108 protein-coding genes, 2 pseudogenes, 1 riboswitch and 2 other annotated features (1 of these 113 running past the window's edge) are annotated in these 115,343 nt (G+C 38.8%); of the genes and pseudogenes, 20 read left to right on the top strand and 90 right to left on the bottom strand.

The window, feature by feature from the left end; genetic code table 11:
- The 3 genes from yidC to BLL40_RS07850 all read left to right on the top strand — a co-directional run.
- A protein-coding gene (gene yidC, locus BLL40_RS07860; protein ID WP_073711369.1) for a membrane protein insertase YidC crosses the window boundary here: on the top strand, positions 1 to 361 show its 3' portion. The gene continues 401 nt to the left of window position 1, outside the view; only the last 361 of its 762 coding nucleotides appear in the window; the start codon falls outside the window, past its left edge; its stop codon occupies positions 359 to 361.
- Positions 362 to 538: 177 nt separating this feature from the next.
- The gene (locus BLL40_RS07855; RefSeq protein ID WP_073711368.1) at positions 539 to 1,231 is read left to right on the top strand and encodes a 5-bromo-4-chloroindolyl phosphate hydrolysis family protein; all 693 of its coding nucleotides are present in this window, start codon (positions 539 to 541) and stop codon (positions 1,229 to 1,231) included.
- Positions 1,176 to 2,357 carry a toxic anion resistance protein gene (locus BLL40_RS07850; protein WP_073711367.1) on the top strand — a complete coding sequence of 394 codons (1,182 nt, stop codon included), beginning with the start codon at positions 1,176 to 1,178 and terminating at the stop codon, positions 2,355 to 2,357. Before BLL40_RS07855 ends, BLL40_RS07850 begins: the two co-directional genes overlap by 56 nt.
- A gap of 45 nt (positions 2,358 to 2,402) precedes the next feature.
- Here BLL40_RS07850 and BLL40_RS07845 read toward each other — a convergent pair whose 3' ends face one another.
- Positions 2,403 to 4,340 carry a vWA domain-containing protein gene (locus BLL40_RS07845; protein ID WP_245797917.1) on the bottom strand — a complete coding sequence of 646 codons (1,938 nt, stop codon included), beginning with the start codon at positions 4,338 to 4,340 and terminating at the stop codon, positions 2,403 to 2,405.
- Positions 4,288 to 5,196 carry an ATP-binding protein gene (locus tag BLL40_RS07840; protein WP_073711365.1) on the bottom strand — a complete coding sequence of 303 codons (909 nt, stop codon included), beginning with the start codon at positions 5,194 to 5,196 and terminating at the stop codon, positions 4,288 to 4,290. The genes BLL40_RS07845 and BLL40_RS07840 overlap by 53 nt, the downstream gene beginning before the upstream one ends.
- Before the next feature lie 191 nt (positions 5,197 to 5,387).
- On the opposite strand from BLL40_RS07840, the gene BLL40_RS07835 reads away from it, so the two are divergent.
- The 3 genes from BLL40_RS07835 (at position 5,388) to BLL40_RS07825 (ending at position 8,839) form a co-directional block, all read left to right on the top strand.
- On the top strand, positions 5,388 to 5,672 hold the full coding sequence (locus BLL40_RS07835; protein ID WP_073711364.1) for a hypothetical protein: 285 nt from the start codon (positions 5,388 to 5,390) through the stop codon (positions 5,670 to 5,672).
- Between the two features lie 229 nt (positions 5,673 to 5,901).
- Positions 5,902 to 6,405 (top strand): MerR family transcriptional regulator, encoded by a 504-nt coding sequence (locus BLL40_RS07830; protein ID WP_073711363.1) that lies wholly within the window; start codon positions 5,902 to 5,904, stop codon positions 6,403 to 6,405.
- Between the two features lie 808 nt (positions 6,406 to 7,213).
- Positions 7,214 to 8,839, top strand: coding sequence for a sodium:solute symporter family protein (locus tag BLL40_RS07825; protein WP_073711362.1), 1,626 nt, complete (start codon positions 7,214 to 7,216; stop codon positions 8,837 to 8,839).
- A 191-nt stretch (positions 8,840 to 9,030) separates the two neighbouring features.
- Here the strand turns inward: BLL40_RS07825 and BLL40_RS07820 are convergent, their stop codons facing one another.
- The 4 genes from BLL40_RS07820 to BLL40_RS07805 all read right to left on the bottom strand — a co-directional run bounded on the left by BLL40_RS07820 (position 9,031) and on the right by BLL40_RS07805 (position 11,570).
- Positions 9,031 to 9,312: an IDEAL domain-containing protein gene (locus BLL40_RS07820; protein ID WP_073711361.1), complete on the bottom strand. Its 282-nt coding sequence runs from the start codon at positions 9,310 to 9,312 to the stop codon at positions 9,031 to 9,033.
- A gap of 161 nt (positions 9,313 to 9,473) precedes the next feature.
- A complete protein-coding gene (locus BLL40_RS07815; RefSeq protein ID WP_073711360.1) occupies positions 9,474 to 9,890 on the bottom strand; it encodes a Rok-like winged helix domain-containing protein in 417 nt (138 codons plus the stop codon).
- Between the two features lie 31 nt (positions 9,891 to 9,921).
- Positions 9,922 to 10,128 (bottom strand): DUF6501 family protein, encoded by a 207-nt coding sequence (locus tag BLL40_RS07810; protein WP_073711359.1) that lies wholly within the window; start codon positions 10,126 to 10,128, stop codon positions 9,922 to 9,924.
- Between the two features lie 2 nt (positions 10,129 to 10,130).
- A complete protein-coding gene (locus tag BLL40_RS07805; protein ID WP_073711358.1) occupies positions 10,131 to 11,570 on the bottom strand; it encodes a bifunctional ADP-dependent NAD(P)H-hydrate dehydratase/NAD(P)H-hydrate epimerase in 1,440 nt (479 codons plus the stop codon).
- 188 nt (positions 11,571 to 11,758) lie between these two features.
- Between BLL40_RS07805 and sda the strand changes: the two genes are divergently transcribed.
- The gene (sda, locus tag BLL40_RS07800; RefSeq protein WP_073711357.1) at positions 11,759 to 11,893 is read left to right on the top strand and encodes a sporulation histidine kinase inhibitor Sda; all 135 of its coding nucleotides are present in this window, start codon (positions 11,759 to 11,761) and stop codon (positions 11,891 to 11,893) included.
- 36 nt (positions 11,894 to 11,929) lie between these two features.
- Here the strand turns inward: sda and odhB are convergent, their stop codons facing one another.
- From odhB to BLL40_RS18115, 22 genes are all read right to left on the bottom strand, one after another.
- Complete coding sequence (odhB, locus tag BLL40_RS07795) at positions 11,930 to 13,162, bottom strand: 2-oxoglutarate dehydrogenase complex dihydrolipoyllysine-residue succinyltransferase (protein ID WP_073711356.1); 1,233 nt, start codon at positions 13,160 to 13,162, stop codon at positions 11,930 to 11,932.
- Between the two features lie 90 nt (positions 13,163 to 13,252).
- Positions 13,253 to 16,078, bottom strand: coding sequence for a 2-oxoglutarate dehydrogenase E1 component (locus BLL40_RS07790; RefSeq protein WP_073711355.1), 2,826 nt, complete (start codon positions 16,076 to 16,078; stop codon positions 13,253 to 13,255).
- 457 nt (positions 16,079 to 16,535) lie between these two features.
- A complete protein-coding gene (locus BLL40_RS07785; protein ID WP_073711354.1) occupies positions 16,536 to 16,760 on the bottom strand; it encodes a hypothetical protein in 225 nt (74 codons plus the stop codon).
- 357 nt (positions 16,761 to 17,117) lie between these two features.
- Positions 17,118 to 17,900, bottom strand: a complete 783-nt coding sequence (trpA, locus tag BLL40_RS07780) for a tryptophan synthase subunit alpha (protein WP_073711353.1) — start codon at positions 17,898 to 17,900, stop codon at positions 17,118 to 17,120.
- A complete protein-coding gene (trpB, locus tag BLL40_RS07775) occupies positions 17,900 to 19,108 on the bottom strand; it encodes a tryptophan synthase subunit beta (protein WP_073711352.1) in 1,209 nt (402 codons plus the stop codon). The genes trpA and trpB overlap by 1 nt, the downstream gene beginning before the upstream one ends.
- Position 19,109: 1 nt before the next feature.
- Entirely contained in the window at positions 19,110 to 19,718 is a 609-nt protein-coding gene (locus BLL40_RS07770) for a phosphoribosylanthranilate isomerase (protein WP_073711351.1), read from the bottom strand.
- Position 19,719: 1 nt separating this feature from the next.
- Entirely contained in the window at positions 19,720 to 20,490 is a 771-nt protein-coding gene (gene trpC, locus BLL40_RS07765) for an indole-3-glycerol phosphate synthase TrpC (protein WP_073711350.1), read from the bottom strand.
- Positions 20,487 to 22,100, bottom strand: coding sequence for a bifunctional anthranilate synthase component II/anthranilate phosphoribosyltransferase (locus BLL40_RS07760; RefSeq protein WP_073711349.1), 1,614 nt, complete (start codon positions 22,098 to 22,100; stop codon positions 20,487 to 20,489). Before BLL40_RS07760 ends, trpC begins: the two co-directional genes overlap by 4 nt.
- Positions 22,097 to 23,494 (bottom strand): anthranilate synthase component I, encoded by a 1,398-nt coding sequence (gene trpE / locus BLL40_RS07755; protein WP_425429406.1) that lies wholly within the window; start codon positions 23,492 to 23,494, stop codon positions 22,097 to 22,099. The genes BLL40_RS07760 and trpE overlap by 4 nt, the downstream gene beginning before the upstream one ends.
- A 52-nt stretch (positions 23,495 to 23,546) precedes the next feature.
- Positions 23,547 to 23,770, bottom strand: a binding site (T-box leader).
- Positions 23,771 to 24,054: 284 nt separating this feature from the next.
- Positions 24,055 to 24,291, bottom strand: a binding site (T-box leader).
- 151 nt (positions 24,292 to 24,442) lie between these two features.
- The gene (locus BLL40_RS07750; protein ID WP_073711348.1) at positions 24,443 to 25,309 is read right to left on the bottom strand and encodes a carbon-nitrogen hydrolase family protein; all 867 of its coding nucleotides are present in this window, start codon (positions 25,307 to 25,309) and stop codon (positions 24,443 to 24,445) included.
- Positions 25,310 to 25,537: 228 nt separating this feature from the next.
- On the bottom strand, positions 25,538 to 26,440 hold the full coding sequence (thrB, locus tag BLL40_RS07745) for a homoserine kinase (RefSeq protein ID WP_073711347.1): 903 nt from the start codon (positions 26,438 to 26,440) through the stop codon (positions 25,538 to 25,540).
- Positions 26,437 to 27,501 carry a threonine synthase gene (thrC, locus tag BLL40_RS07740; RefSeq protein ID WP_018393411.1) on the bottom strand — a complete coding sequence of 355 codons (1,065 nt, stop codon included), beginning with the start codon at positions 27,499 to 27,501 and terminating at the stop codon, positions 26,437 to 26,439. Before thrC ends, thrB begins: the two co-directional genes overlap by 4 nt.
- Positions 27,501 to 28,802 (bottom strand): homoserine dehydrogenase, encoded by a 1,302-nt coding sequence (locus tag BLL40_RS07735; RefSeq protein ID WP_073711346.1) that lies wholly within the window; start codon positions 28,800 to 28,802, stop codon positions 27,501 to 27,503. Before BLL40_RS07735 ends, thrC begins: the two co-directional genes overlap by 1 nt.
- 152 nt (positions 28,803 to 28,954) lie before the next feature.
- On the bottom strand, positions 28,955 to 30,445 hold the full coding sequence (locus tag BLL40_RS07730; protein ID WP_073711345.1) for a glycosyl hydrolase family 28-related protein: 1,491 nt from the start codon (positions 30,443 to 30,445) through the stop codon (positions 28,955 to 28,957).
- Positions 30,446 to 30,484: 39 nt separating this feature from the next.
- Complete coding sequence (locus BLL40_RS07725; RefSeq protein ID WP_073711662.1) at positions 30,485 to 31,258, bottom strand: NRDE family protein; 774 nt, start codon at positions 31,256 to 31,258, stop codon at positions 30,485 to 30,487.
- Positions 31,259 to 31,384: 126 nt separating this feature from the next.
- A complete protein-coding gene (gene dapF, locus BLL40_RS07720; RefSeq protein ID WP_073711344.1) occupies positions 31,385 to 32,371 on the bottom strand; it encodes a diaminopimelate epimerase in 987 nt (328 codons plus the stop codon).
- Positions 32,372 to 32,533: 162 nt separating this feature from the next.
- Complete coding sequence (ribH, locus tag BLL40_RS07715; RefSeq protein WP_073711343.1) at positions 32,534 to 33,004, bottom strand: 6,7-dimethyl-8-ribityllumazine synthase; 471 nt, start codon at positions 33,002 to 33,004, stop codon at positions 32,534 to 32,536.
- 2 nt (positions 33,005 to 33,006) lie between these two features.
- The gene (locus tag BLL40_RS07710) at positions 33,007 to 34,215 is read right to left on the bottom strand and encodes a bifunctional 3,4-dihydroxy-2-butanone-4-phosphate synthase/GTP cyclohydrolase II (protein ID WP_073711342.1); all 1,209 of its coding nucleotides are present in this window, start codon (positions 34,213 to 34,215) and stop codon (positions 33,007 to 33,009) included.
- 12 nt (positions 34,216 to 34,227) lie between these two features.
- Entirely contained in the window at positions 34,228 to 34,875 is a 648-nt protein-coding gene (ribE, locus tag BLL40_RS07705; protein ID WP_073711341.1) for a riboflavin synthase, read from the bottom strand.
- Positions 34,876 to 35,958, bottom strand: a complete 1,083-nt coding sequence (gene ribD / locus BLL40_RS07700) for a bifunctional diaminohydroxyphosphoribosylaminopyrimidine deaminase/5-amino-6-(5-phosphoribosylamino)uracil reductase RibD (protein ID WP_073711340.1) — start codon at positions 35,956 to 35,958, stop codon at positions 34,876 to 34,878.
- A 137-nt stretch (positions 35,959 to 36,095) separates the two neighbouring features.
- A riboswitch (FMN riboswitch) is annotated at positions 36,096 to 36,236 on the bottom strand.
- Positions 36,237 to 36,750: 514 nt separating this feature from the next.
- The gene (locus BLL40_RS18120) at positions 36,751 to 37,086 is read right to left on the bottom strand and encodes an EfeM/EfeO family lipoprotein (RefSeq protein WP_073711339.1); all 336 of its coding nucleotides are present in this window, start codon (positions 37,084 to 37,086) and stop codon (positions 36,751 to 36,753) included.
- Positions 37,087 to 37,094: 8 nt separating this feature from the next.
- Positions 37,095 to 37,361: a hypothetical protein gene (locus BLL40_RS18115; protein WP_073711338.1), complete on the bottom strand. Its 267-nt coding sequence runs from the start codon at positions 37,359 to 37,361 to the stop codon at positions 37,095 to 37,097.
- Positions 37,362 to 37,739: 378 nt separating this feature from the next.
- Between BLL40_RS18115 and BLL40_RS07685 the strand changes: the two genes are divergently transcribed.
- Together BLL40_RS07685 and BLL40_RS07680 are read left to right on the top strand one after the other, a co-directional pair.
- The gene (locus tag BLL40_RS07685; protein WP_073711337.1) at positions 37,740 to 38,291 is read left to right on the top strand and encodes a GNAT family N-acetyltransferase; all 552 of its coding nucleotides are present in this window, start codon (positions 37,740 to 37,742) and stop codon (positions 38,289 to 38,291) included.
- Positions 38,292 to 38,901: 610 nt separating this feature from the next.
- Positions 38,902 to 39,702 carry an NAD kinase gene (locus tag BLL40_RS07680; protein WP_073711336.1) on the top strand — a complete coding sequence of 267 codons (801 nt, stop codon included), beginning with the start codon at positions 38,902 to 38,904 and terminating at the stop codon, positions 39,700 to 39,702.
- 83 nt (positions 39,703 to 39,785) lie between these two features.
- Here BLL40_RS07680 and BLL40_RS07675 read toward each other — a convergent pair whose 3' ends face one another.
- Positions 39,786 to 40,034: a nuclear hormone receptor family protein gene (locus BLL40_RS07675; RefSeq protein WP_073711335.1), complete on the bottom strand. Its 249-nt coding sequence runs from the start codon at positions 40,032 to 40,034 to the stop codon at positions 39,786 to 39,788.
- 340 nt (positions 40,035 to 40,374) lie between these two features.
- Between BLL40_RS07675 and BLL40_RS07670 the strand changes: the two genes are divergently transcribed.
- On the top strand, positions 40,375 to 40,977 hold the full coding sequence (locus BLL40_RS07670; RefSeq protein ID WP_073711334.1) for a restriction endonuclease: 603 nt from the start codon (positions 40,375 to 40,377) through the stop codon (positions 40,975 to 40,977).
- Positions 40,978 to 41,437: 460 nt separating this feature from the next.
- Here the strand turns inward: BLL40_RS07670 and BLL40_RS07665 are convergent, their stop codons facing one another.
- The 4 genes from BLL40_RS07665 to BLL40_RS07650 all read right to left on the bottom strand — a co-directional run bounded on the left by BLL40_RS07665 (position 41,438) and on the right by BLL40_RS07650 (position 46,125).
- Complete coding sequence (locus tag BLL40_RS07665; protein ID WP_073711333.1) at positions 41,438 to 42,565, bottom strand: mandelate racemase/muconate lactonizing enzyme family protein; 1,128 nt, start codon at positions 42,563 to 42,565, stop codon at positions 41,438 to 41,440.
- Between the two features lie 116 nt (positions 42,566 to 42,681).
- A complete protein-coding gene (locus BLL40_RS07660) occupies positions 42,682 to 44,034 on the bottom strand; it encodes an FAD-dependent oxidoreductase (protein WP_073711332.1) in 1,353 nt (450 codons plus the stop codon).
- A gap of 37 nt (positions 44,035 to 44,071) precedes the next feature.
- Positions 44,072 to 44,725, bottom strand: coding sequence for a GntR family transcriptional regulator (locus tag BLL40_RS07655; RefSeq protein ID WP_073711331.1), 654 nt, complete (start codon positions 44,723 to 44,725; stop codon positions 44,072 to 44,074).
- Between the two features lie 425 nt (positions 44,726 to 45,150).
- Positions 45,151 to 46,125: a tRNA dihydrouridine synthase gene (locus BLL40_RS07650; RefSeq protein WP_073711661.1), complete on the bottom strand. Its 975-nt coding sequence runs from the start codon at positions 46,123 to 46,125 to the stop codon at positions 45,151 to 45,153.
- Between the two features lie 871 nt (positions 46,126 to 46,996).
- On the opposite strand from BLL40_RS07650, the pseudogene BLL40_RS07635 reads away from it, so the two are divergent.
- A pseudogene (locus BLL40_RS07635) lies at positions 46,997 to 48,157 on the top strand (IS3 family transposase).
- Positions 48,158 to 48,269: 112 nt separating this feature from the next.
- Here BLL40_RS07635 and BLL40_RS07630 read toward each other — a convergent pair.
- Positions 48,270 to 48,866: a TetR/AcrR family transcriptional regulator gene (locus BLL40_RS07630; RefSeq protein WP_073711328.1), complete on the bottom strand. Its 597-nt coding sequence runs from the start codon at positions 48,864 to 48,866 to the stop codon at positions 48,270 to 48,272.
- Between the two features lie 308 nt (positions 48,867 to 49,174).
- Between BLL40_RS07630 and BLL40_RS07625 the strand changes: the two genes are divergently transcribed.
- The 3 genes and pseudogenes from BLL40_RS07625 to BLL40_RS07615 all read left to right on the top strand — a co-directional run bounded on the left by BLL40_RS07625 (position 49,175) and on the right by BLL40_RS07615 (position 52,007).
- Complete coding sequence (locus BLL40_RS07625; RefSeq protein WP_073711327.1) at positions 49,175 to 50,650, top strand: MDR family MFS transporter; 1,476 nt, start codon at positions 49,175 to 49,177, stop codon at positions 50,648 to 50,650.
- Positions 50,651 to 50,757: 107 nt separating this feature from the next.
- A pseudogene (locus BLL40_RS07620) lies at positions 50,758 to 51,426 on the top strand (IS30 family transposase); the annotation flags it as partial.
- A 272-nt stretch (positions 51,427 to 51,698) separates the two neighbouring features.
- Complete coding sequence (locus tag BLL40_RS07615) at positions 51,699 to 52,007, top strand: hypothetical protein (protein ID WP_073711325.1); 309 nt, start codon at positions 51,699 to 51,701, stop codon at positions 52,005 to 52,007.
- Here the strand turns inward: BLL40_RS07615 and BLL40_RS07610 are convergent.
- Complete coding sequence (locus BLL40_RS07610; protein WP_073711324.1) at positions 52,000 to 52,524, bottom strand: phage integrase SAM-like domain-containing protein; 525 nt, start codon at positions 52,522 to 52,524, stop codon at positions 52,000 to 52,002. The two genes, BLL40_RS07615 and BLL40_RS07610, sit on opposite strands and share 8 nt — an antisense overlap.
- 148 nt (positions 52,525 to 52,672) lie before the next feature.
- On the bottom strand, positions 52,673 to 53,866 hold the full coding sequence (locus BLL40_RS07605; RefSeq protein ID WP_073711323.1) for an acetate kinase: 1,194 nt from the start codon (positions 53,864 to 53,866) through the stop codon (positions 52,673 to 52,675).
- Between the two features lie 260 nt (positions 53,867 to 54,126).
- On the opposite strand from BLL40_RS07605, the gene BLL40_RS07600 reads away from it, so the two are divergent.
- Positions 54,127 to 54,705, top strand: coding sequence for an HAD hydrolase-like protein (locus BLL40_RS07600; RefSeq protein ID WP_073711322.1), 579 nt, complete (start codon positions 54,127 to 54,129; stop codon positions 54,703 to 54,705).
- Between the two features lie 206 nt (positions 54,706 to 54,911).
- On the opposite strand, the gene BLL40_RS07595 is transcribed toward BLL40_RS07600, so the two are convergent.
- The 11 genes from BLL40_RS07595 to BLL40_RS07545 all read right to left on the bottom strand — a co-directional run bounded on the left by BLL40_RS07595 (position 54,912) and on the right by BLL40_RS07545 (position 67,906).
- A complete protein-coding gene (locus BLL40_RS07595; protein ID WP_073711321.1) occupies positions 54,912 to 56,099 on the bottom strand; it encodes a GTP-binding protein in 1,188 nt (395 codons plus the stop codon).
- A gap of 140 nt (positions 56,100 to 56,239) precedes the next feature.
- Positions 56,240 to 57,172 (bottom strand): metal ABC transporter substrate-binding protein, encoded by a 933-nt coding sequence (locus BLL40_RS07590; protein ID WP_073711320.1) that lies wholly within the window; start codon positions 57,170 to 57,172, stop codon positions 56,240 to 56,242.
- 20 nt (positions 57,173 to 57,192) lie between these two features.
- The gene (locus tag BLL40_RS07585; RefSeq protein WP_073711319.1) at positions 57,193 to 58,050 is read right to left on the bottom strand and encodes a metal ABC transporter permease; all 858 of its coding nucleotides are present in this window, start codon (positions 58,048 to 58,050) and stop codon (positions 57,193 to 57,195) included.
- Positions 58,050 to 58,793, bottom strand: coding sequence for a metal ABC transporter ATP-binding protein (locus BLL40_RS07580; protein WP_073711318.1), 744 nt, complete (start codon positions 58,791 to 58,793; stop codon positions 58,050 to 58,052). Before BLL40_RS07580 ends, BLL40_RS07585 begins: the two co-directional genes overlap by 1 nt.
- A 253-nt stretch (positions 58,794 to 59,046) precedes the next feature.
- Positions 59,047 to 60,495 carry a DEAD/DEAH box helicase gene (locus tag BLL40_RS07575; RefSeq protein ID WP_073711317.1) on the bottom strand — a complete coding sequence of 483 codons (1,449 nt, stop codon included), beginning with the start codon at positions 60,493 to 60,495 and terminating at the stop codon, positions 59,047 to 59,049.
- A gap of 80 nt (positions 60,496 to 60,575) precedes the next feature.
- A complete protein-coding gene (locus BLL40_RS07570; RefSeq protein WP_073711316.1) occupies positions 60,576 to 60,896 on the bottom strand; it encodes an IDEAL domain-containing protein in 321 nt (106 codons plus the stop codon).
- Between the two features lie 26 nt (positions 60,897 to 60,922).
- Complete coding sequence (locus tag BLL40_RS07565) at positions 60,923 to 61,342, bottom strand: Rrf2 family transcriptional regulator (protein ID WP_073711315.1); 420 nt, start codon at positions 61,340 to 61,342, stop codon at positions 60,923 to 60,925.
- Between the two features lie 446 nt (positions 61,343 to 61,788).
- Entirely contained in the window at positions 61,789 to 62,661 is an 873-nt protein-coding gene (locus BLL40_RS07560; protein ID WP_073711314.1) for an SDR family oxidoreductase, read from the bottom strand.
- Positions 62,662 to 63,261: 600 nt separating this feature from the next.
- Complete coding sequence (uvsE, locus tag BLL40_RS07555) at positions 63,262 to 64,233, bottom strand: UV DNA damage repair endonuclease UvsE (protein ID WP_073711313.1); 972 nt, start codon at positions 64,231 to 64,233, stop codon at positions 63,262 to 63,264.
- An 84-nt stretch (positions 64,234 to 64,317) separates the two neighbouring features.
- A complete protein-coding gene (locus BLL40_RS07550) occupies positions 64,318 to 66,855 on the bottom strand; it encodes a bifunctional diguanylate cyclase/phosphodiesterase (protein ID WP_073711312.1) in 2,538 nt (845 codons plus the stop codon).
- Between the two features lie 298 nt (positions 66,856 to 67,153).
- Positions 67,154 to 67,906, bottom strand: a complete 753-nt coding sequence (locus tag BLL40_RS07545) for an alpha/beta fold hydrolase (protein ID WP_073711311.1) — start codon at positions 67,904 to 67,906, stop codon at positions 67,154 to 67,156.
- A gap of 375 nt (positions 67,907 to 68,281) precedes the next feature.
- On the opposite strand from BLL40_RS07545, the gene BLL40_RS07540 reads away from it, so the two are divergent.
- From BLL40_RS07540 to BLL40_RS17385, 3 genes are all read left to right on the top strand, one after another.
- Positions 68,282 to 68,566: a hypothetical protein gene (locus BLL40_RS07540; RefSeq protein ID WP_073711310.1), complete on the top strand. Its 285-nt coding sequence runs from the start codon at positions 68,282 to 68,284 to the stop codon at positions 68,564 to 68,566.
- Between the two features lie 102 nt (positions 68,567 to 68,668).
- Positions 68,669 to 69,859 (top strand): DHH family phosphoesterase, encoded by a 1,191-nt coding sequence (locus tag BLL40_RS07535; RefSeq protein ID WP_073711309.1) that lies wholly within the window; start codon positions 68,669 to 68,671, stop codon positions 69,857 to 69,859.
- A 92-nt stretch (positions 69,860 to 69,951) separates the two neighbouring features.
- A complete protein-coding gene (locus BLL40_RS17385; RefSeq protein WP_159434207.1) occupies positions 69,952 to 70,092 on the top strand; it encodes a hypothetical protein in 141 nt (46 codons plus the stop codon).
- Between the two features lie 22 nt (positions 70,093 to 70,114).
- Here the strand turns inward: BLL40_RS17385 and BLL40_RS07530 are convergent, their stop codons facing one another.
- From BLL40_RS07530 to BLL40_RS07335, 42 genes are all read right to left on the bottom strand, one after another.
- Positions 70,115 to 70,945 carry a hypothetical protein gene (locus BLL40_RS07530; RefSeq protein WP_073711308.1) on the bottom strand — a complete coding sequence of 277 codons (831 nt, stop codon included), beginning with the start codon at positions 70,943 to 70,945 and terminating at the stop codon, positions 70,115 to 70,117.
- A 124-nt stretch (positions 70,946 to 71,069) separates the two neighbouring features.
- Entirely contained in the window at positions 71,070 to 72,077 is a 1,008-nt protein-coding gene (locus tag BLL40_RS07525) for a metallophosphoesterase (RefSeq protein ID WP_073711307.1), read from the bottom strand.
- Between the two features lie 19 nt (positions 72,078 to 72,096).
- On the bottom strand, positions 72,097 to 73,200 hold the full coding sequence (locus BLL40_RS07520; protein WP_073711306.1) for a nucleotidyltransferase family protein: 1,104 nt from the start codon (positions 73,198 to 73,200) through the stop codon (positions 72,097 to 72,099).
- A 22-nt stretch (positions 73,201 to 73,222) separates the two neighbouring features.
- Positions 73,223 to 75,040 (bottom strand): ABC transporter ATP-binding protein, encoded by a 1,818-nt coding sequence (locus BLL40_RS07515; protein WP_073711305.1) that lies wholly within the window; start codon positions 75,038 to 75,040, stop codon positions 73,223 to 73,225.
- A gap of 20 nt (positions 75,041 to 75,060) precedes the next feature.
- Positions 75,061 to 75,429, bottom strand: a complete 369-nt coding sequence (locus BLL40_RS07510) for a S24/S26 family peptidase (RefSeq protein ID WP_159434206.1) — start codon at positions 75,427 to 75,429, stop codon at positions 75,061 to 75,063.
- 76 nt (positions 75,430 to 75,505) lie between these two features.
- Positions 75,506 to 75,772 (bottom strand): PqqD family protein, encoded by a 267-nt coding sequence (locus BLL40_RS07505; protein WP_073711303.1) that lies wholly within the window; start codon positions 75,770 to 75,772, stop codon positions 75,506 to 75,508.
- Positions 75,772 to 76,557: a hypothetical protein gene (locus BLL40_RS07500; RefSeq protein ID WP_073711302.1), complete on the bottom strand. Its 786-nt coding sequence runs from the start codon at positions 76,555 to 76,557 to the stop codon at positions 75,772 to 75,774. Before BLL40_RS07500 ends, BLL40_RS07505 begins: the two co-directional genes overlap by 1 nt.
- 78 nt (positions 76,558 to 76,635) lie before the next feature.
- Positions 76,636 to 76,845 carry a hypothetical protein gene (locus BLL40_RS07495; protein WP_073711301.1) on the bottom strand — a complete coding sequence of 70 codons (210 nt, stop codon included), beginning with the start codon at positions 76,843 to 76,845 and terminating at the stop codon, positions 76,636 to 76,638.
- 105 nt (positions 76,846 to 76,950) lie between these two features.
- Entirely contained in the window at positions 76,951 to 78,783 is a 1,833-nt protein-coding gene (locus BLL40_RS07490; RefSeq protein ID WP_073711300.1) for an ABC transporter ATP-binding protein, read from the bottom strand.
- A 12-nt stretch (positions 78,784 to 78,795) separates the two neighbouring features.
- Positions 78,796 to 79,977: a nucleotidyltransferase domain-containing protein gene (locus BLL40_RS07485; protein ID WP_073711299.1), complete on the bottom strand. Its 1,182-nt coding sequence runs from the start codon at positions 79,975 to 79,977 to the stop codon at positions 78,796 to 78,798.
- Positions 79,961 to 80,452, bottom strand: a complete 492-nt coding sequence (locus tag BLL40_RS07480; protein ID WP_073711298.1) for a lasso peptide biosynthesis B2 protein — start codon at positions 80,450 to 80,452, stop codon at positions 79,961 to 79,963. Before BLL40_RS07480 ends, BLL40_RS07485 begins: the two co-directional genes overlap by 17 nt.
- A 30-nt stretch (positions 80,453 to 80,482) precedes the next feature.
- Positions 80,483 to 80,788, bottom strand: a complete 306-nt coding sequence (locus BLL40_RS07475) for a lasso peptide biosynthesis PqqD family chaperone (RefSeq protein ID WP_073711297.1) — start codon at positions 80,786 to 80,788, stop codon at positions 80,483 to 80,485.
- A complete protein-coding gene (locus BLL40_RS07470) occupies positions 80,781 to 81,719 on the bottom strand; it encodes a phosphoenolpyruvate carboxykinase (ATP) (RefSeq protein WP_073711296.1) in 939 nt (312 codons plus the stop codon). The genes BLL40_RS07475 and BLL40_RS07470 overlap by 8 nt, the downstream gene beginning before the upstream one ends.
- 106 nt (positions 81,720 to 81,825) lie before the next feature.
- A complete protein-coding gene (locus tag BLL40_RS17125) occupies positions 81,826 to 81,951 on the bottom strand; it encodes a paeninodin family lasso peptide (RefSeq protein WP_143180099.1) in 126 nt (41 codons plus the stop codon).
- Between the two features lie 14 nt (positions 81,952 to 81,965).
- Positions 81,966 to 83,900 carry a lasso peptide isopeptide bond-forming cyclase gene (locus BLL40_RS07465; protein WP_073711295.1) on the bottom strand — a complete coding sequence of 645 codons (1,935 nt, stop codon included), beginning with the start codon at positions 83,898 to 83,900 and terminating at the stop codon, positions 81,966 to 81,968.
- 313 nt (positions 83,901 to 84,213) lie between these two features.
- On the bottom strand, positions 84,214 to 86,250 hold the full coding sequence (locus BLL40_RS07460; RefSeq protein ID WP_073711294.1) for a right-handed parallel beta-helix repeat-containing protein: 2,037 nt from the start codon (positions 86,248 to 86,250) through the stop codon (positions 84,214 to 84,216).
- Positions 86,251 to 86,587: 337 nt separating this feature from the next.
- Positions 86,588 to 87,685 carry an acyltransferase family protein gene (locus tag BLL40_RS07455; protein ID WP_073711293.1) on the bottom strand — a complete coding sequence of 366 codons (1,098 nt, stop codon included), beginning with the start codon at positions 87,683 to 87,685 and terminating at the stop codon, positions 86,588 to 86,590.
- 96 nt (positions 87,686 to 87,781) lie between these two features.
- Positions 87,782 to 89,326 carry a lipopolysaccharide biosynthesis protein gene (locus BLL40_RS07450; RefSeq protein WP_073711292.1) on the bottom strand — a complete coding sequence of 515 codons (1,545 nt, stop codon included), beginning with the start codon at positions 89,324 to 89,326 and terminating at the stop codon, positions 87,782 to 87,784.
- Between the two features lie 16 nt (positions 89,327 to 89,342).
- On the bottom strand, positions 89,343 to 89,642 hold the full coding sequence (locus BLL40_RS07445) for a GT-D fold domain-containing glycosyltransferase (RefSeq protein WP_083566400.1): 300 nt from the start codon (positions 89,640 to 89,642) through the stop codon (positions 89,343 to 89,345).
- 46 nt (positions 89,643 to 89,688) lie between these two features.
- The gene (locus BLL40_RS07440) at positions 89,689 to 90,663 is read right to left on the bottom strand and encodes a glycosyltransferase family 2 protein (protein WP_073711290.1); all 975 of its coding nucleotides are present in this window, start codon (positions 90,661 to 90,663) and stop codon (positions 89,689 to 89,691) included.
- 16 nt (positions 90,664 to 90,679) lie between these two features.
- Positions 90,680 to 91,867 (bottom strand): glycosyltransferase, encoded by a 1,188-nt coding sequence (locus BLL40_RS07435; RefSeq protein WP_073711289.1) that lies wholly within the window; start codon positions 91,865 to 91,867, stop codon positions 90,680 to 90,682.
- A gap of 44 nt (positions 91,868 to 91,911) precedes the next feature.
- On the bottom strand, positions 91,912 to 93,108 hold the full coding sequence (locus tag BLL40_RS07430; RefSeq protein WP_073711288.1) for a glycosyltransferase: 1,197 nt from the start codon (positions 93,106 to 93,108) through the stop codon (positions 91,912 to 91,914).
- 15 nt (positions 93,109 to 93,123) lie between these two features.
- On the bottom strand, positions 93,124 to 94,314 hold the full coding sequence (locus BLL40_RS07425) for a glycosyltransferase (RefSeq protein WP_073711287.1): 1,191 nt from the start codon (positions 94,312 to 94,314) through the stop codon (positions 93,124 to 93,126).
- A gap of 40 nt (positions 94,315 to 94,354) precedes the next feature.
- The gene (locus BLL40_RS07420) at positions 94,355 to 94,771 is read right to left on the bottom strand and encodes an FAD synthase family protein (protein WP_073711286.1); all 417 of its coding nucleotides are present in this window, start codon (positions 94,769 to 94,771) and stop codon (positions 94,355 to 94,357) included.
- Positions 94,758 to 95,924: a CDP-glycerol glycerophosphotransferase family protein gene (locus BLL40_RS07415; protein WP_073711285.1), complete on the bottom strand. Its 1,167-nt coding sequence runs from the start codon at positions 95,922 to 95,924 to the stop codon at positions 94,758 to 94,760. Before BLL40_RS07415 ends, BLL40_RS07420 begins: the two co-directional genes overlap by 14 nt.
- Before the next feature lie 2 nt (positions 95,925 to 95,926).
- Complete coding sequence (locus BLL40_RS07410) at positions 95,927 to 96,973, bottom strand: glycosyltransferase family 2 protein (protein WP_073711284.1); 1,047 nt, start codon at positions 96,971 to 96,973, stop codon at positions 95,927 to 95,929.
- A 12-nt stretch (positions 96,974 to 96,985) separates the two neighbouring features.
- The gene (locus BLL40_RS07405; RefSeq protein ID WP_073711283.1) at positions 96,986 to 98,164 is read right to left on the bottom strand and encodes a glycosyltransferase; all 1,179 of its coding nucleotides are present in this window, start codon (positions 98,162 to 98,164) and stop codon (positions 96,986 to 96,988) included.
- On the bottom strand, positions 98,136 to 99,290 hold the full coding sequence (locus tag BLL40_RS07400; RefSeq protein ID WP_073711282.1) for a glycosyltransferase family 1 protein: 1,155 nt from the start codon (positions 99,288 to 99,290) through the stop codon (positions 98,136 to 98,138). Before BLL40_RS07400 ends, BLL40_RS07405 begins: the two co-directional genes overlap by 29 nt.
- 39 nt (positions 99,291 to 99,329) lie before the next feature.
- Positions 99,330 to 99,674 (bottom strand): helix-turn-helix domain-containing protein, encoded by a 345-nt coding sequence (locus BLL40_RS07395; protein WP_073711281.1) that lies wholly within the window; start codon positions 99,672 to 99,674, stop codon positions 99,330 to 99,332.
- Positions 99,675 to 99,700: 26 nt separating this feature from the next.
- Positions 99,701 to 100,870, bottom strand: a complete 1,170-nt coding sequence (locus BLL40_RS07390; RefSeq protein WP_073711280.1) for a DegT/DnrJ/EryC1/StrS family aminotransferase — start codon at positions 100,868 to 100,870, stop codon at positions 99,701 to 99,703.
- 15 nt (positions 100,871 to 100,885) lie between these two features.
- The gene (locus tag BLL40_RS07385) at positions 100,886 to 101,533 is read right to left on the bottom strand and encodes an acetyltransferase (RefSeq protein ID WP_073711279.1); all 648 of its coding nucleotides are present in this window, start codon (positions 101,531 to 101,533) and stop codon (positions 100,886 to 100,888) included.
- A gap of 1 nt (position 101,534) precedes the next feature.
- On the bottom strand, positions 101,535 to 102,134 hold the full coding sequence (locus BLL40_RS07380) for a sugar transferase (protein ID WP_073711278.1): 600 nt from the start codon (positions 102,132 to 102,134) through the stop codon (positions 101,535 to 101,537).
- Between the two features lie 13 nt (positions 102,135 to 102,147).
- Positions 102,148 to 103,230 carry a UDP-glucose 4-epimerase GalE gene (galE, locus tag BLL40_RS07375; protein ID WP_083566398.1) on the bottom strand — a complete coding sequence of 361 codons (1,083 nt, stop codon included), beginning with the start codon at positions 103,228 to 103,230 and terminating at the stop codon, positions 102,148 to 102,150.
- 79 nt (positions 103,231 to 103,309) lie between these two features.
- Entirely contained in the window at positions 103,310 to 104,386 is a 1,077-nt protein-coding gene (locus BLL40_RS07370; protein WP_073711277.1) for an EpsG family protein, read from the bottom strand.
- A gap of 51 nt (positions 104,387 to 104,437) precedes the next feature.
- Complete coding sequence (locus tag BLL40_RS07365; RefSeq protein WP_073711276.1) at positions 104,438 to 105,322, bottom strand: glycosyltransferase family 2 protein; 885 nt, start codon at positions 105,320 to 105,322, stop codon at positions 104,438 to 104,440.
- Positions 105,319 to 106,437 (bottom strand): glycosyltransferase family 1 protein, encoded by a 1,119-nt coding sequence (locus BLL40_RS07360; RefSeq protein ID WP_095532832.1) that lies wholly within the window; start codon positions 106,435 to 106,437, stop codon positions 105,319 to 105,321. Before BLL40_RS07360 ends, BLL40_RS07365 begins: the two co-directional genes overlap by 4 nt.
- Entirely contained in the window at positions 106,422 to 107,573 is a 1,152-nt protein-coding gene (locus BLL40_RS07355) for a glycosyltransferase family 4 protein (protein ID WP_073711275.1), read from the bottom strand. Before BLL40_RS07355 ends, BLL40_RS07360 begins: the two co-directional genes overlap by 16 nt.
- Before the next feature lie 37 nt (positions 107,574 to 107,610).
- Positions 107,611 to 108,489 (bottom strand): UTP--glucose-1-phosphate uridylyltransferase GalU, encoded by an 879-nt coding sequence (galU, locus tag BLL40_RS07350; protein ID WP_073711274.1) that lies wholly within the window; start codon positions 108,487 to 108,489, stop codon positions 107,611 to 107,613.
- 15 nt (positions 108,490 to 108,504) lie between these two features.
- Complete coding sequence (locus tag BLL40_RS07345; protein WP_083566396.1) at positions 108,505 to 110,400, bottom strand: polysaccharide biosynthesis protein; 1,896 nt, start codon at positions 110,398 to 110,400, stop codon at positions 108,505 to 108,507.
- A gap of 31 nt (positions 110,401 to 110,431) precedes the next feature.
- Complete coding sequence (locus BLL40_RS17530) at positions 110,432 to 110,581, bottom strand: hypothetical protein (protein WP_173799909.1); 150 nt, start codon at positions 110,579 to 110,581, stop codon at positions 110,432 to 110,434.
- Between the two features lie 288 nt (positions 110,582 to 110,869).
- The gene (locus BLL40_RS07340; protein ID WP_245797916.1) at positions 110,870 to 111,523 is read right to left on the bottom strand and encodes a CpsD/CapB family tyrosine-protein kinase; all 654 of its coding nucleotides are present in this window, start codon (positions 111,521 to 111,523) and stop codon (positions 110,870 to 110,872) included.
- Positions 111,516 to 112,256 (bottom strand): YveK family protein, encoded by a 741-nt coding sequence (locus BLL40_RS07335; protein WP_083566394.1) that lies wholly within the window; start codon positions 112,254 to 112,256, stop codon positions 111,516 to 111,518. The genes BLL40_RS07340 and BLL40_RS07335 overlap by 8 nt, the downstream gene beginning before the upstream one ends.
- A gap of 442 nt (positions 112,257 to 112,698) precedes the next feature.
- Here BLL40_RS07335 and BLL40_RS07330 point away from each other — a divergent pair, with 442 nt between their 5' ends.
- Positions 112,699 to 114,486 (top strand): ABC transporter ATP-binding protein, encoded by a 1,788-nt coding sequence (locus BLL40_RS07330; RefSeq protein WP_073711272.1) that lies wholly within the window; start codon positions 112,699 to 112,701, stop codon positions 114,484 to 114,486.
- Between the two features lie 129 nt (positions 114,487 to 114,615).
- Here BLL40_RS07330 and BLL40_RS07325 read toward each other — a convergent pair whose 3' ends face one another.
- Entirely contained in the window at positions 114,616 to 114,798 is a 183-nt protein-coding gene (locus BLL40_RS07325; protein ID WP_073711271.1) for a hypothetical protein, read from the bottom strand.
- Positions 114,799 to 114,967: 169 nt separating this feature from the next.
- On the opposite strand from BLL40_RS07325, the gene BLL40_RS07320 reads away from it, so the two are divergent.
- The coding region (locus BLL40_RS07320) for a hypothetical protein (protein WP_143180098.1) at positions 114,968 to 115,343 on the top strand (376 nt) is incomplete at its 3' end.

Below are 115,343 nucleotides of genomic sequence, written 5' to 3'. Positions count from 1 at the left end.
GCTTCTTCAAATGCCTATCTGGATGGGACTATATTACGGCATTACCATTTCACCAGATATTCAATCCCATGAATTTTTATGGTTCCGCCTTGGAAATCCGGATGTTGCGATGGCTATTATTGCTGGAATTATATATTACGTTCAATTTAGAGTTTCTATGCAGACAATGCCTGCTGAACAACAGCAACAAATGAAATTTATCGGCTTGCTATCGCCGGTCATGATTTTAGTTTTTTCTTTTTCTGCTCCCGCCGCATTGCCTATTTACTGGGCGGTAAGTGGCGTAATTTTAATCTTTCAATCATGGCTAGGACGCAAATATTACCAAACACATCCACCTGTTGAAAAAGCAACAAAGTAACAAAAAGACGCCTTGCATATGCAAGGCGTCTTTTTGTTGTATAAAAACCTATTTTTTTGTACAGTAAATGAAAGTACTTTTTCATAGAAAAAGTGAAACTATTTGTTCCAAATCACCGTATAGAATAGATAGAAACGCTCACACTAGAGCGAAATGAACATATGGAGTGGATGTACGATGCGGTATTCTTTTTATTGGTTCCGGCGTTCGCTTGCTTCTCTTATTGCTGCATTGCTCGCAGCAAGTCCGTTTAATGGATTTTTAGCATACGGCGCATTCGCCCTTTCGTTTGCTATTGTATTCGTGTTATACACAAATGTAAGCAATATGCGAATCCAGAAAAAATACGGATTAAACCGGAAAGAATATTATTATATACGGAACCAATTGCAAGAAGCAAAATTGAAGCTTTCTAGGCTGCAGCATTTATTTTTAAAAGTGCGCAGTTTAAGCTCACTCCGGCAAATGATTGAATTAAACAGCCTCGTCAAGCGCATTTATTCAGTCGTCAAAAAAGAGCCGAAACGCTTTTATGAAATTGAGTCATTCTTTTATTCTCATCTTGATTCAGTCGTCGAACTGGCAGAAAAATCGGCGCTTTTATCAAGCAAAAAAGTAAAAGGACAGGACTTAAAACAATCATTGATTGAAACGAAAGAAACATTAGGTGATTTATCCAAAACGCTTGAAGGAGATCTTAGACAAGTACTTGCGCGTGATATTGAACATTTAACCATTGAACTTGATGTAGCTCAAAGAAGAGTAAAAAAACAAGAAATCCCACTTGGACAAGATACGGAAGGAGCACCTGAAAATGAACAACGAATTTCAAACACAACTGGCACCCGCTATGGACGGAAAAAAAGATGATTTATTGGATGACTTACTGGCCGATCCGTTCGGTGATATGACTACACCACCAGAGGCAACTGCGACTCCGTCTGCTCAAACGAAACGGCTTGTCGATGTACTCCCCTCCGAACACCGGCAAAAAGCGGAACAGCTTGCGGCTCAAATTGACGCCGGCAACCAGCAAGCCGTCTTTTCATTCGGAACAGCCGCTCAAACGAAACTATCTGATTTCTCTCATCACATGCTCGATCACGTACAGCGGAAAGATATCGGCCCTATCGGCGATATTTTAAATGAACTCATGAAAAACTTAAAAAATGTTGATCCCGATGAACTGCGTGACGAAAAGAAAAATATTTTTTCACGTATGTTCGGCAAAGTATCTGATTCCGTACAAGAAGTGATGACACGCTATCAGAAAGTTGGTTCACAAATTGACCGGATTGGTGTGAAATTAGAACATTCAAAACGTGGCCTTGTTGAGGATATACGCATGCTTGAGCAATTATATGATAAAAATAAAGAATATTTTCAGGCACTTAATATATACATTGCTGCCGGCGAGTTAAAGCTCGAAGAAATTGAAACAAAAACGATACCTGAGCTTCGACAAAAAGCGGAGCGGAGCGGTGATCAAATGGATTTCCAGGATGTAAACGATATGATCCAATTTGCCGATCGTCTTGAAAAACGGCTCCATGATTTAAAATTAAGCCGCCAGATTACGATTCAAAGCGCACCGCAAATCCGTCTCATTCAAAATACAAACCAGGCGCTCGCAGAAAAAATTCAGTCCTCGATCTTGACTGCTGTACCACTCTGGAAAAACCAAATCGCTATTGCATTGACGCTCGTCCGCCAGCAAAAAGCAGTTGAAGCGCAAAAACAAGTGTCTAAAACGACAAATGAATTGCTTCTGAAAAACTCAGAAATGCTCAAAGTGAACTCCATTGAAACCGCGAAAGAAAATGAACGCGGATTTGTTGACATCGAAACATTGAAAAAAACGCAGGATAATTTAATTACAACGCTCGAAGAAACGATCCGCATCCAGCAGGATGGGCGGGCGAAACGAAAAGCAGCGGAAGAAGAATTGATTGTCATGGAAGACGATTTAAAACAGCGCCTGCTTCGGTTGAAATAATAGAAAAGCCGTTCCAGAATTTCCCCCGGAACGGCTTCTTTCATTCTAAATGCTTTCAAACAGTAATTTTTTCAAAATAGGTGTTAAGACAGCGGGTAGTTCTGACACATCGGGTGCTATAATCGATCCATTTCCATAAATCGTCTTCATCGTTTGCTGACGAGCTTCGTCTAACGCTTCGTTACCGATAAATATATTAAAAACGGTCATTCCTTTTTTTCGGGCATGTAAAACAGCTTCATGTGTGTCAAGCACACCATTTTTATCATAATCAGCAGCGGATGGCTCTCCATCGGAAAAGACGATTAAAAACTTTCGCTGTTCACTGCGGCGCTCCATTTTTTCAATCGCGATCCGCAGTGCAAAGCCATCCCGGTTGTCTTCTTCCGGCCTGAGTTGACATATTTGTGGACCTGATTCTGATTGATAGGAACGTTCAAATGAAACTGCTGTTAAAAAGTGATTTGGTTTCACAGCTGCAGACAATGTTGCTGTGTCTTCCCAAAAACCCGTGATTTCATGTGGAACACGCAGTGCTTTTAATGTCTCATGAAAGAGTACCGTACTTTTTTTCACTTCGTTCATTTTGTCATACATAGAAGCAGAACTGTCAATCAACAAGAAAAAAGCCGCGTCAATCTCACGTGACGGCTCCTGTTTTTTATAAAAAAGCCGTGGGTTATCGTCTGTATAAAAGCGAATTAAATGGCGGCCAAGACGTCCTGTCAATAAATTTGTACGTGGACTTGTTTTTTTCTTTTCAATTGATTTTTCAATCATCCGTTTTAACTTACGAACGACCGAAGCTGTCTCTTCTTTTAACAATCGGTACTGTTCGCGCTCTTCATAGGAAGGGGTGCGGGGAGATTCGAATAGCGCCTTCGCTCCTTTATTCTCTTTTCCGTATCGGTTATCGTCAGACTGTTCTGCAGCGGCGCGGCGTTCCACCAGCAATCGATTGTACTGTTCACGTGATGCTCTTTTAGACTGTCCTTGCACAGATGCAAGCGCTGCGTCCCCTTCGTCGCCTTCACGCGCCGTATTCCCCATCATCGGTGTTTTCGTGCCCTGTTCTAGCTCAAACTGCATAAACGTGCCGCGCGTCTCTTCCGATTCACGGTGCCACGTTGAAAATAGCTCATCAAACTGCTCATTTTCTTTTTCCTCTTGCTCATCGTCATTCGCAAGCGGGTCACGCCGTCTACCTGGATCAACAGCGGCGGCCGACTCTTCTTGTTGACATTCCGGCAAGTGACTATATTCATTTACCATATCACGTACATCTAGATCATTTATTACGTCTGAAATGTTAGTGACATGACGAATAACATCGGCAGTTGACTGGACATCAAACAATGAGCGGGCTGTTCGGTCGATAAACGGAATCGCATCATCCATGATCGGGCTGATCTGGGGCCACTCAAAGGGGGAATCGGCTTGCCAAAGCAAATAGAGCGCATTATATACCGCGTCTGCATAAAAGCCTTTGGCTATATTAACAGTCATTTGCCCTTCATGATAGCGCCTCATGACGCTCTTGCGTGTCTCAAACGCTCTTTTTGTTCCAGGTCTTGTTTGAACGCAGAGCGGTTCTATCCGTACATCTTCTGCGAGCGCGAGCAGCTGACGGGCAAAAAATGATTGTTTTTTTTCTATAAAACATTGTATGTCTTCTGCATTGGTAAACGACTTCGTACCGAGCGCACGTAAATAGACATCTGACTTCATACCATCTATCTCTTCCTGTTTGGAGCGATGCTGCCAAAAATGGCTCACGTACAAAATGGCCGGCTCATATTGTAAATATGCGAGCGGACCGAACTCCACTTTCATATTTGTATCATTTGCTACAGCTGCAGCAAGATCCGACAGTTCCATCCAGAAGGCCGAATTGACCGTTTCATCGTTAAATTGAATAAACCGCTCCATGTTAGAACCACGTTTCCGCTGCATTTCTAACAGCTGCCTGTTCTCGCTCATCATCAAGCTTCCCCGCAATCGCGCTTTCGATGGCACGCATTGGCGGAATATACAGCGCAAGATCACATGCATCTACTAGCGCGCGGATAGAAGACGCTTCTTCCGGCAGACGTCCGCTTTCAACAAGCGTTGTTAAATCAGCAGACAGTGATACAAATTGCCGGATCAAGCGCTCATCCTGCAAAATAGATTCCTGCTTTAATACGCTGAATAATACATCACCCGAAATATACGGGATCTCAAACGTCACAAATCGATTTTTAAGTGCTTCATTGAGAGGCGCCGTTCCAGCATAGCCTTCATTGACAGCTGCAATCACACTAAATGTCGGTCTAGCTTTAACGACCTCTCCTGTAAACGGATTCGTCATTTGGCGGCGATAATCAAGAACGCCATTTAAAATCGGCAATGTTTCCGGTTTTGCCATATTAATTTCATCTATGTATAATAAATGTCCTTTTTTCATCGCTTGAATAACCGGGCCTTCCACAAAATCAATACGGCTTTTCCCATCAATTTCTATAATCGTTTTAAAGCCGAGCATCGCTTCTGCATCAAGATCAATAGAACAGTTAATACTATGAACTGGCTGGCCAAAATGAGCAGCCAGTGATTCTGACAGTTTTGTCTTACCAGATCCAGTTGGCCCTTTTAATAAAATATTTTTACCGAGTGCCAATGTAATGATCGTGTCAGTTAACAAATGTTCATCCTGCGCTACATATTGATTCGTCGTATTGTCTGTAAGATCTTGCTGAAATTGCTGCTTTCGTTCTTTTATGATTTGTTCAATTTTTTCTGGTAATGTTGAAATATACACAATATTCGTCCTTTCCGATTGTCGTTGCACGAGTATCATCATACACTTGATGCAGCGATAAAAGCAAAAAAGCTGGCTTTTAAAAGCTCCTTTTCTTCTACACGATCGTTTCCATTTTCTCGAGGCATAGCACCCTCGGAGTTCTTTAAGCGTACGCGGATAACTTTCAAAAAACAGATGATACTACAGTAAAAATCATTCAAATTGAAAAACGATAAGGTGGGATGACCATGGATTTTCCTGCAATACATACAAATTTTTGGGACGCTGTTATTGCCATTCCCGTGATAATGATACTAACACAGTTAATAAAAGTCCTTTTTAAAATTCCCAAACCATACGTTCCGACTATAGCGCTCGCCATAGGTATTGTACTATCTGTTTTTGTAAGCCACAGGGGGCATCTCTTTGCCGGGCTTTTTATGGGTTGGTTTTACGGTTATGCGGCAGTTGGATCTTATGCTTCTTTAAAAACAGTGATCTTGTCCTACTTAAAAAAGGTGAGACATGAATAACATCAGCCTTAGCCAGCTTTACATTAATTAGAAAGCTTCCCAATACCCCTTTTTATATCCGCTTGAAAAATTTGCATAAATACGATAAAATTATAGAGACAAGATCGTTTACAAAAAGGACTTGAGCAGGTGTTTTTCACGCTTGAGTCCTTTTTCCTTTATATTTATCCGATCGTTTAATGACCGTAATTAGACTGTTAATAATCTACGTTTTCGGGGTGTTCCTGCTATGGATGAAGAATTGGTAAAATCCTATATGACTAGTGAAGTGGCTGTGATATTAGGTGTATCCCAGAGTACTGTGCGAAATTACAGTATCGCACTTGAGAGACATGGATACGTCATCGCCAAGTCAAAGAGATCTCGTCTATTTGTTGAGCAAGACATTGCCGCTATGATGCGTATGAAAGAATTAAGAGCCTCATCAAAATTGCCACTTAACGATATAGCTGAAATGATGGGCGCTACACCTATGGCACCGGCATCTCCAATTGAAATATCTGATGTTGGGGTACAAAACAATGTCACATCGAATGAACTACTGGCTACTATCATGGACGCATTTACCGCTATGAAAAAAGAAAACGCAGCATTAAAACAAGAGGTTAAGCGTAACACGGATCATATTAATGTAATCATACACGAGGTCCGAAGAACAAACAGCATGTTGATTAAGGCTCTATCTGAACAACCAGAACAAAAGAAGAAACCGCTGTTTTGGAAATGGAAGTGACTTGTTCAAGATGTTTAAGTTACTTTTCCTTTCAATTCTTTTTCAACATCGTTAGGTATATAATCAGATACACTACCACTACGAGATTGTTTCAACCTCCCTATATAATAATAATCGTTATTCAACGAATGTTATGTTTTAAGCACATACTTACTCAACAAACGTACCTATTTAAGCTGCCGACAACGTCGGCAGCTATTTTCAATTTTAAAATCACCTTCCATATCTTGATGAGTTCAGACGTTAAAAATCTAATTAATATGTATTTCAAAATCAAGTATTCTTTTTCTTCATTCACTTTCTTAAAAAATAAAGTGAAACTTCATTCCATGGGGGGTTTTCTTCCTCCCCCACTGAATAAAAAAGAACTCAGGTAAAGAGCACCGCATCCTGCAGCAATACCTGAGTGACCGGCTTCAGCCGGCCCGAACCAATCGGGCTTTTACGGACAGTTGATCCCCCGCTTATCCTTCTTTTCTTTTCAAAGTCTTGAAGCGGGGGTCTTACTGCCCGTTAATGCGGGATAAAATGTATCTACATACAGTTAAAAGTTATATAGACTATTTCCTAGTTGACTTATATGAATTATTTAATTAGTATATATAAATGAAAACTTTATCAAAAAGATGAAGGGACTAGCTCGATGACATTCTTACCAATTTGTTTCACACGAAAAGTATTCTTTGAAAGAAGAGAAGAGGGATCGCATAATTAAGTCTCTTCCTCTTCTTACTAGGGCCATTTTCAATTTACTACTTTAAAGGAACAAATTAAATGTCCCTGTGCTTTACAGAAAGGAAGGATATAATTGACAAGTGTTGGGTATTGGTTTGTAGCGTTTGCATTAATTTATACGTTATTGTTGATTGGGATTGGACAGTTTACGGTTCGTAAAGCGAGTGGAGGAAGCGGTTACTTTGTAGGCGGGAGGAATTTTAACGCCTTTTTCGTCGCTGTATGTATTACTGGATTATTTTCCGGCTCTTCTTTCATCGCTATCATTGAATTATCTTACTTAACAGGTGTTTCAGCCGTTTGGTATGGTGTCGCTGAAACAGTGCAAGTTCTTTTAATTGCCGTACTGTTTATCGGACCGTTCCGGAAAAAGTTAGTGATTACAATTTCCGGCTTAATCGGTGACCGCTTTGGGAAAAGAGCCCAGGCACTTGGCGGAGCGATCACGGCGTTTGCTTTTCCTATGTGGTCAGTTGCCACTGCATTGGCCTTTGCTTCGGCGCTGCACGTATTTACAGGTGTTTCTTTAATTACCGCTGTGATTATCACAGCCCTCTTGCTATTTGCTTACTTGCAGTTTGGCGGCATGTGGGCGATCGGCTATACACAAATGTTTAATACAATTATGTTTTACGTCATGCTCGCTGTAGGATTTATTGCCGTTTTTATTAATCCTGGAATGGATGGCCTAAAGCAGTTTGCCGAAGTCAGACCTGAAATGTTTTCTTATTCCAGCGTGGGCATCCAAACAATTGTCGCCTGGTTTGGCACATTTCTCGTTAACATTGTATTAGCACAAGCCGCATTTCAAATGGCCTTGTCATGTAAAACGGTAGAGGAAGGAAAGAAAGGGCTTTTATGGGGAGCATTTCTTGGTATTCCGTTAATTGTCGGAGCCGTCTTTTTTGGCCTTTCAGCAGCCGTTGTTGTGCCTGATGAAAAAGTCGGATTGATTGCCATCCCTCATTATTTATTAGAAGTCTTACCCGCACCGCTCGTGGCACTATTTTTCCTTGGTTTTTGGGCATGTGCCTTAAGCTGGGGAGCACCGTGCCAGTTTTCAGGAGCTACCAGTTTAGGTAAAGATGTTGGGTCGGCCCTTTTTCCAGGACGTGGAGAACAGACATACATTCGCTACACAAAATGGGCGCTGGCGATTTTAACGATCGAAATGATCATCTTAGCTACACTCCGATCCGAGCAATCCGCTTGGTGGAATGTACTTGCCTGGGTAACAAGAAACTCTGCAACATTTGCTCCTGTCGTCGCAGCTCTTTTTTGGCCGTTAGCGACTTCACGTGCTGTCATTTCATCAATGGTTGTCGGGACGACAACTGGTTTACTTTGGTATCATCTTGGCGGCTGGGAAACTTCCCAATTTTTCCTGCATACACATCCAGTTTGGCCGGGAATGATTGCAAACATGTTCACGTTAGTCATTGTAACACTAGCTGAACAAGCGACTGTCTTGAAGGTAAAAGCATCCCGGTCTCAAACCCGTACTGGTTTGTATTTAATCATTCTTGCAGTAGTCACAACCGTCTTAACGACTTTAAACTATACCCCTCTTTACGAGAAAGGCCTCCTGGGTCTCGCTTTATTTATTATCACCCTCTCCTTATTTTTCTGCACGATGTTATTCGTGAAAAAAGGAGATAAAAAAACAAAGGATACCCTATTAAAAGCTTCTTCGTATTAACCACTGTCGAAAGATAGTACGCATGTTTAATAACGGAGCTATGCTAACAATCGTTACGTTAACTAACAAAAAGAAGGCACTAAAAAAAGGGCGTGATTTTTCGAAATCACAGCCCTTTTTAGGTTCTGTTTTATTTTCATTTCAAAAATAGAGTCTAAATGAACCCTTATAGGACTGATTTTTTTTCACTTTCATTCCGCACACTCCTTCGCTTTTCCAATTTGCGTGGTGAGTTCTTGGAACCATTCTCGATCCCTCAGTTCGAGTGCCATATCCATTAATTCCATTAATTCATCTGGTTTGAGTTGCGCGTCCAATTTCTCAAGGTTTTGTGTACTCGAATTCGAGGTAACAAAGTGTCCATTTCGTACATAAGTGACTACGGATGCATGATGCGTTGATGCTACGATAAAACCCCGTGTTTGATTATTTTTATTAAAAACCCAATCTCCTGTATTATAGATGACAATCACCCCTTTCTAAGGGTATTATGCCTGATCTAACCATTTTAATTCGCCAATTCCATTTCATGAATTCAATGTATAATAAAGTTTCGTCGTCAAACGATAAAAACAGCCCTTTCTCCTAATGAAAAGGGCTGTAAACATGTTTATAAAATTTAAATAAAAATAGTTCATATATCGTATTCGTACATATATAGTCCTCGACCAAGCTTTCGGACACGTTCATTTTCACGTTCAAGACCATTCATAAACGTCGTCATATTCGCAATTTTTTTACCTGTCCGTTCTTCCACAAAACGCTGTAATTCAATGCCTCGAATGGGTGTATTTTGCTCTTTCAGTACGACGACTGCAGTTTCACGAAGTTTAGTTAAACTTTCACTTCGGCGACCGCGGCGGGCTCTTGGCGGCATCCCGAGTTTTGTAATCGCGGTGACTGAACGATCATCTGACTCATCCACACTGTCAAGTTCCTGTAAACGAGAAAAAATAACTGCCCTCTCTTTTTTAAACTCCTGCATCACCCGAACTTCCGCATCTGCCAACTGATCAAGTCTAATTTTTAACGCAATTCGTTCATCAAACACTTTGTTCCCTCCCACAAATCGATCCGTTCAATTAGTTTATATCTTGAAAATAATCTTTATAAAATCCGGATATACGGCCTTTGTTATCAACAACAAAATAAAATTCATCTGTTTCATTTTTCACATCGTACACATTACCTTCTGTCAATACATGTTCAACCATGTACTTTTCTGCTTTTGTATGCACACACGTTACCTGTTTAATCGTTTCTTTTTCATTCCATTTTGTATGTATCATTTTCATGTCTCCTTTAAAATTTCATTTGCGGCTTCGGCAATTATTTGCGAAATATAAGATGGACGCATTGTCTGTGCCGGATACGCTTCCTTCCACTTATCTGCACAATAACCATGAAGATAGACTGCATCGGCCACTGCTTCTTTTATATTTTTGTTTCGGAGCACCAATGCGAGAATAAGGCCTGTCAGCACATCTCCACTGCCGCCTTTTGACAAACCATCGTTGCCGGTCACATTCACATACCCGCTGCCATCAGCAAAAGCCGTCACGGTGTACTCCCCTTTTAATACAACCGTGACATTGTTTTCAACAGCATAAGCAGAAGCTGCCTCTAGGCGCGTACGCTGAACATAAACAATCTCTTTGCCGGTCATCCGGGAAAACTCTCCGGGATGCGGTGTAACGATGATCGGACATTTTTTCTTTGCATATGAGCGTGGATACAACGCACCTGCATCAAGAATCACAGGCTTACTTTGTGCTAAAAGTTCCTCGATTAATGTTTCCATTTTATCATTAGACGGTCGGCCACATCCTGCTGCAATGGCATCAAATGAATGGTCCAATTCGATGTGCGGGTTAATTTGATACATCGCTTCTGGTACATGGGACGCAATAATCGGGACAGCTTCTTTTTCTGTCTGTACGGTCAATTTTCCAGCACCGCATGAAACGGCGCCAGATGCAGCGAGTGCTGCACTGCCCGGCATATCTTTCGTACCCGCAATTAATAATCCGTGGCCAAATGTTCCTTTATGGGTATTCCGGCCGCTATATGTGAGTGATTTAGCTACATCCAGTGCACTTCTCACTTTCCAGTTCGATGTATGTGGCAATCCGATCTCGACCACTTTTGTCTCACCATACAAAGAGGCCGCTGGAAACAAAAAACGAGATGGCTTATATCCGTGCAGCGAGTACGTCCGATCTGCTTTAAATGCATGCTTGTCACAATCGCCATCATCTGATGCTGCACCCGTTGGTAAATCAATCGCCACTTTCATCGCTACCTGTCTATTCATCCAGTCCATCACATGTTGAATATTTTCCCGTAGCGGGAGCTTAACCCCAATACCGAGCAAACTGTCAACAAGAATTGAACCTGATTGATCCGGTAAATTTGTCGATACTGAAAAACCAAGTGAAGAATAATAGTCAAAGTGAGCTTTTGATGCTGCGGATACCGGAAGTCCCAACGGAAAGAAAAGGGTACATCGCACACCTGCTATTTGAAGATAACGGGCAAGCACAATGCCATCTCCTCCGTTATTCCCTTTGCCTGCTATAATGGTGAAATGATGTTTATGTATATCCAAATCCTGTTTTATAGCGTTGAAAAGGCCAACCCCTGAAAGCTCCATCAACGTAAAAGCCGTCATCCCCTGTTCTTCTGCCCATTTGTCAGCCTCTTTTATCTGACTACTCTTATAAATATACAACAAATAGCCCCCCTTTTTCATGATTTTATTACAATTTTTTTAAAAAAGATAATATAAATTGGGAATATTCTATCGTTTTTATTAGATTCTTGTTTATCGTTTGCATTTAGATTGATTGCTAGTATAATATTCAGCAAATAAAGATATATATCTTTATTTTAACACCACTCAGAGGAGGTCATAAACGAATGAAGATTATGAGCAATGAACTGTTAGTGGCTGCTTATCGGGACGCATTGAATAACGGGGACGACAAGGAATGGATCAATGCATTAAAAATTGAAGTGAGAAAACGAGGATTATCACCTAAAAATGAAAAATAATAAAAAAATCCCGCAACTGCGGGATTTTTGTGTTACTTATCCTTCTAGAAGAAGATCTTCAGGATTTTCAATTAATTCTTTCACCATTTTCAAAAAGCTGACTGCTTCTTTTCCATCAATAATACGGTGGTCATAAGAAAGAGCCACGTACATCATAGGACGAATTTCAATGGAATCCCCAATTGCAACCGGACGCTTTTGAATCGTATGCATGCCGAGAATGCCGACCTGTGAACCGTTCAGAATAGGTGTTGATAGCAGCGATCCGAAAACACCGCCGTTTGTGATCGTAAACGTGCCGCCTTGCAGATCAGCAAGCGCCAGTTTATTATCACGTGCTTTTAGAGCCATCTCCATAATAGACCCTTCGATTTCAGAGAAGTTTTTACGGTCGCAATCACGGACAACTGGTACGACAAGACCATCATCTGTTGATACGGCAACACCGATATCATAGAACTTTTTCAACAGAACTTCATCGCCATCGATTTCAGCATTGACGTACTGATACTTTTTCAATCCTGCCACAACGGCTTTTGTGAAGAATGACATGAAACCAAGACGCACATCATGATCATCAAAGAATTTATCTTTTTTACGTTTGCGAAGATCCATAATATTTGTCATGTCAATTTCGTTAAACGTCGTCAACATCGCAGCTGTTTGCTGTACTTCAACAAGACGTTTAGCAATCGTTTGACGGCGACGGCTCATACGCTCACGCTCAACCGGTTTCCCATCATCCTGTTTTTTCGCAGGTGCTGCTACAGGTGTTTTTTGTGGGGCTGCAGCTGGAGATGAAGGTACATCTTGATGCGTCTCTACATCTTGAACACGGACGCGTCCTAGCGGATCAGCTGGTTTAACTGCAGATAAGTCAATTCCTTTTTCACGCGCTAATTTACGTGCTGCTGGTGAAGCTACTGTCCGGTTGTTCGGATCTTCTTTAGCTGGTTCAGGCTGTACTTCTTTCTCTTCTGCTTTCGGCGCTGCTTCTGATGCTGGAGCTGCTGGAGCCTGGGTAGCACTTGTTGCACCCGCTTCTACAATAGCAATGACTTGACCTACTTTAACCGTATCGCCTTCTGCTGCCTGTAATTCTTTGATCGTTCCTGCTTCTTCCGAAATGATTTCGACGTTTACTTTATCTGTTTCAAGCTCAACGATGTATTCGCCTTTTTCCACGTAATCACCGGGTTGTTTTAACCATTGCGCAATCGTACCTTCTGTAATTGATTCTGCCAGTTCAGGAACTCTAATTTCTGCCACGTTAAAAATCCTCCTCGTTATCATTCATCATTATTTTCTTATTATGTACTATCTGCAGCTGGACTTAAACCGGCTGCAGTATATTTGTTATTACTGTTCTTTCGTCATGGCAGCACGTAACAGACGTGCCTGTTCTTTTTTGTGGACAATTGCATCCCCTTCAGAAGGGCTTGAACGGCGGCGGCGGCCCACGTAACGGACAGATGTTCCATCAGGAGCTACATCACGCAGTCTTGGATCCATATATGTCCACGCACCCATGTTTTGTGGTTCTTCCTGCAGCCAGATAATTTCTTTCACATTCGAGAATTGTTTTAAAATTTCAGCGATCTCATCTTTCGGGAATGGATACAATTCTTCTACACGCAAGACATGAAGCCAGTCTAAATTGTCCTCTGTCTTATCAATTTGCTCAGCAAGGTCGATTGACACTTTACCGCTGCAAAGAACGAGACGTTCGACTTTCTTAGGATTGTTGCCTGTTCTTGGTTCTTCTACAACAAGTTTAAATATACCATTAGAGAATTCCGATGCTTTCGATGCTGCAAGCGGATGGCGAAGCAAGCTTTTCGGCGTCATGATGACAAGCGGACGTACTTCTTCTTTTTGCAGAATTGAAGCTTGACGGCGCAAAATATGGAAATATTGCGCTGTTGACGATAAGTTTGCCACCGTCCAGTTATTTTCTCCTGCTAACTGCAAGAAACGCTCCATCCGAGCACTTGAATGCTCCGGTCCTTGACCTTCATACCCGTGTGGCAGAAGCAGAACAAGACCTGACTTTTGACCCCATTTCGCTCGTCCAGATGCGACGAATTGGTCAAACATTACTTGTGCCATATTCGCAAAGTCACCAAACTGCGCTTCCCAAAGAACAAGCGTTTCAGGAGAGAATACATTATAGCCATATTCAAAACCGACAACAGCTGTTTCTGTAAGCGGCGAGTTAATGACATCAAATGACGCATTTGTATTGCTTAATCCATGAAGCGGTAAGTATTCTGCTCCACTGTTTTCATCATGCAATACGAGGTTCCTATGTGCAAATGTACCACGCTGCGAATCCTGACCAGTCAGTCTGATCGGGGTGCCTTCCTTTAAAATCGAAGCAAATGCGAGCGTTTCGGCATGCCCCCAATCTATTTGACCATCTTCTTCAAATAGATGCTCGCGGCGTTTCAAAATACGTTCAAGTTTTTTGAATGGCTGGAATGCGTCCGGCCAAGTCAAAAGTTCCTGATTAATGATTTTTAAGTCGTCTTCACTGACACCTGTCTTATTGCAAGGTAGATCCTGCTCAACGACTTTCGGCGGATTCATCACGATATCTGGATTGTCATCTGTTTTCGGAACAGTTTCAAACAAATCTTTCAGCTTTTGTTCATTTTCACTGTATACTTTTTCTGCATAACCTACATCAATGACACCACGATCAACAAGTTTATTCGCATACAATTCACGAACAGTTTTATGATTGCGAATCAACTGGTACATTTTTGGATTCGTTGTCATCGGTTCATCTGTTTCATTATGACCAAAGCGACGGTAACCGATTAAATCAATCACAAAATCTTTACCGAAACGTGAGCGATAATTAACTGCCATAAAAGCAGCTGCCACACATGCTTCTGGATCATCTGCATTCACATGAACGATCGGCACTTCGAAGCCTTTTGCTACATCTGATGCATAACGTGTTGAGCGGGAATCATAGGATTCAGTCGTAAACCCAATCATGTTATTTGAAATGATGTGAATGGATCCACCTGTTTTATAGCCGTTAATCTGGCTCATATTAAACGTTTCACCAACAATTCCCTGACCCGGGAAGGCAGCGTCACCGTGGATAATAATCGACATTGCTTTTGACACATCAAGATCCGGTTTTCCTTTACTTGTCCGAACTTCCTGCGCCGCTCTTGTGTATCCGGCTACAATGGGGCTGACAACTTCAAGATGGCTCGGGTTATTGGCAAGCGTAATGCGTGCTGTTGATGTATCTTCTTCTTTATAACTGCGGTCCGCACCAAGATGATATTTTACATCTCCTGTCCAACCGTAGTAGTTCATTTTCATTGAACCAAGTGGAAGCATTTTTTTATTTGGCGCATGTGCGAATTCAGCGAAAATCATTTCGTATGGTTTACCTAGAATGTGGGCGAGAACGTTTAGACGTCCACGATGAGCCATACCGATGTTAATCGTTTGTGCACCTTTTACAGCAGAGTGATGAACGAGTTCATCGAGAAGCAGAACCATCGCATCCAATCCTTCGATAGAAAAGCGTTTTTGACCAACAAATGTTTTATGAAGGAATTTTTCAAATCCTTCAACTTCCGTCAACCGCTTCAAAAGCGCTTTTTTATGATCATCTGAAAATGTCGGATAATAATCTGTTGATTCAATTTGCTGACGAAGCCATTGTTTTTCTTCGAGATCATGTACTTGTGCAAATTCAAAAGCCACTTTATCCGTGTATACTTTCTTCAAATGCATAATCGCCTCATATCCGTCTTGTATATGAGATGGTGCACCTTTGCAAATGTATTGAACCGGAATAGCACGCAAATCCGCTTCTGTTAATCCATATGTCTCAAGGTCAATCCGGCGCGTATCCTTACGGCTATCATCAAGCGGATTAATATCTGCTGCAAGGTGTCCGTGAATACGAATACCATCAGCTAGCTTTATGGCTCCATACAACTTATCAAGATCACCCGGTGATGTTGCTGCTGCGGATGGCGATGCACTTCCAGCAAGAGATACAGGCGCTCCCCATTTATCAAACAACTGTCTTAATTCTTGATCCACTGAGTCAGGATCAATTAAGTAGTGTTCATACATTTCCATTACATATCCAAGGTTTGGTCCTGAAAAATCTTTCCACGGATTACCCTGGCCATTCTGCATGTTCATTCTGAAAAACCTCCAACTATTTCGCCCATTTGATTTTCTTTTTCGTTATTTTTATACTCTTTTCGTATAAATATGTACAGGTGATCCTAAAACGCTTACAGCAACAAGTCTAACATGGAAAAGCGACTTGAGAAAGAAAAAGGCCTTTTTACTTGAGTATCTCATCCAGCGACCTGAAGGTTGCCTTTTTCATGTATCATCTTACTACTGTTCGATCTAAAAACCAATGCTTTTTTATAAAATTTTTTAATTAACTTTTTTCTTTTTTCAAATTGCTTAAAATCCCGCTATTATGCGGTTTTTCAGCCCTAAAAAGAGGAAAATTACCATTATAGAATGAACCTTTTCTATTAGTAAAGCCTTATATAAATGAGTAAGTAAAATTTGTTCATTTTTAAATTTAAAAAAATTAAAAAGCATCCCATTGAAGGATGCTTACATGTAATCATTCTGGTAATTAAATTTTTTGATCACAAACTTCAGCTAGCTCAATCGCCGCCTCTTCAACTGAATACTTACTGCTTAGCTGCCAAGGTATAGATTGTTTAGATGTTTGTTCTATTGCTGATACATAAATTTTTCTATTTACCTCAGCCACTTTAATTTCCCAGTAATAGATTACCGTCTTCATTCCTTCTTGTACTTCCACTGGTCGTAAAAATGTTTCAATTTCCCCGTACATACTATCCCTCCTCCTCTTATTCTATTTCCTCTATAACATTATCTTTTTCACGCCGCCAAAAGTAAACGTGTAATTTTTGGCTATCTTGAATTTCATTTTTTCTCTATTTTGCTAACGTACACTTTCCTAAACCATAAAAGACTATCTCTTGTAGAATTTGCATTTTGTTAATGTTAAATAGGGTGGGCGTCTATGAATTTCCGAAGAACGGTACAATCCATGTATTCAGAAACCAATAGGGGAAATAGAACTAGGAATACATAAAGAAACGGCTTGGTTCTACAAGTAGCGAATAAATCATCGTCTGCTAAATAGAAAAAGCTGTCCGGGAAACAGACTCCGGACAGCTTCTTCTATTTATTTCACGCCGACTTTACCCGGCACTAACTCTTTAATCTCTTGGCCCCGTCCTTCATGAAGAAGTGAGACGATTTTACTGCCGACAATCACGCCGTCACATGCAGCACCAAGTATTTCTGCCTGTTCTTTAGAGGAGACACCGAATCCTGCGAGAACTGGTACAGGACTCTTTTCTGTAATACGGGCAAGATGAGCGGACAGGTCTCCAGCAAATCCTGCACGTGCACCAGTGATGCCGTTTACGGTTACCGCGTAAATAAAGCCTTCTGCTCCATCAACGGTTTCATCGATTCGTTCATCAGAACTTGTGAGTGTGACGAAGCGAATGAGCGCGATATCATGTTTTGTCAACGGTTCTTTAAACTCTGTTTCTTCCTCCATCGGCACATCCGGAATAATAACACCGGACACACCAGCTGCTGCACATTGATCAGCAAAGGTTTCTGCACCGAGTTTAAATACCGGATTTGCGTATGTCATAATGACGACCGGAATGGAAATGTCGTCTTTAAACGATGCAAGTTCAGCCAGTACTTCTTGTAATGTCACTTTTTCAGCCAGTGCCCGTTTTCCGGCTTCTTGAATGACCGGACCGTCAGCGACGGGATCGGAAAATGGAATACCGATTTCAACGACTGTTACACCTGCATCTTCTAACAATAAAATCGTTTCTTTTAACATATGAAGACCGCCATCACCGGCCATGATGTAAGCCGTAAATGCTTTTTTGCCTTCTTCCTTTACCTGTGCAAACGTTTCGGCCATTTTATGCTTCGTCATTATTTTTGGCCCTCTCTTTCAAAACGTTCTTTAATTTGTGCAACATCTTTATCCCCACGCCCTGACAGACAAATCGCGATAATTTCATCTTCTTTCATCGTTTTTGCCAGTTTCAGTGCATAAGCGATAGCATGAGAGCTTTCAAGCGCTGGTATAATACCTTCTGTTTTAGTCAACACTTTAAAGCCTTCAAGCGCTTCTTCATCCGTAATATGTTCATAAATGACACGACCCGAGTCTTTTAAAAAGCTATGCTCCGGACCGACACCCGGATAATCAAGGCCAGCAGAGATAGAATGCGCTTCTTGAATTTGTCCTGCTTCATCCTGAAGCAAATACATTTTACTGCCATGCAGCACACCCACACTGCCCATTGTCATCGAAGCCGCATGTTTATCTGTATCTACACCGCTTCCGGCTGCTTCTACGCCGTACATTTTGACTGATTCATCTTCAATAAATGGATAAAACATCCCCATCGCGTTGCTGCCCCCGCCAATACAAGCGACAACCGCATCCGGAAGACGGCCTTCTTTTTCCTGCAGCTGCCGTTTCGTTTCATTGCCAATGACCGCTTGAAAATCGCGGACAATTTGCGGGAATGGATGGGGACCGAGTACTGAACCCATAATATAATGAGTATCCTCCACATTTGTTACCCAGTAGCGAAGTGCTTCATTTACCGCATCTTTTAATGTACCGCTTCCTTGTGAGACACTTTCAACACGCGCACCGAGCAGCTCCATCCGGAACACATTTAATTCCTGACGGCGAATGTCTTCTTCTCCCATGAAAATAACACAATCCAGATTCAACAATGCACAAACCGTAGCGGTTGCCACACCATGCTGTCCAGCACCTGTTTCAGCCACGACTTTTCGTTTGCCCATGCGAACGGCAAGAAGCGCTTGTCCAATCGTATTATTAATTTTATGAGCGCCTGTATGATTCAAGTCTTCACGCTTCAAATAAATTTTCGCACCGCCGGCTTCTTTTGTTAAGTTTTCAGCAAAGTAAAGCGGGTTTTCACGACCGACATAATCGGTTAAATAATGATTTAATTCAGCTAGAAATGATTCATCCACCATCGCTGACTCGTATGCTTCTTCTAGTTCTTTGACGGCCCGCATAAGCGATTCTGGCACGTAACGGCCGCCGTATTCACCGTAATGCCCTTTAGCATCCGGCTGGTTATATACGTTACTCAATTTAATTTGCTCCTTTCGCACGCTGTACAAATTGGAATACTTTCGTTTCATCTTTCTGGCCATCGGTTTCGACACCGCTTGAAATATCCACCGCAAATGGCCCAACGGACTGTACCGCTTCTTTTATATTATCAGGTGAAAGACCTCCTGCCAAAATGAGACGGTTTTTATCCACATCCGGATTTTCAAGAAGGGACCAGTCAAAGACTTGGCCACTGCCTCCCCGAAAGCGAGCCGGCGGACTGTCGATTAAAATATACTCGGCCGGGTAGGCAAACATTTCTTTGTACGAAATGTTTTCTTTTACTGAAAAAGCTTTTATAACCGGAACGGGCATGTTTTCAGCAAATTCAGCTGGTTCATCCCCATGAAGCTGTACATAATCAAGACCGGCTGTTTTCACAATATCACAAATGACATCGGCCTCTTCATTAACGAACACACCGACTTTTTTTACATTTTCGCCAACCGTTTCACCGATCTGGCGAGCCAATTCAGCTGAAATGCGCCGGCTGCTGTTCGCAAAAACAAATCCGATCATGTCAGCACCCGCCTCATATGCCCAGCTTGCTGCTTCAAACGAGGTAATTCCACAAATTTTAACATTCATTTTACAATTCCACTTTCAGCGAACGGACCGTTGCTGCCACATCGCCAGCGAGCATTAATGTTTCACCGACAAGAAGGGCCCGAGCACCCGCTTCTTTTAACCGAATGGCATCTTCTTTTGTTTTAATACCGCTCTCTGACACAAAAATGGCCTTTTCTTTTCCATATTGGGACAGGAGCCTTTCCGTTACAGCAAGATCTGTTTTAAATGAGTGAAGATCGCGGTTGTTAATTCCAATAATATTGGCCTCTAGCGCAAGTGCCCGTTCCATTTCCGCTTCATTATGCACTTCAACGAGCACATCAAGTCCATGCTCTTTTGAATGCCGGTACAATCGATGCATCTCTTCATCATTCAGCGCAGCCGCAATGAGTAAAATGATATCGCCGCCTGAAGCTTTTGCTCGGTCAATTTGAATTTCATCAATGATAAAATCTTTATTTAATAGAGGGATCTCAACATTTGCTTTCACTGCTTTTAGATCGTCCATCGTCCCTTTGAAAAAAGGCGTATCCGTTAGAACAGACACGGCATCCGCGCCGTTTTGTGCATATATCGTTGCTTGCTCAACAGGATCAACACCTAGATTGATATCTCCTTTTGATGGGGAAGCCCGCTTCACTTCAGCGATCAACGCGATTGTTTTTGATGCAATAATCCGATCATAAAAGGAAGTCGGAATCCGATCTGTTTTGTATGTGAGTGCTGACTTTTTTAGGAACGCTACTTCTTCTCGTTTTTTATCAATAATTTTATCTAAAATGGTTGTCATCCTGTTACCACTGCTTTCTGTCTTTTTTTAGAAAATTCAATTAAATAATTTAATTTTTGTAGCGCAGCACCTGAATCAATGCTTTCTTCTGCCATCTTCACACCTTCAGGAATCGACTTTGCCTTGCCATTTGCGAATAAACCAATTGCACTATTCAGGACAACTGTATCGCGCGGTGCACCGCGCTCTCCTTCTAAAATTCGCTTTAAAATTTCGGCGTTTTCAATCGCTTCTCCGCCTTTAATCGCTTCAAGCGGATATTGTGGCAAACCAGCGGATTCCGCTGTTACAACCATTTTTTGTATTTTTCCGTTTTCAAGCAATACTAAATGATTTTCACCCGCAAGCGACGCTTCATCCATATACCCTGCTCCATTTAAGACAACGGCGCGTTTACGGCCAAGAAGATTTAACACATCAGCCATCATTTCAAGCGAATCCCGGCGATAAGTGCCTAAAAGCTGCGAATCAAGCTGTACAGGATTTGTCAGCGGTCCAATCAAATTAAAAATGGTTGGAATTTTTAAATCACGTCGTACTTTCATAATGCGCTTTAATTTCGGATGAACGTGCGGTGCAAACAAAAAGGTAATATTGTTTTCTTCAAGAAGGCGGTCTGTTTCATCAGCTAAGAAATCAAGTGACACGCCAAGATGTTCAAGTACATCGGCGCTGCCTGTTTTGCTTGATACGCTTCTATTGCCATGTTTCGCTACTTTTACACCAGCACCCGCGAGCACAAAAGCAGACGTTGTACTAATGTTAAAGCTTTGGGAACCGTCACCGCCCGTACCGCAATTATCCATTACGTTTTCCCAATTTGTACGGGATGCAACTGCATTTTGACGAAGGACATGAACAAATGCAGCGACTTCCTCTACCGTTTCTCCTTTTGCTTTTAACGCAATTAAAAACGCAGCGATTTCACTGTCCGTCACATCTTCTTGCAAAATCTCGTCCACCGCATTTTCCATTTCTTCTTTTGTAAGAGATTCTCCATCCGATAATTTCATTAAATACTTTTTCATGTTTTTTTCTTTTCGGTATGAACGGAAAAATTCGCTAATTAAATTATCTCCCACTTTTGTACCAATCGATTCTGGATGAAATTGAAGCCCAAAAACCGGATATTCTTTATGACGCAGTGCCATAATTTCGTTATCATCAGTTGATTCTGCTATCACTTCTAGCTTTTGATTAAGTGTCTCTCTATCTACGGCAAGAGAGTGATAACGCATGACAGGCACCGGACCTTGCACCGCAGAAAACAATCCTTTTCCTTCATGACGAACCATAGACAATTTCCCGTGCTTAATCGTTTTTGCTGGAATAATATCTGTTCCAAACGCCGCTGCAATTGCCTGATGTCCTAGGCAAATACCGAGAATTGGAATCCGATGATAAAAGGCGTGTACCACTTCAATCGAAATCCCAGCTTCTTCCGGTGTGCCTGGTCCTGGAGAAATGACAATTGCTTCTGGTGCGAGTGCTTCAATTTCATCGATCGTAATTTCGTCATTACGGACCACACGGACGTTTTTGCCGATTCCGCTGATTTGTTGATATAGATTGTATGTGAATGAATCGTAGTTATCAATGAGTAAAATCATTTTTGCACCTCCAGTAATGCTTTTGCTTTATGCATTGTTTCTTCATATTCTGTATCAGGTACGGAGTCATAAACGATGCCAGCTCCTGCTTGTACATGGGCCATATTGTCTTTAATGACCATCGTGCGGATCGCAAGCGCAAAGTCCATACTGCCTGTTGCCGACAAGTATCCGACTGCGCCAGAGTACACGCCGCGCTTTACCGGTTCGAGTTCATTAATAATTTGCATCGCCCGAATTTTCGGTGCACCGGAAACCGTACCCGCTGGTAAACACGCTGTCAGTGCATCGAGTGGATGATAATTTTCTCTTAATTCACCTGATACTTCTGACACGATATGCATCACGTGTTTATACTTTTCAATTTTCATATATTTATCCAATGTGACGGAGCCAATTTCTGAAATTTTTCCAACATCGTTACGGCCAAGATCGACAAGCATCCGGTGTTCAGCGATTTCTTTTTCATCCGCTAATAGCTCCTCTGCAAGACGCGCATCTTTTTCTGGTGATGTGCCTCGCGGCCGAGTGCCAGCAATAGGATTAGTTGTGACTGTCGTTCCGCTTACTTTGACAAGGCTTTCTGGTGATGTGCCTAACACCGTATAGCCATCAAAATCAATGTAAAACATGTACGGTGATGGATTCGATGTGCGAAGACGGCGGTACAATGTGAACGGATCTCCTTCAAATGGAGATGAAAGACGCTGTGAAAGAACGACTTGGAAAATATCACCGCGAATGATATGCTCTTTCGCTTTTTCAACCATGTCACAAAATGTTTTACGTTCTGTTTTTGAAGTGAACGCAAGGACATTTGTTTCATTGCCGGCAAATGGTTTTTGATCACCATGAATGTCATGATATAAACTTTCAATCGCCGCATCCATCTCAGCTTCCGTTCGGCTTCCAAATAAATCAACCGCAACGAGCGAAACAAGTTGTGTTAAATGATCATAGACGACGAACGTGTCATAAAACAACAAATGTACGTCAGGCATTTCGAGTTCATCTGGAAGCGGTGTCCCTATTTTCTCTTCAAAAAAGACAGTATCATACCCAATGTAACCAGCCGCACCTCCAAAAAAAGGAAATGGATAATCGTTGTCACCATAAACAGGCATAATCTCTTTTAATTTGTCCATGAACTTTTCTGAACCAGATTCTATTTTACCTTCTTTTTTAGTTATCACATATCCGTTTCCATCAGCTGTAAATTGCGCGACCGGATCCACCGCTATAAATGAATAGCGCCCGCTTTCTTCATGTTTGGCTGAGCTTTCAAACAACATCTTTTGTTTTCCACGCAGCATGTGATAAATGGAGATTGGTGTAATCATATCTCCTTCCATTTCTTTTCGTTTGTATTGAATCGTTGCCTGTAATTTCATCATCAGTTCCCCTTTCTTTCCATAAAAAAACTCCATAGATGATCTCATATCATCTATGGAGGACGGTTTCCCGCGGTGCCACCTCTCGTTGAAGCAAAATTGCTAATTTGCTTCCCCTTAAAACCGGTTAACGGACGGCTGCCGGGCGCTCTACTTTCAATATGTTCAAGCTACCACTCACGGACCCATTCGAGCTGTTGCTGCGTGCCTGGTTCCACCCCCCTAGGCTCTCTGTAACGAGCAAAAAACAGCTGTACTTTTTCCGATCATCGTATTAATTATATAGTAAAACTTCATTCAGTTGGGATTTTGTTCATCCCCCACTGAATAAACAGGAACTCGGGTAAAGAGCGCCGCGTCCTGCGGCCATACCTGAGTGATCGGCTTCAGCCGGCCCAAACCAATCGGGCTTTTACGGACAGTTGATCCCCCGCTTATCCTTCTTTTCTTTTCGGAGTCTTGAAGAAAGGGTCTTACTGCTCGTTAATGCGGGATAAAGTGAATCTTCCATCACCCAAGGTTTTCTTTCATCCGCGATAAATAAAAAAAGGCCCCCTCATCTTCAAAAGGACGGGGAGCCGTGGTACCACCTTTATTGACCGCACATATGCGATCCACTTTAACAGCAGATTTCTGCCTGTCTTCTGTAACGTAAGACGTACGCCGGAGCCTACTTAATAACTTCTTGTTCGGTCCGGAAGCTCAGAAGCCCATTCACAATGTGTCCTGCACCAGCTTGCACCAACCGCCGGCTCTCTAAAGCATTCGTCATTGTTACTCTTCTTCTTCATTGCTCATTTATTTAACTGATTATTATCATAATACAATCATTTCAAAAATTCAACTATTTTTAAAAGGATTTTTCGATTCTATTATTAGGTTTCATCTATTAGCGAATTACTGCTTTAACAGTCACTTTGTCTTAACTTTCCAAATATTCAAGATCGTATATTATTCGGTTTCCCAATCAGGATATAAGTCCGTCCGGCGGTCCCGCCACGTTGTGACCGATCCTTTTTTACGCACTTCATATAAAAGCGAAAGATCAAGATCAGCGGTAATAATCATATCATCGTTCATGATACCTTCTGCTACGATGCCTGCTGGAGGGAATGGAATATCATTCGGTGCAATCACAACAGCCTGTCCCGTATTAGCCCGCATTAAATCGACTGTTGGCAATGATCCGACTGTACCTGTTCCAACGACATACACTTGATTTTCAACAGCACGTGCATGGCTCGTATAACGGACGCGATGAAAGCCGTGCCGGTCGTCTGTACATGATGGACAGAAAATCACATCTGCTCCGCGTGCTTTTGCCATGCGGACGATTTCTGGAAATTCAATGTCATAACATGTTAAGATCGCAATTGTTCCTTTATCTGTTTCAAAGATACGGAACGAATCGCCTTGCTGCATGTTCCACCCTTCCACTTCCGCAGGTGTTATATGTAGTTTAGGCTGCATTTGATACGAGCCGTCCGGGTAAAATAGATAAGCGGTATTTTGAATACCGTCCCCTGCTGCTGTGACATGTGTGCCTGCGATAATGTGAACGTTATAATGACGCGCAAATTCAGAGAATGTATGCTCATAACGCTCTGTGAACAATGGCAAATCCGTAATTTTTAACGCCTCGCCTGTCTCCTCGTCGCCAATTGAGAGAAGCTGTGTCGTGAAAAATTCAGGAAATAAAATAAATTCCGCTTCAAACTCCATTGCCGTTTTTATGTAATGTTCACATTGTTCCGCAAATTCATCAAACGATTGGATTGTGTGCAAATGATACTGTACTGCTGATACTCGCATTTTCAAATTAAGTCTCCCCTTTATAACTGATTTTTTATTATCTGCTTCTAAATTAAAGGATGTAAGCGATTTTAGCAAGAAAAAAAGACAGCAATGATTGCTGTCCAATGTCGGATGTGAAATTCAGTATCAAAGAGGGGGTATTGATAATGAATATCAATTTCAATTATAACTGTATTGAATGATATGTCAACTCCTATTCAAACTATTTTCTCACAAAAAAATCTGGCGAACTTATTCGCCAGATTGAATCCATTCCGGTCCTACACAATCTACACTGAGCTCTAAAACATCACAATCATTGAATTTCTGGCGGAGTTGATCCGCAATTTCTTGTCCTTTTCCTCGTGGAGCGACCGTTAATACAGTTGGGCCTGCCCCGCTAATGACCGTTGCATAAGCTCCATAGCTTCGTGCAAGGTCACGCGCGGGAGCAAGTTCTTTAATGAGTGATGTCCGGAACGGTTCGTGGAACACGTCACGCTCCATCATGCGGCCTGCTGTTTCGTAGTCGTGTTGCATAAATGCAGCAACGAGCATGTTCGAAACGGCACTGCCAAGCACTGCGTCTTTACGGGCAAATGAGGCTGGCAATACATTGCGTGCGTCTTCTGTTTTCAACTCATATGGCGGGACAAGGGCTATTAAGTCAATATCCGGTGCAGGAAGCTTTACCATTTCTGCTGTTTCGCCTAGTGATACACCGCATACCATCCCCCCAAAAAGAGATGCACCGATGTTATCAGGGTGTCCTTCAAACTGGTCCCCGATATTGAGCTTTTCCGCATCAGTCAACTGTAAATCCGCAAATTTATCAGCAATTTCAATGCCTGCCGCAATCGCTGCCGCACTGCTGCCGAGACCGCGGGCAAGCGGAATATTACTTTCTAAAACCGCTTCAATGGGCGGCATAACGACGCCGCGAAGTTCAGCTGTTTTTTTTGCAACAACCGCAATTAAATGCTGCTCATCTTCTGGAAGTCCGTTTAAAAGAGCTGACCGGTGCGAAAACACCCACCGGTCAGCTTTTTTTACTTCTACGGTTAAATATAGACTGAATGCTAGGCCGATTGAATCAAATCCTGGCCCTAAGTTGGCCGTACTTGCCGGCACTTTTAAAAGGCCAGATGATTTCATGCCTGCACAGCTCCTTTAATGAAATTAAATACGGCTTCTTCATCATTTGGAAGAACAGTCGGTTTTTTCTCAATTTGCGCAATGGCTGTTTGTGGATCTTTCAATCCATTGCCTGTTAAGACAGCAACGATATTAGCTCCTTGCTCGATTTCACCTGATTTGACATGTTTAATAATACCGGCAATTGACGCGTTTGAAGCCGGTTCTGCAAAAATACCTTCTTCTCGTGTCATCATTTCGTATGCTTCTAAAATTTCAGCATCTGTTACGAAATCAATTTTCCCATTCGACTCGTCTCGTGCTGCTTCAGCAAATGCCCAGCTAGCCGGGTTTCCGATGCGAATGGCTGTTGCGACTGTTTCCGGCTGCTCAATCGGTGCACCTTGTACGATCGCTGCTGCACCTTCTGCTTCAAAACCATGCATGCGAGGAAGGCCTGTGCCGAATTTTTCATTATATTCTTTAAACCCTTTCCAATAAGCCGTGATGTTCCCTGCATTACCGACTGGAATAGCAAGTACATCTGGTGCTTGTCCAAGCTGATCGCATACTTCAAATGCCGCTGTTTTTTGACCTTCGATACGGTATGGATTTACCGAGTTGACGAGTGTAATCGGTGATTTTTCGCTAATGTTGCGAACCATTGCTAATGCTTCATCAAAGTTTCCTTCGATTGCCACGATTTCCGCGCCATACATCATCGCCTGAGCAAGTTTGCCCATTGCGATTTTACCGTCAGGAATCACAACAATTGTTTTCATGCCCGCACGTGAAGCGTATGCCGCAGCTGCAGCTGATGTGTTTCCTGTTGATGCACAAATAACCGTGTTGCTGCCCTCTTCTTTCGCTTTCGCAACAGCCATCACCATTCCCCGGTCTTTAAATGAACCGGTTGGATTCGCGCCTTCTACTTTAACATGAATGTTCACACCCAATTTTTTCGAAATATTTACGAGTGGAATAAGCGGTGTATTTCCTTCCATTAATGAAAGCATCGGTGTGTTTTCGTTCACCGGTAAAAACTCTTTATATTGATGTAATAAACCTTCCCATTTAGCCATTATTTCGCTCCTTCTCCTTCAACGCGGTAAAAACTTTCAACTGAATGCACAACCGCTAGATCTTTAATTTGTTCAAGCATTTGACTGTAGTTTTCCATTGATGCTTTATGTGTCACGATGACAATTTCCGCCATTCCTTCTTTATCAAGCGGCAACTGGAGAATTTTTTCAAAGCTAATTGAATTAGATGAAAATAGCTTCGTCAGTTCTGAAAATGAGCCGACTTCATCACGCACATGAAGACGGATAAAGTATTTAGCAAATTTTTCTTCCGCGCTTTTCAGTCTTTTTTCAAATTGAGGCACTGAAATGCTTTTTCCATTTACACCGAGGCGCATATTTGTTACCACGGCAATAAGATCACTTACAATTGATGTTGCTGTCGGCATACTTCCGGCACCAGGTCCATAAAACATCGTTTCACCGACCGCTTCCCCGTATACGTATACCGCATTGTATTCATCATTTACTGATGCCATTGGGTGATTGTTTGCAAGGAATGTCGGCTGTACACTTACTTCTACACGTTCATCGGATTGATCTGCATAGCCGATCAATTTCATCGTGTAGCCAAGTGTCTGACCGTGTTTCAAATCACTGTCTGAAACCGTTGAAATGCCGCTCACATTTACATCTTCAAGCTCGATATTCATTGAGAACGCAAGACGAGCTAGAATCGCCATTTTACGAGCTGCATCCAGACCTTCTACATCAGCAGTCGGATCGGCTTCTGCAAAGCCAAGATCTTGCGCTTCTTTCAATGCCACTTCGTATGACATACCTTCTTTATGCATTTTTGTCAAAATAAAGTTTGTTGTGCCATTTACGATCCCCATCAATTTTTGGATTTTATCAGAGGCAAGGCCATCTGCTAATCCGCGGATGATTGGGATACCTCCGGCTACACTCGCTTCATAATAAAAATCGCAGTCGTTTTCAGATGCGGCTTTTAACAGCTCAGACCCATATAGCGCAACTAAGTCTTTGTTTGCAGTCACAACATGTTTCTTTTGATTTAAGGCATCCAGCAAATATTGCTTCGTTTCGTCAATGCCGCCCATTACTTCGACGATCACATCGACATCTGGATCGTTAATGACATCGTACGGATCAAGTGTTAATGATTCTTTCGACAGATCTACATCACGCTTTTTGTCCATGTTCTTTACAAGCACTTTCGTTACTTCTACTGGGCACCCGACGCGATGAACGAGCTGTTCCTGATGGTTTTGAATGATCTTCACGACACCGGTTCCGACCGTTCCAAGACCGAGCAATCCTACTTTTACGTTATCTTTCATCTAAACGTCACCTCAACTATGTATTTGTATGATGTACATTTGTTTTTACATAGTAGACATTATATCGGTATTTTTTGCTTTTTACAACCTAATGTTTTCGCAAAATAGAATTTTTCTGTCTTTTCTTATCTTAATGAAATGTTTGTCTTCTTTCAAGCAATTGTTATATTTTTTGACGGTACCACGTTCACATCTTTCGCTATATAGAACGGTTTTTGGCCGCAGTTTTTGAAAATGACGTCTTTAATAGACACATCATCTGCTTTTTGTGCACCGCCAAATACTTTTAACGCAGAGCCCGCTGTTTGAAAATCTTCCATAACAACGTTTTGCATATGAACATGCTTTGATTTGTATTGAATCCCTACTACCGGCAAGCCTCTATAATTATAATCAGCGTTTCCGATCGCCCGCAGCCCGTTAATGATGACGTGTTTGTACGCGGAAATGGTCAGCGCACGCGGCTTTGAACTCGTATATAAATCTGTGTAGATAGGATGAACGGATACGATGCGTGTCGCAGTTAGAAAGCGGGCTGTTTTGGATTCTGGGTCCGTTTTGCTATGGTGGCCGATATGGCGGAAATTGTACGAACGGTTATCATTGACAGACAGGTGGCCGATAATATGAACGTTCGCAGCCGCTGAACTCGTGGCGTGTGCTTTCACTTCCACACCGCCAAAGCAACGTGCTGATGCATTGTTGATCAACCACACATAGCGCGAACCATCATCTGCTTCAAATCCATTTGAATTAGAAAATCCTTTTTGATGGCTTCGTCCAGATGGATCGCACATAAAACAATTCGAAATGAGGATGTAGTCGCTATGATGCGTCGTGACACCATCATCGCCAAATCCCGACCCTTTGCAACCATCAATCCAAACATATCGGCTGCCGCCCCGTGCCCGGTGGCCGTCTCCTGAATAATCATACAAAGTGGACGACACATCATAACAGTGCAGACCCGGATTTTTCGCATCACAGTTTTTAATCCAACCATATTCGACATTGGCAAATGTTAAACAGCTTGAACGATTATTGCCGCTCGATGATTTTTCATCAAGTTGAAGCCGCTCTATGTTCCAATCAAATGTGATTCCTTCAATCAAAATATGGTGGTTTCCTTTCACATGGTTTTCATTTGTCATCACAAAGCTTCGTTTCGGTGCAGTATCACCCAGTTTCAATATCGTTTTCCCCACTCCTGCTCCTTTTATAATTGTATAAGATGGCACGTGAAGTTCATCAACGATAAATGTGCCTTCTGGAATATAAACGGTCCGTTCACCACCCGATAAAGCCGCCTCAATATCCCCGTCTACTTCTACATATACTTTTTTTTTCGCTTTTTCCTGTAATACGCTCCATTCTTTATCAAGTGTTTCTTTCCAATCCGGATACACACCATTTTCACTTACAATCGTATGATGCATGTTCATCGGCTCTTCTGTTTTTGTCCATATTGACTTGAATTTCGTCAAAATCGATTCTTTCTGCTGAGAAGGTTTCCACTTAGCAGCTGATTCAAAAAATAACCGATCTGTTTCAGTAACCATTTTTGCTAAAGACTTATTTTTTTCAAAATAGGTGTTAATCAATTTAGCATTATCATTGGGATTATGATTAATAGTTAATGACATATTTTTCTCCTTTTAATTTGAATTTTGCACATAATGTATTTAACTTTTTGTAAATGAAATACACTGTTCTCGTTCAAATATACCTGTTTCAAATGTTCGTTCAATCCAATCGATTGAATTGTCCTGCTTCATTAAAATAACCGTTGAACTACGAGTGCCGTAACTGTTGTTTTTATTTTTAATAAATGCCGGTGACAGTATTCTTTCCCATTCGAGTGATATACCCGTTTGTGGTAGCTGTTCATCTGGCGCGCGTGTTTCGTCTGCAAGAAGAGCAAATAAACCACTATAATCAGCCTGTTCATAGTTAGCTGCCCATTCTGCTAGTTTCTTCTTTGCTTTGATCGTTTTCGGCCACGGTGTATTCATAAACGCATTGCTGACACTATGAATACCAGGCGGTAGCTCATAAGGCGGTTTATCCGATTTGCTGCTGAATGAATACATTGCTTCTCTCGTTCCAGCGATAACATTAAAACCAGGATAGCGTTCTTTTTCCCTATCCAGTTCCTCTAAAAACGTACGCGCATGCATTTCTCCTTCTAAAAAAGACCGAACGATATGGCCACGGGATTCTTTCTCCCCAGAAAACGCCGATGGATCACGGTAATTTGTTAATGCACAAATGCGTCCTGATTTCGACACGCCAAGCCACGTCCCTCCTTTTAATAAGTCCCTTCCCGCTAAAATGTGAGGTACATCTTCCCACCAGTGCGACGGCGCAGTCGGCCTGTTATAATATTCATCTCTGTTTGCGGCAAGAACAAGCGGAACTTCAGGTACTACTTGAAAAGCTATATTTACTAAACACATGACAATCACACTTTCTTTTTTCTTTATTATGGAACATAAGAAAAAGGACTGTCCACCATGGACGTCCTTTTCAAATAATTCATCTTCAAGTAAAAACAGCAAAAAAATTCAGGATCAAGCCTTGAATTAAAAAACGTCTACATTTAAATAGGATTCGACTTCTTCACGCAACTGGTCATATGCAGCTTGCTCTTTGTACGTTTTCTGGTCTTTCAACTGAAAATGACGCGGGCTGTCGAGTTCCAAGTGAGCAACTGCTTCAAATAAATACGTACCGTTTCCAATAAGGTCTATTGAATAACGGCCCGCTTCGTGCTGGTGTACAACACAACGTACTTTCCCACCATTATTGTATACGTCAACCGGCGTGTCGTAATGGTTTAGACCGAGCTGACATGTCGTTAATGTGGAAGCCGACATGGCTGTTCCACACGCATTGGTAAAGCCGACGCCGCGTTCAAATGTTCGGACATAAATGGCACTGTCTTTGATCGGATAAACGAAGCTGACGTTCACACCATCCGGGCAAATATCATTCGGACCATTCAGCATTTCAGCAATGCGTTTTTGTTCACCAGATGCAATGACGGTACGATCTCCAACTGCGATTAAATGCGGGTTAGGCACAGCAAGCGCTGAGAATCGAATCGAATCTGACAGTTTCTCTACTTTCTCATCAAAAAGCCGGTCTTTGCCGATCATCATTGGTAAAGATTCCAATTCGAATAATACCGGTGAAATTTCTACTCGGTACGCCGGCACACCTTCATAAATGTCACCATCACGTTTTACATACAAATTGGCTTTATTCGTCTCGACGACAATCTCATTACGTCCTAATTTGTCGCACACATATCGCCCATGCAATCGAAGACCGTTCCCACACATAGATGCTTCTGAACCGTCTGAGTTGAAAATACGCATCTTGGCATCTGCCTGTCTGCTTTCCATGACAAATAAAATACCATCTGCACCAATGCCTGTTTCACGGTCGCAAAGCGCTAATGCCAAATCACGCCGATTTTCTTCTGTAAATGTATATCTATGTGTCCACTCATCAATAAGTAAAAAATCATTCCCTGATCCGTGACCTTTAATCAACTTCAATTCCATGTCTATCGCCTCTTTCAACACATCTTTTTTCTACAGTATAGCAAATATTGCAACAGTCAAAAAGAATGATTCACTCCTGCCCTTCTCAGTGCGTTCGAAAAAAGCTGCCGGGCTAGCCGGACAGCTTAATGGACAATTCTATTCAAATGGTTGAGGTTTAGATTACGCGTCGAACGAACGAAGCAAGTTCGCCATTTCAATGGCTGAAATAGCGGCTTCCCAGCCTTTATTTCCTGCTTTTGTACCAGCACGTTCAATTGATTGTTCAATCGTATCTGTCGTTAATAAGCCAAAAATGACTGGCACACCTGTTTGAAGACCCGCTTGTGAAATGCCTTTTGCTGCTTCATTACACACATAATCAAAGTGAGCTGTCGCCCCTCGAATAACTGCACCAAGTGTAATGACAGCGTCATATTTACCGCTTTCCGCCATTTTTTTTGCAGCGATCGGCAGTTCGAAGGCACCTGGTACCCACGCAATATCGATATTATCCGCATCGACCCCGTGGCGAATAAATCCGTCTTCTGCGCCGCTCACAAGTTTCCCTGTAATAAATTCGTTAAAACGCCCTGCAACGATTCCTACTTTTAAATCTGTTCCAATTAAATGACCTTCAAATGTTTTCCCCATTATTATATCCCCTCTTCTGTTAAGTTTAAAATATGGCCAAGCTTTGAAACTTTCGTCTGCAAATAATTTCGGTTGTCTGCGTTTGGTATCATCTCAATCGGCACACGTTCGGTCACTTCGATTCCATACCCTTTTAAGCCGGTTATTTTACGAGGGTTGTTTGTCAGCAATTTCATTTTCGAAATGCCAAGATCCTGTAAAATTTGAGCACCGATGCCGTAATCGCGCAAATCATCTTTAAAACCGAGCTTTACGTTCGCTTCCACAGTATCATAGCCTTGCTCCTGAAGTTCATATGCTTTCAGCTTATTGATGAGTCCGATGCCACGGCCTTCCTGGCGCATGTAGAGAAGAACACCGCGTCCTTCTTCTTCAATTTGATGAAGTGCCGCATGAAGCTGCGGACCGCAATCACACCTGTGTGAACCGAAAATGTCGCCGGTTAAGCATTCTGAATGAACGCGCACAAGCACCGGCTCTTCGCCTGAAATGTCGCCTTTCACGAGCGCAACATGCTCCTGTCCCGTCAATTGTTCCTCATAACCGACGGCACGGAATTTACCGAAATCGGTTGGCAGTTGAATGTCTGCTTCACGACGGATCAGTGATTCATGGCCGCGCCGATAAGCAACAAGCTGTTCAATCGTCACGATTTTCAATCCGTGCTTCTCAGCCATCACTTCAAGTTCAGGCAGACGTGCCATCGTACCGTCTTCATTCATAATTTCACAAATAACACCAGCTGGCTTCGCTCCAGCCAGCTTCGCGAAATCAACGGCCGCTTCCGTATGACCGGTCCGTCTAAGGACCCCTCCATCTTTTGCGATCAACGGAAAAATATGCCCTGGCCGCTTAAAATCAGCCGGTACAGACTGATCTTCCACAAGCGCCCGAATCGTATCTGCACGTTCAAAAGCACTAATTCCAGTCGTTGTGGAAATATGATCAATACTGACTGTAAAAGCCGTTCCGTGACTGTCTGTATTATGGTCGATCATCGCATGCAAATGGAGACGATTCGCCGTGTTTTCTTCAATCGGTACACAAATAAGTCCTCGTCCTTCTTTTGCCATAAAATTAACCATGGCTCCGTTCGCAAATTCAGCAAGTCCGAGTAAATCACCTTCGTTTTCACGGTCTTCATCATCAACGACGATAATCATTTTTCCGTTCTTTAAATCCTCTATCGCTGATTCAATGTCTGAAAACATATCGTTTCCTCCTTATAAGTAGCCGCTCTCTCTTAGTAAATCCATTGTAATGCCTTCTTTTTGCGAACCTTCTTTTTTCTCTAACATATTGCCGACGTATTTTGCGAGCATATCACATTCAATATTGACCGGATCGCCAATTCCCTTTGCGGCAAGCACTGTTTCATCTCGTGTATGCGGAATGAGCGATACCGTCACGTCGTTATCGGTCACACCGAATAATGTGAGCGATGTTCCGTCAAGAGCAATCGACCCTTTGTATAAAAAATAACGGGCGAGGTGCGCAGGATACGAAATCGTCATATAAAGCGCATTCTCCTCCAGTTTTTTTGACGTAATATGTCCAACACCATCTACATGCCCTGAAACGAAATGACCACCAAACCGGCCATTTGCAGCCATCGCACGCTCTAAATTGACCGATGATCCCGGTGTTAACATAGACAAAGAGGTCGATGTAAACGTTTCAGGCATAACATCTGCCGTAAAATGGGTTTTCGTGAACGTTGTAACGGTTAAACAAACACCGTTCACTGAAATGCTATCCCCTAATTGAACATCTGTTACGACTTTTTTTGCGGCAATCATTAACTGAAGCGATTTGCCTCCTCGGACAATACGCTCGATTTTGCCGACTTCTTCAATAATGCCGGTAAACATTTAATCATTCCTTCTTTCAGCGACAATTTTCAAATCCGGACCGATCATCTCAACTGACGTAAATTCAATCGGTAGCGCTTCAGTCATGACTGATCTGCCGAGACCACCGAACGAAGACGGGGCCGATTTTCCACCAATCAGTTTGGGTGCGACATACATGATTAGTTTATTAAATGAACCGGAGTCTAAAAAGGAAGCATTTATTTCTGCACCTGCTTCTACAAGCAGCGTCATAATGTCCATTTTGCCGAGTTCATCAAGTACAGCGTCAACAGACATATTCGGCAAGCGAATAATCGTCACACCTGCATCTTCCAGCGCACGCTGTTTTTTCGTTTGTGCATCACTTGCACAAAAAATAATTGTTTTTGCTTCTTTGTTTTGAATAATGTGGAAATCAACTGGGACACGTAAATGCGTATCCAGCAGCACTCGAATGGGATTTTTTCCTCCGCGGGGCAAACGAGAGGTCAGGAGTGGATTGTCGATTAAGACGGTTCCGATACCAGTTAAAATGGCATCATGCTGGGATCTTAGAAGGTGTACATCTTCTCTGGCAGCATCACTTGTAATCCAGCGGCTATGTCCTGTATAGGCAGCTGTTTTGCCGTCGGCGGTGACAGCGGTTTTAATCGTAATATACGGTCGTTTCGTTTGGATAAATTGAAAAAATGGTGCAAGTAACGTGTGTGCTTCTTTTTCGCAAATACCGGTCGTTACATCAATACCGGCCGCTCGCATTTTATCGATGCCTTTTCCTCCAACGAGTGGATTCGGATCAACGGCTGCGATAAACACGCGGCGAATGCCTTTTTCAATAATGAGATCTGCACACGGTGGTGTTTTCCCAAAATGAGCACACGGTTCAAGTGTTACGTATATGTCGGCACCTTTTGCATGATCACCAACCATGGTAAGCGCTGCCACTTCCGCATGGGCTTCACCGGCTTTTAAATGAGCACCCATTCCGATAATCCGGCCGTCTTTTACAACGACAGCGCCAACCGGTGGATTAGGCGATGTTTGATACGCAGCACCTTTAGCTAGAGTCAATGCAATATTCATATAATAATTGTCTTGCATAGATACGCTCCTTTCATTCAGTATCTCCGCCAGTACACAAATAAAGGGGCCTACATTGAAAACAATGTGGGGCCCCTTTTTAGCGTCAAGAAATAAGCGTTTTACGCACTAATTTCAAAAAATCAGCAAACGCGTCTTGTCCTTTCCTCCCATCCAGACTTTCACTGTCGGCTCCGGAATTTCACCAGATCCACCGCACAAATGCGGGTCACGGACTAAGGGGCATATGTGGCCCCATCACCGCCGGTCGGGAGTTGCACCCTGCCCCGGAAAGGTATTATTCGAATGTTGTATTTATTATGAACTTAGTTTGATCTTTCTGTCAAGTAAGTGATTCCTGTTTTTTTATCCTAATTAAGTAGTATAATTTGTGGCACGACAGTTTCTATTGTCGAATACAGGCCGATCATGTCGATAAATGAGGTGTATGACTTTGATATGTATCGATCGCAGCCGCCACTTGAAGGGAATGAATGCTCTTACCTAAAATTTTAAAAGGCTAGTACATATCTACTACCTGATCAACTGGGTTTAGCTTTCATAATTGCATCGCCATTCGGCAAAAATAAAAGATCGTTATTTGTTGCTGTCTGTGCACCATCATTCATCCATCTGCATATAATAAAAAGCAGCAGAAAAATATTAACGAAATAACGTTTCACCGAGCCAGCTCCTTTTCTTCACACTGGGTAGGCAAGGGAAAACTGCACTTCCACGATGAATCGTATATTCATTCAATTTCTCTTCCGTCATTAAATGCAGCAGATTCGGTCCATTCTTTCAGTAGTTTCTTTACATCTTCTCAAGCTCATCTTTCAGCAAGGTGAAAGTTTTCTTAGCACCTTCTACTTTTGCTGCAAAATCATACAAGTCTGTATGCGAATAACGATCTTCTTCACCCTTTACTTTCAATGTCAATACCTCATTCAGCCAGTCAACTGCTCCGGTTATAAGCAAATCTGGTGTCACGTCAATCGTTTCAACTCTCTTCCGAAGCAACTTCGTGCCGTCTATTAACTGCTGAGCGTATCCTTCTGTCCTGTCGTACCATCTCAATCCATAGCCTTTTTCGATACGATGATAGCCGCCCCATTCTGCTTCTGGCACATCGCCTTCGCACGCATCCATTTTCGGATCTAAATCGCCGAATATTTTTCCGCAATCGGTTCTTCGCGTTCATCGTGCATGCGTGCCAGTGCATACAATGTTTTCGCCAGTTTACTGTCCCCTGTTTTGACTGCTTCTGCAAATTTTTCCGTTTCTGTGACGAATAAATCGATTTCACCGATCGCATAGTCACAGTATTCAGCTTTTACGCCTGTTAAATCAAGTGCTGTATTTGCTTTAATGGGTTCTGCCACTTCGTCATTGCCGCATGCTGCGAGTGATACGACTGCTAACACCTTTATTTACATCTTCATCCATTTTTTCATTATGTACATCTTATAGAATTGATTATTATTATCATTTTATTTTCAATTATTTTTTGAAAAAAAATGTCGAAATTTTTTTCAATTCATGTTTAAAAACTATTTGCAAACGGGTAAAAATTTAATATTATGAAGTTACAAAGATATTTTAATGAATGTTGTGTGTGGGAAGGCAAATGGTGCGCCACCGGTTTCTTTAACTGGTTCTAATGGGTTCGATTCCCATCCCGAAATTTTTTGTGGACAGGCTGATGTTGTGACGGTCTCGTTTGAACATCTATAAAAAATTTCGAGGGCGATTCGGACTCTAGAACCGCTATGCCCTCTATGTGAAAAAAGGAGGGAATTACAATGTTGAAGAAGCGCGATGTTCATGAAAGTCATGCTTTATTTGATTTGATGATGCACCCGGAGGTCTTCCCTTTCGTGCGTCATAAAGCGAAATCTTATGAAGAGTTTGTGTTCGTTACGAAGCAAAATATTGAATCGGAGGAACGCGGCGAATTAATTACGCGGACCATTTTAGATGAATGGGGCAATCCGATTGGCACAATCAACTTATATGACATCGAAGATAATGCCGGATATCTTGGCACGTGGCTCGGCAAGCCTTTCCACGGCAAAGGGTATAATGAACCGGCGAAAGAAGAGTTTTTTAAAGAATTATTTTATGAGAACAGCATTGAATCCATTTATATGGCAATTCGCAAAGTGAATATCCGCTCACGTAAAGCCGCAGAAAAGCTGCCTTATGCCATTCAGGCAAACGAAACACGTCCTGATGTATACGCCAAATTAAATAAAAATGAGATTGTATTTGATTTATTTGAAGTACCGAAAGACCTCTTCACGCTTTATTTGATGCGCAAAGATCAGGAAAACGAACAGGCGATGGAAGCGTAACACCCATTCCAGAGAACCCCTCAATGCGTACCTTACCTTCAAATAAGAAACGAACAATCCGTCCATCCGACAATCAAATTAATGGAAAAGGGCTGTCTCCGATAATGAGAGATAGCCCTTTTTCATTTAATTTCTAACAACCACTCTCCAAATATCATTGGGAGGATCTGCTCCTATCCGGATTTCAAATCGTCAATAAAGTAAAACTTCATTCAGTAGGGGTTAGGTTCACAGGATGTGAATCATGCAGACGTTGTCACAGGACGTGACGATCTTAGTCTGCGTTCCCCGCTATCCCCCATTTATCCTTCTTTTCTTTTCGTAATCTTGAAGTGGGGGGTCTTACTGCCCGTTAATGTCTGCGTGATCACTCTATTCAAAATAAATGCATTGTTCGTCCACACTCATCATTTTCCCGCCGGCGTGCGGGTTTCGTCAAAAATGATCACTTTACTTTGAATACCTTTTGTTTGAACGTTAGCCACAGAGAACAATCTGCACGGTCCGCCATCCATCATAATTGTTTTTTCATGGCTGCGTTACCCTTTACTATTGTCTTCGTTATCCAGTAGAATAAATGTATCTGGTCTGATAAAGGAGTTTGTTGTCTGTGGAAACGAGAAGAAATATTTTTTTTTCCTATAAAAAAGATCCTGCAAAATTAAGTGATATAGAAGCGCTGATGACGATCGCAAAAGAGCAAGGATTTACGATTGTCGACCGCTCAGTAGACGCGAATATTATCGTAGCTGTTGGCGGAGATGGGGCATTTTTACAGGCGGTCCGAAAATCCGGTTTCCGTGACGACTGCTTGTATGTCGGAGTGACAGATGAAGTAGAAGCAAGCTTGTATTGCGATTTTCATATTTACGATACAGAATCGATGATCGAAGCGATGCAAACAGCTAGTGTAGAAGTACGCCGATATCCAGTCATTGATGTCCATTTAGATGGGCACACTCACTTTCATTGTTTGAATGAGTTGTCCGTGCGCTCATCCATTATTAAAACATTTGTAATCGATGTCATCATTGACGATTTTCATTTTGAAACGTTCCGCGGTGACGGGATTGTTGTCTCAACACCAACGGGCAGCACAGCGTACAATCGTTCATTAAACGGGGCTGTTGTCGATCCACTTATTCCCTGTATGCAAGTAAGTGAAATGGCATCGCTTAACAACAATCAATTCCGCACACTCGGTTCATCGTTCATTTTAAATGACAGCCGAAAACTAACACTTCACATTGTTCAAGACGGCAACGATTACCCTGTCATTGGGCTCGACAACGAAGCACTCAGTGTGCAAAATACGAAAAATATCGAAGTCGAAATGTCCGGTAAAATCATTAAAACCGTGAAACTGAAAAATAATTCGTTCTGGCATAAAGTGCAGCGAACATTTTTGTAAATGAAAAAGAACAGCACCCGCCACATTTTCAAGGGAGCTGTTCTTTTTTATCCCGCATTAACGAGCACCCCTTTATTTATTGTTCATAAAATAAATTTTACTGTAATACCCTTTTCTGTCGGTTCTACCTTCACATTTTTCACGACAATTCCTTTCGCTGCGGCTTCTTCGATTGTTTCTTTTATCGCAAATGTAAGATTCACTGCTTTCTTATCTAACAGTTGGTCATTGGACATATTTTCAGATGTTGCTGATTCCTCAAACGATCTCAACTTGCTTTCCATCATCTCATGAACCTCTTTTAACTGCTGTTCGTTTCCCTCTAGATTCATTTCGTCCTCTCCTCATCAACATATTCAGTTAAATCATTACATTCGTTTACGTTTTAAATAGTTCTGTATCACTTCGCTAAAATGACGAATCATCCCATTGTCAAAAATTCACTTGGTTATGTTTACCCTATTCAACTCTTCTTCATATAAGAAGAAGAAAATTTTTATTGCTTCTTCCTTCAACCTCCTTGTCCGTCCTACTCTCCTATTTCATTTACACGTTTCAATACTTTTTTGGCTATAAGTGTCATTTTGAACAAAAAAACAGAAAATGAATCATGATCCCTCATAAAGATGAGTAAAGTAGCGGAGGACATACTTTAAAGAAAGGACATAGAAAATGGCTCATAAAAAAGGGAATAGAAAAACAAACGTACTTTTCAATCAAGTTCTTCTCAGCTTTATCCTCTTTCTCCTTGCTTTTCAATATCCATGGATTGCGGTCACCGTCGTATCAATCGTTATGGCTGCTTTTGTATTATATATTTATCTTTGGTCAATAACAGACCGTTTAAAGAACAAAAGAGTCCTTCAATCTAGTATGAGGGAGATTGATAATATGTCAGGGGGAGATTTTGAACATTATTTAAGTGTTTTATTCGAAGATATAGGCTATGAAGTAGAACTTACTCCCGCTTCTGGCGATTATGGAGCAGATTTATTACTAAAAAAAGATCATAACTATATTGCTGTACAAGCTAAACGATACAGTAAAACAGTCGGAATTGCTTCTGTTCAGCAAGTTTTTTCCGCTAAAACATATTACAGCGCCAATGAAGCATGGGTTGTAACAAATAATACATTTACAAAAAACGCCTGCGATCTTGCGAAAAAGAGTGGTGTAAAATTGGTAGATAGAGAACACCTCATACGTTTCATGACAGAGAGCAAGATTGACACCTTTGCACCTACGTATACCATTACTCTGTGGAATGAGGAGTAGAAAAAAAGAAGCAGCTCGCTTCATATCAATCACGTGATCAGCTGCTTCTTGTCATATGTTTGGAAAAGCCTTTATTGCTTCGGTCAGTGCCCTCGCTACGTTGTTTTTCATGTCAAAAACAGACTTTGATGTTCATTCAGGAAATTTTCAACATACATAATGAGATGCAATTTTCATAAACGATTTTTCAACTCTACATTGTTTCTATACTACGGATTTGTTTGGGGTCCATTTCAGTGTAAGTAAAGTGTCTAGACCGAACGTTGTATTTTTAGAGTTTACTCTATTGTTAATAAATTACTTTATTACGCTTCAAGTATTTTGAATATCTCAAAATAGAGTAATTCTTTTTATCGTGATTTAAACACGAATACTGTACATTAAGGCTTAACGTCGTGAATTCGGATTCCTGACCAGCCCCTCGTTGTAATTGCCAGTGGTTAATCTTTAAACACTGATTTTAATAAGTGGAAGAATCATATTTTTTGAGCGTTATACGTTCAATTTCATCCCAATCCATTTCAATACCTAAACCATAACCATCAGGAGCATGAACATAACCTTCTTTATCTGTACGAATCACTGTCTTTGCACCAATTTCAAACGGTTCATAGGGGAAAGCCTGTTCAAAATAAGTGCAATTATTGCAAGCAAGCATCATATGAAGATTAGCAGCTTGTGTCAATGTTGCACCCCAAGATTGTATTTCACAACGCATGTTGTTCGCTTGAGCAAGTGCCACGATCTTCTTCATTGGTGTAAAGCCACCAGAAACCGTAACGTCCGCACGAACATCTGTCCATGCACCTGCTTTAATACCATTGTTAATATCCATAAGAGAAGTCAATGTATTACCCCCACAAGAAATAGGAACATGTGAATGTTGGGTTAAATAGTGATAGCCTTCTAAATCTCTGTCTGGAATTGGTGCTTCAAACCATACCCAATCATATTTCTCTAATTTTTTGCACATTTTGTATGCTTCTTCTCTCGAATACTGCGCATCAGGATCCAGCATAAACTTGATTTTACCAGCAAAAAGTTCTTGAATTTCATCCACTAAAATAACATCTTCTTCATAAATGGTATATGGATGGATTTTAATTGCAGTAAATCCTTCTGCAATACAGGTCTCGATATATTCTATATATTCTTTATTGGTGTCAAATAGAGGGGTAGACGCATAAGAATAAATTTGATCCCTAGACGCACCCAACAGTTGATAAATTGGTAGCTTAGCATATTTACCAACCAAATCCCAAAGAGCGATATCGATCATAGACATCGCAGGCAGAGGTACTAGAGTTGGCCGTTGTGCCATCCATGTCCAAATTGCCTCACGATCTAATGCTGATTTTCCAATCAGACCAGGCACATACAAAATGCCTGTTTCCATCATAGAAGGATCAAAACGTTCTTCTGCATAAGTAATGGTACCTCCAATACCCACATAATCATCTTCTGTCGTAATACGACAAATCGTATTTGTCGTAAAGATATCATTAAGATACTTCGCCCATCTTGGTCTATGGGCGTTAGAGTCACCGGTCATAAAAAATTCTACTTTTTTAATGGTCAATGCTTTCATATGAACCACTCCTTTTAATAAATCTTTTCAAATGTATCTTTATCCTTTTCTGTGATACCTCTTAGAAATTTGTTTACTTTTATAAATAGGACAATATATTGTAAATTTGACACGTTTTAAGATAGTTTTGCTCCATCTTTATTCAATAAATCTCTTATATATATGCCATTAATATTACGAATCGGAATATTATTATTAATTGATTCAACAGCAGCGAGTCCAGCAGCCTGACCGTAAGCAAAGCATTGTGCCGTTACCCTTGCCGATGCTAATGCTTCATGCTCGGCACTTAAACACCTTCCAGCAACAATTACATTTTCCCCTTTTTTCGGTATTAAGGTTTCAAAAGGCACTTCATAGTAATCGTCTAGCAACCATTCTACTTTTGGCTTTTCACCACTGTGCAATTCAATAGGCCATGGAGAACGTACGATACCATTCGACCGTTTTCGTCGAGTTAACACATCCTCATTGGTCAATCTGTCTACACCATCAATGGTTCTTGTTTGCCGAATACCAACTTCTATTCCAGTATCATTGATGAAACTATCCTCACACCCTTTAATATTTTCTTTAAGAAATCTTGCGTATTCTCGTACTTGATGTCTGCCGAGATATTCTGCTTCCGTATGATCCGCTGGATTTGTTGCATTAAGCTCTCTTTTATCTTTCCCAATGATCCGGGTTGCATTAACAAGTAATTCATTGGGCCTTGATGTTTTAAAAATCCATATTTTAGAACGAGGTAATTCATATTGTCCTGACTTATTTAACTCGTTAATTAAATTTGTCACTTCGTATGAACAGATCGTGTCACTTCCCCAATGTTCAAGGAAGCGTTCAACATTAATACCACCCAATCTAAAAATCATGGTTGGATTTTGGATTTTCCCTTCTTCCCCCATGTTGAAATGAAATCCTGCTCGGTAAATAACATCTGCATCTCCACTTGCATCTATGACAACATCCGCATGAATAGCTGCGAGACCTGATTTTGTATTAATAATCACACCTTTTATGCTTTCATCGTCCATGACAACTCCTACGAGTGATGTATGGTATAAGATGTTCACATTGCTTTCTATTAAGAAATCTTCTGCAACTTCTCGCCATACAAGAGGGTCATGTGTCACGGTCCACGTATGTCCATACTTAAGTGGTGCTGTAATGCCACCGCGACGTTCCATTTCTGCCCGAAAGCGTTCTGTAAATCCAAAAACAACTTGTTCAGGTTTTGTCTTTTTTTCACTTGATAAATACAGGCCACATATTGTTCCAGACAATCCTGCTACAGCTGCTCCACCACAAAAACCATATTTTTCAATTAACATAACATTACGTCCATGTCGACTTGCTGTTTCTGCTGCTGCTACACCAGCTGCTCCACCACCAATGACTAATACTTCTACATTTGCAAATACAGGATAATTGTGTTTGCTACTAACTACATTATTTTTTTTCCAATTCAATTTAATTTCCTCCAGTTGTTATTTTCCGCATGCATCATTAATCTACTATCGAATTCCATACATCAATATTTAATTTATATAGTTTTTCAATTGAACTAAGTAACTGATTCAATTGTTCAAGGGCATTTGCTTCATCACCTAATGCTACTGCTCTCATTAAATTTACATGTCCTTGGTTGATTTCATTGGTCTGTTGTTCATTTGTCTTATATTGTGAAAAATAGATTCTTCTTGCTAGTGAATGCAACGGAGTAATAGCATTTTCCGCAAATGGATTTCTTGCACATTTTGCAATAAATTTATTAAATTCATCATCTATTCTTAATGCTTCTAAATCATTGTTTTCTTTTGTCGCTTGTTCATAAGCACTTGCTAATTCGTTAAATCTTTCTCTCTCATCCGGTAATGAAAATCTCACTGCTCTTTTTACAATAAGTGTTTCAAGAACTTTTCTAAGCTCCATTTGTAAAAACATTTCTTCTATCTTAATTTCAGTTACCATTATTCCGCGCTGAGGCATAATTTTTAGCAAATGTGCCATTTCAAGTCGCTTAATGGCTTCTCTTACTGGCATTCTACCGATATTGAGCTCTTTGCTTATTTCATTTTCAGAAATCAATTGTCCAGGCTTTAACTTTAACGTTACAATCATTTCCTCTAATTCTTTATAAGCCTTTTCAGATAAATTCATTTAATATCTCAACTCTTTCATTTTTCTTAATTACTCTATATAAAGAGTATACATATGTCCATTTAATATATAACTGATATATTAGTTATTATAAAAATAAAACGCTTACAAATCAAGTTATTTAAAAAAGGTTTAAGTTTTAAATCAGTGAGTTTTTTCCTACTCTTTTTAACCAAAGAAAAAACCTCCTTAAAGCGCTGTAAACACAGTCACATCAAGAAGGTTTAAATAAATTAACGGTCATCGTTTTATTTGTAAATGATCTTCCCCATTTACGTACTTTTCATTTGCAAATTCATAACCTAATATAGATTACTATAATAACAAACGTATAAAGCAAAAATTGGCGGGAATGAGTCCGGTTTAATAACGCCTTCACACCCGTTTAACACCCTACTTCGCTTTTACCTTGAATTGGAACACTTCTACTGTTCCCCCATTCCATCAAGATTCTTTGTCCCAAAGTTATCGAGCAATGCACGCACTTCATCTGTTGACTCTGTACTCATTAATTGATTTCTTAATTCACTTGCCCCTCGAAACCCCCGGACATATATTTTAAAAAAGCGATGAAGAGCCTTAAACGAACGTAGCGAATATTTATCATGGAGATTCAGATGCAGCCTTAAGAGATCAAGCAATTCCTTACTACTATGATCTTTCGGATGCTTTTCAAAGGCAAATGGATTATTGAAAATACCACGCCCAATCATAACCCCATCAATACCGTATTGATGAGCGAGCTGTAAGCCAGTTTGACGGTCAGGAATATCCCCATTGATCGTCAAAAGTGTATCTGGTGCCACCTGGTCACGAAGTTTCTTAATCTCCGGGATGAGTTCCCAATGAGCCTCTACTTTGCTCATTTCCTTCCTTGTACGCAGATGAATGGAAAGATTAGCAATGTCTTGTTTCAATATGTGTGTCAGCCAGTCGTGCCATTCGTCTACATCCGTGAAACCAAGCCTTGTCTTTACGCTTACGGGCAATCCTCCTGCTTTTGCTGCTTGTATTAAATCTTCTGCAACTTCTGGACGACGGATAAGGCCGCTTCCCTTCCCATTCTGTGTCACATTAGGTACAGGACAGCCCATATTGATATCCACACCCTGAAAGCCTAGTTTCGCCATACCAATACTCATTTGCCGAAAGTATTCAGGCTTATCCCCCCATATATGGGCTACAATTGGTTGTTCATCCTCTGTAAAAGTTAAACGCCCACGTACACTATGGATCCCCTCTGGATGGCAATAACTCTCCGTGTTTGTAAACTCTGTAAAAAACACATCAGGACTGCCTGCTTCACTTACTACATGGCGAAAAACAACATCCGTCACATCTTCCATTGGTGCCAGTATAAAAAAAGGCCGTGGTAAATCACGCCAAAAATTATCTATCATTTTCAAATTCAAATCCTCTCATTATGGGATACCAAACCTCTTATCCCAAAATTAAAAAGCAAAATACCCCTGCTTCTCTTACACTTATACCATGCTTAAGCACTTTTTATCAAACTGATCGGCAATGTTTATTTTAACTTCACAATCTCTGTACAACCAAAATAATCTCCTGCTAAAATCCACTCCATCAACCAACATTCGACTGTTCGAGTTAAAATAAAGTTTTGCTAAACAAATTGATGCCCTGTTCTCAAAATCAAAATAAACCACTTCGGCACCAAACCCACTTTTCAGCATAGAAAAACAAAAAAGACCACCTCCGAAGAAGTGATCTTTTACGTTAAAACCCTTGTCTCATAAGGGTTTTAACAACCTATGATTCCTACTGGGTTCGAACCAGCGACCTCTACCCTGTCAAAGCGAAAGAAGCGGCATTCTTAATTTTAAATGTGATAGGTCTTACCTAAATCATTTGAATAACGCTGATTTAACAAGGTTTATGAATTTTTAATTTGTGCAGGTTTTACCTGCTAAATCGAAGGGCACCGTTTCGGCACCAAAAATGGCGCCACAACACACTCCCTCTAAATGTTGATATGGCAAGCTTCTTTTATAATTCAATTAATTGAAATATTAAAAAAGACAACCCTTGGTGTAGCCTGATTATTTAGAAGTACATGACCACAGTCTAATTAAAGGATATTTCGTATTATGCTATTTAGGAAGTTGCTGTGTTTTCTTCTTTAACAAGCACAGGTATCTTACATATTTCAACCTTTACTCCTAACCTTCTTTGGATCGTCTACACTTATCTGGACAGAAAAATTAAGGTCACGTACACTTGACCTAAAACAGATGAGGAGTCCCAAATATGACGAAGCGAGAACGCCGCACCTTCACGCCTGAGTTCAAAAAGCAAATGGTACAGCTGTATCAGAATGGAAAAACAAAACAAGCGATTATCAACGAGTATAATCTAACTCCTTCATCTCTTGACCGTTGGATTCATCAGGATGAAACGTCCGGTTCCTTTAAAGAGAAAGACAATCGGTCTTCTGAACAGCAGGAGCTTTTGGAACTGCGTAAGGAACTGAAACAGCTAAGGATGGAAAATGATATTTTAAAGCAAACCGCGCTGATCATGGAACGAAAGTAAATGTCATTAAACGAAACAAGGACAAATACTCGGTATCAGCAATGTGCACCGTCCTGCAAATAGCACGGAAGTACGTATTACTATGAAGCGAAAGAGCGCCCATCAGAAGACGATGTGACGGGCGCCATCATAGAGATTTTCGAACAAAATCGAAACGCCTACGGCACCCAGAAAATCAAAATCGAGCTGTACAAGCGTGGCTATATAGTATCTAGGCGTCGGATCGGTCGCACCATAAACGAACAAGGATTAGTGTCGACCTATACGGTGGCACAATTCAAACCACAAAAAACGCCCTGTAATGAATCCGTTCAGGCGAATGAACTAAACCGCGCATTCACTCAGAATGAAGCGAAAAAGGTAGTCGTAAGTGATTTAACATACGTCAGAGTGCAAAATAAATGGCATTACGTATGTGTCTTTGTCGATCTCTTTAATTGGGAAATCATAGGATTCAGCACCGGTCCGAACAAAGACGCGAACCTTGTCGCACGGGCTTTTTCCTCGATTCAAGGTAATCTGCGAGACATCCAGCTGTTTCATACCGACCGTGGCAGCGAGTTTAAAAACCAATTGATCGACGAGACGTTAGCGACCTTCAACATTAGCCAATCCCTTAGTATGAATGGCTGTCCGTATGATAATGCCGTGGCGGAAGCCACGTTTAAAATCATCAAAACAGAGTTTGTTCGTCAGATAAAGTTTAATAGTCTAGCGCATCTCACACTCGAATTTAGTGACTACGTTAACTGGTTTAACAAGCTGCGCATTCATGGAACACTAGGCTACGTCAGTCCAATTGAATACAACGATTGTCCCTTAAAAAAGTTGTCTGATTTAGTGTTGACAATCCATGTGAAATACTTAATTAAGTAAGTTCTTTTACAAATAAACACCCCTTTAGATTTTTTATCTAAAGGGGCAAAGTTATGCAACTTTTTTATAAACATCGTGATCGTGTTTTAAACTAACAGCAGTTCCTGTAAATTTAGAAGTACTTTGCAAAATAGTGTTCAAATAAATAATCAATTTGCTCTTCTATGGGAATTGGGTTCCAAATAAAAGACACGTTTTTTTTACAAGCCATAAGAGACGGAAAAAAGATTGCCGCATGAATTTGCATCATCATCATGAAAAGAATATCTGGGTTTTTTTCACCCGTAATTTCTTTTATCGTATCTTTAATTATGGTGAATCCCGTTGTTTCCATATAATTTTTGTATTCAAATTGGGATTCAAATGAAATATTCCCTTTCCCGATTTCTCGGACAAGTCCAGGATACTTTAAAACTGAATTTACATATTGAACCATGAAAGCTTTTAACCTTTCCTTTGGAGGAATAGAAAGATTATCTAAGATGAGAAAAGTTTCCCTAAATGAGGCCAGTAATACTTTCAAAGCTTCATTGATCAATTTATCTTTCGATCCAAAATGATAATTTATCAGCGCAACATTTACGTTTGCCAAGGCAGCGATTTTACGCAGGGTTATATTTTCTAGACCTTCTTCTGTCTTGATTAATTCTAATGCTGAATTCAATATATTCCCTTTTGTTGTAAAGTCATTTTCGGAGCTTTTGGTCATCTTGCAACCCTCCTAATTCAAAATATATCTGTTTAGATTGTTAATTTATACGATGATTAATTTCACCATAATACTCTTACGCTTTATGTGTCAAGCCTCTATTTTATAATATTACATTTGGGAACTATCCTGAATAATTTTTTCTTGACAAATAGATAGGGAAGAGGTATTTTTATTTAAACATTGTTTTAAACGCCGTTTAAATAATGACCAAATGATTACTTTTATACCTATTTTTAAGTTTTATCTTGTGACCAACTTGATAAAATTTTGAAAAATAAACTATTAGAAAAGGAGATAAATTTCTTGTGTCAGAAAAATCAGTAAATAATAATGAGATATTTTCAATTAAGACCATTATAGGACCACTACTAGCAGTTATTGTTGGGATGATAATGGTAATTCTTGATAGTACAGCGATGAATGTTGCGCTTCCTGGAATAGTGAATGATTTTAAATCTGATGTTTCTACTATGCAATGGACTTTAACAGGTTACACGCTTGCAATGTCAGCCGTCATTCCATTAGCTGGTTGGATGTCGGATCGTTTTGGAGCAAAAAGGATATTTTTAATTACGATCATCTTGTTTACGCTTGGTTCCGTTTTATGTTCTTTTGCACAAACCCCTGAACAACTTATTCTCTATCGTGTTATTCAAGGGCTGGGTGGAGGAATGGTTGCGCCAATAGGAATGGCGATTATTTTCCAACTTGCTCCTCCGGATAAAATAGGGGCTGTGATGGGGACACTTGGGGTTCCAATGTTATTAGCACCTGCATTAGGTCCTGTTTTAGCAGGGTATCTTGTAGAATACGTTACTTGGCATTGGATTTTCCTTATTAATTTACCAATTGGAATTATTGCACTTTTGATTGGAATGAAATTTTTGCCGAAAGTAGAACGTAAGACCGTCCCATCTCTAGATTATTTAGGTATCATATTAGCGCCTATTGCATTTGCAATGCTAGCCTATGGAGTAAGTGAAGGAGGAAAAAGTTGGTCTTCAACGGCAACTCTTACTGGATTAGTTGTAGGTGGAGTTGCTCTCATTCTTTTTATTTTCGTTGAACTCCGTCAAAAACAGCCTTTATTAGAGCTGAGAGTATTTGGCTCTTCTGACTTTAGCAAAGGGATTGTAATTGCATGGATCTCTCAAATCGCTTTATTTGGAGTGATGATTATTGTCCCGTTATTTTTACAAACAGTTAGAGGGTATGGTGCTTTAGATACTGGTTTAATACTACTTCCACAAGCTCTAGCTTCAGGTATTATGATGCCAATCGGAGGGCGTTTATATGATAAATTAGGTGCTCGTCCTTTAGCTATAACAGGCTTGTCTATTATTACTGTAGCTCTTTTTATGCTTTCACAAATTTCTATGGATACAACGATTGGATTTATCATTGCTTGTTTAGTGATGATAGGAGCAGGAATGGGTCTCTCCATGATGGCGATTAATACCCACGTTCTTCAATCTGCTCCAAGGCATCTTGTTAGCCGTGTTACACCATTAACAACAGCGGCTCAACAAGTAATGGTTTCATTTGCTGTAGCAGGGATGACTGGGTTCCTAACATCAAGAATTACTGATCATATGACAGAAACAGCTAACCCTATTGAAGCTTCTGTTGCTGCTTATGGCGATACATTCCTTCTAGCGGCAGGAATTGCAATAGTCGGGGCGCTTCTAGGAACAATCCTTAATCGGCCAAAACAACAGCCGGAAGATGGACCAGATGATGAATCAAAAAAAGCGAATGCCGCAATGATGACAGGGCATTAGGAAGAAAAACGGATCATCTTTTTCCGATAACGAAAAAGATGATCCGTTTTTCATTTAGATATTACCAGTAAAGTCTATAATAATATCTAAATCGGAGTATTTTATAGATCGCAAACCGGCTGTTTAAGGGGGGTGTCTGCTTCAAGACCATTTACCGCTGGCTGTATCAGGGACGAATCACGGATCGAATGGTCCAAGTACTCCGCCACAAAGGAAAACGCCAGAAGCCACAGGAAACACGCGGCCGGTTCAACGTCGGAATACCGATTGCCAAGCGCCCCGCTGAGGTAAAAAAACGCAGGACCTTTGGCCACTGGGAATGGGACACCGTGGTGTCTGGCCGCGGAAAAAGCAAGGGCTGTGTGGCGACCTTTGTCGAGCGCAAAACTCGCTGGTACGTAGCCATTAAGATGCCAGACCGATCCGCCGATTCCATGGAGTGTGCCATCCGCGCGATGCACAGCCGTCTGCCGGAGAAGGTCTTCAAGACGGCCACGACCGACCGGGGAAAAGAATTCAGCTGTTATTCAGTGGTAGAAAAAGATCTGGAGATTGCTTTTTATTTTGCCGATCCGTATTCGTCCTGGCAGCGTGGGAGTAATGAAAACACCAACGGCCTGCTTCGTGAGTTTTTCCAAAAAGGCACCGATTTTAACATGGTGAAAGACGACGAGTTGGGCCGGGCACTTCAGCTGCTCAACAATCGGCCACGCAAGTGCCTGGACTGGCGCACGCCACACGAAGCGTTCATCGACGAAGTGTTGCACTTAACTTGACAAACGATCCCATAAAAAAAACCCTCTTTTCAGTGTTGAAATTCACACATTTAAAAGGACAAGAGGTCAAATTCAGTTATGGTTATAACCCAAATGTTTTGATCTATCAATGTTCTGGACAAGTTGAAAATTAAACGATATTTTTGTAAGATCAAAGGTGGAATATTAGTCAATCATTTTTAAGCCGTTCACTGTGAAATATCGAATCGGTGACTGGTCTAATAGACACCCATTTCCCCCTATTTTTTCGTATTGAAAGGAGAATTTTTTTAATGCTTGAAGTAACAGGTGTCTTTTCTGTAAATATAGTAGTTGATCATAATGATTATGAAAGTATAGTAATTAAGAAATTAAAACCTTACATGAAGTCCGAAACAATAGTTAAAATCTTAAAAATTTCAAAACCCTTTCAAAGTTATGACAAAAAAACTATTGTTACTGTCGATTGTATTTATAAAATTACAACAGAAGAAGTACATCATTTCTCAGCTGAAAGTGATTATTTAGGAATTGTATTAAATACGCTAAGGTCAAAAATTAGTTCTCAAGTATTCTCTCCTACTATTTTCAGCATTAATTAGGGTTCTTCTGGTGACATAAAACATGCATTAATACATAAGCACGAAAATCAGCGTACCAACTTTTATCAAGTGAATTTAACAATTGAGTTAGTTCCTGATCCGATAGAGTATCAACTTGTTTCTGTTGCATCTTGATATTTTTTAGTGCAGAAAACGGATTTTCCTCAAGATGTCCTTCATTAATTAGCGTGGTGAATGCTGCTTTCTTTAATCTTAAATACGAGTTTGCTGATCTGATATTGACACCAATTTTTTTCTCTTTTCTCCATCTTGCTTCTTTAAATTGCTGTTTTTCAGTGAGTTGCCATTCAATAAACCTTCTTGCATCTTCAACCGTAAAGTTTTCCATATGCTTGTTTTTAGCAAAACAACGTTCAAAATCGTTAAACAGTTTATGATAATTTGCGATCGTATGCGTTGACAATCCTTCCATTTGCTTAATTCGAATGACAATATCCCTTGCTTTTTCAACAGTTAATTTAGTTTCAACTTTTGTTTTCCGTCTACTTTTGGACATAGAAAAAATCCCCTTTTCTGCGCTGTGTTTTAGCACAAAAAAAGAGGATTAAGGGTCTTTCCTAGTCATGGTCGCAAATGACTTAATTTCCCTATTATATAGCACCGCAACCATTACTTTTGATTCTCAAAAACGTTGATACACCGCGTTAAATCACCGTCAATCGCAATACATCACGGGCGATCATCACTTCTTCGTTTGTTGGAATCACCATTACTTTAACCGGTGAATGCGGGTAGCTGATAAATGCTTCCTGTCCACGAACGTTGTTGAGGCTGGAGTCCCAGTAAACGCCCATAAACTCAAGGCCGCGGAGTACGCGTGCACGTGAGGCAACGTCATTTTCACCGATACCGGCTGTGAATATGATCGCATCAACACCTGACATCCTCGCTGCGTATGAACCGATGTATTTATGGATGCGGCTTGCGAATACTTCAAGCGCTGTTTCCGCCCGTTCACTTCCATCGTCAGCGGCTTGCGTAAGGTCACGCAAGTCACTCGACAAACCGGAAATGCCCAGCATGCCGCTTTTTTTGTTTAATATATCAAGCACTTCATCGGCCGTTTTACCAGTTTTTTCCATAATGAATGGCATTAATGCAGGATCAATGTTTCCTGAACGTGTGCCCATCGCCACGCCAGCAAGGGGTGTAAAGCCCATGGATGTATCAATTGATTTCCCGCCTTCAATTGCCGCAATACTCGCGCCATTGCCTAGATGACACGAAATTAAACGCAATTGTTCAATCGGACGACCGAGCAGTTGTGCGGCACGTTCTGTTACGTATTTATGTGACGTGCCATGGAAACCATATTTACGGATGCCATACTTTGTATAATATTCGTATGGTAAGCTGTATAAATAGGATTTCTCCGGCATCGTTTGATGGAATGCTGTATCAAACACTGCGATCGATGGCACGTTTGGCAATACGTTTTGAAAAGCACGAATACCTGTCACGTTGGCTGGATTGTGCAGCGGCGCAAGTTCGGATAATTCGTCAATTTGTGCAAGTATCGCCTCATCAATTAACACGGAATCATCAAATGCTTCTCCACCATGAACGACACGGTGGCCGATGCCATCAATTTCGTCAAGAGATGCGACGATGCCGTTAGATACTAATTTACTGAGCAGCATTTGAACCGCAACAGCATGATCTGGAATGTTTGTTACTTCTTTATCTATCGCATTAGTAGGAGTAGTCATCGAAAAAACCGAATCAGATAAACCGATTCGTTCCACCAACCCTTTTGTTAATACCGTTTCTTGCGGCATTTCAAACAACTGAAATTTCAACGATGAACTCCCTGCGTTAATCGCAATTACTTTAGACATCATATCCTCCTTAGAAATCGAACAAATTCCTCTCTATATAGAGATATCCTGTTCTCGTGTAAATAGCAAGTGTTCATTCTTTCCTAAACCGTTTTCATTAAATAATAATTATTTTCCGACAAATCAGTCTCATGTATTCCCTTTTCTGCTTTATTCACATTTCTTCTTTTTCAAGCACATTATTTATAAAAACAGTCATGTTATTATTGTCTGAAAATAGTGTACAATGAGGGTATGATGTGTAAAGGAGATTGAGAGTAATGAAGTTACTTTGGGATTTAGATGGAACCATTTTTGATACTTATCCGGCGATTCTTGATAGTTTTATCGCAGTACATGAAGCGGCGCATGGCGAGACGACCGACCGGAATGAAGCACTTCGCTGGCTGAAAAGAAACTCGAAGCTTGCCTTCTCACAATATCGTATTTCAGAAGATTTCCGTCCGCTTTTTACAGAGCTTGATCATAAGCAATCTGAAGCGGGGAGTCCTCCGTTTGATGGCATAAAAGAGATTTTGGCGGCAGCCGATGTAAACGTCATCGTCACACATCGGACGAAAGCATCAACAATTGAATTGCTGACAAAATGGGGATTAATTGATTTCTTTGATGAAATTATCAGTCCAGAAGATGATGGATTTCCGCGTAAACCAGATGCGGCTGCCTATCATTATTTGAACGAAAAATACGATCTTGATTGGGCGATTGGCGACCGCTCGCTTGATCTAATCCCGGCTCGTGAAGCAGGTCTTAAAACGGTTTCGTTCCAAAACGCCGACATTGAAGCGGACGTTTATCTCGATACGTATGATGAGACGTTTTTTGAAAAAGTAAAGTAATAGGAAGCTGTCCTGCAAGTTAATGCATAACTGACTTGGGACAGCTCTTTTTTTGTTTTAAAAAGATAATTTAGTGTTGTTTAAAGTGAGTTCGGCGTAAAACAGTGCTTTCCTCCTTATCAAACTCTCTTTAATAGTTCTATCACACTATCTTTTATTCCAATTACTATATATAAAAGCAAATTCTATTTTGAGATACAATCATGTCACACCGTCCACAAAAATGGATCTTTCATACTGCTCCATTCACTGTCAAATTCGTCCGGTGTAAGCAAACATTGATCGAGTTGATGGCTAATAGCTGTTTGATCAAGATCCACTCCGATGAAGACCAGTTTCGTACAACGGTCCCCAAATTCTGGATCCCATTCAGCCAGTATGTTTGAGTTCTGCTCAATAATGCGATTCTGCTGTTCTTTCGGTAGTGATGCCACCCAGTACGACACCGGTTCAACAGTGACAGACGGCCCTGCCTGGGACATTAAAAGTGCCAAATCATTACGGGTTGCGCACCAGATAATTCCTTTTGCCCTGACAATCGAGGATGGCATGACGTTTAGCCAATTATCAAATCGTTCTGAATGAAACGGCAGCCGTCTCGCATAGACAAATGAAGATATTCCGTATTCTTCTGTTTCGGGCGTATGATTTTGATGTCCAGATGTCAGTTCTTTCAACCAGCCGGCAGACGAACTTGCTGTATCAAAGTTGAACAACCCCGTATTAAGAATATGATGCAAATCTACTTGTCCTTTTACCGCGCGAATGATTGTTGCATCTGGCTGCAATGTTTTCAATACTTTTTCAAGCGACTGTAAATCTTGTTCTTCAATCAAATCACACTTGTTTAATACAAGTACATCGCAAAATTCAATCTGATCAATTAACAAATCGGCAATTTCGCGTGTATCCGTTTCACCGAGCCCTTCCTTCCGATCGAGTAAGCTTTCTCCAGACTCAAAGTCGTACCAGAAGCGGTTCGCATCAACGACCGTTACCATCGTATCGAGCCGGCAAAACTTCGTTAAGTCAATGCCCATTTCTTCATCAATATAGGAAAATGTCTGTGCTACCGGCAGCGGCTCACTAATGCCAGTTGATTCAATCAAAATGTAATCGATATTACCTGCTCTTGCTAATTTTTCCACTTCAACAAGCAAATCTTCACGCAGCGTGCAGCAAATGCAGCCGTTAGACATTTCGACAAGCTTTTCTTCTGTTCGTGACAGCCCGCCTCCCTGTTCGACAAGATGAGCATCGATATTGACCTCGCTCATGTCGTTGACGATTACAGCAACTTTTAACCCTTCTTTATTATGTAAAACATGATTTAGTAATGTCGTTTTCCCTGCTCCCAAGTATCCGCTTAAAACTGTTACCGGAATTTTTTTCATCGTTAATTCCTCCCTATGTTTAAATCGTAATAATTACGATTTAAACATAATTATCTTTTACTTGCAAGCTAATCTATTTGCAATTTAATAATTTGATGAAAAAAAGAAAACGGTTGAAAATAACAACCGTTTTCTTTTCTTTATAAATTTTCGAGAATGACTGTAATATTTGATTTCATCATCTTTATATACGTATCGCCTTCTTCTCCAGGTTTTCCTATAGAATCTGTAAATAATGTTCCTCCTATAGGTATTCCTGTTTCGGCTGAAACCATTTCCATACTGCGTGGATCAATACTTGTTTCAACGAACAAAGCAGAAGGCTTTTTGTTTTTGATTAACTCCACTATTTTCGTTACTTGATCTGGTGTTCCTTGATTTTCTGAATTGATTTCCCAAATGTATCCGGCATGGAAATTATAAGCTGCACTAAAATATTTAAAAGCCCCTTCACTTGTCACAATAAACCGTTTTTCTTCCGGGACTTCATTAAAATCAGCGATTGCCTGCTCATGAAGGTCTTGTAGCTGTTTTATATACACTTTCGCATTTTCTTCATATGCTTCTTTATGTTCAGGATCCACTGCAATTAACCCATCTCGTGCATTTTCCGCATATTTAATGCCATTTCGAATATCAAGCCATGCATGAGGATCTTCTTCTGCTTCTTTCCCTTTCGTCGTTAAATGTTTTGCCTCTACTCCTTCACTCATGCGATAAACCGGTGCATCTTCTCCTGCTTTCCCCGCCGTTTCAAGCAGTTTTTCAAACCATGAATTACCCGCTTCTAAATTTAAACCGTTATAAAATATAGCATCTGCATCCGTTGCCTTTTGAATGTCTACTGGCAGCGGATCGTATTCATGCGGATTTGATCCTACTGGTGCTAAACTATGAATTTCCACTTGATCGCCGCCTACATTTTTCACAATGTCATATAAAATAGAATACGTCGTGACAACTTGTAATTTGTCTTCTTTCGTTTCCGAACTGCCTTGCTTTTCTTCACTGCAGCCTGCCATAAAAACAATAGCCATTAAACTAATAAGTGCTAACTTTAAAATATGATGCATTTTTTTCCTCCTCGACACTTTTAGGAAAGTGACATTTTTTTATTTTTTGATTTTATCGTACGCCATACAATTCCTTGTTTCGGTGAAAAGAAAAAGGCCATTAAGAAAAGGACTGTCGAAACAAGTACGATCGTTGCACCTGATGCTAAATTATAAGTGAAACTAAAGTACAGCCCGACAACGGACGCTGCGACACCAAGCGAAGCGGACAAATAAATCATGATCCATAATCGATCGGTTAATAAGTAGGCTGTTGCAGCCGGTGTAATCAGCATCGCGACAACAAGAATGATGCCCACGGTTTGCAAAGAGGCAACGGTCACCATTGTTAGCAGTGTCATTAAATAATAATGAATCCACTTTGTCGGTAATCCATACGCCTGTGCCATAGTCGGGTCAAAAGACGTTACAAGCAATTCTTTATAAAATAAATAGACAGATAATAAAACAAAAATTCCTATGCCAAGCGTCGTCCACATATCTGACGGCCGAACTGCTAAAACGTTACCAAACAAAATATGGTAAAGGTCGGTACTGCTTTTCATAAAAGTAATCAAAATAATTCCTAAAGCAAAAGCCGCCGTAAACATGATGCCGATCGAGATATCATTTTTAATTCGGCTGTTTTGACTGACAAAGCCAATGCCCATCGCTGTTACGACGCCTGAAATGACTGCTCCAATAAAGAAATTGATCCCGAGCATATATGCAATGGCCACTCCCGGAAGAACAGCATGCGAAATGGCATCTCCCATCAAAGCCATTCCTCTTAATATAATGAAACAGCCAATGACCCCACAAATAATCCCAACCATTGTAGACGTCAATAATGCTTTTTGTAAAAACTCATATTGAATAACAGCGTCAATGAATGACATTACGCGTTCACCCCCATCTCCTCAAGAAATGAAAACTGACCGGAATAGGCTTTAGCTAAAATTTCCTTTTGAAAAACAATATTCGCATCACCAAAATGAATAAGTTCTTTGTTTAATAAAAGGAGTTGGTCAAAATACTCATTTGCTTTGCTTAAGTCATGATGAACAACAAAAATGGTTTTCCCCATACTCGTAAGTTTCTTTAAAATACGAATAATGGTTTCCTCACTTAAAATATCCACCCCGACAAATGGCTCATCAAGAAAAAGAATATCAGCCTTTTGAGCGAGCGCTCTTGCTAAAAATACACGCTGCTGCTGACCGCCTGAGAGTTCACCAATTTGTCGCTTACTGAAACCATCCATTCCGACTTCTTTTAAACATTGAAGTGCCCATTCTTTCTCTTTTTTACGAGGTTTTTTTAAAAATCCAAGACCTGGATACGTCCCAATCATCACAGTATCTAAAACGTTGATTGGAAAATCCCAGTCAATTTGACTTCTTTGCGGGAGATACGCAACAGACTTTCTTATTTCCACAAAGGGCTTCCCATTAAATAATACTTCTCCTTTATCTTTTGGAATCAAATTCAACAGCGCTTTTAACATTGTTGACTTTCCGGCTCCATTTGGCCCAATGATCCCGACTAACTTTCCAGGTTTAACGGAAAAACTCATATTTCGAATCGCATCATTCCCATGATAAGAAACAAATAAGTTTGACACATGAAGTACTGGCTTCATTCTTATCATCTCCTTTCAAACTCATAATTTATCTCTAACTAAATTCTTTCCCTAAGGCAACTTTTGGTTTAAAAAAAGAGAATTGCCGTATTTTTGTTTTATATGCGCACATTATATGCATTCACATTAAATTGTTGCCCTCATGAAACATTTTAACTCGATAACAATTTTATTGTCAATAGCAAATGTAAGAAATTTTCTGTCAATACATATAGAAAAAGCTTTTGGCTACGACCAAAAGCTTTTTTCCAATTTATTCAATTCTTGCTTTTTGTACTTTCAATTGTTTCCCTTTGATTGTCGTCGTTTTCATTGCTTTCAACACGACTGAGCCTTTTCCGTTCAGCATCTCAACGTATGATACATTATCTTGAATGGTAATAATCCCGATATCGTCTGCTGTCACCCCAGGAATATTCGCAATCGTCCCAACAAAGTCAACGGCTCTGATTTTCTTTTTCTTACCGCCGTTAAAATACAGCTTCATAATATCTTTATTCAGCTCACGGCTTTTCTCTTTTTTCAACGTTGGACGCGCATTTCTTTTTTCTTGAAAAGCAGCCTGCCCCGCCGCTACTTCTTCTCTTGACGGACGATCGGATTTTGGAATTGCAAATCCGATATACGATTCGATTTCTGCCAGAAATTTTTCTTCATACGGTGTCGCAAATGTAATCGCTTTTCCCGTATTGCCTGCTCGCCCTGTCCGTCCCGTCCGATGAACGTAGCTTTCTTTTTCAAGTGGCACATCATAATTGACAACGAGTGAAACATTATCAATATCAATTCCTCTTGCCGCCACATCGGTCGCCGCAAAATAACGGAACTCACCGCGTTTAAATTCATTCATCACAGCAAACCGATCTTCCTGTACCATTCCCCCATGAAGCATACCGCATGAATATCCTGATTCATCGAGCGCGTCAAACAACGTCTCTACACGCTCCTTCGTCCGGCAAAACAAAATACAGCTATCTGGATTTTCTACAACGGAAATGTCTTTCAACAAAGAAAACTTCTCTTCTTCACTCACTGTGATCAACCTATGTTCAATGTTCTCCGTTGTTAAACCCGTTGCTTTTATTTCAATTTCTTTTGGATTTGTCATATAGCGGTGACAAAGCGATTCAATATCTTCCGGCAACGTTGCCGAAAAAAGCATCGTCACACGTTCTTCAGGCAGTTTTTCAATAATTGCTGACACTTGATCAATAAAGCCCATATTGAGCATTTCATCCGCTTCATCAATAATCAAATATTGAACTTTCTCAGTCGCTAACGTTTCCTTTTCAATGTGATCAAGTACACGACCAGGTGTTCCAACGACAACGTGTGTTTTTTGCTTTAATTCTAATTTCTGTCTGGCAAATGGCTGCTTGCCGTACACCGCTGTCGCTTTAATCCGCTTAAATCGGCCAATATTCGTGATATCTTCTTTCACTTGCGCTGCAAGCTCGCGCGTCGGTGTCAGCACAAGCGCCTGTGGTTTATTTTCTTCCCAGTCCACAAGCTCACAAAGCGGAATGCCAAATGACGCCGTCTTGCCGCTCCCCGTCTGTGATTTCACGATAACATCTTTCTGCGCAAGTACCATAGGAATGACTGCTGCCTGCACGTCTGTCGGTTCCGCATAGTCTAGCTGCTTAAGCGCCCGTTTAATGTCATTGCTTAACGATAAATCGTTAAATGATTGTTTGTTCATTCGTTACCTCAATTATTTTGTCATGATCGTTCTTTTTTATTATACAGAAAAACAGCCCGGAATCATCCAGGCTCTGTCATTTAAATATATTGTTTTTTTACGACTTGAAGCTGTGCAATTAATTGTTCAAACCACTCTTCATCTTTCGTCAACAACGCCATATCAATAAGCTGCTCAAGCGCTGCTTCTTCTGTTACAACAGTATCCGGCACTTTTTCAATCGATCTCGATAACACATGAATCATCCGTCCGATGAGTTCTTTATTGACTGAATCTACAATATACACTTTCATAATATCTTCCGGGTCTTCTATTTTTATGACATATCCGTAGATTTTCTGTTTGTCCCACGTTTCACCTTGTATCCAATCCCCTACTTGAAACGGCATGTTTCTTTCCATTTTACTCACACCCCTTTATGAATCGTTTAACTGTATGTTTTTATTTTGTCCAATACGGAGGCTACCGTAAACTGGCTTAAGTATAATTCATAACAATCTTCTGCTTTATTGAATATATGATCCATCACAACTTGCGTATTAGACGATATTGGACACGTATCATCTGGGTCGCCTGTACACCAATTAGGCTGAAGGGTGCCATATGAAACCGTATGATACACGTCTGCCAATGTAATATTCTTTGGATCGCAGCTGAGCAAATACCCGCCGCGCATTCCTTCTTTCGTTTTGACCATTCCTTTTTTTCGAAGGGTACTCATCACTTTCCGAATACGCGCAGGGTTTGTCGTCACATTATGAGCAATCGCTTCACTGCTCGCCATATGCTCAGGCAAATTGGCTAAATACACTAAGCTATGGACAGCAATGGTAAAATCACTATTCATCGACATTTTCCCCCTTTTTTCGATAAACCATACTGTAATTTTATTTTATACAGTTCAAAAAGTCAATGGAAGCGCTTTAATAATTTAAAATTAGTTGTTTACGTACGTTTTACAAGCAAACTCAAAAACTGCCTCCTATTAAGAAGACAGCACGTTTTGTTTCATTGCTCTTTTTTACATACTTGCCTATTCTAGCAAATTGTGTTCTCTTCGGATAAAAAATAATCTTTAATTTGATCTTCTTTTTTTACATGTATAATGAGCTTAGAACTAGAAAAACTATTTTTTCTGAATGTATTGTTTTAATGACCATTTTTCATTACGAGCGAAAGCTGCGGTTTAAGCGGAGGAAGAATCTGCTTCATCGACAGGAAAAGTTAGATTTTTAATCCAAAACAATCCCGCCATCATAGCGATGGCGGGATTGTTCGGACTATTTCATCTTATTATGACGTGATAAAGTCGCCGCCATTAATATGCATCGTTTGGCCAGTGACATATGTGGAATCGTTTGATGCCAAGTATACATATGCCGGTGCATTTTCACATGGCTGACCGCGACGTCCCATCGGCGTATCTGCTCCATGCTCGGCCACCTTTTTTTCATCGAATGTCGCTGGAATGAGCGGTGTCCAAATTGGACCTGGTGCTACAGCGTTGACTCGAATGCCTTGAGCAGCAAGATTCGCTGCAAGGGAACGTGTAAAGGATGTAATGGCCCCTTTCGTCGCTGAATAATCAATCAATTCAGGTGAACCACGATACGCTGTCACTGATGACGTGTTCACGATCGCATCTCCCTTTTTCATATGTTTTAGTACAGCCTGCGTCAAATAAAACATCGAGAAAATATTTGTTTCAAACGTTTCACGCAGCTGCTCTGGTGTAATGGCCAAAAAATCGTTTGTTGGGTACTGCTTGCCAGCATTATTCACCAAAATATTTAGCCCGCCAAACTCAGAAACCACTTGCTCAACTAGCTTTTTACAGTTCTCGACATCGCTTATGTCTGTGGCTGCCTTCCATGCTTTGACACCATATGATTCAATGAGCTTCACCGTTTTCTCTGCGTCGCCATCTTCATTCAAATAGGCAATGGCGACATTGGCTCCTTCTTTTGCATAGGCGATTGCAACCGCACGACCGATCCCACTGTCCCCTCCTGTAATAAGGGCAACTTTACCGACTAATTTACCGGATCCAATATATTCTTGATCATCATATAGTGGCTTCGGTGTCATCTCAGATTCAATACCTGGCTGTTGACTCTGTGTCTGCGGCGGTGTTTGTTCATCTATTCGTTCAAATTTATCTTTCATCTTTCCGTACCCCACTCCATTCTTTTTTATCTCACTCTTTCAAAAGTATGCCCTCTGAAAAAAAGGCTAAACACCCTTTTTTAAGAACAGCCGATCACTTACTTTACATGTAGACAACGAATACTTATTGAAGGGTGATAAGGAGTTTATCGAGGATGATACGATTCGTTAAAGACAAAAAAACCTTCCGTTTAAAGGAAACGTAAAGGCCTCATACATTTTGTTTATGAGAATAATACAAAATCATAATATCGTTCAAAATCATAGTGTATAAACGTTAAGCTTTAAAAGCTTATTTAGATTTTCGAGCTCCCGACTTAAGCGTTTGATGTTTAAGTGCATTCTGTTGCTCAGCATCTTTCTTAAACAATTCCATGGCCTTGATGTAGAGTAAACTCACCGTTCCCGCCTCCTTTACTTCCAATTACTTATAGTCTTTCCCCTTTTATTTTTAATAAAACATAAAATCTAGATATTAACATTTATTCCTCTATGCACCTGTATATTCCCGCGATTAGACATTCTATTTTAAACATGACAAAGGGCTTCCTCAAACGACATACTTTTGAGGAAGCCCTATTTTATTCGATTTATTTCATCTTACCGTATATAAAAGCTTGCGCCGCCTACAGCTTCAATTCCAGGTTCCTCATTCAAGTGTGCCATTAATGCAAATAAAGCATCATCTTTTCGTTTCGCTTCAATCATGACATCGATTTGCGGGATGCTGCCTTTTACTTGATTGAGAAAATTCATAAACCCTTTTACCTCAATAAAATCTGCATGAGCTCTAAACTCTTTTTCAGACTTCGGACTTGAAATATGCATTTTTAAAGGTAGCGCCGAATTTTTCCATGTATTAACAATCCGCAGCCACTCATCTTCCCACTGTTCCCCTTCTTCATGGTTAGCAAGGTAATGGTGATAATCAAATATAAAAGGGATACCAATCTTTTCACAAAGATACAGTGTTTCATTTACTGTAAAGGTCTTGTCATCATTCTCCAGCATGATCATCTTTTGCAGCGGCACCGGAATCGTCCCCCAGTTATGAATGAACTGCTCTAGCGCTTTTTCCTTATTATTATAGGCGCCTCCTACATGTAAAACACAGCGGTGTTCAGGCACTATTCCCATTCCTTCAAGGAGCGCTTTATGCATATGTAATGTTTTAACAGCGTTTTTAAACACATCAACTTTCGGTGTATTAAGGATGACAAAATGGTCAGGATGAAAGTCAATCCGCATGCTAGGACGCCGATGTAAATAAGATCGTATACAATCAAGACTATCCCCAAGAGGTGTCAGATAGTCCCAATTGGCAAGATCGGGATGATTAGCCAGCGGGATTAATTTAGAGCTCAACCGAAAAAATTCAATATCATGAGCAGCATTGTGCCGCAGCAGCCGCAAGCAGTTCGTTAAATTGGATACAGCTATCCTTTCCAACTTGCTTATCGCTGCTTTCTTGTCTTCATTTTTTAAAAACTGAGTATATGTCATCGTCTGAGAAGGAGAACCATTCTTCACATTCATACTCATGGCAGCGTAACCAAGACGGACTAACGTCATTTCCTACACTCCTTCACTGTTGTATGATTCTTCTTATGTTATCCAACAGATAAGAAGCCAATACAGGAAGAAGCTAGACATAAATCATGTTAAATCGTTCTGACGAAGATACGTTTCCAAATCCGTTTTGCAAAGCGGTTTACTAAATAAATAGCCTTGCATGTGATCACATTCATTCTTCATCAAAAATTCTTTTTGATATTCTTCTTCCACACCTTCTGCGATTACCTTTAACTTGAGACTGCGGGCCAAATTAATAATAGTTTCAGCTATTTCAGATTGATGGTAGTCTTCCGTAATGTCTTGAATAAATGATCGATCAATCTTTAAACAATCAATCGGTAATGTTTTTAAATAAGTTAACGACGAATAGCCTGTTCCAAAATCATCAATTGAGATGGTTACACCGTATTCCTGCATCTCTCTTAATGCTTCGATCGTTTCTTCTAAATTGTAAAGTAACGTACTTTCTGTAATTTCTATTTCAAAATATTCTGGTGCTAATTGACAGTCGGAAAGGATATTTTTCACCCTCTGGACCATACTGGCAGGATCAAGAAATTGTTTGGCTGAAAAGTTAACGGCCAAATGAAGTGGATGCAATCGATTTGTGTTCCACTCACGTACTTGGGAGCAAGCTTGGTTCATCGCAAATTCCCACAATGAATGGATCAATCCTGTTTCTTCTGCCACTGATATAAATACTTCTGGTGATACAAATCCGAGTTCTTTGTCTGTCCACCTTAGCAATGCTTCTACACCTGTTATGACATTTTCCCGGGCATTTATTTTCGGCTGGTAATAAACATCAATGCCCCCTTGTTCAATCGCTTTTCTCAAACGTGCTTCGATCACTAGCTTCTCTTTATTCACTTTGTTTATTTCTTCATTATAAATGATCACCTGATTGCCGCCTTGCTTCTTCGCCGCATACATCGCTACATCTGCACATGTCATAAGCGTTTCACGGTCTTCCGTATGTTCAGGATACAGACTTATCCCACAGCTTGCACCGATATTTACTTCATTTCCATCTATAAAATAAGGCTGTTTAATAGCCGCGACAATATTTTCCGCTATTCTTTTCATTTCTGCTAATTCAACATTGCAAAGTAAAATAACAAATTCATCTCCGCCCTGTCTTGTCAGGATGCTGTTTTCTGCAGAAAGAAAATCGTTTATCCGCTTAGAGATAAGCTGTATTAATTGATCTCCCCTCGCATGTCCCAATGAATCATTTACGCCTTTAAACCGGTCTATATCGAGAAATAATACGCCGACCGTGCCGTCTGTCTTTTTCACACTATCAATCTTCTCATTCAGCTTTTCTTGAAAATATCTTCTGTTAGGCAGATCAGTCAGGGGATCGTGATAAGCTTGAAATTTAATCACTTCCCTGCTCCTTTTTAAATCTGCAACATAGGCCTGCAAAGAATTGGATAGTGCATTTACATTTTGTGCGAGATGACCGAGTTCATCTTTCCGGTTTAAGACTAAATTCACTCCAAATTTTCCCGCCGCAATCTCATTGACCTGTTCAACGATATACCCAATCGGCTTTGTAATAGAACGAGAAAACACGAAACTCGCTCCTAATACAATTAAGCTAAACAGAAAGGAAAATAACAAATGCTTCAACAGCTCATCTTTCAGCTGTTCCTCGGTTAAGCTGTAATCGTATGTTAAGCCGATGACGTATGGTTCCTCCGTATTTCCTCCCATGGGAACGAGGGATTTCTGGATATTCTTATTATTTAGTTTCTCAATATACGTTTGCGTTTCTCCTGTTTTTATCGCTTTTTGAATTAACTTTTTGTCCACTTGCTCATTATTATATTGATACGTCCCATACCAAATTGGTTGATCAGCAATCCTGATAAAATTTTCTCCATTTTTATTAATCACTCTTTTTTCTTGACCAAAGTATTTCGGATTAAAGACGGTTAGTTCCAGCACTCCTTCAAGTTCGCCTTTGAAACCGTCCATGACCTCCCCTGGGCCAAATTGCTGTTCGTACTCTAATACTTGGCTATCACGTAAATAGGGATCGATAATATAATTGGTCGTTCCATCATAATAATACCCCCACTTGTCTATATGATTCGGATTACTTGCGGCAACTTCAATCGGACCAGACCAATAATGAGGCAGCACTAAACCTTCTGAAACAGTAACTGGCTTTAAAGCAAAGAGCTGCTGAAAGGCCTCATACCAATATCCCCAGTTCTTCGTTGACATATTTAATTCATGCGGATCAGAAGATTTTACCCCGACAATGTCGTCCTCTGTTTGAGCCAATAATGTGATATGGGCGATCATTAGCTCATCCGCAAGCGTTCTCAATTGTTCATTTGTTACATCTTCATGATTCGGCGGCAACGATTTTTTTATGGCGAGAGCAGCCGTTCTTAACTCTCTTCCAATAATATTTTCTACATATAACGAAGCCTCTTTTGTGTTCTCCACTTGATAAGCGATTTCTTTCGTAATCAATGCTACTTCTTTTTCATTGTGTTCAAGCAACGCATTTTTAGATCGTATATAATGGATTGTACTATTAGCGATTAAAATACATAACACTAATGATGTAAAGATCAAGGGCAGCTTTTTCTTTATTGACATCCTCATATTCCCCCCTGCTGCGATTAAAAAATAGATAATTGCACATACTTTGTTAATAAAGTGAAACTTCATTCAGTGGGTCCTTCTTCCCTCACTGAATGTTAGTTGAGCCAATCGGGCTTTTACGGGCAGTGGATCCTCCGCTTATCCTTCTTTTTGAAGTCTTGAATCGGGGGTCTTTACTGCCCGTTAATGCGGGATAAACTATATTATTACCATTCCTTTTTCCGTAACTGTCATTATAACGTATATATATATGAGTAGTATGTAGTTCTTTTTTAATATAATCATTGACATTTCATCTACACTTTTCGCTTAATTTACCTATAAATGGTTTAAATACAGACATAAACTGTTCCGGCTGATGAATATGTGCTGCATGACCCGCCTTCTTCAACTCGATATATTCAACATGAGGCACATCTTGTTTCAATTCGAAAAGTGTTGCTTTATACAATTCATCATATTCTCCCATCACCCATAAAATCGGTACATCCATTCCTTTCAATACTTTTCTTGTATCGAACTCTAGTTGTATCCGAATGGCTTCTTCAAGAACAGTAGGATGGAGCTTCAGAGCATGTTTAACGAAAATGGCTTCTGAGTCTTCCGGTATTTGTTTTCTATTTGGATTTAATGATTTCGCATATCGCTTTAACCATGTCGTATAGTCAAATTGTTGTTTTTCTTTATATAGTTGAACACGTTGCGTATGTAATTTTGAGGGGACATTGCAAAAGTATCCTCCGACAAATGTCAAACTTGTGACCATATCCGGATATTTTTGGGCAAAAGCCATTGCAGGTATACACCCAAAACTGAGTGTACATATATGAGCGGTTGTTATCCTATTGTTTTTATAGTGAGTATAAAGCTGTTCAAGCAATAGCTCTAAAGAAAAGGGATAAGCTTGTCCCAACATATTCGGATCATAAAAGTTGTAAGCGATCAAATTGTATTGATCTTTTAGCTTGTCCATTTCGGTTTTAAACGTATTTTTATTTCCAACAACCCCATGTAAAAAAATAATCGTTTCTTTCACTTTAATCATCCTTCTTTTCCCTTTTTTTATTTCATATTAACTCTATACTGCAGCATCTATTCTATCTTGTTCAGATGAAAAAACGCTCTATCTTCGTGCAGCTTTAAATAAAGAAACATGTATCGTTTTTCCTAAAGCCAACGCTCTTATCTTTTTAATTTTCCGAAAACGGAAGATACTACGCGAAAAAAGATGAATAAGTGAGATAAAGAGTCATGTTATTCGCTTTCATTGCCAATGTTACCGTTTACATCACGAATGTTCCCGCTTACATTCACTTTGATTAAACGCTGCTTGTGTATGATAATTAAATCATATCAATTTAAATTGAAAAAGACATTTTAATGATCATAACTATAAAACAGAATGGGATGAATAAATTAAATGAGTGCAGTAGCTGAAAAAGTAACATATGAATGGTTACATACAGTAGATAAAATCACACACGAATTATTAAATGGAGATTTTGGTTATCAAGAAGTTCATTTTATTGAAGAAGAGATTTTACCAGGTGAAGGAGCTAGCTACGTCGGATTTATTTACAATGCAAAAGGACATTTTGGTAAAAACGATAAAGTCAGTGTGTTTTCCCACGATGGCTTTACTTTTGAAATAAGAAAACATAACGACCTAGGTTTTGATGATTTAGAAGGCAGATTTACATTATAACAGTTCGCATCTTCATTCTTGAAGATGCCTTTTTTTGTTTACAGATTTGTTTTATCAATAATTTTCACTTTTTGAAACCATACTACATTCTGAGGTGAAGACATGTATAAATTGTTGTCTCATAATGATTTAGATGGAGTCGGATGCGGTATTTTAGCAAAGCTCGCTTTTGGGAATCAGGTGAAAGTCCGCTACAATTCCATTTCAAGTCTCAACGCACAAGTTGAATGGTTTTTGGAAAATGATGATAAAAATACATCCTTAATTATTACAGATTTGTCTGTAAATGAAGAAAATGAAGAAAGACTGGAGGCTTTTTATCAAGCTGGGGGAAACATACAGCTGCTTGATCACCATAAAACGGCTTTGCATTTTAACCGGTATAAATGGGGACATGTAGTAGTCGAGGACGCCGAAGGACATTTAACTTCAGCCACTTCTTTATTTTATGAATATCTTGTTACTCATCAACTCATGAAGCCATCAAACGTCACAGCAGAATTTGTAGAACTTGTTAGGCAGTATGATACGTGGGAGTGGGAGAATAATAACAATCAGGAAGCAGGGAGACTCAATGCTCTATTTTTCTTAGTTTCGATTGAGGAATTTGAAGAAAAAATGATTAATCGACTTAAAACAAGTGATCATTTCCGCTTTGATGAGTTTGAAAATAAAATACTTGATATGGAAGAAAATAAAATCGAACGCTATATCCGCCGAAAAAGGCGGGAACTCGTTCAGATTCAAGCGGGCGGCCATTTTACCGGTATCGTTTATGCAGAATTGTATCACTCTGAGCTTGGAAATGAACTCGGCAAAGAATACCCGCATCTTGATTACATCACTATTTTAAATATGGGCGGAAAACGAGTAGGATTTCGAACGATCCACGATCATATTGATGTGTCTGAAGTCGCTGTTCATTTTGGTGGAGGTGGACATGCAAAAGCAGCAGGATGCTCTTTAACCGATGAAGCTTATCATCAGTTTGTGAAGAATACGTTTCATCTTGAACCTTTACAGGAAGATGCAAAACGGAATCGTTATAATATGAAGCGATCCTCGTTCGGTTCCCTATATAAAAACCAAATGGATGAGATCTTTCTTCTTTATCCGGTAAACGATCATGACTGGGCGATTGAACATAATAAAACAAAAATGCAACAGACCTTTACAAGTTTTGATGAAGGAGAACATTTCTTAAAACGAAATTATGCAGCCGCCCTTGTAAAAGACGATACATTTATCGGTTACTTAATGGATGATGTAAAAAAGGCAAAGAAAGATAAATAAAAAGAAACTCAGGTAAAAAGCGCCACGTTCTGCGGCAATACCTGAATGACCGGCTTAATGCCCGTTAATGCGGGATAAACTAGAGGCAAAAAATGAGCAATGTTCTTTTAGATGTTGTAATTGCAGGAGGCGGCCCGGCTGGATTAAGTGCCGCCCTTGTTTTAGGAGGGTACAAGGGCGGATATGAGACAGGGGATCATGGCCAGACAAACATTAATAATTCAAATGAATAAAGACCCGCTCTTTATTTTTCTATTAACGCCGTTTGATTTTATGGTTTACTATGTAAAGAATAAAACAAATGCAAAAAGTGATACAAGAAAACAAAATTGCTAAACTTGCAAAAGCCATTGTATACACGTGATAGCTTGTAAGAGTAGAAACCATACTACTACTATCAAAATGGAAAAACGCTCCGAGTAAATTGACTACAAGCAATAGAATGAATACAGAAGAGATCCCCGTTGCGGCCCCTTTTATATCTTCTTTGCTTAAAGCGATATGTGTCGATATGCTTATCGCAAGGAAAATAAAGAGCCAAAATAATGGATTCACGATATTCCCTATTGTGAACAAACTCTGGAACAATACACCCGAAGATATTAAAACACTCTTCACCGTATCGATGCTTATTTGTTCTGGCCGAACTTGATTTTCTAAATAAGCTGTATAGAGGTGATAGGATTCAGGTACAAAACAGTACATGAGTATCATGAGTGATACGATGCCTGAAATAAATGGACCGATCCCAATAAAAAAGTTACCTATTTTCTGATACAGACTTCTCGGGTTGTAGCTGTGCTCCACAAAACCTAAATAATGTACATCGCCCCTAACTGGAACCCATTGTACCTTTTTAATCCGATGTCTAAATAGCAGGCACATGATGACATGTCCGAATTCATGGATAGGAGTGCCAATCCATGCCGTCACTAAATAGCCTTTTTTATTAAACGTCCGGTATAAATACGTAATGGATTGTTTTTGTAAAAAATCGAGCATAAATCCAATGATGACAATACACCCTATTAAAGCGACTAACTGTGAAACTGTATTAAAAATGATGGTGAAAAAAGAAAGAGCCATTTAATTTTGTTCATCTCCCAAGTTGCCTTCTCTCCTTTAGTTTCAACTGGCCATATACTATACTGATGTCTAAAAGGTTTTTGATTATTATACTGTTAAAAACCTTAAATCAAAAAGTTTTACCTTATTTATCTTCTTTTTTTAATGTCAATACATTAATTTCAGGTGGATTAAATAATCGAAACTTTAAGATAGAGATAAAGTCACTGCTTCCGAGCCCTGTACTGACGTATTGTTTCGTTTGTTTATATTCCCATAACCCCTTCACCCGATCTTGTGGTGGAAAGAAGCTGTTTGGTTCATACCATGCTTCCGGAACGAAAAGTGCTCCTATAAACGGTAGACGAATTTGTCCCCCGTGGTAATGTCCTGCCATAATTAAATCATAATTTCTAAATACAAATTCACGGTTACTTAGGAGATAGTCAATTCGGGCATCAACCACAGGATAATGATTAAGAGCAACTAATACATCAGAACTTTTCATCTTATCCAACGTTGATATTTCCTCTAGCAACTGTTTTTGATGGTCCAAATAATCATTCAAATAAGCTTCATATGACGCGTTTTCTGGTATTGACCTTCCGTTAATTGCTTCGATTTGTTTTTGTGTTTTCTGAATGGACAATTCAAAGTCAACAAAATAAAGGTTAGATGCGCCCCTTTTTATCGTATAAATAGATTCCAGTAGTTTAACATTCCGTTTTTCTATTCCTTTAACAAATTCATTCTTTTCAAAAGGTTGTTCCGGATTTGAATGATAATTCTTCGGATCCGCATTACCTGGCACAAATAGAGCATGTTTCTTATTTTGAATCCCTTCAATTAATGTATAGGTAGGTTTGTAATTCTTGCTCTCGCTGCTGTTTAATAAATCCCCTGTAAACACAATCGCATCATATTCAATATCATTTATAGCCGATATTAATCTCTGTTGATGTCGACCAAATTCTTTTTCCTGTAAATCGGTTATTTGAAGAATTTTAAATCCTTCAAATTCATCTGGGAGGTTTTTGATCATGATGTCTTGTTCTGCTAAAGTTATTCGGTTATTATCCCATATGCTATAAATAACGAGAATAACAACTAGAAAAAGAAATCCCGTTAACCCTCTCTTTATTAATTTTCTCAATAACACCCCCCTCCCGTTTCTAAAATAGAATACCCATTGCTTTTATGATACTCGTCCATCTCTGTTTATACAAATAGAGTAAAAGAAATAAATAAGAATGTTCTTTATGATCTCTTCTTAACTGCCGTACTAATTCGTTTCTTGCCGGTAAAACCCACTGTGATATTTCAATAAAACTATGTTTAACAGAATCATAGCTGCAAAATTGATAATCAAAAAAATGCATGTACTGAATGAGTCCAGTCGTTTTTATACAGCTTCTGTACTCCCCTTTGCGCTTTCTTTTTTTAAAGGAGAGCGCGGCTACATCCTCTAGCATCGGATATTCTTTGTAAACAATAGATAAAGTCCGTTTGAGCCTTTTTACTGTTTGATGGAGTGTAGCATCTTTAAAAAGTTCTTCATACTGCAAACGATCTTTCAAATGATAGATCATCTGAATAATATCCAAGAAATATTTTGGAGAGTCCAAATTATGTCTCCACCCATGAAGGCAAATCAAATAAAATGTATGATAATCAGATAGTTTTTTTACATATAGGTGTTTTTCCAAAGGGATAGCTTCATTCCAAAATTCTTCTATTTTGAAATTAGCGGTAGCTTCTTTCAAAATATCCCAATGAACTTCCACAGTGAGCGGGAACGGTGAACCAGGTATTTTTTTGCTGAGGCTGCTATGAAAGTGAGATGGAATGGGCTCTTCTTCTATTTCAAATCCCATTAATTTGATTATCTCTACTGCTTTATCCACGTCTTTCATCCTAATTAAAAGATCAATATCTGAGGTGCCCCTTGCTCCGATATGACCAAAGTATCTTTCAGCAAAATACACGCCTTTCAGCGGAATGACTTCTAGTCCCTTCGCCTCAAAGTTGTTCAAAATTTTGTTCGTTTGATCTTTTATCAACAAGTTTTGATACAATACCTCCTGGTGTTTTTGTTTTAAGCGAGTTTGGAAAAATAATGGGGTTTTTTTTAGTTTCCCCTGTGTTTCTAACAAATAAAACACTTGGGAAGAGATGGAGTACGTTTCAATCTCTTGAATCGCATCGTGATAAAACGCGGTATCATTAGGCAAATTAAAACGCGAGTCATAAAGACTTTTTATAAGTTGATTGATCAAGACCGCACTTCCCTTCTAATGATTAACAATGCACAGGTGAAAGAGTCGTTTCATATTTATCTTGGGTAAAATGATTTTTGTGCAATTCCTGGTACAGCCCCTTCTGATTGATGAGCTCTTCATGTTTTCCTATCTGAACAATTTTTCCTTTTTCCATAACCGCAATGACTTCTGCATGTTGAATGGTCGATAATCGGTGAGCGATAATGAGTGTAGTCCGATTTTTCATTAATCGATCCAACGCTTCCTTTACTAAGAATTCTGATTCGCTATCCAATGCAGACGTGGCTTCGTCAAGCAATAGGATCGAAGCGTCTTTCAATATGGCTCTCGCAATCGAAATCCGTTGTCTTTGTCCACCTGAAAGCTTTATGCCTCTTTCTCCGATCTCAGTGTCATAGCCTTCAGGTAGCGACGTAATGTACTCATGTATATTTGCATTCGCTGCCCCCTGAATCATTTCTTCTTCAGTAATTCCAGGGCGTGCTAACAGTAAATTTTCCCGAATTGTTCCGCTAAACAAAAAGGTCTCTTGAGGAACATATGCGATCGAGTTTCTTAATTCAGAAATGGTCAGATCATTTATAGAAGCATCATCGATCAAAATAGAACCAGCTTGTGGCTCATAAAAGCGTTGAAGCAAATTAAAAAGAGTTGATTTCCCTGCCCCGCTTGGACCAACAATGGCTACCACTTTGCCCGCTGGAATTTGCAACTGAAAGTTTTCAAACACATTTCTTTTCCCATCATAACTAAACGTAATATCTTGGAATTGAATCGTATGATCAATTGTTTTTGATGCAAAATAGGAAGGCAGTTCTTTTGATTCTCCTAGTTGGTTAAATAAGTTGGTGATTCTTTCTAACGCTGAAATGGAATTTTGATAGCCAGCCCATTGTCCTGCAAGTCCTGTAAGTGGATATATAAGATGATTGACAAGATTAATAAATGTTAATAAAGCACCGATCGTAATAATATTATCCATTACAAAATAAGCTCCTATAATCAAGCTAATAAGGAATGTAATGGATCCTACCGCTTCTCCTCCAGCGTAAAACCACCCTCTTAATTTCGCATCTTTTAACTCTAGCGAATAAAGGGCCTGATTTTTCTGTGCATATTTACTGTAAAGCAGTTTCTCTAGCGTAAAGGATCTAATAACCGTGAAGCCATGGAAAGTATCTGTAAGGCTCTTCGTGATACTGCTAATAAGCTCATGAATCAAACGACTATTGTTCCTGAGCAATAATCCAAATACTGCCCCCCCTGCAATGGCTATTGGTGCTACCGATAAGCTCAACAAAGATAATTTCCAATTAATTTGAATTAAATAAACAAAAGCTGCAATCGAGATGATCGGAAATCGTATTAAGTTCATCAATCCGCTCCCAATCACTCCGTCAAGACTGTGAATATCATTCGTAAAATGAGATAACAATTCCCCTGAATGCAGACTTGAGAGACTCTTGCCGGGCAGAAGTAAAATGTGTTCATATAAATTCAAATTCAAATCTTTCTTCACCGCATTCACAGCAACAGTATCGAGATATATATTGATAAAATTGGACGTAATACTAATCATTGATAACCCTATGCCCGCCAGCACCAACCATTTAAGTCGACCAAAATTGCTTTGAAGCGCTGCATCCATTATATTTCCAACAAACCATGCTGATGCTAATGTTATCGCAATATCAACAAACAATAGAAAAAACAATCCGATGTAAGCTTTTTTATGCTTCTTAACATATGGCAAGAGCAAGAAAAATATTTTCTCCATGTCTTTTGTAGATAGATATTGTTTAAAATTCCATTTATCAACCATTTTTCTGATATTCATCAAAACAACACCTCTGCAGGTTACAGTTCTTTTGCTTCTTTATTGTTAAGATACGTTCTTAGTAAAACGGACATGAATGGGCAAAAAAGAATCAATCTGCACCATAAAAAAACAGATACGTTCGTTGCTTCTATCGCCCTTTTGCCTTTTTGAATCGAAGTTAATTTCCCAACGATTTTTTCATAAGAAACCGGTTCATCTAACCCAAGATTTGTATCACCTTTAAAAAGGTAATCCACTTGATTATGATTAGAAATAGTTTTCAATAAACGATGAGCCACTAATCCTCCGCCTGACGCTTGAAATAAGATAATATCGCCCTTTTTGATCATCGACCTTTCACATGGAACAAAACGACAAATATCCCCCTTTCGGATTAAGGGATACATGCTCACCCCATCTGCCGGGAGATCCATCCATCCTTTTTTTCGCATCATTTCTTTAATCAAATTAAATATTAAAGAATCAGTGTGCATATTGGATGAGCCCATATTGCATTAAATTAGATAGAAAGGTTTCTATGTCTGCTTGTACGGATTCTTTATCTATGTCATATTCTCCTTTTAGCTCTTGAACAATTGTCTTAGCGGTCTGTTTCTCATGAAGCAACTTCCAACAATACCCGCCTACTTCATTTAAAGTCGTCACTGTGTATTCTTGCGAATTCAAAATAATCCATTCATCATTCAGTTCAACTGTGTCATAGCCTTCCTTGCGAATATAACTCGTCATTAGGAAATCAACCTCCAAAATGTGGGATTTTTCTGAAAATGAAGTTCGTAAACAGGAACCTTTTCCACTAGTAGCTTCAATAAATTAAAAATTTTTGTTGTCTCTTCAGGCTTATAAACCCAATAAAATACTTTGTCAACCAACTGTACAAGAGCTTCCGTTTTCTTTAACTCGATCCTTTTATTGGACAATGCTTGATGTAACAATTGAATACTTTCTAAAGGTGAAACATCTTCATCTCCTTTTCCTTTTAGCTCACTTCGAAAAGGTGAATTATAAACCGTTACATTATTTCTTGTAATTTTTAAAATCGTAGCTTCATCTGAAAGAAGTTCTCTTGGCAACGACAATTTTGCAGCCGTGGACTTCCCTGCTCCAGAATGTCCCGTGAAAATGTGGGCTTTGTGGTTGTCCAACACACAGGATGAATGAATTAACAGTCCCCAGTTGTGATGAACAATAAATGAACTGTATAAATTCATAAGGGCATGTTTTACAGCCAACTCATTATGAACAAATATTTTCGCCTCTTTATAATCAGAATCTACTTCAATTAAATAGTCGGCTCTTTTAAATAAAATACTGCTAGATTGTTCCACAATGGTAACTTCATAATTTGTAAAAGGAGTTCCATATCCTTCCTCAATCATTACAGCTATATCTGGTTGCTGATTATGGCCACTACAAGTATCGGGAAAATTCTTATTTAATATGTTCATGATTTGATTCGTACTGCTTTTCATCTGAATATAATGATCGCCAATCTTTGTATGAAAGATATACATAATGCTTCTCCTCACTACATATCTTTTTAAATTAGCTGTCAATGGACAGTAAACAAGCATTGATTACTGTCCATTGACTTATTTTTTTCGACCTTTTCCATTCCCTTTACCAGGAGCACCTGCACCACCCGGCGTTGGATTTGGATTACCTGGAGGAAAATTGATTCCTCCATTCCCTTTACCCGGATGATTAAGATTACCCTTACCTGGATTCCAACTTTGTGCTGTTTCAAATCGAACAGGCCGATGATCTAACACTTCTGGCGCGCAGTATATTCCCTTTTGCATTTCCCCATCTCCTTTACGTTTTTTTCGTTTTTTATAACGAACAAAAAATGAAAAATTTTCATTTTTTATATTATACTTGATAAAACGTTCTTCATAAAGAACATTTTATCGACATATATCTACATTCGTTTCATTCATTCCTTGTTTAATATTTTCTACTTGACCACTTAGCAGCTTACTAAACACACCACTCTTTTCCTGTGATAATTGATTGTATAATCCATCTTGAATGATTTCGCCTTTTTCTAATACTACAACCTGATCTGCATTTCGAATGGTCGATAATCGGTGTGCAATCACAATAATCGTCATCTTTCCCTTTAAACGGTCTAATGCTTCCTGAATTTTTGCTTCATTTTCCGTATCAAGTGCACTTGTAGCTTCATCCAGGACAAGTATGGACGGATTTCGTAAAATAGCCCTGGCTAATACAAGCCGCTGCCGCTCTCCTCCAGAAAGCTTTATGCCCCGATCACCTATGAGTGAATCAAGACCTTGAGGAAGTTCCCTGACAAACTCTGCGGCTGACGAAAATGCTAACGCTTCCCACATCTGTTCCTCACTTGCATTTGGTTTAATTAATAATAAGTTTTCTCTTATGCTTGCATTAAACAGAAAAGGATCCTGTGGCACATAGCTGATAGCCCGTCTCCACGACAATACATTATCACTAGTCAGCGGAATTCCATCAACTAACACGTCTCCCTTTTCAGGCTGATTAAGGCCCATTAATAAATCAATCAATGTGCTTTTCCCTGCACCTGAACGCCCGACGAAAGCCGTCATCTTATTCGATGGTATAACAACATTGATGTTCTGCAAGGTCTGTACAGGCTCTTTTTGATTGTACCTAAAACAAACGTTTCGGCATTCGATTCCTTTCATTATACGGATCGGTTCAATGTATTCATTGACACCCGTTTCACATTCTTTCGCATTCCGGCACTCACCTTGCAGCGCTTTTACTGCTTTAAAGGAGGGCATCGTTGTTGCTAGTTGTTCTAGTGATGATTGAATACCAGCTACTCTGGGCCACAACCTCGTAAAAATAAGGATGATTAACATTAATTGAGCTGCTTGAGCATTAAACATATTTACCGCAATAAAAATAAATATTGCGACTAATATAGCAGAGGCCACTTTATAATATAATTGAGATGTCGTTTTCAATCTCATATATTCAACTTGTTCCACGTCCATTTTTTTCGTTATCGACTCAAACCAGTCCATTCTCGACTCTTCTAATGTGTTACTTTTAATATCTTTAATCCCATTAATTTGATCCGTTATGCCTGCGAGATAGCTTCTTCCCAACTCAAAGTTTCGATTACCCAGTGACAGTGATCTTTTAAGAAATTTGCGATTTAAAAAAACAATAACTATGCCGAAAAGCAGGACAAAAGCTGTAATGGCAGGAGACAGCCAGAAAGCCAGAGCGACTTGTATAAATGTAAAAATAAGTGAGGCGATAAACTGTAAAATTGCGCTTGTTGCGCCACTAGTTCGCGTCACCTCTGTCAGCACTAAATTAATAAGATCAGATTTTCTCTTTTTTATAAAAAAGGCCCAGTTTGAACGAAGCAAAGCACCGTATGTCTCTAATCGAAGGTTTCTTAAAAAGCCATTTTGAATAATGGCATTTTGAAGTGTTATGTGCCGTTGCAATAAGTTTTGACCTATAACCAATAAAACATAAACCCCTAAGACGAGAGGTAATCCAATTGAAACAGGCATGCCTTTTAAGAAGTCAAATACTGCGGAAATAGGCGTTCCTCCTGCATCCAATTCTAAAACACCGGTCATGCTGAGCATTGGAACCAATAATAAAAGACCAACACTTTCAAGTAAGCCTATAAACGTCATCGCCAAAAGATTTATATAGAGAATTTTCCCGGCATATGAATGGATCTGTCTTAAAAAATAAAAGACATCTTTCATGATTAAATCCTCCTAAGGTAATACAGGTTTCCTTGTTTTCCTCCATGCCCATAAGAAGGGACGCAGCGGAAAATATAAAAAGTGAAAACATTTGGGTAAGGGCAAAGTTTGAGCGTCCTCTGGATATGGATGTAAAAAACTGATGATGAAGAAAAACTTTTGCTGAGTAGACATTAATGAAAATAAATGATGGGAATGATAGTTGGATACTTCTTTAGGGACGGGATCTGTATGTAAATTCACCATTCTTTCGACATAAAAGAGTGATTCTTGAGCTAACCTTTTCGGATCGTTCCCCGAAACAAATGGGTTCATTTCTTCTGTAACCTTCGTATTTAATAACTGTGAAGCTAAAATAATAGCCTGTCCCGCTACATCCGGATTGTGGTAGGTTTTAAACAACGTATAAAGCTTTTCCCAATCCAATCTTTGTCTCATCATGTGCTGAATATCAACGAGCCAGCGAAGGCGTGACCAGCCATGACGCGCTCCATGGGAAACGAGAAATAGAAAAAGATCTTCTTGTCCAAGGTAAAAGACCGAATGGCTTGTAAGTGTACTTTTTCTTCTTCGTTCCCACAGTTCTTGAAAATTAGGTTCACGTCCCGGACCTGGATGCAGACGCCAGTGAATCTCAAGTTTAATTCTTTTCTGGGGATTCGTATAAGTGACGTGATGATGTCTCCACCGCCAGTCGTTAAGTATCGTCTCGATATAATCATCCTTTTGATATCCTAGTGCCACTAACAGATTTTCAGCCTCTTCAAGGTGTTCAATGGGGATAAGAAAATCTAAATCACCAGACGTACGAAGGGACAGATCACCATATAAATCTTGAGCTAGAACAGGGCCTTTCAAAAACAGCGTCCGTATGTGCTGATCAGCAAAAAGCTTACTAACGTGTTCCATTTCTGCGCTCAAATGAAGCATTTGATATGTGTTATGTTTGTATTTTTGTTTTAAGAACTGTGCAACATGTGATGGAACCAGGTGTTCATCCAGCGCTTTTATTTTGGAGCTGAGTAATGGATACACACGATGGTGTACGGTAAGTTTTAAAAAAAGATCCCAGTCAATATCTTTACATAATGCTTTTATATGTTGTTGCGTATACTGATTACGGTCTTCTTTTAACAATTCAAGCATAAAACGTACTTCCTGAGGAACATTCTCCAGATTAAGAGTGTTGTCCATAGTTTTCTCCTTCAAGCTTTTTAATACTGACTTCTTTAGCAAATTGGGCGATCACGGTGAATCTATTCATTTCTTCATAACCGGATACGTAGTACGAGCCGCTTCTTAGCCAAGCATGTGCGATCAATTCTCCCTGTTCATCTTTCGCAGTCCCTAAATAAAGAGTGCTTTCAATCTGACGTTTTTCGAGCATTTTCAGTCCTGCCATCGCTTTAACAAGGCACTGGCTTTCCCAAAAAGTATAGCGGCTCATAATATGAATAGCTGATGATACGTTTCGCAAAGTTATAGTATGTGATAAGTTAGGTGTCATTGTTGTCTCTCCCATTTGTACACCTAAAGAAGGGGCAACCTTTGAAAACGATCTAATTTTAAGATAACGGGCCCATCCTAAATAAAAAAAAGCCTCAACCAATAGCATCCGTGTTGCTATATCCAGTCCGAAAAATGCTCTAGTTTTCTTTAGGTTAATCATTATTACCTCCTGAATCTAAAATTGATAAAACTATGAATGGTCTCTATTACTTAATTTAATTAAGTCCTCTTCTCTCAATCGGTTTAAAAAAGCAGTGACTTGCTCCACACAATCAGTTTGGTTTACATCATACTGAACTTGTAATGTAGTGACCAATGTTTGAATCGAAATAGGCTCCTTTAACAGATCCCATATTTCCCCACCTATTTCACCTAAATTGTAGTACTTTCCATTATGAATACTTAGCATCACTTTTTCTCCATCCATATCACTAACAATGTTCCCTTCTCCTTGACTAACCAATTGATTCATTGAAATTGTTTGATTTTTAATCATATATTGTTTCCCCCTTCTCTAAGGCTGTTAAAATTAAGTCTGTCAAATGATGAGCTGTAAAACGGGATATGGGCCGACGCAGCTGGTAAAGATCAATTTTATTCACTATTTTTACTGAAGTGTTAAAGTGCCATTCCATTAAACCCGATTGAGTAATAAAAAAATTACGATACGTATGTTTAAATAATGTATGGAACCGCTCCATTTTTTGAATAGGTTGAATGACAATCTCATGATGGTCTGTTTTAACGAGTTCAAATACACCTGCAAGAGGCAAAGGTTCTGTGGCGAATTGTGCGGAAACAGGAACAGCGAACTTGGTCTCTCTATCAAATATAGGCCGATAATGGGCTGATTCCATTCCAAATTGCTCTAAACTTTCCAACCATAATTTCTGCTGCGGATACGCTGGTGTCACAATAGGAATATTTTGTTCAGAAAAAGAGACAGGGATCACGTCATCACTTAGAAGTTGATAGCCTCTACTTAAAAAAGCGGAAGCAAGAGTTGATTTCCCTGCACCGGAATCACCTACAATGGCGTATGCCTTTCCGTCAATCGCAACGGCACTTCCATGCAGCGGAAATATTTTTCTTTGCATTAATAATGCTCCCATGCAGCTTCCAAGAATATAAAGCCGGATTTGATCTTCTCCAGTACTTTCCACCGGTGAAAATGTAATTTTGTTGCCGTCTTGAATTAAAAAAATGGCTATGTCAGGAATCCAAAACATAACGAAATCTTCTTTAATAACAAAGTGTTTATTTGTTTCAGCTAAATCAGGCCACAGTGCTGTTAAATCAGCTTGTTCAATTACAACTTCCACCGGTTCTTCCGCTTCATCTATTACGAGCAGTTCAGGAAGAGGTATTTCGCTTACTACGTGTAGCCCGAACACTTTGTAAACAATCTTTTTTTCAATATCGATCATCTAAATGCCCCCTCCAGATAACTATTGTAAACAACAATATTTGTACCCTTATACTTTTGTTAGCGTATAAGGGTACAAATATTGCTTTGTTCTGCTCATTCTATCATTAACTGTAATGAATCATTTCATCTGGATCTGGCTGAAAAGCATCTGGTGTTTTAATCCCCGGTCCTGCCATTGTCATTTCAACAGTAAGAACTTCTACTTTTGGTGTTTGCCACTCTTTTTTCATATTTCCACCTCCTTTCAAGTAACACTTTTTAGAAACCTGGAAACAATCAAGCTGCGCATCATTGTTTTAAATCCTGTGTCAAATATATATTCTGGACGCGGCACTTCGCGAGCTTGTGAAAGAGCACTTTTAATACTTTGTATGTTTAAATATTCTGCTGCTTGGGAATCTGCAGTAATTTTTTCTACTTCATCAATAAATAAATGCCAGTTAGGGGCCATACGGTGAATTCCATCGGTTCCTTGTATTCCCTTAATTTTCTGATTTAATCTGACTTTGTCCGGTAAATAATCTTTTGTTGACCGCCGTATAAGCGATCGATCCAGACCATTTTGCACATATTGTTTTTCTGGTACGGATAAACAAAAGCGAACAACTCTGAGATCGTTTGTTGGATCACGATCCCACAATTTGTAACGTAAAGACAATTTCGTTCCGCTCGTTCCATTAATATTCCAATATGTTAACTTTTCAAAATGATGTTCCCTTGCTTCATACGCATTAAAGTTGGTGAATGCGTCCAAATCCATACCATTTTTCTGAAGTTTCTCAAAAATAGCTGTTCTTTCAGCGAATGCCGGATTAATTAACATAGGAAATTCATTTTCTGACAACCTTGCTTTTCGATAAAAGTTTGGAAACGCTTTTCTTTGCACGGCAGACATGACACGCGATTTTTCAACTCCGATATTTTTACTGTACAAACATAACTCCCGGTAGAAACGGATCATTTTCATTTTTTTCAAAAGTACGGCCTGATATTCTAAAGCAGGGCCCCATGAAATAGTCCAGTTTCCTCTTGCTCCGTATAAAAGAATACCCATATCTTCTTTATAAGCTTGTTCATACACCCCCTTTAGCCAATAGGAATTTTCAAAAAATTTGTATGGCATTTCATATGTATCCAGCCAATCATCCACTTCTGATAATGGGCTTTTTCCTTCAAAATCCATATAATAATCTGAAATATTTCCAACATGCTTGACCGTTGACTGAATAAAAGGTCTTTCATCTGCTAATCTATTTTTTGGTGTCCAATCTTTAAATCCGTCTACTGGTATATAGCTAAATGTATGAAGCTGCTTCTTTTCTTCAGCTAAAGCTTTTGCAGCAAAGCTGACGACTGAACCAGAATCCAAGCCTCCACTTAAATGGGCTCCCACTTTTCGGCTTGTTCTTATCCTCGCTGTTACCGATTCTTGAAATACGCTACGAAAAGCTTCTTCATACTCTTCATTGGATTTTAATTGCAATTTTTCTCCTACAGCCACTGTGTGATACTTAACAAGTGAAACCTTGCCGTTTTTAATTGTGATTGTATGAGATGGAGGAAGTTGTTCAATGTTTTTATAAACGCTTGAAAAAGGCTCTACCGTTTCATGCATGCCCGGAATAGCCAAATATTCCGCAATCCATTGTTCATTTAATTTCTTTTCTATAAACGGTAACGTGAAAAATGGTTTTATGATTGTGCAAAAAACGAATCGCTGCTCATCATGATAATAATAAAGTGTTCGGGTACCTGAAAAGTCTCTTGCTCCGAAAAGTAATTGTTTTCTTTCATCCCAAATGATAAAGGCAAAATCACCTATTAAATACTTAGCGCATTCTTCCTCCCATTTGTGATACGCAAGTAAAATCAATTCACTGTCCGGCATCGTTTTTCTTCGCGATCGTTCCACTTGCAATCTCTCAAATAGTTCCTCACGATTATCAATAATTGCATCAGCTGTAATGACCAGCTGTCTCTCATAATCATAATAAGGCTGCTGCTCTCCTATAGATTCCGGTGTAATCCATTGTGCATGGCACCCAAAGAAAACATTTTCTTTCTGCCAAACTTGAATATCATCAGCAGGATAATGCTGTAAGCTGTCCATCATTCCACCCATTTGATCGACAGGTACAGGTGTATTATTTGAATAATAGATGCCCGCGATTGCGCTCATTATTTTCCTCCATTCACCTACAAAATAAAACAATCAATTCGTATAATAGATATCAATCAACATAATCGATTTTATTCTATTTAAAGAACAACTGTATCTTTCATCTTAGTATAAAGCACCATTAAAGCTGTATAATAACCATAACCAAACTTGCATTTGTTCTTTATAAAGAACAACTGACTAAAATATACCATCCTTTTGATAAGGCGTCAACTATTTTAAATCCTTTTTATTTAAAACATTTTGATAATATGTTTCAATTCAATGATAGATTAGGGACATATTGTAGAAATAGAAAAGAGCAGCCTGTGGGCTACTCTTGAATAAATTGATTGTTTACATTTACATCGTTCGCTTTTAAATGTAATGTTCCATTATAAATTTTATTATCTCTGATCGTATAAGGCGGTGCGTCTGTTCCTGCGTTTAATGTATCAATGACCGGAACACCTGCTTTTGTACGGATTTCACTGTTCTTGATAGAAAAACCGAATACATTTGTGGGTTTTGGTGCCCCATAAGGACCGGCCTTAATCAACGGTGCCTTGTACGTATTGTTTATAGCAAAAACCTTACTGTCCACCAGTTCAACGTTTTGAGCGCCTAAAATATAAACAGCTGCGCCATAGCCGATATTGCCTGTTATTTCTAGCGTTGATTTGTTAATCAATACTTCGGGCTTCCCATACGTACTTAAAACGGTGACTAATTTCCCTGTATCTTTTACCGTGCAGTCATTCATCGTATATTTTCCTGCACGGTTAATCGTCAGTTCGCCTGCCTCAAAAGAGCAATTGTTATATGTTCCAGCCGGTAATACCGTTCCTTTTTTATCAACATCTGCTACAGTCAAGTTATTATACATACTTTCGTTATTACCCTGCCCGAAAATAAGACCTTTGCCTTTCGTTTGAGCTTGAATGTCCAAGTTTTCTATGTGTACTGGTGTATCTCCTAAATAGAGAACACCTGGAACTATTCCATTATGTTTAATGGCCACATTTGAAATCTTTTGATTTTCACCGCTACCTATGCTCAAACTTGTGTCTTCCAGTTCAGCCTCGTCCAGAACGCTTCCATTCCCAACCAACTTAAGTTCACTGTTCTTAAATTGATTGTGAATCACTTCAGCATTATGTGATTGCAGCGTTAAAGTAGATCCATCAAACGAATTGTTTTTCACCGTTACTTCACCTGTGAATTCTTTGTACGAATAGACACCCACTCCTTTAATCGCCTGTTTAAATGTATTCCCTTCAATTCTTGCATTCTCTCCATATGCAAGAATAATTTGCAGCCGATTATCCATGAATCTGTTATCCGTAATGATTGTATTTCTTCCTTGATAGAAGCCTGGTTCGATATCAATACCGCTCCCTGGCGCGACACCGCCTATATGATGAATATCATTATTTGTAATGGTCACGCCATCAGACCCTACTAAACTGATTCCCTGCCTTCTGTTGTACCCGATATCAGCATTTTTAATAACTACATTTCTCGATATGTCGACTGTCATCCTTGTCACTTTGAAATTTTTAATGGACGGAGCCTCAAAAACAGCGCGGAAGTAATCAGCACCTTGCGGAATGATGGATTCTCCTGAATAATACTTAATCTGTTTATCTACTTTTATAAAACTGCCATCCGCTCGGTAATAATAAACGTCCACTTTGCTACCCGGCACGATGCCTTCCGGAAGCCAAAAATGAATATTCCGGTGTTCTTGATAGGCTATATTATCAAAGTTGGTTACTTTTCGATCTTTTGTGCGAATTTTCCCTGTGTTTCCAACCGGCTGTCCTTCATCATCAATTCCACCCGCTTCCACAGATGCTTCTGTTATTGTGGAACCTGTCACCGTCGATCCTTTCACCTCTATACCATCGCCTGTAAATTTTTCGAGTTTGACTGCATCAATCGTGATGTTTTCCGCTCCAACGACATCAATCCCGTTCCCCCATTCATGAGTACCCGACGTAGAAGGACCCTTTTGTGAGTAATCATGTGTTTCCCTGTCACCCCGAAAGGTTCCGCCTTTAATCGTTACATTTTTTATATTCGGTCCTACATACAAAAGTGAATAAATTTCATATCCATTCGTTTCTTTTTGAAAGATCGTTTCGTCACTTGAAAGAAAAATCATGTCGCTGACCAAGTTAATTCTTGAATTTTCTGCTCCCTGATCCCCTTTTGCAATAAGATACTCTCCAGGTGGCACACTAAACGTTGTATATCCGTTTTCACTAGCCCATTGCAATGCATCATTAAATCCTTTTGTTGTTTCAATAGGGTGAGTTCCATTACTATAAATATTCCAGCACCTTAATTCTAGATTATAGACTTTCATACTATATTATCCCTCCAAAAATTAAATTCTTTGTTTAGTATATGGAAGACTAAAACTTTTGGTGCTTTAATCAATGAAAGAATTTAGTTTTTAAGTGTCCTATGTAAGAATGTTCGACTATAGAGGAAGATGGCAGGATATACGAAGACTTTTTCGATGAACTAGAAAATGTTTAGCAAAAATCGAAGTTTATCCATTCATTCACTTGAATTTAAGATTCTGCTATATTGTTATGATCCTATCGTATAGCCATCGTAATGGATTCCTAGAAATAAGGCTAAGCATTTTATCAGCGGTAATGACATTGCTTTTATTATCTTGCAAAAATCCAGTATTGCTACTGGATTTTTGTCACAGCATATGGAGTTTCGGCTTTTTTTGTTTTATCTCTAAAAATTAATTTGGAAATTGATTTTCGAACTTTGTCGGTATGGTTTTCAGTTAAAGATGCGATAATCCACCCATATACAATTACAAAAATTGCAATCATTATTTTAATAAAAATTCCACCTTCAGCAAACGGCCATAATGGAGAAGCCAGCCATGCAAATATAAAATTAGCTAAAGGATAATGTGTCAAGTATAAGGTATAAGAAAATCCAGCCAATTGTTTAGACAAATTAAAATTCCTTCGACTCGGTCTATTATTAAAAAGTGAAATAATCACATACACTAAAAAGGAAAAAGTTATTCCGATACTCAAGTCAGGAATAATTTGAAAAGCTGGATAATCTTCAAATAGGACATAGGTTTTCATTGAAATAAGAGCTAGTACAGCAGAAAATAAGAATATTAAGTAATTAAAAAATTGCTTTTTAAGCTTAAATGGTTTTACAAGCGGGATCAAAGCACCTAACAACCAAACTAAAAAGTATTCCATTATTTTTTGACCTACACATAATGAAATGACTATAAACATCAATGCATATAAAACCTTTGCACTTTTTTTACGGGATAAAAATATAAGCACTAAGCATGGAAACAAAATATAGTACCAAAATTCATAACTCAGACTCCATAAAGGACCATTTGCACCATATACGGGCACTACAATTCCTTGTAAAAAAAACAAATTACCCAAAAATACCTTCCAATCTAAGTAGCTAAAAATTTTTGTTTCTTCAAACAAATTCATTTGTACTTTTGCCCAAATAAAGGTTAGAAGTAAGCATGGTAAAAGAACTATCCAAAGTCTTGTTATTCTTTTCAACAAATAATCAGACCAATTCCATCTGTTTTCGCTTACTGTTTTTAATACAGTGGATGATATGAAATAACCACTGAGAACAAAAAACACCATTACTGCCTGGTAGCCAGGTAATGGTACATAAAAATGAAATAAAACAACAATTAAAGCAGATAAAAATCTCATTAAGTCTAAAATTCTTGATGCCTGATTGTCGTTTTTGACCAAATTTAATGATAATTTACTCATGTTGATTAACCCCCCTCTACACGTTTTTTATTAACAATTCAATATTGATCATTGCAACGCATTCGTTCTTTACTAAGAACGAATGCGTTTTTCTTTTTACGCCCCCCTCGTAATTTGCTTATTTTTCCCTACTTTGAGTAAGTTACTTTTCAAAGTGTTAAATATATACTGAAATTCTTTTGTCTTAAAAAACAAGATCACATAAATACTATTCGGGACAATTATACAAACAAATCCTTTTAATACTAGAGATATGAAGTTTTCTCCTACTACGAGAGTATTACATATTGTTGTTATAAAACAAATTAGGACGGTTAAAATTGCATACATTCCATATGTCTTGAAATATGGCCAGACAGATTGCTTGAAAACATGCTTATATACGATGACCGGTTGCGTCCAGAATACTGTAGAAAGAGTACTGATTATCGTTCCCATAAATATTCCTGCTAACCCGAAATACTTGACTAAAAGTAATGAAATTATTAAATTAATTAGCCCTTCGAATATAGGGACATATTTATCTTGAACAAATAACCCTGCTTTGTTTTTGAAAGTCGCGATTGCAGTTCGCATTCCCAGAAGATAAACATTCATCAATAGTAAAATAAAAGATATCTTATCCAGAAGATATCCTGCCCCCAGCCACCAATTAATAAAAGGCTCTAATAAATTGTATAAAAAAATAACACAAAGTGAATAAAGCCAAAAGTTAACGAAGTAGGTTATTTTAAATATAGAATAGTTCTTATCGCTGCCTTCCGTCGCAATTAAGTTTCCAACACTGGCTCCAACCCCACCAAGCATAGGTTTAACTAGGGACGATACCTGCTGGGTAATCATCGTATAGTTTGAGTATAATCCAACTGTTGCAATGCCAATAAAAGATGAAATAAGAATATTATCTGTTCCAAAAACTAAAAAACCTCCAATATTTTGGAGGAACATCGCTTTTACGTTTTTCACTAAATTGTCTTTCGTATCCTGATCCAATGAATGTTTTTCTTTTGTTTTTATATAGGAATAACGTTTATTTACAATGACTCCATTTGTAATATTTTGAATTACGTATAATAATAATTCAATTAAAAGATAGAGAATATAATTCTGAGTGGTAATTAGAATGCATATCTTCGCTACTGTAGTGGATACTTGAAACAAAAGATCCATTCTGACCAGCACATATCCTTTTTGATCCGCATTGATTAATGACCACTTATGAGCATTTAAATACGAGAATACGTTTTTCGCAACAAATAAGGAATAAATAAGCGCAATATTGGATATTGATTCACTCTCTTTCATTAGATGCTCTAAGAAAGGATACAAACCTAGACTAACTACTATCGTGATGGCTGCTAATATTCTGTACATTTTTCTATATAATTGTACTAAAGCTATTACTTTTTTTTGATCATTTTCCGCTAATGGTTTATATAAATTATATGTAATACTTATTCCTATTCCCGCTTCAACTAGTGCCATTATGGATAATACGTTAATCAAGAGACCATTAATACCTAAGTATTCAACACCTAGGCTATCCAAAAAAACCTTTCGGGATACAAAGCCCAATATCACAATAATTATTTGAGAAAGTATTCCTATTGAAATATTTTTTATAGAGTTTTCAATTCTCATAGTGAATTAGTCCTTTTTAAATATATTTACCATAATTTGTAATTAATAATACTTTTGCGATAATTTCATTTTCATCATTCAAATCTTTAATTTCGCCGACTTCATTGCCTCCTGAAATCTCACCAATGTATTTGTTCTTGACAAGCTCTTTGTCTGCTGCTTTTTGCAAGAACCATTCATACTCTATATCGATATGCCCTATGTCTACAGCTTGGTAACCGCTTATCGATAAATCATAAGCCAATACAGTTGCCGTAGGTCCAAGTACAATTAAAATTAATTTGGTCTTATCTTGCTTTTTAACCTCATGAAGAATTCTTTAGTTTTCAAAGCTTTGTAATAACCCTTTAACAAATATTTTTTCACGCTTCTCTCCTCTTTGCTGTAATGTTAATCAACAGCTTATAGAATAAAGGATGAATCTTAGATGCTGTCAGTAATATTTTTACGTTTTTTGGATAATCCTTCAATTTGATGGTTCTAATAAAATAATTGTTCAATATATTGCCCACTTTATAGTAGTTCCGCTTATGTTTAGAGTAATTTTGATTTTCTGCCATTAAATTCATCACAATCATCGCACTATTGCCCAATTTCAAAGCAACTAAATCTCTTAAATCTCTATAATGTTGATCAATGAAGCGATACATTTCATCGTATATTAATACCCCGTCAATAGTAATGTTTTTTACGGCTTTATCCATCGTGCTGTTTTCACGTTTTATATAATGATATTTCGGCGCTCCAATGCAGCATACCTTTTTGCTTTTGTGAATCAGCCTGTAAGTGAAGTCTGTATCCTCGTATACGATTCCCACTTTGAACCTAGTATCGCCTATTAAATTCCGCTTGATCAATTTAGTCCATACTACTTCATCGTACAGTTCTCCTTCAAGCATCGCTTTCATTGCTTCGTTTCTATTGTGAATAATCAATGGATGGTTCCCATTTATGACTGTTTCACTTTTAAAATGAATGATACTTGTACAGTTTGCTATATCACATTCATTTTCTTCACACATATTGTAGAGTAATTCATACATATCCGATTCAATCCAATCGTCACTGTCTACAAAACCTATATATTCTCCTTTTGCTATATTCAAACCGGCATTTCGAGCATCAGAAAGACCACCATTTTTTTTATGTATGACATGCACTCTTGAATCCTTTTGAGCATATTCATCACAAATTTCACCACATTTATCAGGTGATCCATCATCGACAAGAATAAGTTCAAAGTCTTTAAATGTCTGTGCTAAAATTGAATCAACACATTTATGAATATATGGTTCCACTTTATATACAGGAACAATAATACTTATTTTAGGCTTCATCTCTTAATACCCCTTTCTAACCGATGTAGTTTAATAGTTTTTTTACTTCTGTTGTTGTATCCACATTAATCTTAGTTAGATTGTTGGCTAAACCTTCGCATTTTTCAGGATTTTCAATAAGTTTTCCGATGTTTTCATACAGATCTTTTTCATCAAAATTAACAATCAAACCGTCATGACCATTTGTAAGCTGTTCGTATGCCCCTGTAAAATTTGTAGTAACTATCGGTTTACGTAAACACCGAGCTTCTGCCAATGTCAGACAAAACCCCTCATGCCTGGAGGTTTGCACGTAGATATCTGCATTTGCTATATATGGATAAGGGTTTTCCTTTGATCCAAGTAAAATAAAATCGTCTTTTAAACCGAACTGTTCTATTAACTGTTCATATTCTTCTCGATCTTTCCCGTCCCCGATACAGTACCATCTCACATTACAACCGTTTTTAAGCAGCTTTGACAAAACTTTAATCGCCATATCCTGACCTTTTTCCTTGGAAAGCCTTCCTACTGTGACGATTTTTTTCCCTTTAAAATTATGGTCAAATTCCACAGGTTCTAATGCCATTTTATTTACTAAATCAGAGGATATCACATTTAAAAATATTTCTGTCTTTGTTTCATCGTTCGGTATTTTTTCGATTAGTCGTTTTTTTGCTTCTTCGGAAACCGTAAAGACTTTATCAAATCTCTTATGCATTTTTTGATATAGTTTTTGATTGATCTGATGCTTCGAAACGTCAAAATGCACCCATGATACTTTCTTTTTGGCTGTCACTTTGTTTGCTATATAAAAATCAATGATGTCCGTGGGTCCTTGATAGGCTATTGCGACATCGTATGCGTTTAAGTCATTAGGAATATCTTTAAAAACTTGATTGTAGTACATATATCTATCTTTTAATTTTTTAGATAAAATGTATGATGTGATAAAAGTTGGTACTTTCAAAAACTCTTTATTCTTGATATAGTCACTAATTGTTTTTTGTGGCGGCTGTATAATAATTGGCTTTACTTTTTTAAACCATGCAGCTTCTTCTACTGTAATCCACTCAGGAACATGCCTTAAAAAACCTCCTTTTTTCTCCAGTAATAAAAGGGTAATCTCATATTTTTCTTTTGGTATAACGGATAGCAGGGAAAGAAGTGATTTTTCTACGCCACCTATATTCATGCTGCTAACCATAAACAATATTTTCTTCATCACTACCCCTCTCTTCCGTTCTAACAGAATTTATAGTTGGTATATTAAATACCATCTGCTACTTTATAAAGTTTCTCCAGCTCATTTCGGATATCAACAGTTTCTTTTCGTAGATTAGCTTTAATCTTATTTCTCATTTTTTCATCATCTAGTAGTTTTTGGATAACTTGATACATTTGTGATTCATCAAATTGAACAATCAATCCATTTTGTCCAGTTAAAATTTGCTCACTTGCCCCTGTAAAGTCTGTACAAACAATCGGATTATCAAAGCATCTCGCTTCTGCAAGTGTAATACAGTAACCCTCATGACGAGATGGCTGCACATAAATATCACATTGTTTCATATATGGATATGGATTGGGATCAGCACCCAATAAGATGAATTCTTTTTCAACACCATATTCTTTTATACGTTCCTCATATTCTTTTCTCGCATTTCCTTCACCAATGCAATACCAGCGAACATCGTATCCATTTTCTTTTAAGCTTGCTAATACTGGAATAACTAAATCCTGCCCCTTTTCTTTACTCAAGCGACCAACAGTAAGGATTCGAATTCCTTTAAATTCATCTTTAAATCCTTCTCCTTGGTCCGCCATCTTTAAAACTAATTCTTTTGGCATAATATTAGGAAATGCTTCTGTTTTTTCTTTAAGTGTTGGCAACATACTCATTACTTTATTTTTGCCATCCTTCGATACCACAAAAATCTTGTCAAAAGTACTATAAGTCTTGTTGGCAAAATTTTTATTAAAGCCTATTTTCGTTATATCGAAATGAATCCATTGAATTTTCTTTTTGGCTTTTATTTTTTTTGCAACAAAATAGCTTATGAAGTCCATGGGACCTGCATAAGCTATAGCCACGTCATATTCATTTTTAAGATCCGGCATATCTTTTAGAAGATGTTTAAACCAGGCACTTCTGTCTGATGTCGCCTTTGTGACGGCATGCAAGGATAGTGTATGGATCACTTTTATTATTCTACCCTTTTTTAGAAGCTCTGCAGCTGTTTTCTGTAGAGGTTTGTTCAGCCTGTCTTTTATATCCTTATATCCTTTCACATATTCAATGTGAACATCCTCTGGAATGGAACTTAAAAATCCCCCATATTCCTCTAGCATTAAGATTGTTATTTCATAATGATCTTTCGGGATTTCCGCGATCATATTAAGCAGCGCTTTTTCGGTTCCGCCTACATTCATATTGATGACCATGAATACAATTTTTTTCTTCATAGGCTTCTCCCGCTTTCATCCGATTAATTGATATAATTTTTGGATTTCTTCCATATTTCCTTTTTTCTCCGTTTCTAAATATTTTATAATATTTTCTCTAAGTTCATCATTGTTTATTAATTTTACTATTCCTTCATATACAGCTTCCGCGTTCATCTCAACCACAAGACCATTTTCCCCATCAATCATCTGGTTATAGACAGCATCGAATTTAGTCGTCACAACAGGCACATTCAGCATCCGCGCTTCTGCAATGGCAAGCCCGAAGCCTTCAGATTTGGAAGTCTGAATATAGATGTCCGATCTTTTAATGAATGGATAAGGATTAGAATGAACACCCAGCAAGACAAAGTGCTCCTGCAATTGATTTTCTTTTATATATTGTTCTATTTCTGTTCTTAAAGGCCCTTTGCCTAATACATACCAACGAAAACGGATCCCGCTTTCCTTTAGCTTTTTACAGGCTTCCAACGCAATATCATATCCTTTTAGATGTGCTAATCTCCCAATTGTCAGTAGCCTTATACCGTCAAATTGGTCGTCAAATGCCTTATCAATATCAGCCATTTTGGATATAAAATCAGGGTTATTAATATCATAGATCACTTTCATTTTGTCGGAGTAATCTGGAAATGTCTCTAAAAGGATTTCCTTTGTTGAATCTGAAACAGCTACAATATTGTTATATTGATCGTAAAATTGACTATGAAATGTTTTTTCGTATTCATCTAGTCGATAGCTTGCATTAACCCAGGCCAATTTTTTCTTTGCATTCACTTTTTCAGCTACATAAAAAGTGGGCACACCTTGGGCATAACTGATCGCCACGTCATATGTTTTAGGGTTTCTTTCAACTACCTTTGACACGATTTTCCAGAAAATTCTGGCTTTCTGCGGATTACTGTACTTTTTTTTCCTTATTTCAGTCGAATACTTCATTCTCGAAGACAGCATTTTAAAGTTTTTTGATTTTACAGAGTGTTTTAATGAATCTTTTAAACTTAGCTTAGCAAAATTGGTGTATTTCAATGGCTTTAATATATTAACCTCTTTTGGGACTAATTCTTCCAAAATACTTCCGTGAGCAAAAAGCATTAAATCAACCGTATACTTATCGTAATCCATCATGGAGAGCAATGTGACTAAACTTTTTTCAGCTCCAGCCACATCCAATGAATCAATTGCAAATAACAGATTTTTTTTCATATTGTAATCTCCCATTGTTGATTTTAATAAAACTTTTTCCTCACAATTTTATTTTTTGCTTTACTATTGTTGAAGATATTCCTTTTGTGTACGGAAAATAGACGATATCTACACCAACTTGATTAAATTTGCCTTCAACTTCTTTAAAAAGCTTGTTTCCTTTCCAATCGTCTCCAACGAACATGACATCAAAATGCAGCTGTTTCCATGCAGTCCATTTATCTCTCGTCCTTTGCGGTGTCACTAGGTCTACATACTTAATCCCTTCGACAATCGCCATTCGGTCTCTATGTGGAATGACCGGCTGCTTGTTTTTGTATTCCATGACTAATTCGTCTGTACTGACTCCAACAATGAGAAAATCGCATTTCTTTTTAGCCTGTTTTAAAATATTAAGATGACCAACATGAAACAAATCAAATACACCGGTTGTATATCCAATATTATACTGCTTCATTGATCCCACTCCTTTTTTCACTGAAACATATTTCGTTAATACGATTCAGCAAATACTCGCATGCTTTCCCCTCTTCAAATGAACCTATGCGATCCGAAAAATCAATTATTTTCCCCTTATACTCATCATGATGAAATGCACCTATTTTTTCTAATAAATCTTCTTTGCTTTTAGCTATAAGAAAAGGAAGTTCTCTTAATTCAAAATATAAATCTCGTTCTTGACTTACATATTCTTTTACATCTGGAACATACAAAAAGCATGGACGGTTTGTTAATTGGAAATCAAACATTAACGATGAATAATCCGTTATAAGAACATCTGCTATAAGCAGCAGTTCTTGAACGTCATCGAAAATAGTAGCATCTATTACATTCTCACCACGTAATAGTTGATTTGATTTAGATATCAAATGTGGATGAAGCCTTACTAAAATGATCCACTCACCGCCAAACCTGCTTTTTAGCTGATGAGCTATTTGAGCATAATCCAAATTATAAATATCCATGTTATTTCCTTTTCTGAATGTGGGAGCATATAGTAAGATTTTCGAACTTGTAGGGACATTTAGCATGCTTAATATTTCTTTCCTTTTGCTAGCATTGCCCTGGTACAGTATGTCATTTCGGGGGGTACCATGCTCAAAAACTTCTCCTTCATACCAGAAGGATCTTTTGAAAATGTCCGTACTGTACTGGCAGCCGGATAATAATAAATCACATTTTAATGAATCCTTTTTTGCCATTTTTACATAGTGAGGCGGCAGCGAGTCCTCCGCGTCTTTTTCAATTTGTTTTAAACGAAGCGAACTGTGCCATGTTTGAATGTAATACTGGTTTTTTCTTTTCACATACATATCAGTTGTTCTAAAGTTTGTAATCACAATCTTTGACGTGCATAATTCATAAAAGTACTGTAATGACATTATTTTCACTTTTCTAAAACTGGTTATATGCTTTTTTGATTCAAGATCATTAAACGCCCATACAATATCAAATTGATCTTTAGGATAATGTTTTATTATATAGTCAGTAATATATTTAGGACTGCATCCGTATTGACTGCCATAGTAACTAAAGAAAAATAGTTTATTTTTCTTTATAGGTAAACAGTTAAATATATAAATAATCACTAAACAGATTAGTTTCTTCATTGTTAACAAAGCTTCCTTTCATTCACTTGCTCTAATCCAACTGGATGCGAAAGAATCTTCAATGTCCGTAATCCTTTTCTCCATCCTAGAAAAACAACATTGAAGTAAGGATGCATAGTGAATAAGTGTAATTGTCGTTTTAACTGCTGATCGTTTTTAACTGCTTTTTTTAGCCTGCTGTAGTTACTTTGAATATAAGATTGTATTTCTTTGCGATGTAAGCCACCTTTGTCTTTTCTTCTATTCATTAATAGAAGGTTATAGTGGATCAAACTCATCTTCAAAATGACCTTATAGGATTCATCCGTTAGTTCTTTGTACAGTTCTTCAATAAATACATGTCTTTCTTTTAATCCCCTAATCATATCTAGATTTCTTGGTGTATAGTTGGCAACAATGCTATCGCTGCGCTGGTAGTAGTTATACATCGGCTGGTGTACAATAAGGAACGAATTTACTTGATGCATCACTTTATATGCCCAAAATACATCTTCAAATAAAACTCCCTTTTCAAAAGGTATGTCTTTAATTAATTTTGTTTTGTACAGTTTCCCCCAAGCGAAATTTTTCACTTTATCATTTACAACTAACTCATACATTAATCTCTTATTGTCCAAGGTGACTGGATCATTTCTCTGAGAATAGTAGCGATTATCAAGGAACGACTTGTCATCATAGGCATAATAAAAAGCCGTTTGGACAACATCGGCTTTATACTTGAAGCTGCTATTCACCATGTTTTCGATCATGTTTTTTTCTAACCAATCATCACTATCTACAAACATAGTAAATTCCCCAGTCACATAGGTCATGCCCTGATTTCTGGCATCAGATAGTCCTCCATTCGTTTGGTGGATTACCGTTACCCGGGAATCTCTTTCTTTATACTGATCAGCAATTCTTCCACAGTTATCAGGAGAGCCATCATCCACTAAAATGATCTCTATATTCGTGTATGTTTGATTGAGAATACTATCTACACATCGGTGAATGTATTTTTCAACTTTATAAATAGGAACAACAACGCTAACTTTTGCTGGCTGTAACATCTACTGCTCCCCCTAAATCCGTTTATATAATTTATCTAGTTCTCTACTGTTAGAATAGTCTGTTCTTTGACAGTTATTAGCCAACTCCACTCTTAAACAGGCATTTTTATAGAGCTTTTCAATCCCATTCGCAATTCCCTCAATTGACAATTCGCATATTGATCCATCAAAACCATTGCGCACCTGACTTTGGGCTGTTGGATAGTTCGTGATCATGACAGGCTTAGAAAGTATTTGGGCTTCTCCTACCGTAACAGCCTTTCCTTCGTACCGGGATGGCTGCACGTATAGATCCGCTTCTTTCATATACGGATACGGATTTATTTTTTTCCCTACAAGAATAAATTGATTTTCTAATTCATTCTGTTTGATTAATTCTTGTAACATTTCTTCATCACCGCCATAGCCAACAACATACCAGGCAATATCATCATATCCCCTGTCTTTTAATACTTTTAACGCTTTGATCGCATGATCGATTCCCTTTGCGTGGGATAATCTCGCAACTGTGAGAATTTTAAATCTCGCGTCATTCATCATATGATCCTCCACTTTTTCATCAGCGAGTGCTTGGACGAAAGCTGGGGAGGTTATGTTTTCAAGCACAAAGACCTTCTTTTCTAACGAAGGGTATTTATGAACAAACGTCTTTTTACACTCTTCTGAGACCGCTGCGATATGGTCAAATTGATTCCACATTTGAATATCTAATTTGATATCTGTATTTACTGTAGAAAAATCGGTGTGAATCCAGGCAATTTTTGTTTTAGCCTTTACCTTTTCCGCAACAAAGTAATGCGGCCATAAATAACTGATCGCGACATCGTATTCCTTTTCTTGTAAAGGAAGAAACGGCAAGGAGTATTTCCACATATACTGCATCTGCTTATATCCATTTTCGGAAAATCGATTTAAGCTTGCTCTGTATTTTGCCAAAGTTCTTACAAGCCCTATCAATATATTCCCTGATTTTAACGTTTGTCCAATAGACATTCTAAAGGTTTTGTATACTGCTGATTCTTCCAGTAAATGTGGATCTGGAGGGAGCAAATTCATAAACTCACCGGTATGACGATACAGCATTAGATCAACAGAGTAATTTTTGTAATCAAAATTATTTAACATGCTGATCAGACTTCTTTCTACTCCTCCAACTTCCATATCAAAGGAGGCGATCAATATATTTTTCATATACTCCCCCGTTGTCATTCTTGTAAATATTCATTAGTTTTGAAATTCCTGCTGTTAGAGAGTATCCACTTCTTTCAAAACTATCCGTAATTACACGAATGTTTTTTTCCTTTTTGTTTGCTCGTTTCATTATTTCCTCTGCCCAAACATCAGGTCCATCAGCTAACGAAAGAGTTGAAACAAGTCCTATGTTCAAATCCGCTTCAGGCTGAATCGCTTCAGATACTACACATGGCACCCCACTCGCTTGAGCTTCTAACAGCACCATCCCTAACCCCTCATATACAGATGGAAAAACAAATACGTCCATACTGTGCATCATGGTTGGAATGTCTTCCCTGATCCCAACAAATCGTATATTGTCATAAATACCTTCTTTTTTAGCTACTTCTTCTATTTCCACCTTTAAATCTCCATTTCCAACGAGCAGCAATTTAATCGTTGAATCCTTTTTCAACATCCTCTTCAGAATAGCCAATAAAAACAAATGATTTTTCGCCTCAATAAATCGACCGATATGGCCAATTACGAGGCTGCTTCCAAATTCTTTTTCAACCTTAAATTCCATCACCTCTTTACGAGGCTTTTTTAAGAATTTTGAATAATCAATGGCATTTGGAAAGAAGGAATAGTTTATTTTAGCTACACTTTTTTCGCCAAATAAATAACGCCCAGCACCATTGCTGCAGGCTAATAAATTGGTGGAAAAGGTATTGATCATACACCTCATTAATTGAATATATAGTTTCCTTGTATAATGCTCACTATTGTCCAATGTGGTATGAGCATGTGATATTCTTACTTTTACGCCTGCTAATAGAGCAGCAATGTTTGCTATGCCACAATGAAACAAAGTATGAGAATGAACGACATCGTATGGACCATTTTTTTTTATCGCATCATATATTTCTTTCACCGATCGTGTCTTCGATAACTTTATGACTTTTCCACCTAATTTTTTTATTTCCTCGTCATAATGAGCATCTTCTTGGCTATATGATATAAAATCAAATTGAATCTTTTCTCGATCTATATTCCGATAAATATTCATCAGCATCGTTTCTGTTCCCGCTCTATTCATCGCTCCTACAACATGAAGAATCTTTACTGGCATTGCATTATTCATTTATCGCTCCTTTTAATACGTTCTGAAGACCCCATCTTCTTATTTTTTCTCTTCTACATGTTGATTCTTCCACTTTATAAACTCAATTACACTTTTATAATCTTGAATTTGTTCTTTCTCAATCCCAGCTTTTTTTAACTCCTTTACAAAATCAATCCAATCTCTTTCTGAAGACAATGTTGGTTCCGCTTTTATTCCTAGCAATGTATGAAGATCCACCTCTAAAACCGATGCGAGCTTTTCCATTACTTGAATAGAAGGATTCTGATTCACGTTACGTTCAATATTACTTAAATAGGACTTAGACATGTTAGCTCGATCGGCGAGCTCAGATAATGTAATCCCCTTCTTTTTTCGGATTTTTTGGATTATTTCCCCTATCATTCATTTATACCTCGTATTTTCTGACGTTAGATAATTCCTTCTTTTACGATGACCGGGGTTAGCGCGCCTTTTAGACAATTGATGACTCGCTGCTGTTCATCTTCTGTTAAGTTCGATCCCGATGGAAGACAGATCCCTGTTTGAAATAACTGTTCAGCTACATGCTCATGCTCATCATGAGAATAATACTTTGCCGTTTCAAAGAGAGGCTGCATGTGAAGCGGCTTCCATACAGGACGTGCTTCAATGTTTTCTTTGTTCAGTAATTCTAAAAGTGTTTCCACGCTTATACCGGCTTCTTCTGCATTTATTGTTAATGTCGTAAGCCAGCGGTTCGTTTTCGTGTTTTCTAATTCCGGCATAAAGGTAACACCAGGTAACTGTCCCAATCCCTCATAATAACGATCAAATATATGCCTTCTTGCTGTTACACGATCCTCAATCACTTGTAACTGTGCTCTTCCAACACCCGCTAATATGTTGCTCATTCGATAATTGTATCCAAGCTCGCTATGTTGATAATGAGGTGCTGTATCACGTGCCTGGGTTGCTAAAAAACGGGCTTTTTGTATAGCCCCTACATCATCTGAAATGAGCATTCCCCCACCGGATGTTGTAATGATTTTATTTCCATTAAAAGAGTAAACGCCGAATCTCCCAAACGTACCACTTGCTTTTCCTTTATAAGTAGAGCCAAGTGATTCAGCCGCATCTTCGATAATGGGAATATCATACTGATTGCATAAAGAAAGAAGTTCATCCATTTTGGCGCTCTGACCATATAGGTTGACGACGATAACTGCTTTCGGCATTTTCCCTTCAAGAAACGCATCTTGTAACGCTCTTTCTAATGCTTGTGGCGACATGTTCCATGTTTCCGGCTCTGAATCGATAAAAACAGGCTCAGCTCCTTGATAAACAATCGGGTTTGCACTTGCTACAAAAGTAAGAGTAGAGCAAAACACTTTATCCCCTTTTGTGACATTTAATAAAGACAGCGCCATATGGATGGCTGCTGTTCCCGAGCTGAGGGCCACTGCTTCTTTTGCTCCGGTTACAGAAACCATTTCTTTTTCAAATGCATCCAAGTTGGGCCCAAGCGGTGCGATCCAATTTGTTTTAAATGCCTCATCGATGTAGTACTTTTCATTTCCACTCATATGCGGAGGGGAAAGAAAAATTCTTTCCTCAGTCATAGTATCCTCTCCTTTTTAAGAACTTTTTCTTTCGTTTATTAACAGCTGTTCAATAACCCTAGCTGGTGTTCCAACAGCTTTACAGTAAGAGGGGATAGGCGTAATGATTGTTGAGCCAGCACCTACAATAGACCAGCTGCCAATTTCTACACTTGGAATAACAGTAGCCGATGCCCCAATATGCACGCCTTCATTCACTAAAACATTTCCTGTCAGCGTAGCGTGAGGGGAAACATGCACATAATCGCCGATTGTATTTTCATGCTCGACAATCGCTCCCGTGTTAATAATGCAATGTCTCCCAATGCTTGCTTCTGCATTAATCACCGCATTTGGCATCACGACGCTTCCATTCCCAATCATGGCCGTCGGACTGACCACTGCTGTTGGGGCGATAATAGATACATATTGATCTGGCCTTAACGGCAGCGAGCCGGCCAGCTTTTTCCGTATCGCATTGTTCCCTACCGCAATGACCGCTTTCACGTCTTGATTTAAAAGACATGTGAGCAATGAAAATGGACCGTATATAACTCCATTTTCTTCCTTACTTTCTTGGTATTTGTCATCTAAAACCGCTATTAATTCATAATCCCCGAGAGTAACCAACATATCTTGAATGACTTTGCTGTGGCCGCCATTTCCCAGTACGATTATATTCAAGCTAGATCCCCTCTTTCGACCCTTCGAATTTTTCCATCGATACATGCCCTTGATGATTAATGCCCTCTTTTCGCATGATCTTGCTTATTGTTAGCATCAAGATTTTACAATCAAGAAATAGGTTCCAATTTTTCACATACCACGTATCTAACGCAAATTTTTCTTCCCATGATATTGCATTTCGTCCGTTTACTTGGGCCCAGCCCGTTATTCCAGGCCTTACGTTATGCCGCAAATGCTGTTCATTTGTATAAAGGGGTAAATACTCCATCAGCAACGGCCTTGGTCCGACCAGACTCATTTCACCTTTTATAACATTGATAAGCTGAGGTAGTTCATCTAAGCTTAATCTTCTGAGAAATTTCCCTGTATCCGTTAACCGCAATTGGTCTGGCAGCAAATTACCTTGATCGTCCTGTAAATGAACCATCGTCCGAAACTTGTACAGGTAAAATGGTTTTCCATCTAATCCCGGGCGCTGCTGTTTAAATAATAAGGGCGCACCCATTTTCACTCTTACCATGACGGCCACCGCAAACATAACCGGAGATAACAATATCAACAGTGACAGTGAGGTGACGATATCCATTAATCTTTTCATCAGTTCTCTCCACTTAATGAGACATGAAAAGCCCCACTGCTGTTTTAAGCACTGGGGATCTCGTTTCTTGTTTAATTTTAGATTCTTCACTATATCCTTCGGGGTTATTTTGCTGCCATCTCCATGTATCTTCACACATCTCATGGATCCCTCTCGTAGCTGACCATCCGAGTTCATTTCTTGCTTTCGTTACGTCCGCATAACAAATGGCCGCATCACCGGCACGCCGTTCAACTATCGTATAAGGTATCGATTGGCCAGATACTTGCTCAAACTCTTCTACCATTTCCAGAACGCTATATCCGCTTCCTGTGCCTAGGTTATAAGCATCTACTCCACGTTTGGATCGGATTTTTTCTAAAGCTTTTAAGTGTCCCATTGCTAGATCAACTACATGAATATAATCTCTTACACCTGTTCCATCCTTCGTTGGATAATCACTTCCGAATATGTTCAAACTCTCCAATTTCCCAACAGCCACCTGAGAAATATATGGCATAAGATTGTTCGGTATTCCATTCGGATCTTCTCCAATACGACCGCTTCTATGTGCCCCTACCGGATTAAAATATCTTAATAAAGCAATACTCCACGTCTCATCCGACTCAGACAAATCACGCAAAATTTCTTCGATCATTAGCTTTGTTCGTCCATATGGATTGACTGCCCCAAGCATTGTATCTTCTGTAATAGGAACTTGATCTGTTGCTCCATACACTGTCGCCGAAGAACTAAATACAAGGTTTTTAACTCCGTAGTTCTTCATCATTTCACAAAGAATAACCGTCCCGATCACATTGTTTTGATAATAGGCGAGAGGGATCGAAACAGATTCACCGACTGCCTTAGACCCTGCAAAGTGAATAACAGCCTCAATTGTATTTTCGGAAAACACTTGGTCAAGAGCCTTTTTATCCAGTACGTCCATTTGATAAAACGGGAACAGCTTTCCTGTGATTTCAGATATCCGTTTTAACGATTCAGGTTTGCTGTTTGAAAAATTATCTACTACAACAATTTCATATCCCTCATTCAGTAACTCGACACACGTATGACTGCCGATATAACCCGCTCCTCCAGTAACAAGAATCGCCATGTATTCATTCCTCCGATTTTATAAGGTTTGTATTTAAGTTCGTTCTATATAAAAATCACGCTTCATTTTTACTGTCAGATTAAAAGTATTCACTGTTATACAATATGTTCAAAGTGAGTACACTCTCATAGTAATAATAAACAAAGTAACAAACGATAATCCCATAGTACACAAGCTTCTCATCTTTTTCTCTAAATAACTTGACTACCCAGGAGATCAAGATTAATTGATACAAGCTGAAATAGATAGCAAAGCGGGCAAAAATCCAATTTTGAGTGGATATCAGCATAAACACAAAGCCGAGTAAAGCCATATTTATAACTACATCCCCTTTGGGAAATAGTTCTCTTAGTTTTTCCCTACCTAAGAAGGCAATTACTAATGGGAGTGCCTCTACGGCCACCCTTAAAAAATTTGCTCCACCTTCATTGAAATTGTCGTAGTGACCATATTGTGTGTCTTGTATTGTCGAAAATAATAGCGTTGAAAATTGATCAAAGCCAATGACAATCAGAACGGCCAATAAAACAACAGCTATTGTCGCCTTTGACCAAGCTTTAAATCGAACCACAAAGTAGATTGGAATTAATACTAGTGCACTTTGATGGAATGTGGAAGCCAAAAGGACAACTAACATGTATTTTATCCAGTTGCCCTCCATTAAAAACTTTATAGCCGTGAACGCAATAGCTGCCGCAAGAATTTGTCTAATGCCATTCATTGAGATTAAAAATAATCCACCTGTTATATATACATATAGGCTCACTTCAAACATCCTTGAATATTTATATAAAATAAACACAATAAGAACATTTGTAATCAAAGCAGTTGTAAAGATAAGTATTTGAGCATCGTCTGACACTTTTTGTAAGAGCATTTGAAGAATACCGAAACCAATGTCTTTCTGGCTAGTGATGTACTCCCATGTAAAATTATTTAATTCATAAATATGTTTATAAAAAAATGTATCACCAATACCTGACCTGAGTCCTGAGATCAAAATTAAAGATAGTAAAGTACCAACAACCAACAGCTTATTAGGTTTAATGGGAACGTCAGAGAATGTGGAAACTGTTGTAATTATAGGACGCGCAAAGTATCGTGCAAAAAACGAAAAAATAAATACAATAGCAAGATTCATCCACAGAAAAGTCATATATTAGATCCTTTCAACCCGGTAACAAAGGCTGTTCTTATTCAATGAATGTTAAGCAACCCTTGTTTTTGTTGTAATATATAAATATAATGTGACTCCGAAAGGTACGGCCAGGACCGTTAAACTTTTATTAGGTGTTTCCTTTAAAAAACGCCAATTTTTACTCATTAAACTACTCGATACGTAATGAATGGCTTGTCTGAATTTAAAAGAAGGACTAACAAATGGCAATTTCATGAGTTCTTTGCGATAGAAAGCGAACCCCCTTGGATTTTTCCGGTATTGAGTTAACATATTGCGAGATGATCCATCTGGCAAATATTCCACATAGCACAATACTTCATTCATTAAAAGCATTTCATACTGCTTATCGATCATGTAGTATTTATAAGCTAATCCTACATATCTCTCATCGGTAAATAAAGGGTACGGAAATTGCTTTGTTAATTCCGTGCGATACACAAGCTTTTTATCACCTGTGACACCATGCTTGCTGTACAGATCAAATAATGTAGATCGTTTTAATTGAACCGGGAATCTAGTTCCAATTATTTGATGATTCGTATCCGAGTCCAGCCCGATGATTCCACTCACTTCATTGCTTCCATAAGCGTTCCAATAAGTCGTGATTTTTTCCACGGCATCGGCTGGCATATAGTCATCCGAATCAATACAAATATTTAACTCCGTTTCAATTAGCTCATACGCGGTGTTATGGGCACCATGCATTCCTTGATTTTGTTGCCATTGATAGTGTATTTCGATGATATTTTCATCTAGCCACTTTTCAACAATTTCTTTTGTCTCATCCGTTGATCCATCATCAATAATTAACCATATGAAGTCTTTGTTGGTCTGTTGTTTTAAACTTTCATAGGTTTGATGAAGGCAATAAGCTCTGTTATAAGTAGGGGTAAAAACCGTTAGTTTTTTCAACTGCTCATTCCCTCTAACACTAAATATGAATTTTGCGTAACTTCAGCCGTGTGTCTTATGTTATAACCTTGTTGATTTAAAGCACTTTCCGCTATATTTCTGGGAGACTTACTTTCTGCTGCTTTTATCATATTTTCCACCCAGATTATTTTATCCTGCAATGGTAGAAATTGAATTAGCCCTAATCCCAGATCTACTTCCTTTGTAATCGTATTAGAGATTATGCATGGCAACCCTGTTCCCTGTGCTTCTATTAATGTTACGGGAAGCCCTTCATGAAAGGATGGAAAAACAAAAAGATCAAATGCTTGGAGCAACAAATGAATGTCTTCCCTTATTCCAAGAAGCTTCACATTCTCTTCCAAATGCAACTCTTTTATTTTTCCTTCGATTCTTTCTTTTAACACTCCGTCCCCAACTAATATAAGCTGAGCATGTGGAAGTATCTTCATTAAAGATCCGAATATTTCCAGTAGAAAAAAGTGATTTTTTTGGTGATTAAACCTCCCTACATGACCTATAACAAGTGATTGATTACTTAGCTTCAATTCTTTCCTGACTTGATTTCTTACGTCTGATGAAAATTGAAATTTATCACACTCTATACCATTTTTCAGAACAATTGCCTGCTTAGATTTATTTTTGAATAACCATTTCGCTGCATCAGTTGAACAAGCATATCCATGAGTTGCAAAAGAATTAATCTTATTTCCCGAATACCACTTATACGCTCTATAAGCTATCCCTCCTTCACTCTTAGTATTGTGGCTGTGGGCGATCCTCACTGGTATATCTGCCTTTTTTGCTTCCCTAAGAACAAGACCGCTCATTTTATCCATATGTGAATGAATAATTTTATACATGGCATTTCGTTTGAAAAATTGATTCAGTTCTTTCACATAGGCTATGTGGCCAACCTCAGTCACATATGGAATTCGATGAATTCGTCCACCCATTTCAATTATTTCCGCATCAAAAATTCCTTCCTTACACGTTAAAAAGTCGAATTGAACCTTTGAACGATCGATATTTCGATACAGGTTCATGATAAGTGTTTCTGCGCCGCCTCGGTTCATATTGACAACAACATGTAAGATCCTTAAAGGTTTGTCCACTTCACATCCTCCATTTCCATCATATACGATTGATAGATTCTGCTTTTTTCAGTTAATATTTTTTCCACACTGTATTTGTTTAAAATGATGATTCTTCCATTTTGTCCAAGTTTTTGTTTCAATTCTTCATTATCAGCAAGAACTTTAATTTTATTTGAAAAATCCACTGTATTATTTCTTTCTATAATCCACCCGTTTTTATTATTTTGAACGAGCTCTTTATGCCCTCTGTTATCAATAGCTACAACCGGCAATCCACAAGCCATTGCTTCCATAATATTGACCGGAAGTCCTTCACGGAAACTTGATGCGACCGCCATATCACACATTGGTACAATTTGCTGAATATCCTGTCGATAGCCCAAAAAATCAACCATTTGACTGACTCCTAAACGGACCGCCTGTTCACGGCATTTTTCCAGCATTGGCCCTTCTCCGGCAAGTAAAAGTTTTGCATGTGGCATGTCATCCTTTAATAAAGCCAATACTTGAATAAGAAATTCCTGGTTTTTATTTTTGTTAAATTCCGCTGCATAAAATAGTAAAAAGTCATTCGGTTTATAGCCAAATGACTTTTTAATTTCTACTTTTTTGTTTTCTTTTATAGGCTTAAATTGCTCAGTGTTGACCCCTACTCCATGAACATATTCGACATGCTTTGCTTTAAAACGGTGTGTTGCCAATTCATAGTCTTCCGCATTTATTGTAATCAGGCAGTCTGTATAATGAGCCATCCACTTTTCAATTGGATAATAAATCATCCAGTTCAGAAGAGGAGCATCTTTACAAAAGTGGAATCCATGAGCGGTATACATAACCATTGTGCCCGATTTCCTTGCCTCTCGTGCTGCTAGACGTGCCAGTACACCTCCAGTTGGTGTATGGCAATGGACAATGTTGTACTTGTTTCGATTCATTAACGTTTTAAGTTGTTCATATGCTTTTACGTTTTTTCTGTGAAGGGGCGATCGTTGAATGGGTATGTTATACTTTTGATCTACGTAAGGAAGTTCGATCTCACCGCTTGCTGCTACATGAACGGCCCATCCCTGTTCCTTAAACCATCTCATATAAGGGATATGAAAAGCTTTAAAATGATAATCAACTGTTGCACAAAATAGTACTTTATTTGCCATATTGCCCCCCACCTAGATTATAGTTGTCCTGCCTAAACTATTTAGTTAGTCCCTTTTCTACTACAGCTGAAAGATAGTCTAATAAGTCGCGTCTCAAATCCTCGCGCTGAAGGGCAAATTCAATATTTGTTTGAATAAAGCCTATTTTTTCGCCCACATCATATCGGATACCTTCGAAATCATAAGCATAAACCGCTTCATGCTTATTAAGTTCTGCGATCGCATCTGTTAATTGTATTTCATCCCCAGTTCCTGGTTCTTGTCTGCTTAAAATGTCAAAAATTCTCGGGTTTAGAATGTAACGGCCCAAAATAGCTAAATTGGAAGGGGCCTCTTCCTGCAACGGTTTTTCAACTAGATTTCGCACATTATATAAGCGCTGATCAATCAAGCTTCCATCAACAATTCCATATCTGGAAACTGTCTCTTCTTTCACTCTTTGCACCCCGAGTATGGATGCATTATAGCGATTGTACTGATCAATCATTTGTTTTAGACAAGGGATTTCAGCTTTTACAATGTCATCTCCTAAAAGCACCGCAAATGGTTCGTCGCCAATAAATTTACGTGCACACCAAATGGCATGACCTAACCCGTTTGGCTCTTTTTGACGAATATAATGAATATCCACAAGTTTAGACGCTTTTTGCACTTCACTTAATAAATCAAATTTCCCTTTCCTATGAAGGTTTTGTTCCAATTCAAATGAATGGTCAAAGTGATCTTCAATGGCTCGTTTTCCTTTACCTGTTACAATAATAATATCTTCAATCCCTGATTCAATGGCCTCTTCGACTATGTATTGAATCGTTGGCTTGTCCACTATAGGCATCATTTCTTTAGGCATCGCTTTCGTTGCGGGAAGAAACCGTGTTCCTAAACCAGCTGCTGGAATAATCGCTTTTCTCACTTTCAATACAAAACACTCCTTTTAAATTCGTGATGACAGAACAGCTGCTGTCTGAGGTATGATTCCTGATGGTTGAGACATAATAAGCTCAGGTTGTGAGACAACGGGCACTGACTTCGAAGTAATATTATTATTCGCTAGATTTATAAGTTTCTCTCTTAATTCTTCCTTATCCAGCGTTTCAAAAGTTAAGATGATGTCTTCAATCTCTGCTAAATAAATCTTTGTCGTTTTTCCGATATAAATCTTTGGATACACTTGCAGCTCATTGATTTCCTCTTTTTGCAGCAGTTCTTCAAATAGCTTTTCTCCCGGTCTTATTCCTGTGAATTCTATTCCAATTTCATCAAGTGAGTTTCCAGACAGCATTATTAGGTTTTTAGCTAGATCAACTATTTTCACAGGTTCCCCCATATCCAACACAAACGTCTCTCCTCCGTTTGCTAATGCGCCAGCTTGAATGACTAGTCTGGATGCTTCTGGGATCGTCATAAAGTAGCGAACCATATCCGGATGGGTTATCGTGACGGGTCCTCCCTTTTCGATTTGTTTTTTAAATAATGGAATAACACTCCCTCGACTTCCTAATACATTACCGAATCTGACCGTGACAAATTTTGTACGATTGTTTTTATCCATGTCCTGAACAATCATTTCGGCCAGTCTTTTCGTTGCCCCCATGACGCTTGTTGGGTTGACTGCTTTATCAGTCGAAATCATGACAAATGTCTCGACATTGTGCCAACTTGCCGCTTTTGCGACATTCATTGTACCAATCACGTTATTTTTAACAGCTTCTTCTGGATTCCGCTCCATTAATGGAACATGCTTATGCGCTGCTGCATGATAGACAACATCTGGATTATACAATTGTATAATGGACATTATTTTTTTAGCATCTTGCAAGTCAGCTATTTCCGTTATAAACTCGATATTTGACTCTTTAAATCGTTCTTTTAAATCCATTTCAATTGAATATATGCTGTTTTCGCCGCGACCGAGTAAAATTAACTGCCTTGGATTGAATGTTGAAATTTGCCTTGATATTTCAGACCCTATCGATCCACCCGCTCCTGTGACTAACACCGTTTTATTTGTAAGAGAATCAGATACACTGTCTATATCCATATGTACAGGATCTCTTCCTAGTAGATCCTCTACCTGGACATCACGAAATTGATTGACAGAAATTTTACCTGTCATGAGGTCCTCAAGCATAGGAATAATCTGCGTTTTCGCTTTTGTTTTTGCACACTCTTGAAAGATGTTATTTAATTCTTTTCTGCCTAAGGATGGAATGGCAATAATGACATTCTCAATGGCAAGGTCATTTACCACATGCTCTATCTTTTCCACCCCCCCAATGACTGGGATACCTAAAATATCAAGTTGGCTTTTTTTTACATCATCATCTATAAAGGCAACAGGCAACAGATGGCCTTTTTTATTTCTTAAAAGCTGTCTCGCTACCATCGTCCCCGCGGATCCAGCACCGATTATTAACGTTCTGCTTTTATCGCCCTGCTTATTCACTAACGAATCCCGATACATTCTCCAAACAAATCGTGAACCACCGATTAACAATAAATGCAGCAGCCATGTTACAGTAAGCACCCGATAAAAGGTATCTTGAATGACAAGTTGCTGAATGATGATCGCCGAAAGAATAGAATAAGTGACAACTTTAAAAATAAGCAATAGTTCCCCAGTACTTGCGTATTCCCATGCTTTTTTATACAGCTTGAACTTTACTGAAAAAACATGGTAACTAAGCAAGATTGTTAAAGAACTCATAATCGCAGGTAGTGTAATAACGTTAATGGTTGCGCTTACGAGAAACTGACTAATAAAGATAGCTGTCAATATAATACAAGAATCTATAATGATAAATATGGACAACCTCTGCCGGTAAGTCATACACTTCCTCCTTTCCCTAGCTAATGATTATTTAATTATCTAATTTAAGTGTGTTGATTCTTCTTGTAATTGCGTAATTTAACATTTTCTTAATTTCGATCAGCTGTTCTTTCGATGCATCTTGTTTAATGTACCTAATCGCTTTTTTGATCGATTTTGGATAAGTGTCAAGTTGTTCCATTTTATTCAACAACTCCTTCAATCATAATGTAATAAAGTTCTTATGTATGAAGTCTTAACAAAACCCCATACATAAGAACTTTATTTAAGTAAAATGGGCATCTAACCCTTCCTCACACCACACTTTTGACGACTGGCGTCTAAGGTTTATTCAACCCACAGCATGATCGAGTGCCTTCATTGATATCGGTAAGTAGGCTTCACCAAATTTTTTTATTTTTAAAAACCTGAATATAAAGAACAATTCGTTCTTAATAAAGAACATAAAAACAAAAAAATATATGCACTCTTATGCTTCATTCATAATTGCACCTACTAATTTTGCATGAGCAAGTTCTAATACCCTCCCGGCTTCAATCGCTTGCTTTCGTTCTGTTTTGTCACGCCTTAAGACTAACACGACGCCATCACATTGATTGGCTAAGATTCGTGTTTCAGAACACTGCAGAGACGGTGAATCTATTAGGACAATGTCATAGATGTTCGCTGCTTTTTTCAAAACTTCTGTCATAATTTCATTTCCTAATAACTCCGCAGGATTGAATGACTTTACTCCACTCGTTAATATATCTAATGTTTCAAGCTCTGTTTTATAAACTACTTCTTCAAGTTTCACATCGTATCTAAGCATGTTTGTTAATCCAGCCTCATTTGGAATGTCAAATATTGAATGAATACTCGGTTCTTTTAAGTGGGCATCAATTAAAAGTACTCTTTCTTTTTTCTGTTGAGCCATACAGACAGCTAAATTGGCCGTTGTAGTAGACTTTCCTTCTTTCATTCCCGGAGAGGTTATAAGAAATACATGATTCTCTCCTCTTTCAGTCAAAAATGTAAGATTTGCTCTTATCGTTCGAAACTGGTCAGAGATGACGGAATCTGGGTTAGTATAGGCTATAAGACTTTTTTTACTTATAGCAGCGGAATGTTGTCGCTTATTCAATATCAAATGCCTTACCCCTTACTCTAATTTTTTGTTTTTTACTTTTTTTGAAAGACCATTGTTTCTTATTCATATTCGTGATGATCCCTACTACTGGCACACCTAAAATATTTTCAATTTCATTTTCTCCTTTAACAGTATCATCTAAAGAATCTAGCAAGAATACGAAACCGATCCCAAGGATAACCCCTATTAAAAGAAATACCTTAAGACTAAGAGCCTGATCTACATTGATAGGAGCGGTGTTTTCTTCAGCTGGTGATAATAATCGAACACCATTAAATTTTAAAATATTCGAAATTTCATTTTTAAATACTTTTGCTGTCGCATTCGCAATGTTCATAGCCACTTTGGGATCAGGATCGACAACAGAAAGTTTAATTACTTGGGAATCGTCAATCTTTGAAACTGTTATTTGTGCGGCTATTTCTTCAGGTGATCGTGTTATTTGTAATTCTTCCTTAACTTTCCCCATGATGATTGGATCTTTAATCATGACAAGAATGGTCTTCATATCCCCCCCGCTTGAGCCTATAATCATTCTTGTAGATGTTTCATAAAGTGGTTGTTCATCACTGCCCCGGTTACTATAAAAGGAACCAATTACAGTTGTAAGGAGTGCGACAATAAGAACAATCCAAATGCGTTTTTTTATGACTTCATAATATTCTTTTAAATTTATTTCTTTTCCCTTCATGCTTTCTTTAACTTTCTCTCGTTTAATACTAGTCATTAGAACCACCTTTATTTTAAGATTTTATGAACAAATATTCATAATGTTGGCCAAGCCGTTCTTTATAGAGAATAAAGCAATCAAAAATGTTGATCCATAAAATGTTAACTACTTTGATTATCAACAATAGTCTTCAAAATAGCTCTTTTTATGCGCTGTTTGAAAAGATGAGAATATATTACTCTTCTACATCTTAGTTCTTTATAAAGAACATGTCAACATTAATTTCCTGTTGATTTTGTAAATTTTTTTCTTTCTCTTTTATAAGCACGCGATCCGTAGACAAATAACCACTTAATTTATATAATAAGCTCAATTGTTTCTTATAAAGAACAAAAGCTTCATTTATTGCAGACTAACAGGTGGTAATCTTCCTTTATTGACAGAAATTTCACTTTATTAAATGACTAACTGTATTGAAAAAAATTAACGGGGGATTCTGATGAAAGAATTTTTTCATTATATTACACAGTTGTATACATATGCTGGAAAGATTTTGTATATAAATCTATTCGGAATGATCATCGTTAGTTTTCTTGATGGCATGGGCATTTTATTATTAATACTTATGCTAAATATTAGCGGCATTCTAAGCAACACCGCCATGTCTTCTATGTGGAGTATATTAGATTTTTCAAAAGACTCACCTGCCGATATAGGGCTGTCTCTCATTTTAGGCATTTACATTACACTAGTTATCGTCCAAAATCTTTTATCACAAAATATCGCGATCCGAGATGTTAAAATTCATCAAGGATTTATGAATCATCTGAAAGAAGAAACGTATCTCAGTTTATTACACGTCAAGTGGGCGTTTTATTTAAAAACAAGAAAATCCAATATTATCAACTCTTTAACGAAAGATATTAATCGAGTAGGTATTGGAATAAAAATGTTTATGCAATTGATTACCAACCTTATATTTACGCTTATACAAATCGGCATTGCCTTTTGTCTAGCTGCTGAAGTAACTAGCCTTGTTTTAGTTTGTGGTCTTGGTCTTGCTGTCTTCTCATGGAAATTCGTTAAACAAGCAAAAACATTAGGGAAAGAAACAACTCAACTGTCAAGACAATACCTTGCAGGAATAACAGACAACTTAAATGGCATCAAAGATATTAAAACAAACACGCTTGAAAAATCTCGTATTAAATGGTTAGCGTCTTTAAATAAAAAAATACTTAATGAACAAGTTAACTATGTGAAATTACAAACTAATTCTCAACTATCTTATAAAACGGCATTGGCCATCATTATTGCTTGTTTTATTTTTGTATCTTTTAACCTTATTCATACTTCACCAGACAAATTATTATTAGTGATTCTTATTTTTTCTCGGTTATGGCCGCGATTTGTAGATATTCAATTAAATATACAACAATTAGCAGCCTCTACACCTGCTTTTAAAATTTTATTAGATTTACAAAATGAAACAAATGCTTTTAGAGAAGCAGTATATGGAGATGATCATATAGACCATCTATATATTAAAAATATGATCGAATGTCGTAATTTATCTTTTAGATACAACTCGGATCAGCCCACGTATGCTCTCCAAAATATTAATTTACAGATACCTGCAAATGGCATGACTGCCATAGTTGGGCAATCAGGGGCTGGAAAAAGTACCTTGGTGGATATTTTAATGGGTTTGAATCGTCCGGAGAGTGGAGAGATGTTTATAGATGGTGTTCCTTTAACAGACAAGAATGCATTAAGTCTTAGAAAAGCGATTAGTTTTGTTCCCCAAGATCCCTTTTTATTCAATACTAGTATAAGGAACAATCTGTTATTAACGGCACCTCATGCAACCGAAGAACAAATGTGGGATGCATTAGAGTTTGCAGCAGCTGATCGTTTTGTCTATTGCCTCCCTAAAGGTTTGGATACTCCTATTGGAGACAGAGGAATAAGATTATCAGGAGGTGAACAGCAACGTTTAGTTCTAGCACGAGCCATCTTGCCAAAGCCCTCTATTTTAATTTTGGACGAAGCCACAAGTGCCTTGGATACACATAATGAAATGATAATTCAAGAAGCACTCGAAAAAATCAAGGGAAAAATGACGATTATCATTATTGCGCATCGTCTGTCGACCATTCGTAATGCTGATCAGGTTCTTGTACTAGATCAAGGTAAGATTATACAAAAGGGTGGGTTTATGGAACTGTCTAATGACGAAAAGGGCATGTTTAGCCAATTTTTGAATAAACAGCTTAAAACTATTTGATAAATATACATCTATTCTAGAAAAAAATACCCATGCGTGATGGGTATTTTTTGAATTTTAAGTTTCCCAATCTTCTCTTGCTTATCCGTTAATTAGCCAATCTAATTCCTCGACAAACCGCCATTATTATCAATTCCGGCCTTTTAAATCATGGTCAAAGTCATGGTTCTTATCATAACTACCACTAGAAAAACCGCCATCGTGATCCCAATCATTATTGTAATTATCTCGATGACCGTCACTGATCGCTGTTTCTAATTTGATAATGTGGTGACTAATAACCTCAGGTATCATGTATATTTTTCCATTCATTATTAGATCTCCTTTTTTATAGAATTCATAATGAATTGAATCCATTTCATCATTCAACTTACAATCGTCAAAAATAAGAAAAAACAAAGCTTGTAAAAAGATGAAAAAATTAATTTTACAAGCTCGATGGATAACTATTTAAATTTCTTACTTTCCTTTAAATCCACTGATGAAACCACCAATCCAACTCGATGCCATTGTCATAAACGTGCTGCCGTTGCTACTTTCTCCGTTATCTTCCTGGCTATTGTCTTCTTTTAGTACTGATGTTAGATTACTTCCTCCCTCAGTACCTTCTTCTGGAACAGGCGCTCCTTCTATTAGACTCGACGATTCTGGTGCTTCTTCTGGATTAGGTGCTCCTTCTATTGGACTCGATGATTCTGGTGCTTCTTCTGGATTAGCTGCTCCTTCTATTGGACTCGACGATTCTGGTGCTTCTTCTGGATTAGGCGCTCCTTCTATTGTACAGGAAGAGACATGGGCTTATAAACAGGAAGGCGCGGCTAGGAGTTATGGCGACAACTACGTGAAGAAAAAAGGGT

It is taken from the genome of Domibacillus mangrovi (assembly GCF_001906925.1).
Lineage (GTDB): Bacteria > Bacillota > Bacilli > Bacillales > Domibacillaceae > Domibacillus > Domibacillus mangrovi.
The sequence above is the reverse complement of the archived record's forward strand: the minus strand, read 5'-3'. Positions and strand labels throughout refer to the sequence as shown.

Excerpts from the sequence above, each read along its gene's own strand:
- BLL40_RS07470 (WP_073711296.1), bottom strand. The coding sequence starts at position 81,719 with ATGATCGATATTGAAAAAAAGATTGTTTACAAAGTGTTCGGGCTACAC.
- BLL40_RS07500 (WP_073711302.1), bottom strand. The coding sequence starts at position 76,557 with ATGTATATCTTTCATACAAAGATTGGCGATCATTATATTCAGATGAAA.
- BLL40_RS07685 (WP_073711337.1), top strand. The coding sequence starts at position 37,740 with ATGTTGAAGAAGCGCGATGTTCATGAAAGTCATGCTTTATTTGATTTG.
- BLL40_RS17530 (WP_173799909.1), bottom strand. The coding sequence starts at position 110,581 with ATGGAACAACTTGACACTTATCCAAAATCGATCAAAAAAGCGATTAGG.
- BLL40_RS17125 (WP_143180099.1), bottom strand. The coding sequence starts at position 81,951 with ATGAAAAAAGAGTGGCAAACACCAAAAGTAGAAGTTCTTACTGTTGAA.
- BLL40_RS07655 (WP_073711331.1), bottom strand. The coding sequence starts at position 44,725 with ATGAATTTATCTGAAAAGGCTTATAAAGAATTAGAGGAAATGATTGTA.
- trpC (WP_073711350.1), bottom strand. The coding sequence starts at position 20,490 with ATGACAACCATTTTAGATAAAATTATTGATAAAAAACGAGAAGAAGTA.
- BLL40_RS18120 (WP_073711339.1), bottom strand. The coding sequence starts at position 37,086 with ATGGATGCGTGCGAAGGCGATGTGCCAGAAGCAGAATGGGGCGGCTAT.
- BLL40_RS07335 (WP_083566394.1), bottom strand. The coding sequence starts at position 112,256 with ATGACTAGTATTAAACGAGAGAAAGTTAAAGAAAGCATGAAGGGAAAA.
- BLL40_RS07540 (WP_073711310.1), top strand. The coding sequence starts at position 68,282 with ATGAGTGCAGTAGCTGAAAAAGTAACATATGAATGGTTACATACAGTA.
- BLL40_RS07465 (WP_073711295.1), bottom strand. The coding sequence starts at position 83,900 with ATGAGCGCAATCGCGGGCATCTATTATTCAAATAATACACCTGTACCT.
- BLL40_RS07370 (WP_073711277.1), bottom strand. The coding sequence starts at position 104,386 with ATGACTTTTCTGTGGATGAATCTTGCTATTGTATTTATTTTTTCGTTT.
- BLL40_RS07630 (WP_073711328.1), bottom strand. The coding sequence starts at position 48,866 with ATGACCAAAAGCTCCGAAAATGACTTTACAACAAAAGGGAATATATTG.
- BLL40_RS07495 (WP_073711301.1), bottom strand. The coding sequence starts at position 76,845 with ATGCAAAAGGGAATATACTGCGCGCCAGAAGTGTTAGATCATCGGCCT.
- BLL40_RS07675 (WP_073711335.1), bottom strand. The coding sequence starts at position 40,034 with ATGAATCTAGAGGGAAACGAACAGCAGTTAAAAGAGGTTCATGAGATG.
- trpA (WP_073711353.1), bottom strand. The coding sequence starts at position 17,900 with ATGACGAAGCATAAAATGGCCGAAACGTTTGCACAGGTAAAGGAAGAA.
- BLL40_RS07830 (WP_073711363.1), top strand. The coding sequence starts at position 5,902 with ATGGATGAAGAATTGGTAAAATCCTATATGACTAGTGAAGTGGCTGTG.
- BLL40_RS07840 (WP_073711365.1), bottom strand. The coding sequence starts at position 5,196 with ATGATACTCGTGCAACGACAATCGGAAAGGACGAATATTGTGTATATT.
- BLL40_RS07530 (WP_073711308.1), bottom strand. The coding sequence starts at position 70,945 with ATGGCTCTTTCTTTTTTCACCATCATTTTTAATACAGTTTCACAGTTA.
- BLL40_RS07585 (WP_073711319.1), bottom strand. The coding sequence starts at position 58,050 with ATGTCATTCATTGACGCTGTTATTCAATATGAGTTTTTACAAAAAGCA.
- BLL40_RS07395 (WP_073711281.1), bottom strand. The coding sequence starts at position 99,674 with ATGATAGGGGAAATAATCCAAAAAATCCGAAAAAAGAAGGGGATTACA.
- ribD (WP_073711340.1), bottom strand. The coding sequence starts at position 35,958 with ATGCAAGACAATTATTATATGAATATTGCATTGACTCTAGCTAAAGGT.
- uvsE (WP_073711313.1), bottom strand. The coding sequence starts at position 64,233 with ATGACGTTAGTCCGTCTTGGTTACGCTGCCATGAGTATGAATGTGAAG.
- BLL40_RS07610 (WP_073711324.1), bottom strand. The coding sequence starts at position 52,524 with ATGTCCAAAAGTAGACGGAAAACAAAAGTTGAAACTAAATTAACTGTT.
- BLL40_RS07440 (WP_073711290.1), bottom strand. The coding sequence starts at position 90,663 with ATGAAGCCTAAAATAAGTATTATTGTTCCTGTATATAAAGTGGAACCA.
- BLL40_RS07570 (WP_073711316.1), bottom strand. The coding sequence starts at position 60,896 with ATGGAAAGAAACATGCCGTTTCAAGTAGGGGATTGGATACAAGGTGAA.
- BLL40_RS07485 (WP_073711299.1), bottom strand. The coding sequence starts at position 79,977 with ATGGACAACACTCTTAATCTGGAGAATGTTCCTCAGGAAGTACGTTTT.
- BLL40_RS07600 (WP_073711322.1), top strand. The coding sequence starts at position 54,127 with ATGAAGTTACTTTGGGATTTAGATGGAACCATTTTTGATACTTATCCG.
- BLL40_RS07785 (WP_073711354.1), bottom strand. The coding sequence starts at position 16,760 with ATGTACGGGGAAATTGAAACATTTTTACGACCAGTGGAAGTACAAGAA.
- BLL40_RS07730 (WP_073711345.1), bottom strand. The coding sequence starts at position 30,445 with ATGTCATTAACTATTAATCATAATCCCAATGATAATGCTAAATTGATT.
- BLL40_RS07545 (WP_073711311.1), bottom strand. The coding sequence starts at position 67,906 with ATGATTAAAGTGAAAGAAACGATTATTTTTTTACATGGGGTTGTTGGA.
- BLL40_RS07575 (WP_073711317.1), bottom strand. The coding sequence starts at position 60,495 with ATGAACAAACAATCATTTAACGATTTATCGTTAAGCAATGACATTAAA.
- BLL40_RS07380 (WP_073711278.1), bottom strand. The coding sequence starts at position 102,134 with ATGAAAAGATTAATGGATATCGTCACCTCACTGTCACTGTTGATATTG.
- BLL40_RS07710 (WP_073711342.1), bottom strand. The coding sequence starts at position 34,215 with ATGTTTTCAGACATTGAATCAGCGATAGAGGATTTAAAGAACGGAAAA.
- thrB (WP_073711347.1), bottom strand. The coding sequence starts at position 26,440 with ATGAAATCATCTGGCCTTTTAAAAGTGCCGGCAAGTACGGCCAACTTA.
- BLL40_RS07490 (WP_073711300.1), bottom strand. The coding sequence starts at position 78,783 with ATGAAAGATGTCTTTTATTTTTTAAGACAGATCCATTCATATGCCGGG.
- BLL40_RS07480 (WP_073711298.1), bottom strand. The coding sequence starts at position 80,452 with ATGATTAACCTAAAGAAAACTAGAGCATTTTTCGGACTGGATATAGCA.
- BLL40_RS07560 (WP_073711314.1), bottom strand. The coding sequence starts at position 62,661 with ATGAAAGATAAATTTGAACGAATAGATGAACAAACACCGCCGCAGACA.
- BLL40_RS07735 (WP_073711346.1), bottom strand. The coding sequence starts at position 28,802 with ATGAAAGATAACGTAAAAGTAGGATTGCTCGGTCTTGGAACGGTCGGA.
- thrC (WP_018393411.1), bottom strand. The coding sequence starts at position 27,501 with ATGGCTAAATGGGAAGGTTTATTACATCAATATAAAGAGTTTTTACCG.
- BLL40_RS07390 (WP_073711280.1), bottom strand. The coding sequence starts at position 100,870 with ATGACTGAGGAAAGAATTTTTCTTTCCCCTCCGCATATGAGTGGAAAT.
- BLL40_RS07670 (WP_073711334.1), top strand. The coding sequence starts at position 40,375 with ATGGCTCATAAAAAAGGGAATAGAAAAACAAACGTACTTTTCAATCAA.
- ribE (WP_073711341.1), bottom strand. The coding sequence starts at position 34,875 with ATGTTTACCGGCATTATTGAAGAAGTCGGCAAAATCGAGCGTATTGTC.
- BLL40_RS07580 (WP_073711318.1), bottom strand. The coding sequence starts at position 58,793 with ATGAAGCCAGTACTTCATGTGTCAAACTTATTTGTTTCTTATCATGGG.
- BLL40_RS07330 (WP_073711272.1), top strand. The coding sequence starts at position 112,699 with ATGAAAGAATTTTTTCATTATATTACACAGTTGTATACATATGCTGGA.
- BLL40_RS07415 (WP_073711285.1), bottom strand. The coding sequence starts at position 95,924 with ATGAAGAAACTAATCTGTTTAGTGATTATTTATATATTTAACTGTTTA.
- BLL40_RS07845 (WP_245797917.1), bottom strand. The coding sequence starts at position 4,340 with ATGATGAGCGAGAACAGGCAGCTGTTAGAAATGCAGCGGAAACGTGGT.
- BLL40_RS07355 (WP_073711275.1), bottom strand. The coding sequence starts at position 107,573 with ATGGCAAATAAAGTACTATTTTGTGCAACAGTTGATTATCATTTTAAA.
- BLL40_RS07550 (WP_073711312.1), bottom strand. The coding sequence starts at position 66,855 with ATGTCAATAAAGAAAAAGCTGCCCTTGATCTTTACATCATTAGTGTTA.
- BLL40_RS07810 (WP_073711359.1), bottom strand. The coding sequence starts at position 10,128 with ATGATACATACAAAATGGAATGAAAAAGAAACGATTAAACAGGTAACG.
- BLL40_RS07325 (WP_073711271.1), bottom strand. The coding sequence starts at position 114,798 with ATGAATGGAAAAATATACATGATACCTGAGGTTATTAGTCACCACATT.
- BLL40_RS07475 (WP_073711297.1), bottom strand. The coding sequence starts at position 80,788 with ATGATTAAAAATCAAACAATTTCAATGAATCAATTGGTTAGTCAAGGA.
- BLL40_RS07450 (WP_073711292.1), bottom strand. The coding sequence starts at position 89,326 with ATGAGAATTGAAAACTCTATAAAAAATATTTCAATAGGAATACTTTCT.
- BLL40_RS07850 (WP_073711367.1), top strand. The coding sequence starts at position 1,176 with ATGAACAACGAATTTCAAACACAACTGGCACCCGCTATGGACGGAAAA.
- BLL40_RS07835 (WP_073711364.1), top strand. The coding sequence starts at position 5,388 with ATGGATTTTCCTGCAATACATACAAATTTTTGGGACGCTGTTATTGCC.
- BLL40_RS07595 (WP_073711321.1), bottom strand. The coding sequence starts at position 56,099 with ATGAAAAAAATTCCGGTAACAGTTTTAAGCGGATACTTGGGAGCAGGG.
- BLL40_RS07425 (WP_073711287.1), bottom strand. The coding sequence starts at position 94,314 with ATGAAAAAAAATCTGTTATTTGCAATTGATTCATTGGATGTGGCTGGA.
- BLL40_RS07650 (WP_073711661.1), bottom strand. The coding sequence starts at position 46,125 with ATGATAGATAATTTTTGGCGTGATTTACCACGGCCTTTTTTTATACTG.
- galE (WP_083566398.1), bottom strand. The coding sequence starts at position 103,230 with ATGGCGATTCTTGTTACTGGAGGAGCGGGTTATATCGGCAGTCATACG.
- dapF (WP_073711344.1), bottom strand. The coding sequence starts at position 32,371 with ATGGAATTGAAGTTGATTAAAGGTCACGGATCAGGGAATGATTTTTTA.
- BLL40_RS07725 (WP_073711662.1), bottom strand. The coding sequence starts at position 31,258 with ATGTGTTTAGTAAATATAGCTTTTCAAGTAGTACCTGAAGTTCCGCTT.
- BLL40_RS07790 (WP_073711355.1), bottom strand. The coding sequence starts at position 16,078 with ATGAACATGCAGAATGGCCAGGGTAATCCGTGGAAAGATTTTTCAGGA.
- BLL40_RS07615 (WP_073711325.1), top strand. The coding sequence starts at position 51,699 with ATGCTTGAAGTAACAGGTGTCTTTTCTGTAAATATAGTAGTTGATCAT.
- trpE (WP_425429406.1), bottom strand. The coding sequence starts at position 23,494 with ATGATGAAATTACAGGCAACGATTCAATACAAACGAAAAGAAATGGAA.
- sda (WP_073711357.1), top strand. The coding sequence starts at position 11,759 with ATGAAGATTATGAGCAATGAACTGTTAGTGGCTGCTTATCGGGACGCA.
- BLL40_RS07430 (WP_073711288.1), bottom strand. The coding sequence starts at position 93,108 with ATGAAGAAAAAAATTGTATTCATGGTCATCAATATGAATGTAGGCGGA.
- BLL40_RS07770 (WP_073711351.1), bottom strand. The coding sequence starts at position 19,718 with ATGAATGTTAAAATTTGTGGAATTACCTCGTTTGAAGCAGCAAGCTGG.
- BLL40_RS07605 (WP_073711323.1), bottom strand. The coding sequence starts at position 53,866 with ATGTCTAAAGTAATTGCGATTAACGCAGGGAGTTCATCGTTGAAATTT.
- BLL40_RS07510 (WP_159434206.1), bottom strand. The coding sequence starts at position 75,429 with ATGTATCCCTTAATCCGAAAGGGGGATATTTGTCGTTTTGTTCCATGT.
- BLL40_RS07435 (WP_073711289.1), bottom strand. The coding sequence starts at position 91,867 with ATGAAGAAAATATTGTTTATGGTTAGCAGCATGAATATAGGTGGCGTA.
- BLL40_RS07420 (WP_073711286.1), bottom strand. The coding sequence starts at position 94,771 with ATGAAGCAGTATAATATTGGATATACAACCGGTGTATTTGATTTGTTT.
- BLL40_RS07400 (WP_073711282.1), bottom strand. The coding sequence starts at position 99,290 with ATGAATAATGCAATGCCAGTAAAGATTCTTCATGTTGTAGGAGCGATG.
- BLL40_RS07760 (WP_073711349.1), bottom strand. The coding sequence starts at position 22,100 with ATGATTTTACTCATTGATAACTACGATTCATTCACATACAATCTATAT.
- BLL40_RS07455 (WP_073711293.1), bottom strand. The coding sequence starts at position 87,685 with ATGAGTAAATTATCATTAAATTTGGTCAAAAACGACAATCAGGCATCA.
- BLL40_RS07565 (WP_073711315.1), bottom strand. The coding sequence starts at position 61,342 with ATGAATAGTGATTTTACCATTGCTGTCCATAGCTTAGTGTATTTAGCC.
- BLL40_RS07505 (WP_073711303.1), bottom strand. The coding sequence starts at position 75,772 with ATGACGAGTTATATTCGCAAGGAAGGCTATGACACAGTTGAACTGAAT.
- BLL40_RS07515 (WP_073711305.1), bottom strand. The coding sequence starts at position 75,040 with ATGAATATCAGAAAAATGGTTGATAAATGGAATTTTAAACAATATCTA.
- BLL40_RS07855 (WP_073711368.1), top strand. The coding sequence starts at position 539 with ATGCGGTATTCTTTTTATTGGTTCCGGCGTTCGCTTGCTTCTCTTATT.
- BLL40_RS07345 (WP_083566396.1), bottom strand. The coding sequence starts at position 110,400 with ATGACTTACCGGCAGAGGTTGTCCATATTTATCATTATAGATTCTTGT.
- BLL40_RS07535 (WP_073711309.1), top strand. The coding sequence starts at position 68,669 with ATGTATAAATTGTTGTCTCATAATGATTTAGATGGAGTCGGATGCGGT.
- BLL40_RS07405 (WP_073711283.1), bottom strand. The coding sequence starts at position 98,164 with ATGAAAAATATATTGATCGCCTCCTTTGATATGGAAGTTGGAGGAGTA.
- BLL40_RS07665 (WP_073711333.1), bottom strand. The coding sequence starts at position 42,565 with ATGAAAGCATTGACCATTAAAAAAGTAGAATTTTTTATGACCGGTGAC.
- BLL40_RS07460 (WP_073711294.1), bottom strand. The coding sequence starts at position 86,250 with ATGAAAGTCTATAATCTAGAATTAAGGTGCTGGAATATTTATAGTAAT.
- BLL40_RS07590 (WP_073711320.1), bottom strand. The coding sequence starts at position 57,172 with ATGCATCATATTTTAAAGTTAGCACTTATTAGTTTAATGGCTATTGTT.
- BLL40_RS17385 (WP_159434207.1), top strand. The coding sequence starts at position 69,952 with ATGAGCAATGTTCTTTTAGATGTTGTAATTGCAGGAGGCGGCCCGGCT.
- BLL40_RS07410 (WP_073711284.1), bottom strand. The coding sequence starts at position 96,973 with ATGTTACAGCCAGCAAAAGTTAGCGTTGTTGTTCCTATTTATAAAGTT.
- ribH (WP_073711343.1), bottom strand. The coding sequence starts at position 33,004 with ATGGGGAAAACATTTGAAGGTCATTTAATTGGAACAGATTTAAAAGTA.